This window comes from Stenotrophomonas sp. FW305-3-2-15-E-LB1 (assembly GCF_058787375.1).
The window spans coordinates 57237-171353 of the sequence record NZ_JBYSZR010000005.1; the positions used below are offsets into that span (position 1 = coordinate 57237).

The 114117-nt window shown below is 65.3% G+C and carries 97 protein-coding genes and 4 pseudogenes (2 of these 101 running past the window's edge); 41 read left to right on the forward strand and 60 right to left on the reverse strand.

Annotated features, from left to right (window positions below):
* Window positions 1-350: the end of an ABC transporter ATP-binding protein gene (locus tag AC3WL7_RS05520; protein WP_492749670.1), read on the forward strand. It extends 472 nt beyond the left edge of the window; 350 of the gene's 822 nt are visible here — the last part of the coding sequence; the start codon falls outside the window, past its left edge; it ends in the stop codon at window positions 348-350.
* A 160-nt stretch (window positions 351-510) separates the two neighbouring features.
* On the opposite strand, the gene AC3WL7_RS05525 is transcribed toward AC3WL7_RS05520, so the two are convergent.
* A complete protein-coding gene (locus tag AC3WL7_RS05525; protein ID WP_492749621.1) occupies window positions 511-1713 on the reverse strand; it encodes a DUF4785 domain-containing protein in 1203 nt (400 codons plus the stop codon).
* 11 nt (window positions 1714-1724) lie between these two features.
* Entirely contained in the window at window positions 1725-2603 is an 879-nt protein-coding gene (locus AC3WL7_RS05530; RefSeq protein WP_200733206.1) for a lipase family protein, read from the reverse strand.
* Between the two features lie 243 nt (window positions 2604-2846).
* Here AC3WL7_RS05530 and AC3WL7_RS05535 point away from each other — a divergent pair, with 243 nt between their 5' ends.
* Window positions 2847-3686 carry an acid phosphatase gene (locus AC3WL7_RS05535; RefSeq protein ID WP_492749622.1) on the forward strand — a complete coding sequence of 280 codons (840 nt, stop codon included), beginning with the start codon at window positions 2847-2849 and terminating at the stop codon, window positions 3684-3686.
* Window positions 3687-3832: 146 nt separating this feature from the next.
* Here AC3WL7_RS05535 and AC3WL7_RS05540 read toward each other — a convergent pair whose 3' ends face one another.
* On the reverse strand, window positions 3833-6100 hold the full coding sequence (locus AC3WL7_RS05540) for a TonB-dependent receptor (RefSeq protein WP_079224549.1): 2268 nt from the start codon (window positions 6098-6100) through the stop codon (window positions 3833-3835).
* A 160-nt stretch (window positions 6101-6260) separates the two neighbouring features.
* Here AC3WL7_RS05540 and AC3WL7_RS05545 point away from each other — a divergent pair, with 160 nt between their 5' ends.
* Together AC3WL7_RS05545 and AC3WL7_RS05550 are read left to right on the forward strand one after the other, a co-directional pair.
* A complete protein-coding gene (locus AC3WL7_RS05545; protein WP_492749623.1) occupies window positions 6261-7307 on the forward strand; it encodes a TIGR00266 family protein in 1047 nt (348 codons plus the stop codon).
* 145 nt (window positions 7308-7452) lie between these two features.
* Window positions 7453-8445 carry a patatin-like phospholipase family protein gene (locus AC3WL7_RS05550; protein ID WP_079224545.1) on the forward strand — a complete coding sequence of 331 codons (993 nt, stop codon included), beginning with the start codon at window positions 7453-7455 and terminating at the stop codon, window positions 8443-8445.
* 41 nt (window positions 8446-8486) lie between these two features.
* Here the strand turns inward: AC3WL7_RS05550 and AC3WL7_RS05555 are convergent, their stop codons facing one another.
* Together AC3WL7_RS05555 and AC3WL7_RS05560 are read right to left on the reverse strand one after the other, a co-directional pair.
* Window positions 8487-10484 (reverse strand): hypothetical protein, encoded by a 1998-nt coding sequence (locus AC3WL7_RS05555; RefSeq protein ID WP_492749624.1) that lies wholly within the window; start codon window positions 10482-10484, stop codon window positions 8487-8489.
* 87 nt (window positions 10485-10571) lie between these two features.
* Entirely contained in the window at window positions 10572-11054 is a 483-nt protein-coding gene (locus tag AC3WL7_RS05560; RefSeq protein WP_079224542.1) for an Lrp/AsnC family transcriptional regulator, read from the reverse strand.
* A gap of 125 nt (window positions 11055-11179) precedes the next feature.
* Between AC3WL7_RS05560 and phhA the strand changes: the two genes are divergently transcribed.
* Window positions 11180-12073 carry a phenylalanine 4-monooxygenase gene (gene phhA / locus AC3WL7_RS05565; RefSeq protein ID WP_079224541.1) on the forward strand — a complete coding sequence of 298 codons (894 nt, stop codon included), beginning with the start codon at window positions 11180-11182 and terminating at the stop codon, window positions 12071-12073.
* Window positions 12074-12082: 9 nt separating this feature from the next.
* Here phhA and AC3WL7_RS05570 read toward each other — a convergent pair whose 3' ends face one another.
* The gene (locus AC3WL7_RS05570; RefSeq protein WP_492749625.1) at window positions 12083-13285 is read right to left on the reverse strand and encodes a Fic family protein; all 1203 of its coding nucleotides are present in this window, start codon (window positions 13283-13285) and stop codon (window positions 12083-12085) included.
* A gap of 135 nt (window positions 13286-13420) precedes the next feature.
* Here AC3WL7_RS05570 and AC3WL7_RS05575 point away from each other — a divergent pair, with 135 nt between their 5' ends.
* Window positions 13421-14071, forward strand: a complete 651-nt coding sequence (locus AC3WL7_RS05575; RefSeq protein ID WP_492749626.1) for a DMP19 family protein — start codon at window positions 13421-13423, stop codon at window positions 14069-14071.
* Window positions 14072-14129: 58 nt separating this feature from the next.
* Here the strand turns inward: AC3WL7_RS05575 and AC3WL7_RS05580 are convergent, their stop codons facing one another.
* From AC3WL7_RS05580 to AC3WL7_RS05625, 10 genes are all read right to left on the reverse strand, one after another.
* The gene (locus AC3WL7_RS05580; RefSeq protein WP_492749627.1) at window positions 14130-15227 is read right to left on the reverse strand and encodes a GDSL-type esterase/lipase family protein; all 1098 of its coding nucleotides are present in this window, start codon (window positions 15225-15227) and stop codon (window positions 14130-14132) included.
* Between the two features lie 103 nt (window positions 15228-15330).
* Window positions 15331-16086, reverse strand: coding sequence for a 2-dehydro-3-deoxy-D-gluconate 5-dehydrogenase KduD (kduD, locus tag AC3WL7_RS05585; RefSeq protein ID WP_492749628.1), 756 nt, complete (start codon window positions 16084-16086; stop codon window positions 15331-15333).
* 81 nt (window positions 16087-16167) lie between these two features.
* Window positions 16168-17016, reverse strand: coding sequence for a 5-dehydro-4-deoxy-D-glucuronate isomerase (gene kduI / locus AC3WL7_RS05590; RefSeq protein WP_492749629.1), 849 nt, complete (start codon window positions 17014-17016; stop codon window positions 16168-16170).
* A gap of 226 nt (window positions 17017-17242) precedes the next feature.
* Window positions 17243-18301 (reverse strand): LacI family DNA-binding transcriptional regulator, encoded by a 1059-nt coding sequence (locus tag AC3WL7_RS05595; protein ID WP_079224534.1) that lies wholly within the window; start codon window positions 18299-18301, stop codon window positions 17243-17245.
* A 38-nt stretch (window positions 18302-18339) separates the two neighbouring features.
* The gene (locus tag AC3WL7_RS05600) at window positions 18340-19932 is read right to left on the reverse strand and encodes a family 43 glycosylhydrolase (protein ID WP_492749630.1); all 1593 of its coding nucleotides are present in this window, start codon (window positions 19930-19932) and stop codon (window positions 18340-18342) included.
* A gap of 34 nt (window positions 19933-19966) precedes the next feature.
* Window positions 19967-21115, reverse strand: coding sequence for a pectate lyase (gene pelA, locus AC3WL7_RS05605; protein ID WP_492749631.1), 1149 nt, complete (start codon window positions 21113-21115; stop codon window positions 19967-19969).
* Window positions 21112-22395, reverse strand: coding sequence for a TRAP transporter large permease (locus AC3WL7_RS05610; RefSeq protein WP_079224528.1), 1284 nt, complete (start codon window positions 22393-22395; stop codon window positions 21112-21114). The genes pelA and AC3WL7_RS05610 overlap by 4 nt, the downstream gene beginning before the upstream one ends.
* 3 nt (window positions 22396-22398) lie before the next feature.
* Window positions 22399-22929 (reverse strand): TRAP transporter small permease, encoded by a 531-nt coding sequence (locus AC3WL7_RS05615; protein WP_492749632.1) that lies wholly within the window; start codon window positions 22927-22929, stop codon window positions 22399-22401.
* Window positions 22930-22939: 10 nt separating this feature from the next.
* Complete coding sequence (locus tag AC3WL7_RS05620; protein WP_200733196.1) at window positions 22940-23941, reverse strand: TRAP transporter substrate-binding protein; 1002 nt, start codon at window positions 23939-23941, stop codon at window positions 22940-22942.
* Between the two features lie 40 nt (window positions 23942-23981).
* Complete coding sequence (locus tag AC3WL7_RS05625; RefSeq protein WP_492749633.1) at window positions 23982-24809, reverse strand: 2-keto-4-pentenoate hydratase; 828 nt, start codon at window positions 24807-24809, stop codon at window positions 23982-23984.
* 156 nt (window positions 24810-24965) lie between these two features.
* Between AC3WL7_RS05625 and AC3WL7_RS05630 the strand changes: the two genes are divergently transcribed.
* The 4 genes from AC3WL7_RS05630 (at window position 24966) to AC3WL7_RS05645 (ending at window position 29194) form a co-directional block, all read left to right on the forward strand.
* Window positions 24966-26006, forward strand: a complete 1041-nt coding sequence (locus tag AC3WL7_RS05630; protein ID WP_492749634.1) for an alpha/beta hydrolase — start codon at window positions 24966-24968, stop codon at window positions 26004-26006.
* A complete protein-coding gene (locus AC3WL7_RS05635; protein WP_492749635.1) occupies window positions 26003-27628 on the forward strand; it encodes a carboxylesterase/lipase family protein in 1626 nt (541 codons plus the stop codon). The genes AC3WL7_RS05630 and AC3WL7_RS05635 overlap by 4 nt, the downstream gene beginning before the upstream one ends.
* 1 nt (window position 27629) lies before the next feature.
* Window positions 27630-28487 carry a rhamnogalacturonan acetylesterase gene (locus tag AC3WL7_RS05640; RefSeq protein WP_492749636.1) on the forward strand — a complete coding sequence of 286 codons (858 nt, stop codon included), beginning with the start codon at window positions 27630-27632 and terminating at the stop codon, window positions 28485-28487.
* 119 nt (window positions 28488-28606) lie between these two features.
* Window positions 28607-29194 carry a cysteine dioxygenase family protein gene (locus tag AC3WL7_RS05645; RefSeq protein ID WP_200733192.1) on the forward strand — a complete coding sequence of 196 codons (588 nt, stop codon included), beginning with the start codon at window positions 28607-28609 and terminating at the stop codon, window positions 29192-29194.
* Window positions 29195-29246: 52 nt separating this feature from the next.
* Here the strand turns inward: AC3WL7_RS05645 and AC3WL7_RS05650 are convergent, their stop codons facing one another.
* From AC3WL7_RS05650 to AC3WL7_RS05660, 3 genes are all read right to left on the reverse strand, one after another.
* Window positions 29247-33065: a LamG-like jellyroll fold domain-containing protein gene (locus tag AC3WL7_RS05650; protein WP_492749637.1), complete on the reverse strand. Its 3819-nt coding sequence runs from the start codon at window positions 33063-33065 to the stop codon at window positions 29247-29249.
* A 75-nt stretch (window positions 33066-33140) separates the two neighbouring features.
* Window positions 33141-36317, reverse strand: a complete 3177-nt coding sequence (locus tag AC3WL7_RS05655) for a TonB-dependent receptor (RefSeq protein WP_492749638.1) — start codon at window positions 36315-36317, stop codon at window positions 33141-33143.
* 225 nt (window positions 36318-36542) lie between these two features.
* Window positions 36543-39323, reverse strand: coding sequence for a TonB-dependent receptor (locus tag AC3WL7_RS05660; protein WP_492749639.1), 2781 nt, complete (start codon window positions 39321-39323; stop codon window positions 36543-36545).
* Between the two features lie 285 nt (window positions 39324-39608).
* Here AC3WL7_RS05660 and AC3WL7_RS05665 point away from each other — a divergent pair, with 285 nt between their 5' ends.
* From AC3WL7_RS05665 to AC3WL7_RS05680, 4 genes are all read left to right on the forward strand, one after another.
* Window positions 39609-40628, forward strand: a complete 1020-nt coding sequence (locus AC3WL7_RS05665; RefSeq protein WP_079224509.1) for a sugar kinase — start codon at window positions 39609-39611, stop codon at window positions 40626-40628.
* The gene (eda, locus tag AC3WL7_RS05670; protein WP_079224507.1) at window positions 40615-41253 is read left to right on the forward strand and encodes a bifunctional 4-hydroxy-2-oxoglutarate aldolase/2-dehydro-3-deoxy-phosphogluconate aldolase; all 639 of its coding nucleotides are present in this window, start codon (window positions 40615-40617) and stop codon (window positions 41251-41253) included. The genes AC3WL7_RS05665 and eda overlap by 14 nt, the downstream gene beginning before the upstream one ends.
* Before the next feature lie 473 nt (window positions 41254-41726).
* Window positions 41727-42122, forward strand: coding sequence for a hypothetical protein (locus tag AC3WL7_RS05675; RefSeq protein ID WP_200732578.1), 396 nt, complete (start codon window positions 41727-41729; stop codon window positions 42120-42122).
* A gap of 118 nt (window positions 42123-42240) precedes the next feature.
* Window positions 42241-45042 (forward strand): TonB-dependent receptor, encoded by a 2802-nt coding sequence (locus AC3WL7_RS05680; protein ID WP_492749640.1) that lies wholly within the window; start codon window positions 42241-42243, stop codon window positions 45040-45042.
* A gap of 88 nt (window positions 45043-45130) precedes the next feature.
* Here the strand turns inward: AC3WL7_RS05680 and ligD are convergent, their stop codons facing one another.
* The 3 genes from ligD to AC3WL7_RS05695 form a co-directional block, all read right to left on the reverse strand.
* Entirely contained in the window at window positions 45131-47593 is a 2463-nt protein-coding gene (ligD, locus tag AC3WL7_RS05685; RefSeq protein WP_492749641.1) for a DNA ligase D, read from the reverse strand.
* A 3-nt stretch (window positions 47594-47596) separates the two neighbouring features.
* On the reverse strand, window positions 47597-48526 hold the full coding sequence (gene ku / locus AC3WL7_RS05690) for a non-homologous end joining protein Ku (protein ID WP_492749642.1): 930 nt from the start codon (window positions 48524-48526) through the stop codon (window positions 47597-47599).
* 99 nt (window positions 48527-48625) lie between these two features.
* Window positions 48626-49024: a hypothetical protein gene (locus AC3WL7_RS05695; RefSeq protein ID WP_492749643.1), complete on the reverse strand. Its 399-nt coding sequence runs from the start codon at window positions 49022-49024 to the stop codon at window positions 48626-48628.
* A gap of 147 nt (window positions 49025-49171) precedes the next feature.
* Between AC3WL7_RS05695 and AC3WL7_RS05700 the strand changes: the two genes are divergently transcribed.
* Window positions 49172-49495, forward strand: coding sequence for a hypothetical protein (locus AC3WL7_RS05700; RefSeq protein ID WP_108745596.1), 324 nt, complete (start codon window positions 49172-49174; stop codon window positions 49493-49495).
* 82 nt (window positions 49496-49577) lie between these two features.
* Here AC3WL7_RS05700 and AC3WL7_RS05705 read toward each other — a convergent pair whose 3' ends face one another.
* From AC3WL7_RS05705 to AC3WL7_RS05720, 4 genes are all read right to left on the reverse strand, one after another.
* Entirely contained in the window at window positions 49578-50969 is a 1392-nt protein-coding gene (locus AC3WL7_RS05705) for an ATP-binding protein (protein WP_492749644.1), read from the reverse strand.
* Window positions 50962-51699, reverse strand: coding sequence for a response regulator (locus AC3WL7_RS05710; protein WP_492749645.1), 738 nt, complete (start codon window positions 51697-51699; stop codon window positions 50962-50964). Before AC3WL7_RS05710 ends, AC3WL7_RS05705 begins: the two co-directional genes overlap by 8 nt.
* A gap of 62 nt (window positions 51700-51761) precedes the next feature.
* Window positions 51762-54077, reverse strand: coding sequence for a TonB-dependent siderophore receptor (locus tag AC3WL7_RS05715; protein ID WP_492749646.1), 2316 nt, complete (start codon window positions 54075-54077; stop codon window positions 51762-51764).
* A 122-nt stretch (window positions 54078-54199) separates the two neighbouring features.
* Window positions 54200-56314, reverse strand: a complete 2115-nt coding sequence (locus AC3WL7_RS05720) for a TonB-dependent receptor family protein (protein ID WP_492749647.1) — start codon at window positions 56312-56314, stop codon at window positions 54200-54202.
* A 168-nt stretch (window positions 56315-56482) separates the two neighbouring features.
* On the opposite strand from AC3WL7_RS05720, the gene AC3WL7_RS05725 reads away from it, so the two are divergent.
* The 3 genes from AC3WL7_RS05725 (at window position 56483) to AC3WL7_RS05735 (ending at window position 59850) form a co-directional block, all read left to right on the forward strand.
* Window positions 56483-57685 carry an amino acid aminotransferase gene (locus AC3WL7_RS05725; RefSeq protein WP_200732570.1) on the forward strand — a complete coding sequence of 401 codons (1203 nt, stop codon included), beginning with the start codon at window positions 56483-56485 and terminating at the stop codon, window positions 57683-57685.
* Between the two features lie 332 nt (window positions 57686-58017).
* Window positions 58018-59034 carry a class 1 fructose-bisphosphatase gene (locus tag AC3WL7_RS05730; protein ID WP_079224491.1) on the forward strand — a complete coding sequence of 339 codons (1017 nt, stop codon included), beginning with the start codon at window positions 58018-58020 and terminating at the stop codon, window positions 59032-59034.
* Between the two features lie 108 nt (window positions 59035-59142).
* Window positions 59143-59850 (forward strand): 2OG-Fe(II) oxygenase, encoded by a 708-nt coding sequence (locus AC3WL7_RS05735; RefSeq protein WP_313419962.1) that lies wholly within the window; start codon window positions 59143-59145, stop codon window positions 59848-59850.
* A gap of 189 nt (window positions 59851-60039) precedes the next feature.
* On the opposite strand, the gene AC3WL7_RS05740 is transcribed toward AC3WL7_RS05735, so the two are convergent.
* The 6 genes and pseudogenes from AC3WL7_RS05740 to AC3WL7_RS05765 form a co-directional block, all read right to left on the reverse strand.
* The gene (locus tag AC3WL7_RS05740) at window positions 60040-60633 is read right to left on the reverse strand and encodes a hypothetical protein (protein ID WP_492749648.1); all 594 of its coding nucleotides are present in this window, start codon (window positions 60631-60633) and stop codon (window positions 60040-60042) included.
* Complete coding sequence (locus AC3WL7_RS05745) at window positions 60630-60905, reverse strand: hypothetical protein (RefSeq protein WP_492749649.1); 276 nt, start codon at window positions 60903-60905, stop codon at window positions 60630-60632. Before AC3WL7_RS05745 ends, AC3WL7_RS05740 begins: the two co-directional genes overlap by 4 nt.
* Window positions 60906-61489: 584 nt before the next feature.
* The gene (locus AC3WL7_RS05750; RefSeq protein ID WP_492749650.1) at window positions 61490-62122 is read right to left on the reverse strand and encodes a hypothetical protein; all 633 of its coding nucleotides are present in this window, start codon (window positions 62120-62122) and stop codon (window positions 61490-61492) included.
* 137 nt (window positions 62123-62259) lie between these two features.
* A complete protein-coding gene (locus tag AC3WL7_RS05755) occupies window positions 62260-62622 on the reverse strand; it encodes a hypothetical protein (protein ID WP_492749651.1) in 363 nt (120 codons plus the stop codon).
* 133 nt (window positions 62623-62755) lie between these two features.
* A pseudogene (locus AC3WL7_RS05760) lies at window positions 62756-63610 on the reverse strand (PA0069 family radical SAM protein); the annotation flags it as partial.
* Window positions 63611-63730: 120 nt separating this feature from the next.
* Entirely contained in the window at window positions 63731-64276 is a 546-nt protein-coding gene (locus tag AC3WL7_RS05765; protein WP_313270294.1) for a cyclin-dependent kinase inhibitor 3 family protein, read from the reverse strand.
* Between the two features lie 462 nt (window positions 64277-64738).
* Between AC3WL7_RS05765 and AC3WL7_RS05770 the strand changes: the two are divergent.
* Window positions 64739-64982 (forward strand): annotated as a pseudogene (locus AC3WL7_RS05770) (transposase); the annotation flags it as partial.
* Between the two features lie 622 nt (window positions 64983-65604).
* On the opposite strand, the gene AC3WL7_RS05775 reads toward AC3WL7_RS05770, so the two are convergent.
* The 3 genes from AC3WL7_RS05775 to AC3WL7_RS05785 form a co-directional block, all read right to left on the reverse strand.
* Window positions 65605-66009, reverse strand: a complete 405-nt coding sequence (locus AC3WL7_RS05775) for a nuclear transport factor 2 family protein (RefSeq protein ID WP_313270296.1) — start codon at window positions 66007-66009, stop codon at window positions 65605-65607.
* 102 nt (window positions 66010-66111) lie between these two features.
* Window positions 66112-67176, reverse strand: a complete 1065-nt coding sequence (locus AC3WL7_RS05780) for an NAD(P)-dependent alcohol dehydrogenase (RefSeq protein WP_313270298.1) — start codon at window positions 67174-67176, stop codon at window positions 66112-66114.
* A 17-nt stretch (window positions 67177-67193) separates the two neighbouring features.
* The gene (locus tag AC3WL7_RS05785) at window positions 67194-67751 is read right to left on the reverse strand and encodes a flavodoxin family protein (protein WP_313270300.1); all 558 of its coding nucleotides are present in this window, start codon (window positions 67749-67751) and stop codon (window positions 67194-67196) included.
* Between the two features lie 150 nt (window positions 67752-67901).
* Here AC3WL7_RS05785 and AC3WL7_RS05790 point away from each other — a divergent pair, with 150 nt between their 5' ends.
* Together AC3WL7_RS05790 and AC3WL7_RS05795 are read left to right on the forward strand one after the other, a co-directional pair.
* Window positions 67902-68858, forward strand: a complete 957-nt coding sequence (locus tag AC3WL7_RS05790) for a LysR family transcriptional regulator (protein WP_313270302.1) — start codon at window positions 67902-67904, stop codon at window positions 68856-68858.
* Window positions 68859-68960: 102 nt separating this feature from the next.
* On the forward strand, window positions 68961-69239 hold the full coding sequence (locus AC3WL7_RS05795) for a GFA family protein (protein ID WP_492749652.1): 279 nt from the start codon (window positions 68961-68963) through the stop codon (window positions 69237-69239).
* Here the strand turns inward: AC3WL7_RS05795 and AC3WL7_RS05800 are convergent.
* Together AC3WL7_RS05800 and AC3WL7_RS05805 are read right to left on the reverse strand one after the other, a co-directional pair.
* A complete protein-coding gene (locus AC3WL7_RS05800) occupies window positions 69227-69739 on the reverse strand; it encodes a zinc-binding dehydrogenase (protein ID WP_313270305.1) in 513 nt (170 codons plus the stop codon). The two genes, AC3WL7_RS05795 and AC3WL7_RS05800, sit on opposite strands and share 13 nt — an antisense overlap.
* Entirely contained in the window at window positions 69706-70620 is a 915-nt protein-coding gene (locus AC3WL7_RS05805; protein ID WP_313270307.1) for a LysR family transcriptional regulator, read from the reverse strand. Before AC3WL7_RS05805 ends, AC3WL7_RS05800 begins: the two co-directional genes overlap by 34 nt.
* 187 nt (window positions 70621-70807) lie before the next feature.
* Between AC3WL7_RS05805 and AC3WL7_RS05810 the strand changes: the two genes are divergently transcribed.
* The 16 genes and pseudogenes from AC3WL7_RS05810 to AC3WL7_RS05885 all read left to right on the forward strand — a co-directional run bounded on the left by AC3WL7_RS05810 (window position 70808) and on the right by AC3WL7_RS05885 (window position 84899).
* A complete protein-coding gene (locus tag AC3WL7_RS05810; protein WP_313270309.1) occupies window positions 70808-71368 on the forward strand; it encodes a DUF6152 family protein in 561 nt (186 codons plus the stop codon).
* 39 nt (window positions 71369-71407) lie between these two features.
* Complete coding sequence (locus tag AC3WL7_RS05815) at window positions 71408-71902, forward strand: hypothetical protein (RefSeq protein ID WP_313270311.1); 495 nt, start codon at window positions 71408-71410, stop codon at window positions 71900-71902.
* Window positions 71903-72208: 306 nt separating this feature from the next.
* A complete protein-coding gene (locus tag AC3WL7_RS05820) occupies window positions 72209-72568 on the forward strand; it encodes a cyclophilin-like fold protein (protein ID WP_313270313.1) in 360 nt (119 codons plus the stop codon).
* A 59-nt stretch (window positions 72569-72627) separates the two neighbouring features.
* Window positions 72628-73821, forward strand: a complete 1194-nt coding sequence (locus AC3WL7_RS05825; protein ID WP_313270315.1) for an aldo/keto reductase — start codon at window positions 72628-72630, stop codon at window positions 73819-73821.
* A gap of 55 nt (window positions 73822-73876) precedes the next feature.
* Entirely contained in the window at window positions 73877-74398 is a 522-nt protein-coding gene (locus tag AC3WL7_RS05830; RefSeq protein WP_313252131.1) for a cyclophilin-like fold protein, read from the forward strand.
* A 70-nt stretch (window positions 74399-74468) separates the two neighbouring features.
* A complete protein-coding gene (locus tag AC3WL7_RS05835; protein WP_313270318.1) occupies window positions 74469-75692 on the forward strand; it encodes an MFS transporter in 1224 nt (407 codons plus the stop codon).
* Between the two features lie 26 nt (window positions 75693-75718).
* Window positions 75719-76267 (forward strand): cyclophilin-like fold protein, encoded by a 549-nt coding sequence (locus AC3WL7_RS05840; RefSeq protein WP_313270320.1) that lies wholly within the window; start codon window positions 75719-75721, stop codon window positions 76265-76267.
* A 15-nt stretch (window positions 76268-76282) separates the two neighbouring features.
* On the forward strand, window positions 76283-77011 hold the full coding sequence (locus tag AC3WL7_RS05845) for a dihydrofolate reductase family protein (protein ID WP_313270322.1): 729 nt from the start codon (window positions 76283-76285) through the stop codon (window positions 77009-77011).
* 34 nt (window positions 77012-77045) lie between these two features.
* A complete protein-coding gene (locus AC3WL7_RS05850) occupies window positions 77046-77816 on the forward strand; it encodes an SDR family oxidoreductase (protein WP_313270324.1) in 771 nt (256 codons plus the stop codon).
* A 66-nt stretch (window positions 77817-77882) separates the two neighbouring features.
* On the forward strand, window positions 77883-79001 hold the full coding sequence (locus tag AC3WL7_RS05855) for an alpha/beta hydrolase (RefSeq protein WP_313270327.1): 1119 nt from the start codon (window positions 77883-77885) through the stop codon (window positions 78999-79001).
* 23 nt (window positions 79002-79024) lie between these two features.
* Entirely contained in the window at window positions 79025-80074 is a 1050-nt protein-coding gene (locus AC3WL7_RS05860; RefSeq protein WP_313270329.1) for an NAD(P)-dependent alcohol dehydrogenase, read from the forward strand.
* 17 nt (window positions 80075-80091) lie between these two features.
* Window positions 80092-80859, forward strand: coding sequence for a glucose 1-dehydrogenase (locus AC3WL7_RS05865; protein WP_313270331.1), 768 nt, complete (start codon window positions 80092-80094; stop codon window positions 80857-80859).
* A gap of 50 nt (window positions 80860-80909) precedes the next feature.
* Window positions 80910-81653, forward strand: coding sequence for an SDR family oxidoreductase (locus tag AC3WL7_RS05870; protein ID WP_313270333.1), 744 nt, complete (start codon window positions 80910-80912; stop codon window positions 81651-81653).
* A gap of 10 nt (window positions 81654-81663) precedes the next feature.
* Window positions 81664-82749, forward strand: coding sequence for an SMP-30/gluconolactonase/LRE family protein (locus tag AC3WL7_RS05875; RefSeq protein ID WP_313270335.1), 1086 nt, complete (start codon window positions 81664-81666; stop codon window positions 82747-82749).
* Between the two features lie 71 nt (window positions 82750-82820).
* Complete coding sequence (locus AC3WL7_RS05880; protein WP_313270338.1) at window positions 82821-83735, forward strand: SDR family NAD(P)-dependent oxidoreductase; 915 nt, start codon at window positions 82821-82823, stop codon at window positions 83733-83735.
* Window positions 83736-83958: 223 nt separating this feature from the next.
* Window positions 83959-84899 (forward strand): annotated as a pseudogene (locus tag AC3WL7_RS05885) (MBL fold metallo-hydrolase).
* Between the two features lie 144 nt (window positions 84900-85043).
* Here AC3WL7_RS05885 and AC3WL7_RS05890 read toward each other — a convergent pair.
* From AC3WL7_RS05890 to AC3WL7_RS05905, 4 genes are all read right to left on the reverse strand, one after another.
* Entirely contained in the window at window positions 85044-87263 is a 2220-nt protein-coding gene (locus tag AC3WL7_RS05890; protein WP_313270343.1) for an AAA family ATPase, read from the reverse strand.
* Window positions 87264-87450: 187 nt separating this feature from the next.
* Window positions 87451-88074, reverse strand: a complete 624-nt coding sequence (locus AC3WL7_RS05895; protein WP_313270345.1) for a hypothetical protein — start codon at window positions 88072-88074, stop codon at window positions 87451-87453.
* A gap of 58 nt (window positions 88075-88132) precedes the next feature.
* A complete protein-coding gene (locus AC3WL7_RS05900; protein WP_313270347.1) occupies window positions 88133-88612 on the reverse strand; it encodes a hypothetical protein in 480 nt (159 codons plus the stop codon).
* Between the two features lie 326 nt (window positions 88613-88938).
* A complete protein-coding gene (locus AC3WL7_RS05905) occupies window positions 88939-89901 on the reverse strand; it encodes a restriction endonuclease (RefSeq protein ID WP_313270350.1) in 963 nt (320 codons plus the stop codon).
* A gap of 471 nt (window positions 89902-90372) precedes the next feature.
* Here AC3WL7_RS05905 and AC3WL7_RS05910 point away from each other — a divergent pair, with 471 nt between their 5' ends.
* The 3 genes from AC3WL7_RS05910 (at window position 90373) to AC3WL7_RS05920 (ending at window position 94202) form a co-directional block, all read left to right on the forward strand.
* Complete coding sequence (locus AC3WL7_RS05910) at window positions 90373-92100, forward strand: ATP-dependent nuclease (RefSeq protein ID WP_313270353.1); 1728 nt, start codon at window positions 90373-90375, stop codon at window positions 92098-92100.
* On the forward strand, window positions 92090-93520 hold the full coding sequence (locus tag AC3WL7_RS05915) for a UvrD-helicase domain-containing protein (protein WP_313270355.1): 1431 nt from the start codon (window positions 92090-92092) through the stop codon (window positions 93518-93520). The genes AC3WL7_RS05910 and AC3WL7_RS05915 overlap by 11 nt, the downstream gene beginning before the upstream one ends.
* A gap of 256 nt (window positions 93521-93776) precedes the next feature.
* Window positions 93777-94202 (forward strand): hypothetical protein, encoded by a 426-nt coding sequence (locus AC3WL7_RS05920; protein WP_136191726.1) that lies wholly within the window; start codon window positions 93777-93779, stop codon window positions 94200-94202.
* Here AC3WL7_RS05920 and AC3WL7_RS05925 read toward each other — a convergent pair.
* The 7 genes from AC3WL7_RS05925 to AC3WL7_RS05955 all read right to left on the reverse strand — a co-directional run bounded on the left by AC3WL7_RS05925 (window position 94165) and on the right by AC3WL7_RS05955 (window position 103389).
* The gene (locus AC3WL7_RS05925) at window positions 94165-96231 is read right to left on the reverse strand and encodes an integrase (RefSeq protein ID WP_492749653.1); all 2067 of its coding nucleotides are present in this window, start codon (window positions 96229-96231) and stop codon (window positions 94165-94167) included. The genes AC3WL7_RS05920 and AC3WL7_RS05925 overlap by 38 nt on opposite strands.
* 45 nt (window positions 96232-96276) lie before the next feature.
* Window positions 96277-98118 carry a hypothetical protein gene (locus AC3WL7_RS05930; protein WP_313270358.1) on the reverse strand — a complete coding sequence of 614 codons (1842 nt, stop codon included), beginning with the start codon at window positions 98116-98118 and terminating at the stop codon, window positions 96277-96279.
* A 92-nt stretch (window positions 98119-98210) separates the two neighbouring features.
* Window positions 98211-99512: a tyrosine-type recombinase/integrase gene (locus tag AC3WL7_RS05935; protein WP_313270360.1), complete on the reverse strand. Its 1302-nt coding sequence runs from the start codon at window positions 99510-99512 to the stop codon at window positions 98211-98213.
* Between the two features lie 619 nt (window positions 99513-100131).
* Window positions 100132-100605, reverse strand: coding sequence for an NIF family HAD-type phosphatase (locus AC3WL7_RS05940; RefSeq protein WP_313270362.1), 474 nt, complete (start codon window positions 100603-100605; stop codon window positions 100132-100134).
* Between the two features lie 118 nt (window positions 100606-100723).
* The gene (locus AC3WL7_RS05945; RefSeq protein WP_492749654.1) at window positions 100724-101512 is read right to left on the reverse strand and encodes a hypothetical protein; all 789 of its coding nucleotides are present in this window, start codon (window positions 101510-101512) and stop codon (window positions 100724-100726) included.
* A gap of 300 nt (window positions 101513-101812) precedes the next feature.
* A complete protein-coding gene (locus AC3WL7_RS05950; protein ID WP_313270367.1) occupies window positions 101813-102904 on the reverse strand; it encodes a PA0069 family radical SAM protein in 1092 nt (363 codons plus the stop codon).
* Window positions 102905-103053: 149 nt separating this feature from the next.
* On the reverse strand, window positions 103054-103389 hold the full coding sequence (locus AC3WL7_RS05955; protein WP_049452996.1) for a hypothetical protein: 336 nt from the start codon (window positions 103387-103389) through the stop codon (window positions 103054-103056).
* Between the two features lie 80 nt (window positions 103390-103469).
* On the opposite strand from AC3WL7_RS05955, the gene AC3WL7_RS05960 reads away from it, so the two are divergent.
* Window positions 103470-103694: a helix-turn-helix domain-containing protein gene (locus AC3WL7_RS05960; RefSeq protein WP_049452997.1), complete on the forward strand. Its 225-nt coding sequence runs from the start codon at window positions 103470-103472 to the stop codon at window positions 103692-103694.
* Window positions 103695-103851: 157 nt separating this feature from the next.
* Here AC3WL7_RS05960 and AC3WL7_RS05965 read toward each other — a convergent pair.
* From AC3WL7_RS05965 to gyrB, 12 genes and pseudogenes are all read right to left on the reverse strand, one after another.
* A pseudogene (locus AC3WL7_RS05965) lies at window positions 103852-104109 on the reverse strand (hypothetical protein); the annotation flags it as partial.
* Between the two features lie 246 nt (window positions 104110-104355).
* A complete protein-coding gene (locus AC3WL7_RS05970; RefSeq protein WP_492749655.1) occupies window positions 104356-105099 on the reverse strand; it encodes a pyridoxine 5'-phosphate synthase in 744 nt (247 codons plus the stop codon).
* A gap of 9 nt (window positions 105100-105108) precedes the next feature.
* Complete coding sequence (locus AC3WL7_RS05975) at window positions 105109-105369, reverse strand: hypothetical protein (RefSeq protein WP_079224468.1); 261 nt, start codon at window positions 105367-105369, stop codon at window positions 105109-105111.
* 41 nt (window positions 105370-105410) lie between these two features.
* Entirely contained in the window at window positions 105411-106871 is a 1461-nt protein-coding gene (gene cls, locus AC3WL7_RS05980) for a cardiolipin synthase (RefSeq protein WP_295518352.1), read from the reverse strand.
* A gap of 121 nt (window positions 106872-106992) precedes the next feature.
* Window positions 106993-107406, reverse strand: a complete 414-nt coding sequence (locus tag AC3WL7_RS05985; RefSeq protein WP_079224464.1) for an ExbD/TolR family protein — start codon at window positions 107404-107406, stop codon at window positions 106993-106995.
* A 3-nt stretch (window positions 107407-107409) separates the two neighbouring features.
* Window positions 107410-107835: an ExbD/TolR family protein gene (locus AC3WL7_RS05990; protein ID WP_079224462.1), complete on the reverse strand. Its 426-nt coding sequence runs from the start codon at window positions 107833-107835 to the stop codon at window positions 107410-107412.
* 59 nt (window positions 107836-107894) lie between these two features.
* The gene (gene exbB, locus AC3WL7_RS05995) at window positions 107895-108656 is read right to left on the reverse strand and encodes a TonB-system energizer ExbB (protein ID WP_079224460.1); all 762 of its coding nucleotides are present in this window, start codon (window positions 108654-108656) and stop codon (window positions 107895-107897) included.
* Between the two features lie 92 nt (window positions 108657-108748).
* Window positions 108749-109417 (reverse strand): energy transducer TonB, encoded by a 669-nt coding sequence (locus AC3WL7_RS06000; protein WP_079224458.1) that lies wholly within the window; start codon window positions 109415-109417, stop codon window positions 108749-108751.
* A gap of 143 nt (window positions 109418-109560) precedes the next feature.
* Window positions 109561-110748 (reverse strand): tetratricopeptide repeat protein, encoded by a 1188-nt coding sequence (locus AC3WL7_RS06005; RefSeq protein ID WP_492749656.1) that lies wholly within the window; start codon window positions 110746-110748, stop codon window positions 109561-109563.
* A gap of 131 nt (window positions 110749-110879) precedes the next feature.
* Window positions 110880-111686: a M48 family metallopeptidase gene (locus AC3WL7_RS06010; protein WP_492749657.1), complete on the reverse strand. Its 807-nt coding sequence runs from the start codon at window positions 111684-111686 to the stop codon at window positions 110880-110882.
* Between the two features lie 69 nt (window positions 111687-111755).
* Window positions 111756-112601, reverse strand: a complete 846-nt coding sequence (locus AC3WL7_RS06015) for a CPBP family intramembrane glutamic endopeptidase (RefSeq protein WP_492749658.1) — start codon at window positions 112599-112601, stop codon at window positions 111756-111758.
* Window positions 112602-112668: 67 nt separating this feature from the next.
* Window positions 112669-114117: the 3' portion of a DNA topoisomerase (ATP-hydrolyzing) subunit B gene (gyrB, locus tag AC3WL7_RS06020; protein WP_492749659.1), read on the reverse strand. The gene runs 1011 nt beyond the window's last position; the window shows 1449 of its 2460 coding nt (coding positions 1012-2460); its start codon lies off the right edge, out of view; the stop codon is at window positions 112669-112671.

Here is a 114117-nt window from a genome sequence, read left to right on the forward strand (position 1 = left end):
AGCTGTCGGCCGGCGAGACCCGCCGGGTGCTGATCGCCCGCGCCCTGGTCAACCGGCCGCAGGCGCTGCTGCTGGATGAACCCTCCACCGGGCTGGACCTGGTGGCGCGGCAGCAGCTGGTGGCGACCATGCGCGTGCTGGCCCAGCAGGGCATCACCCTGGTGCTGGTGACCCACCATATCGAGGAAGTGATTCCCGAGATCGAACGCGTGGTGCTGCTGCGCGACGGCCGCGTGCTGGCCGACGGCACCCGCGATGAACTGCTGCGCGACGAACCGCTGTCGGCGGTATTCGGCGGGGCGATCAGCGTGGTGGAACAGAATGGGATCTTGACCGCGTACGCGGGGTAATCCGGCGGGACGGCGGTAGAGTCGACCGTTGGTCGACTATCGCGCGCAGCGCGGGGTTCTCGCGGTCTGTTGGAAGGGCAGTCGACTAACAGTCGACTCTACCCCGCGGTCATGTCATGCCGGTGCAGCGGGCCGGGGAAACCGGCCCGCCACGCGCTGCTCAGAACCGCAGCGCCAGCGCGCGTGATTCGATCGGCGCCATCCGGCTCTGGTCCTGCAGCTGCAGGTCACGCAGTTCATACGGCGCGCCGAAGCCGGGCGGCAGTGCGGCCTGGTCGAACGGCAGCACCAGCGCGCCACGGCCAGCGCCCTCGAACCATGCGGCCGCGTGCGCCTGTGCCACCGGCTTCAACTGGCCATCGGCGCCGGTGGCGTACAGCGTGCCGCGCGCCTCGTAGCGACCGGCCGCCGCGACCTGCAGCGGCAGGCTGACCTGGCGGGTGGCCGCGTCGGGCGTGGCCTGGCCGCTGAAGCGTGCGGTCGGCTGCGCCACCGCGAAAGCCACCTTGCCATCGCGCAGCACGCCATCGGCCTGGGCGAACACCTGCAGCTCCCACAAGCCCTGCACCGTGCTGGCCTCTGCCGGAATGCGCACCTGTGCACGCAGGCTGCCATCGGTGGTACGCAGCAGGCGCTGCGGCCAGCTGCGGCCGTCGGGCGCCACCAGCAGGGCTTCGCCGCCGAGGCTGCTGCGGCGCGCGGCCAGCTTCGCGGCACTGGGGCCGTCTTCCAGCAGGCGTGCCTGCAGCTGCACGCTGCCACCGGCCAGCACCTGCGCCTGGCTGGCCTGCACCTCCAGCCGCACCGGGCTGTTGGGTTCCAGCACCTGCACCACGTAGCGGCCCTGCGCCTGCGCGCTCTGCAGCCGGTACGTGCCCACCGCGCTGCTGGCGCCAGTGCGCAGCATGCTGCTGCCATCGGTCACTGCCATGCCTGCAGCCTGCAGCTGCCGCGCATCGACGCTGCGCGCCACGCTGCTGCGGCCGGCCGCATCGCGCACCTGCAGTGCCTCGGCAGGCAGCGCGCGTGCACCGGTGCCCGGGCTGAGCTGGATCACGGCATCCGGTGCGGTCAGCGGCAGGTCCAGGCCGCGTTGCAGTTCGGCGGCGTCGACCTGCTGCCAGTAGCTGCGGCTGACCGCCGCGTAGGCGCCCGGTGCCTGCAGCGGCTGCGCCGGGTCCAGTGCCCAGGCGAAGGCCAGCGGCACGCGCTCGCTGTCATCGGCCGGCAGCGGCGCGGCCACCAGCGCCGCGGGCACCTGGTCACCGGCGGCGGCGGCACGCAGCGCCTGCGCGGCATGGGCCGGCACAGCGGCAAGTGCAGCCAGTACGGCCGCAGCCAGCAGGGTTGATTGGATCTTCATGGTCATCTCCCTCACTGGGTCAGGTCGTTGCGCAGGATCGTGCCCAGGCCGAAGCACTCGCGGCGGCTCTGGTTGTGGCTCAGCGGCTCGGCGCCCTGGGTACGCGCCTTGTCGGTGAACCACAGCGTGCCGGCCGCCTTCTGGCTGCTGCACTCCAGGAAACCGTCCGAGCAGGACGACAGCCAGTTCTGGGTGAATTCCAGGCCGACATTGGCCGGGTAGCCACCGCAGTAGCTGTTGCTGTCCCACACCGCCGATTCGACATCGCTGCCAACCACCGCGCGGAACGGCCTGGGCAGTGCCGGGCGCCCCGCCGTGCCGTACAGGTTCTGCGCGTTGTAGGTCGCCATGTGACCCACCTGCTGCATGCGTACCGCATCGTTCTTGTAGCCCAGCAGCCAGCCCAGCGAGGTTTCGAAGGTGTTGCCGTTGAGCACCGCGTCGGCCAGCGGCGTGCCGGCCGAGGACGGCGCCAGTGCGGTCACCTTGCGCAGGGTGCTGATGATCTTCGGGTAGCGGCTGTCGTAGGTGGGGTTGGACAGGATCCAGCGCACCACGTTGCCGCCGTTGGAATGGGTGATGACCACCAGCTGGGTGATGCCACGGCTGTCGATGAAGCCGGTCAGTTGTCCGGCCAGGCAGCCCGCGGCTTCCGGCTTCCACATGTACTGGGTGAAATCGCAGTTGATGACCACGTAGTTGCTGCTGTTCGGCAGGCCCTGCCGCACGGTGTCGATGATGGCCGGCTGCCAGTAGTCCTGGGTGGCGTTGGTCTGCGCGCCGGTGCCGTGCACGAAGGCCACGCCATACACGTCGGCGGACCAGGCCGGGGCGCTGGCCAGGCCCAGCAGCAGGGCCAGGGCGGTACTTCCTGTTGCGGTGCTGCGCATCGCATCTCTCCCTCGTCAGCGGATCCCCCCGGCCCGGCTGTGGGCCGATGCTGGCGGCGAACGCGCGTGAAAGTCCGTGCGCTGCGCCCGTATTCGGGAGATTGGCGACGATGGATGCCGTTGTTGCAGGATCGTGACTATCCAGCGGCACCATGCCGGGTCTGGCCGTATGACCGATGGACGCTGCGGGCGGCGGGAGGGGCTGCGATCATGGCCGCTGTGTTTCCTGTCTCGAGCCTGCCCATGTCTTTGCCTGCCCTCCCCGCCCGCCCCCTGCTCGGCCTGGCCATCGCCCTGTCGCTGGCCGGTTGCGCGTCCACCGCCCCCGCGCCCACTGCGGTGGAAGCCACCATCACCACCAAGGCGGTGGGCTACCTGGACAAGGCGGCCGTGCCGGCCAGCATCGCCCTGGTGCCGGCGCCGCCGGCGGCTGGTTCGGCCGGTTTCGCGCTGGACGAACAGGTCAGCCGCGAAGCCCGCGCCCTGCGTGGCACGCCGCGCTTTGCCCAGGCCACCCGCGATGCCGAACTCGGCTTCCCGGCCGGCGCCAACCAGTTCTCCTGCGCGGCCGACATCGACGTGGACGCGGTGAAGACCCCGGCCCTGTACCGCCTGCTGGAACGCAGCCGCATCGATGCCAGCGCCGCCACCAAGGCGGCCAAGAACCAGTACCAGCGCCCGCGCCCGTTCATGGTCAACGGCGAGCCGACCTGCACGCCGGACGATGAAGCCGGCCTGCGCAGGAACGGCTCCTATCCATCCGGCCACACCTCCATCGGCTGGGCCTGGGCGCTGATCCTTTCGGAGATCGCCCCCGACCGCGCCGATGCCATCCAGGCGCGCGGCCGCAACTACGGCGAGAGCCGCCTGGTGTGCAACGTGCACTGGCAGAGCGACATCCTCGAAGGCCGCTTCATGGGCGCTGCCGCCGTGGCCCGCCTGCATGACAACGCAGCGTTCAACAAGGATCTGCTGGCGGCGCGCAAGGAGATCGCCGATGCGCGCAAGGCCGGCCTGCATTCCAGCCGCGACTGCGCGGCCGAGGAAGCGGTGCTGAAGGTGCGGCCGCAAAGCGCGCTGTAAGCGCAGGGCGGATCAATCGCTGCCGGCCAGCGGCCGACACTACCGGGGACGAGCAGGGGTAGCGCCGGGCCATGCCCGGCGACCTGTAAAGCAGAAGGGCCGGCATTGCGCCGGCCCTTCTTCATTGCATCACGCCATCAGCCGCCTCAGAACTTCGCGGTGAACTCGACGCCGAACGTGCGCGGCTCGTTGAGGAAGCCGGTCAGGTTGTTGAAGTCGATCGCGCCGACCACGCGGGTCTGGTTGGTCAGGTTGCGGCCGAACACGGCCACGTCGTACTGGCCGTAATCCCAGTTGTAGCCCACGCGCAGGCCACCTTCCAGCGAGCTGCGGCTGCGGAACTCCGGCGACTCGTACAGGAAGAAGTTGACCGCACTCTTGTACGCCCAGTCGGTGTACACGTAGACCTCGCTGGCATCGTTCACCGGGAAGCCGGCACGCAGGGTCAGGTTGTGGATCCACTTCGGCGCCTGCGGCAGCGGGTTGCCGTTGACCAGCGCGTAGGTGCCGCCGTTGATGACGGTGGTCGGGTCGGTGATGGTGCAGCCACCGCCACAGATCGCCACGGCCAGGTCACGGTCCTTGATCTCGGTGTCGTTGTAGCTGCTGCCCAGGGTCATCAGCACGTGGTCGGTCAGGTACGCCTCGAAGTCCAGCTCGAAGCCCTGGCCGATGGTCTTGTCGGCGTTGAGCAGGGTGGCGGTGTTGTTGCTGCCACCCACGGCGATCAGCTGCTGGCCATCAACGTTGTAGCGGAACACGTTGAAGCCCAGGCGTGCGCGGCGGTCGAACAGGTCGGCCTTGATGCCGGCTTCGTACGAGATCACCTTCTCCGAATCGGCCTGGGTGACGCCGCCGAAGGCCAGGCGGCCCTGGATCGACGGTGCACGGAAGCCCTTGGCCACGCGCGCATAGGCGTTGATGTTGTCGGTGATCTGGTAGACGCCGCTCAGGTCCCAGCTGACGTCGTCGACATCGCTGTTGGCCAGGTACGGGCCGCTGACCGGCGTGCCGCCCGGCACGGCCTGCAGCACGCTGGCGGTGAAGTCCTTCTTGTCCTGGGTGTAACGCACGCCGGCACGCAGCTTGAAGCGGTCGGTCACGTCCAGGTCGCCCGAGGCGAACGCGGCCCAGGCCTTGTTGCGCTGGCTCTGCACGGCGTGGCCGGTCTGCGGGTTGCCCGGGGTCAGCGAGTCGTAGTTGAAGCTGTCGATGGTGACGTCTTCATCGAAGTAGAAGACGCCGGCCTGCCAGTCGAAGCGGCCCCACTCGTTGGATTCGACGCGGAATTCCTGCGTCCACTGGCGGTGGTGCGGCAGGCCGTCGGCCGATTCGGACGGGAACGGAATCAGGCCCGGGCCGGAGTTGCCGGCACCCAGGAACGCCGCGCCGTAGCCACCATCGACGTCGCCGTGGTTCAGCGATTCGGCGGTTTCATAGCCGGTGATCGAGTGCAGGGTGACGCGGCCCAGGTCCCACTTGAGGCGTGCGCTGCCGCCCCAGGTTTCCAGGTTGGAGAAGTTCAGGCCATCGGTGGAGACCTTGTCGCGGTCGAAGTTCTCGACCAGCGCGTTGCTGCCCTTCTGGATGATGTTGGCGCGGAACAGGCGGGCGGTGCCGTTGAGCTTGCGCTTGTGCAGGTTGAACAGTGCTTCGACGTCGTCACCTTCGTACAGGAACTGCACGCGGCCAGCGGCCTCGTCATAGCCCTCGAAGCCCGAGCTGGGCGCGGTGGTGATGGTGTTGTCGACGTAGTTCTCGCGGCGCTGGTACAGCGCCGACACGCGCGCCGACCAGCGGCTGGTCAGCGGGCCGCCGTAGGCACCCTGCACGTTCCAGGTGTCATACGTGCCGTAGGACATCTTCACGTAGCCATCGGCGTCCTGCGACGGACGGGCCGAATCGAACTTCACCACGCCCGCCGGGGTGTTGCGGCCGAACAGCGTGCCCTGCGGGCCACGCAGCACTTCCACGCCGGCCAGGTCGAACAGCGGGAAGCCCTTCAGCAGCGGGCTTTCCTGCACCACGTCGTCATACACCAGCGAGACCGGCTGCGAGGCATTGAGATCGAAGTCGGTGTTGCCCAGGCCGCGGATGTAGAAGCGCGGGAAGGCACGGCCGTAGGACGATTCGATGTTCAGGCTGGGCACGCGCGCGGACAGGAAGCGGATGTCATCGCCGGCGGAGCCGAGCACATCGAGCTTCTCGCCCTGGATCGCGGTGATCGCGACCGGCACGTCCTTGGCGTTCTCGACGCGGCGCTGTGCGGTGACCTGCAGGGCGTCGAGGGCAACCGGATCCTTGGCAGCGGGGGTTTCCTGGGCGGCTGCTACCAGCGGCAGCAGGGCGGAAAGAGCGGCAACGAGGGGACGCGCGACCGGAAATCGGCCACGGGAAGTGCGGGTCGGAGACATGGCGGTAGGCTGTGTTTGGAGGGGTGGTAAAACGGCGCTACCAGATAATTGTTGCAATACAGCACCTGCGCCGCAAATGCCGATCGTTCATGGCCCCTGCCCGCAACACCCCCGGCAGGCCGCTAGACTCGCGCTTTCCCCTTGCGACAGAGCTGCTGCGATGACCCAGTGGTACTTCCACGCCGCCGGCCAGGCCGAGCGTATCGGCCCGCTCGACGAGCACGCTGCACGCCAATTTGCGCAGGCCAACCCGCGGGCGCTGGCCTGGTGCCAGGGCATGAGCGGGTGGACAGCCGTGTCCGAACTGGCCGTATTGCACGCGGGCCCGGCAGCGCCTGCTACCGCCGCACCGCCGGTACTGCCCGCCGCCACGCCCGCTGCCGCGCAGGCGGCCAGCAGCAGCGGCGGCCACGGCGATCCCATCGATTTCCGCATCGTCGGCCATGAAATGCAGTTCGTGGAGATCGGCCTGGATCCGGGCGAAAGCGCGATCGCCGAAGCGGGCGCGCTGATGTTCAAGGAATCGACGGTGCAGATGGACACCGTGTTCGGCGACGGCTCGCAGGCCAGCAGCGGCTTCATGGACAAGGTGATGGCTGCGGGCCGCCGCGTGGTGACCGGCGAAAGCCTGTTCGCCACCGTCTACACCCAGACCGGCACGGGCCGCGGCAAGGTCGCCTTCGCCGCGCCCTACCCCGGCACGGTGCTGCCGATGAAGCTGGACCAGCACGGCGGGCGCCTGATCTGCCAGAAGGACAGCTTCCTGGCCGGCGCGCGCGGCGTGCGCATCGGCGTGCAGTTCCAGCGCAGGATCATGACCGGCCTGTTCGGTAGCGAGGGCTTCGTCATGCAGAAGCTGGAAGGCGACGGCTGGGTCTTCATCCATGCCGGTGGCTGCGTGATCGAGCGCGAGCTGGCCGCCGGTGAACGCCTGGACGTGGATACCGGCTGCGTGGTGGCCTACCACGCGTCGGTGGAGATGGACGTGCGCCGGGTCAGCGGCATCAAGAGCATGCTGTTCGGCGGCGAGGGCGTGTTCCTGGCCACGCTGACCGGGCCGGGCAAGGTCTGGCTGCAGTCGCTGCCGTTCTCGCGGCTGGCCGGGCGCATGTGGATGGCCGCGCCGCAGGGCGGCGGGCAGAGCCGCGGCGAAGGCTCGATCCTGGGCGGGCTGGGCCGCGCACTGGGCGGCGACAACCGCTTCTGATCCTGCACGGTAGCGCCGGGCCATGCCCGGCGAGCACAGCGGCAGCTGAACCATCCGCCGGGCACGGCCCGGCGCTACCCACGGATTTTGCACCTTCGGTATGCTGGCGCCCTTTCCTGAATCCGGCGCCCTGAGCGCATTGCCGATGAGCCTGTTCCGCCCCCGCGTGCTGCTGTCCGTCGCCCTGCTCGGCCTGTTGGCCGGTTGTGGTGGCGAGGAGGTCCGCCCCACTCCGCCGCCGCAGCCGATCCTGGTACCGCAGGCCAAGCCGGTGAAGATCGGCATCGCCCTCGGTGGCGGCGCAGCCAAGGGCTTTGCCCACATCGGCGTGATCAAGATGCTGGAAGCCAACGGCTTCGAACCGGTGGTGGTGTCGGGTACCAGCGCCGGCAGCGTGGTCGGCGCGCTGTATGCCAGCGGCATGGACGCGTTCCAGATGCAGAGCAAGGCCGTGGCGCTGGATGAAGCCAGCATCCGCGACGTGCGCCTGTTCTCCGGCGGCCTGGTGCAGGGCCAGAAGCTGCAGGACTACGTCAACGAGCAGGTGGCCAACCGGCCGGCCGAAAAGCTGAAGAAGCCGTTCGCCGCGGTCGCCACCCAGCTGGAAACCGGCGAGCGCGCGATCTTCGTGCGCGGCAACGTCGGCCAGGCCGTGCGCGCGTCCAGCAGCATCCCCGGCGTGTTCGAGCCGGTGAAGATCGGTGGCCGCAACTACATCGACGGCGGCGTGGTCAGCCCGGTGCCGGTGGATGCCGCGCGCCAGCTCGGTGCCGAGTTCGTCATCGCCGTGGATATCTCCAGCAAGGCCAGCGGCAAGGCACCGACCGGCATGCTGGGCATCGTCAACCAGTCGATCTCGATCATGGGCCAGCGCCTGGGCGAGCAGGAACTGGCACGCGCCGACATCGTCATCCGGCCGAAGGTGCTGGATATCGGTGCCGCCGATTTCAGCCAGCGCGGCACTGCCATCCTCGAAGGCGAGAAAGCCGCGATGGCGGCGATGCCGCAGATCCGCGCGAAGATCCAGCAGCTGCAGAAGGCGCGCGCGGCGGCATTGGCCCCGGCTGCACCGGTCGTGCCGAAGTGCGATGAGCCCTCGCGCCTGGGCAGGATGATGGGCCGCAAGGAAAAGTGCTGAGTGTTCTGCCGCGTCGCTGCTGAGCGACGCGGCATCCCGCGCTAGCGCACCGGCCGGTAACCGCTGGCCTGCTGACGTTCGCGCCGGCGTGCCTGGCGCGCCTGTTCCTGCAGCGCCGCGGTGTGCTGCAGCTGTTCCATGCCATCGGCGGGCACGTGCAACTGGCGGCGCGCACGGGTCAGCGCCAGGTAGACCGCGCGCACCGGGTTGTGCCAGATGCGCCCGCCCTGCCCTGCGCTGAAACAGCCGGGCGACAGCGAGACGACGTCGAACTGCAGGTTCTTCGCGTGCTCGGCCAGGCACAGCACCACGCGTGCATCGGCGGGCGTGTCCTGGTCATCCAGCGCCTGCAGCAGTGACTGCACGCGGTCGGCGGAGGCGAACAGGTCCGCCCATGCGCCCTGCCCGTCGCCGGCCTGCGTGGCCAGGAAACGCTCCTGCATCTGGTTCGACCCGCTATCGCGGCGGCGCCAGGCATCCAGCGGCCCCTGCAACGCGCTGCGCAGCGTGCGCAGCGAGGCCGGGTGCAGGTAGGGCCGCAGCCCCTGCGCCTGCAGCTGTGCGGCGTCCAGGGCCAGATCGGCGGCATTGCCATGGATGCGCAGGCCCGTGCGTGGCACCTGCGACCAGTCGCGGTAATGCAGCACACCCGTGGCGCGGTCAGCGGCACCCACAAACGGACCGCTGTCCGCGCCCAGGCCATCCAGCGCCAGCGCCTGGTTGACCAGGCCATCGACCTGGTTGCCCTGGCGCACCGACTGGTGCATTTCCAGCACCTTCGATGCAGCCCAGCGCGGCACCGTGCCGGACAGGCACTGGTGCGGGTCGCCCAGGCTGACCACACCCGGGGCGTGGCCAGCCAGCAACTGCTTCCACGACGGGCTCAGGTCATGCGCCTCGTCCACCAGCAGCATGCCCATGTCCTGCGGCGGGGTGACGCCGCGCAGCGCCAGCCACTTGCCGATGTGCGCCGGGCTCAGGCTCAACAGGGCGCCGCGCTGCAGTTCGGCATCGAACATGCTGCGCCAGACGTGCTCGGCCGCAGCCAGGTAGGGGGCCACGTCGAGCATGGCCGCCGGCACCGAGCGGTCGAAATGCTGGAACGCCATGCGCGGTGCGGACGACGCGCACCAGCGGTTGATGGCCTCGAAGGCGGTCAGCAGCACCTGTTCCGGGCTGCGCCCAGCGATGCCCTGCAGGCCGATGCGGCCGGCGATCTCGCGCGGGGTGCGGGTGCTGCGCCGGTAACTGGCGACGAAGCCGCCGGTCTGGCCATTGCGCGCGGCGTGCTGGGCCACGCGGTTGGCGAATTCGATCTGGGTCAGCAGGCGCACGGCCGTGCTGGCCGGCACGCGGGCGCGGAACGCTTCAACCTGCCCGCGCGACGGCGCGATGTAGGTATAGCGGCCCGGCCGCGCATCCATCAGCGCCAGCACCAGGTGGCCCTTGCCGGTACCGGCGTAGCCATCGAGGTCGATCAGCTCATCCGGGTTGGCCGCGATCGCGCGCAGCACGCGGGCCTGTTCGGACGTGTACAGGCCATGGTGTTCGACCGCGCGCGAATCGCTGGCAACGGCTTCGTCCTGGTCGTCGTCCTCATCGTCGCTGGCGAACGCGGCCGGGAAGCGGATCTCATGTTCAGCCAGGGTTTCCTGGCAGGCCTGCTGCAGGGCCAGGCCCGGGTACCCGCTGGGCGACTGCGCGATGAAGTCCTGCAGGATCTCCGCCGGTGCCAGCAGCACGCCATGGGCGGCCAGCGCGACCAGCCAGGCGTCCAGCTCCGGCTGGCCACCGCCGCCCGTACCGGTCAACTGCGTGGCAGCGGTTTCGTTGGTGGCAAACAGTGCACAGGCCTCGTGCAGCAGGCGCTCGATCTCGGCTGGCGCGTGCAGGCGCGCGCGGCACAGCTGCGCAGCCATCAGCCCGGCCTGTTCCAGCGCGGTCTGCGGCGGCGTGCCATGGGCGATGTAGCGCGCCAGCGACTTGCGCTGCAGCGGCAGGAAGGTGGTGGTAAGCACCGGGTGCTGGAGTTCGGACATGCCTGGAACCGGAAAGGAACGCTGCGCCGCGCGCAGGGCGGTGATGCTCGGCTACCCGCCCGGCGCCGTCAAATCGCCGCAGCCGGTTTACTCCAGCTGCGACAGCGGCAGCGCCTGGAAGCCCTTCACCGTGCGCAGCACGAAGCTGGAATTGGCGTCGGCCACGCCGCCGGCGTTGAGCAGCCGGTCCAGCAGGAAGCGCGAGAAGTGCTCCAGGTCGCGCACGTAGACGTGCAGCAGGTAATCCATGTCGCCGGTCAGGGCGTGGCAGGCCACCACTTCATCCCAGCCCTGCACGCTGTCCACGAAGTGGCCGATGGCCGCCTGGTCGTGCTTTTCCAGCTGCACGCGGACGAAGGCCTGCAGGCCCAGGCGCAGCTGGCGCGGTTCCAGGCGCGCGCCGTAGCCGACGATCACCCCTTCGCTTTCCAGCCGCTGCAGGCGCCGCAGGCAGGCCGACGGCGACAGGTTCACCCGCGTCGCCAACTCTGCGTTGGTGGCGCGACCATCACGCTGGATCTCGGCCAACAGGCGTATATCCGTGCGATCGAACTGGACTTCTCCGGCCATTGCTGCCCCGCAACACGGTGAGTACGCAAGGATATTGCGCCACGAGGCGCATTACGCGCAACTTTTGCAACCCTGTTGCGCGCGCCCTGCCCTAGCATCACTGGTATCCCTTCAAGGAGTGCCCCATGGACCTCGCCCAGCCCCGCCGCGTCGAACACCAGCAGACCGACAAGGGCTACGTGCCGGTGTACACCACCGCGCTCGTCGAGCAGCCGTGGGACACCTATACCGCCGACGACCACGCCACCTGGAGCACGCTGTACCAGCGCCAGCGCGAGCTGCTGGTGGGCCGCGCCTGCCAGGAATTCCTCGACGCGCAGGACGAGATGGGCATGAACGCGCACATGATCCCGCGCTTCGACCAGCTCAACGAAGTGCTCGGCGCGGCCACCGGCTGGACCCTGGTGGGCGTGGAAGGCCTGCTGCCGGAACTGGATTTCTTCGACCACCTGGCCAACCGCCGTTTCCCGGTGACCTGGTGGATCCGCCGCCCGGACCAGATCGACTACATCGCCGAACCGGACCTGTTCCACGACCTGTTCGGCCACGTGCCGCTGCTGATGAACCCGGTGTTCGCCGACTACATGGAGGCCTACGGCCGCGGCGGCGTCAAAGCCCACGCGATCGGCCCGGATGCGCTGCAGAACCTCACGCGCCTGTACTGGTACACGGTGGAATTCGGCCTGATCGACACGCCCGACGGCCTGCGCATCTACGGTGCCGGCATCGTGTCCTCGAAGGGCGAATCGCTGTACTCGCTGGAATCGGCCGCGCCCAACCGCATCGGCTTCGACCTGCAGCGGATCATGCGCACGAAGTACCGCATCGACACCTTCCAGAAGACCTACTTCGTCATCGACAGCTTCGAGCAGCTGATGCAGGCGACCTCGCCGGACTTCACCCCGATCTACGCCTCGCTGGCCGACCAGGCGCACCTGCCGGCCGGTGACGTGCAGGCCGATGACCGCGTGTTCCAGGCGGGTACGGGTGAGGGGTGGGCGGACGGCGGGGACGTGTGAGGCGAGGGCTCAGCGCAGGCGATCAGGAAGTGCCGTTGGCAATTGATTGAGTCGTTGCAGGACCGCGTGCGCGTGATAGGTGCGCCCCCAGCGACGATCACTGCCGGGGACGAGGATGCCTTCTGCCTCAAGCGCGTAGATCCCTGTCAGGGCTGAGCGATCAGACACCCCCAACAAGGCAGCCACCTGGCCTGCCGTCACCACCGGGTGGCCGATCAGCAACGGCGGAAGCCTGCGCGCCACCGAGTCGCGACGATAGCCTTGAAGTTCAGTCTCCCACGCTGCAGTGAGCCGTGACATGTCATCGGCGATGGAAATCGCATCGTGCGCAGACTCGACCACGGCCTGGCACAGCATATCCATCCATGGCCCCCACTCACCGCGAAGCTGCACCTGGTTGAGGGCGTCGTAGTAGGCGCTTTTGTTGCGCAACAAGGCGCCTGACAGATAGAGCGGCGGGTGGCCTTCGGCGGCGAGGATCAACGGCAGCAGCAGCCTTCCCGTACGTCCATTGCCGTCCTTGTAGGGATGGATGGTTTCAAACTGGGCGTGGGCAATCGCGAGCTGCGCGATGATGTTGAGTTCGAACTGCTCTTCCTCGGCGGGCTCGTACTTCAACATGGCGCGCTCGAGTTCACGCATCGCCGCGTCGATGCGATCGGGCGGCGAAGGGACGAAACGGGCATCTTCCGGTCGTCCACCCAAAGGACCAATGATGGCCTGCTCCTGGCGGTAGCACCCCTTGGGAAAGTCGTCGGCAGCATCCTGCATCAGGACCGCATGCAATTGGTTCACCAGCATGAGATCGAGTGCATGGCGTCCGCTCGCCCGCACGGCATCCAGGCCCAGCTGCAGTGCCTGGACGTAGCGCTCGGTCACCACGACATCGGCGGGCAGACCGTCCAGGCCGAGCGTGGCCTCAAACACCAGCAGTTCGTCCAGGTTGGTCTGGGTCCCCTCGATCTGGGAGCTCTGGACGGCTTCGCGTCGCGCGAGCGTCCGGGTCACCATGTCAGGGGCTGGCCATTGCCGCATCGCCTGATCCAGACGGTCCAGCGATGCATTTGCAGCGATGAGGCGCTGCCGCGAGCCCGCATGCCCTTCAGGCAACCGGCGAGGCGTCGGAGGAGGCGTCATGGCCAGCAGATTGGGCCGACCTTCCACGGGAACGAGGTAAGCCTGCAGGGGCCCTGCAATGTCTGCGCGACGCATCGGAAATCTCCGCTGGGATCACCCCTATCCTTCAAAAGCCTCCCATGCTTTTGAAGTTTATGCAAATAACCTTCAAAAGTGTCGGAGTGTTTTGAAGTTTCCGGGCAGGCGGGCCGCGCCGCTATCCTGCACGGCATGACTGATGCATTTGCTTCGCTGCGCGTAACCGACGTCGCCTTCAACGACGACTTCATCCTGCTGACCTTGGCCGATGGCCGCCGCACCCGCCAGCCACTGCGCTGGGCGCCCGCGCTGTTCGAAGCCACGGCCGAACAGCGCGCGCATTGGGTCGCCACCGCCGATGGCCTGGGCGTGAACTGGCCGGCGCTGCTGCCGCCGCGTGAGGCGGGCGTGGTCGATATCCCCAACCAGGTGTGGGATGACCGCTACGAGGCCGCGCTGGCGCGTCTGAAGGCAGCCGCGTGGACGCTGGATGCGCTGTCCGACGAAGACCAGCAGCTGGTGGCGCTCTGGCGCATGGAAGCGGACATCAACAACGGCGGCTTCATGCAGTTCCTGTGCAACTGGGGCGATCCGACCTGCCAGCTGGCACTGCGTGCGCTGCAGGCGATGGGCGCAGTGCAGACCCACGCGATCCTGGCCGGCATGCGCGGGCTGCTGGACCGGCTGGAGGACGACCCGGCGATCACGCAGCTGCACGACCTGTACGGCGCGATGACCGAGGAGGAGCAGGCCGCCCTGCACGCCTTCGACGAAGCCTATTTCGAGCGGCCGGAAGACCTGGCGCGGTTGGGGCTGAAGCATTTCGGGCCGGAGCCGTTGTAGAGCCAAGCGCGGATCGCGTTGATCTGTAGAGCCGAGCCCATGCTCGGCTGCGTTTCGATCACCGCGGGTACGCCAGCAGCACCACCAGATCCTCCTCACCCACCTGCTGCAGCGCGTGCGTGCTGCCCGTGCGCGTCAGCAGCGCGTGGCCCGCGCGCACGTCGTGCTGCTCTCCATCCAGCACGTAGCTGCCCTGCCCGCTCACGATGTAGTAGATCTCGTCCTTGTGCTGTGGGTGCAGGCCGATGCCCGCGCCCTTGTGCAGCACGCGCTTGCGCAGCACGAACGGCAGGTCCGCAGCGTCGGCGAAGAACGGATACGCGGTGGTCGGCCCCGCGCCACCGTGCGGGCCCGGCTGCGCGCGTGCAATCGCCTCTTCGTGCAGCATCTGCGAGGGACGTGCGGCATCGGCGCCCTGCCCTGCGCCCATCACATCGCAGTCGATGTCACGCACCAGCGCCGGTTGCAGCGCCGGCAGCAGCGGCACCGCCTCGCGCAGCACCAGGCAGGCTACCGCGTTGGCACCGGCCACGCTGAAATGCGTGCCATCGGCCTTGCCCTGCGCAGGCACGAACAGGAAGTACGGGCGCGCGCCCTGCTCGCCCAGCGCACGTATCCAGCGCGTGCTGCGGTCGTTGAGTTCGATCAGCGCGACCTGCTCGCGCGCCGCCAGCTGCTGCATGGCCACCGTGTAGCGCGCGTGCGTATCCAGCAGCGATCCGAAGTCGTACAGCAGCCGCGCCACCGGCGTGACCAGCACCGGCGTGGCGCCCTTGTCGCGCGCCACCTGCACATAACGCATCAGCAGGCGCGGGTAGTCAGTCTCCGGATCGGTATAACGCGTGCGGTCTTCGAACTTCGCATCGTTGTGGCCGAACTGGATCAGCAGCACGTCGCCGCGGCGCAGCTCGCTGGCGATTGCGTCCAGGCGCCCTTCGTCGATGAAACTGCGCGTGCTGCGCCCGCCCTTGGCGTGGTTGTGTACTTCGAAACGTGCCGGGTCCAAGTAGCTCTGCAGCGCCTGGCCCCAGCCCGCCTGTGGCGCACGCTCGGGCCCGTACTCGGCCGCGGTGGAATCGCCGGCGATGAACAGCCGCACCGGCGCCGCCTGCGCGGTGGTGCATGACAGCAGCAACAGCAGCAACAGGTTGCGCATGGCGGAGCCCCGGTAGTGCCGGCCGCTGGCCGGCAACCTCATGAACGGTGAAAGCATCGCCTCGATGCCGGCCAGCGGCCGGCACTACCCAGGCCAGTGCGCGTCAGCGCGCCAGCCAGCCGCCATCCACCGGCAGCACGGCACCGTTGATGTAATCGGACGCCGACGACGCCAGGAACACGGCCGCACCGGCCAGATCGTCCGGGTTGCCCCAGCGGCCGGCCGGAATGCGCTCGAGGATGGCCTTGTTGCGGTCCTGGTCGGCACGCAGCTGGGCGGTGTTGTCGGTGGCCATGTAGCCCGGCGCGATGGCGTTGATGTTCACGCCCTTGCCTGCCCATTCGTTGGCCAGCAGGCGGGTGATGCCGGCGATGCCGCTCTTGCTGGCGGTGTACGACGGCACGCGGATGCCGCCCTGGAACGACAGCATCGAGGCGATGTTGATGATCTTGCCGTGGCCCTGTTCGATGAAGTGGCGGCCGGCGGCCTGCGAGATGAAGAACGCAGACTTGATGTTGACGTTCATCACGTCGTCCCAGTCCTGCTCGCTGAAGTCCACCGCATCGGCGCGGCGGATCAGGCCGGCGTTGTTGACCAGGATATCCAGCCCGCCCAGGCCTTCGAGGGTTTCGCGCACCACGCGCGCCACCGGCTCGATGCTGATCAGGTTGGCTTCGATGGCCAGGCAGCGGCGGCCCAGCGCGGTGATCTTTTCGATGGTTTCGGTGGGCGGGGCGATGCCGGCCACGGCGACGTCGGCGCCAGCGGCGGCCAGTGCCACGGCGATGCCCTGGCCCAGGCCGGTATTGCCACCGGTTACCAGAGCGACCTTGCCTTCCAGGCTGAAGGGATTAGCCATTGCGTATGCGTTCCTTGGTAGAGGCGAGCGGGGGGTGCGGCGACGGCCGCCGGCGCGCGGTGCGCGGCGGCCGGGCAGGGCTTACTTGAGCTGGCAGATGTCCAGCACGTGCATGTCGGTGTAATCCAGGTTCTCGCCACCCATCGCCCAGATGAAGGCGTAGTTGCTGGTGCCCGCGCCCATGTGGATCGACCACGGCGGCGACACCACCGCTTCGTTGTTCTGCATGACGATGTGGCGCTGCGCGTCCGGTTCGCCCATGAAGTGGTAGACGCGGTCGTTGTCGCCCAGGTCGAAGTAGAAGTAGACCTCGCTGCGGCGGTCGTGCAGGTGCGGCGGCATGGTGTTCCAGACGCTGCCCGGCTTAAGCACGGTCAGGCCCAGCAGCAGCTGCGAGGACTGGCAGGTGGCCGGCACGATGTACTGGTAGATGGTGCGCTCGTTGCTGGTTTCCAGCGCGCCGCGATCCAGCGCCACTGCATCCTTGATCGACAGCTGCTTGGTTTCGAAGCGCGCATGGGCAGGGGTCGAGGCCAGGTAGAACTGGGCCGGGTTGGCGGCGTCCTGCGAGGCGAACACGACATCCTTGCTGCCCATGGCCACGTACAGGCCGTCCTTCGGCCCCAGCGTGTAGACGGTGCCGTCGACGGTGACGGTACCGGCGCCGCTGCCGACGTTGATCACGCCCAGCTCGCGGCGCTCCAGGAACGGGTGGCCGGCGGCCGAGGCCGGTTCGGTCTGCGCAGGCAGGGCCAGCGGGGCGTCGACCGGGGCGGCGCCGCCGAGCACGAAGCGCTCGTAGTGGGTGTACTTCAGGGTCACCTGGCCGGCATTGAACAGGCCGTCGAGCAGGTACAGCTCGCGCAGCTGGTCGTTGCTGGCGCCCTTGATGGCGTCGGGATGGGTGGCGTAGTGGGTCTTGCAGTACATGGCTTCTCCAGAGCAGGGGGCGGGCCGAAGGGTTCGGCCCCGGCGCGGTTCATGGTCGATTCTAGCGGCGGTTGGTAACCGGTGTCATTTTGCGCCGCACGATAGGGGGGTGGGCTGGAGAGTCACGACCAACGGTCGTGACCCACAAACGGTCGTGACCTACCGGATTGAGGCCTGAAGGTGTCACCACCAACGGTGGTGACCTACAGGACTGATTCCTCCGGAATCAGTCCTCTGGCGGCTGGCAGGAGTCGCGCACGATCAGGTGCGGGCGCACGCTGGCGATCTGCAGCGCGGCCTGGCTGTCGGGCTGGATCAGCATTGCTGCGGCGGTGCGGCCGGTGTCGCGGGTGTGGCGGCGCACCGAGGTCAGCGACGGCCACAGGCGCGAGGCCAGCGGGCTGTCGTCGTAGCCGACGATGGACAGCTGGCGCGGGATGTTGATGCCCGCACGCAGCGCCACCTTGTAGATGCCGGCGGCCATTTCATCGTTGCCGGTGAAGATGGCGGTCGGCCGCCGCTTGCCCAGCAGCAGCTTCTCGGCGGCGGCCACGCCCGATTCGAAGGTGTAGCCGGCCTCGATGATGCGGTCCTTGGGCAGCTCGATGCCGCGCTGGGACAGCGCGTCGATGAAGCCGGCCGTGCGCTCGTGCGCGGAGCGGTAGGCGCTGGGGCCGGTCACCAGGGCGATGTCGCGGTGGCCGAGCGAGAGCAGGTAATCGGCCGCTTCGGCCGCACCGTCGCGATCGTGGGTGACCACCATCTGCGAGCTGTCATCCAGCGGCAGCGCCGCCACGCGGGTGAAGCGGCAGCCGATCTCGTCCAGCATGTCGGCCAGCGCCTGGTCTTCGGAGGCACGCGGCACCAGGATCACCCCATGCAGCTTCTGCTGCTGCACGAAGCGGCGCACGCCGTCGATGTAGCCCGGGCTGCGGCTGTCGCAGGGGTGCACCACCAGTTCAAAGCTGGAGCCGCGCAGCGCGTCCAGCGCGCCGTACTGCATGTCCACGATGTACTGGGCGGTCGGGTTGTCGTAGACCATGCCGATCAGGAAGGAGCGGCGGAAGGCCAGGCCACGCGCCAGCGGATCAGGCGTGTAGCCAACCTCGCGCATCAGCGCCTCGACCTTGTCGCGCGTGTCCTTGCGCACCAGGGGCGAGTTGTTGATGATCCTTGAAACCGTTTTCTTCGATACTCCCGACAGTCGCGCGATGTCGTTGATCGTGGCGGCCTTGCCCTTCGCCAATGCCGGCGTGGCGGCATCGTTCTTGTTGCGCACTGACATGTAGTGAACCCGGTAAGTCTGGGGATTCCAGCGCGCGCTCAGTCCAGCGCGCGATAGCGGAAGCTGCGGAAGGTTACCGCACCATCGCCGGCCGCATACAGGGCCGGTTTCAGTGCCAGGAACTTGCCAGCCACATTGTGATGGTAACCGGACACTTCCATCTGAACCGGGTACTTCTCCCAGCGCTGGCCATCGGTGCTGGAGTGGATCGTCACGATGTGGCGGTTGTTGGTCACCCGCAGCCACAGCTTGCCGCCCTTCGTGCTGGCCGCCAAGCGGGTGGGGCGCTCCTCGCCGTAGCGGTGCATGATGAACTTCTCGCCGTTGCTGCCCACGCCCACGTACAGCCGGTCGCTGTAGAACAGCAGCGCGCCGCCCACCGCGCCCGGGGCGATGTCCATCTCCACCTCGAACTGGTAGGCCTTGTCGCCGGCGATGGCGGTCAGCGGCGAGCTGTCGCGCGGGGTCTGGCCCTTGCCCTGCAGCACCAGGCCCTGGCCGCTGAAGCCCAGCCGCCGGTATTCATCCTGGGCCGGGTTGAAGAACGACCACTGCGGGCCGAGCGCCTTGCCGCGGAAGTCATCGGACAGGGCCATGCCGTGCGCGCCCACCGATTCACCGGAGGGCTTGCGCAGCGGCTGGCCGAGGTCGCCGCCCTTGGCCACGAACCAGCCGTCGGCGGTCCATTCGATCGGCTCCAGCAGGGCCTGCCGGCCAAGGGTCCAGTACCCGTTCTCGTAGCCGTGGTACATCATCCACCAGCGCCCGTCGGTGCCCTCGATCACCGTGGCATGGCCGCGCGACCACCACGGCTCTGCGGCCGACTGCGTGCGCATGATCGGGTTGTTGGGCGCGTTCACCCACGGCCCATGGATCGAGCGCGAGCGCGCGGTGATCACCATGTGCCCGGTCGGCGGGCCGGCGGTGCCGCCCACTGCGGTGGTCATGTAGTACCAGCCATCGCGGAAGTGGATCTTCGGGCCTTCCTGCGCGTAGGCCTCCACGTCCCAGCTCTGCGGGTACTTCCAGCCGTCGTAGACGTGCTTCGGTGTACCGACGACGCTCAGGCCGTCGTCGGCCAGCTGCACATAGTCGCCGCCGCTGAGGAACAGGTAGCGCTTGCCGTCCTCGCCCACGGCATGGCCGGGGTCGATGTAGCCGCCCAGGCCGATGTCGATCGGCTCGCTCCACGGCCCCTTGATGCTGTCGGCCCAGACCACGAAGTTGCTGCGGTGTTCACCGGTGCGCGCCGGGAAGTAGATGTAGTAGCGGCCGTCGTGCTTGACGATGTCCGGCGCCCAGATCGCGCCCACGTTCTTCGTGATCGCATGGCCCAGCGGCTGCCAGTTCACCAGGTCGCGCGAATGCCAGATCGGCAGGCCGGGGTAGGCATCGAACGAGGACAGGGTGAGGTAGTAGTCCTGGCCGTCCTTCAGCACCGACGGATCGGGGCGGTCACCGGCGAACACCGGGTTGAGGAAGGTGCCGTCGCCCAGGTCGGCCTGGCGCTGGTTCTCGATGCCACGCTTCCACGACGTGGCGGGTGCCTGCGCCGTGACCTGGGCAAGGGCGGGTACGGCCAGCAGCAGGGTGGCGGCAAGCAGGGACTTCAGAGCGGTGCGCGACAGCATCGGGATCCTCCGTGGTGCGGGTGCAGTTTCAAAGTCAGGGGGCAGGGCGGCCAATGCGCGCGCGCCAGGCTGGCGCATCGCGATCGAGCAGGGCCTGCGGCCAGGTGCCATACCAGTGGTAGCCGGTGCGGCGCTCGCGGCCGACCTGCTCGTAGGTCTGCAGGCGTTCGCCCTGACGGTTGGCCAGCACGACGCTGTTGTCGGCCAGGTCATGGAAGCGGCCCCACAGCAGCGGCGCGGCCGGGTCGGCCAGCAGGCGGCGATCGACCGTGCTGCGGTGGTGGGCGAACTGTTCGGCGGGTGCGTCGAAGGTCTGCAGCCGCAGGCCATGCAGCGCGTTGGCCTGGAACCACGCCAGCGCGCCTTCGATGGCCTGCACCGTCTGCGGCGAGGGATCGGGAATGGACATCAGGTAACGCACCACGCCCACGCTTTCGTCGGTCACCAGCGCGGCCAGTTCAAACTTCCGCCCGGGTGCCGGCTGCAGCGTGCTGGCATCGTACTGGCCGGCCCAGAGCGTCGGCTGGCCGTGCTGGCGCACCTGCAGGCGCAGCAGGCAGGCATCGCCGCGCTGCACCGCCGTGGCCACCCGCGTGCGGCGCGCGTCGTCGACAAAGGCGAAGCGCGGTGCGTCCTGCACCTGGCGCAGGGTGGTCAGAACGCCACTGGTGACGTCGTCGGCGAAGGTGATGCGGTCGTGGTAGTCGGTGCGTGCCGGCACCGAATGTGGCCAGCCGCCACAGCGCTCGATCTGCTGGTCGAGGATGAAATCCAGCCCGCGCAGCGCAGCATCGCGGTAGCGGGTGTCGCCGCTGCGGGCGAAGGCTTCGGCCAGGTAGTCCACCTGGGTGTAGGTGGTGCGGTTGTCGAAGCTGCCGCCGGGCTCATCCTGCGCTACGAGGGCGGCCGCGCGCGCGGCGGCGTCCAGCACCCGCAGCGGGTCCTGGTTCACCGGCCAGCCGCCGGAGCGGCGCTGCAGCAACAGCAGGTTGTCGGCGATCTGCCGGTACTGCTGCGGCTGCAGCCGCGCGTAGCCATCGGCATGGCCGCTGCGCCAGTGGTTCACGCCGTCGTTGAAGCTGCCCACCGGAATGGCAGGTGCTGCCGCCGGCGGCGCGGCGTGGGCCGCATTGGCGGCCATGCCCACGCCCAGCAGCAGCGGCAGCGCGCGACGCCGCATCATGCGCGCAGCGCGGCCGGCAGCCACAGCGAGAGCTGCGGGAAGAAGGTGACGATCAGCAGCACCGCCAGCGCGGCGAACCAGAACGGCCAGATGGTGCGCATGCTCTGGCCCACGGTGATCTTGCCGATGGAGGTACCGATGAACAGCACCGAGCCCACCGGCGGCGTCACCAGGCCGAGGCCGCCGGTCAGCACCAGCACCAGGCCGAAGTGGATCGGGTCGATGCCGTAGGCCTTGGCCACCGGCAGGAAGATCGGCGTGCAGATCAGGATCATCGGCGCCAGGTCCATGAAGGTGCCCAGCAGCAGCAGCATCACCACGATCATCAGCAGCACCATGAACTGGCTGTGCGCGAACGACTGCAGGAAGTCCACCGCAGCGGTCGGTACCTGCAGGTAGGCCAGCAGCCAGCCGAACACCGCAGCGGTGGCGATGACGAACAGGATGACGCCGGTGCTGCGCGCGGCATGGATGACCGTGTCGAAGAACTCGCGCCAGCGCAGCTGCCGGTACAGCACGGTGGTCACCAGCAGGGCGTAGACCACGGCGATGGCCGCACTCTCGACCGCGGTGAAGATGCCCGCACGGATGCCGACGAAGATCAGCGCGACCAGGCCCAGGCCGGGCAGGGCGGAGACGATGCGCAGCAGCACCGCGCGCCACCCCGGGAACACTTCCACGCCATAGCCGCGGCGGCGTGCCACGGCATAGCCGGTCAGCATCAGGGCGACGGTCATCAGCAGCGCCGGCACGATGCCCGCCGCGAACAGATCGGCGATGGACAGGCCACCGCCCGCGGCGGCAGAGAACAGGATCAGGTTATGCGAGGGCGGCACCAGCAGCGCCACCAGCGCAGCGGTGATGCTGACGTTCACCGCGAAATCGCGGTCATAGCCGCGCTTGACCATCTGCGGGATCATCGTGCCACCGACCGCCGAGACGTCGGCGATGGCCGAGCCGGACACGCCGCCGAAGAACAGCGAGGACAGGATCGAGACCTGGCCCAGGCCGCCGCGCATGCGGCCGACCAGCGAGGACGCCAGTGCGATCAGGCGCTCGGAGATGCCGCCGCGCATCATGATCTCGCCGGCGAAGATGAACAGTGGAATGGCGATCAGCGAGGCCGAGCCGGTGCCGGCCGAGATCTGCTGCACCAGCACGATGCTGGGAATGTCCAGGTAGAGCAGGGTGGCCAGCGCGGCGGCGGCCAGCGCGTAGGCCACCGGCACGCCGAGCAGCAGCAGCACGGCGAATACGGCGAACAGGATGGTGATGCCCATGGGTCAACGATCTCCTTCAGCGTCGTCGCTGCCGGCGTCGCGGGCCTGCAGCGCATTCCACGCACGGTTGAGTGCGAACAGCACCATCAGCGCACCACCCACGGCCAGCGGCAGGTAGTTGATGCTCTGCGGCAGCTGGGCGCCGGCGGTCTTGATGTCCAGCCCGTCCAGCAGCAGATCGGCCGACCAGAAGGCGATGAAGCCCCCCAGCACGGCCACCACCAGCTGGATCAGCACATCGACGGCACGGCGCAGGCCGGCGCCCATGTAGGCGTGCAGCAGGAAGAAGCCGAAATGGCGGTTGGTGTGCACGCCGCAGGCCGCACCCAGGCTCATCGCCGTGGCCAGCAGCAGCAGCGTGACCGGCTCGGTCCAGCTGGGCGAATCGTTGATGACGTAGCGGGCGAACACCTGCCAGCCCTGCACCACCACCAGCCCGAGGAGGGCGGCGACGGCGCAGTAGATGGCGATGTCGGCGATGCGGTCCAGCAGGCGCTGTCCCGGCCCGGCAACGGGCGGCAAGGTCTCGGTCATGGCAGGGTCCTCAGGCAGCGCGGATGCGGTCGACCAGCGCGGCGATGTCCGGCTGTTGCAGGTACTGCTGCAGCAGCGGCTGGGCGGCGGCGCGGAAGGCGGGCATGTCCACTTCGTTGGCTTTCACCCCGAAGTCGAGCACCGCGCGGCGCGCAGCGCTTTCGGAGGCATCCCACTGCTCACGCATCACCCCCACCGAGGCGCGCGCGGTATGCAGCAGCAGCTGGCGGTCGTCGGGGCTGAGGCGCTCGAAGCTGGCGCGCGACATCAGCAGCACGTCCGGTGCGTAGGAGTGATCGCTCTGCGACCAGTAGTGCGCGGCCTCGAAGTGGCGGCTGGAATGGAAGCTGCGCATGTTGTTCTCGGCACCGTCGATCATGTGCGTTTCCATGCCCGAGAACGTATCGCCCAGCGACATCGGCGTCGGGTTGGCACCGAGCAGGCGCATCAGCTGGATGAAGATGTCCGAGGAGGCCACGCGCAGCTTCAGGCCATGCAGGTCCTTCGGCGAAACGATCGGATGCTTGGTGTTGTAGAAGCAGCGCGCGCCGGAATCGTAGATCGCCAGGCCCACCAGGTCGCGGCTCTCGAAGCCGCGCAGCACCGCGTCGGCCACGCCGTCATCCAGTGCGGCGCGCTGGTGCGCGACCGACTTGAACACGTAGGGCAGGCACAGCGCCTGGGTCAGCGGGAAGGCGTTGTTCAGCGCACCGGCGTAGACGCGGGTGATGTCGATGGCACCGAAACGGGCCATGTCGATCGCTTCCGATTCGCGGCCCAGCTGGCCCGAGTGGTACTGCCGCAGGCGCAGCCGGCCCTGGGTTTCGCGTTCCAGCGTTTCGCCGATCCACTTCACCGCAGTGACGGTGGGGTAGTCGGCCACGTGCACATCGGTGGCGGTCAGCAGGGTGCCGCCGTCCACGCTGGCGCCCGGCCCGCGGCCACAGGCTGCGAGCATCGGCGTGGCCAGGGCAGCAGCGCCACCGGCCAGGAAGTTACGTCGTGTGATCATCTGCGCCCTCCCGCGCGTGTTCACCAGGGCAGGCCAGCGGTTATCCCGCTGGCACGGCCCGGCAGGCAATGTCGCCGAAGCCGGCGAAACGCACCAGCGCGGTCTGCCCGGCGGTGATGTCATGGATGCCGGTCGCGTTGCCGGTGGCGATCAGGTCGCCCTTGCGCAGCGGCCGGCCACGCAGGGCCGAACGGGACAGCGCGAAGGCGTACGCAGCACGCAGGCCACCAGGCAGGCGCGTGGCGCCGCCGGTGCCGACCACTTCGCCTTCGATCAGCGTCTCGGCGCGCAGCGAGGTTTCATCACGTGCGGTCCAGTCGGCGATCTCCGGCCCCAGCACCAGGCCGTTGTTGTTGCCGAAGTCGGACACCACCACGCGCGGGCCGAGTTCGTTGATGGTGGCCAGCGGGCTGCTGGCCACTTCCACGCCGATGTACAGGCGTGCGGGCAGGGCTTCGGCCTGTTCCGGCGACCAGTGCAGTTGTCCGGCCGGAGCGTCCTCCAACAGCTCCAGCACGTACTCCGCTTCGACCGCGGCAAAGCCGCCGACGAACACCGGGATGTCCGTTGTTCCACCGGTAGCATTTTTCAGCTGACGGGAAAAAATGGGGCCCAGCAGGCGGTCATCCGCGGACACGTCACGGCGCTCGGCGGCGATGTAACCCACCTTCCAGCCGACCACGCGGTCATCCCAGGCGGCGATGGCCAGGTCCTGCACCTGGTAGGCGCCTACCAGGGTGTCCGGGATGGTGCCCGGGAATGCGGCCAGCGACTGCCCGGCGCGGCGGGCGGCGGTGAAGGCCTGGGCGATCGCGGCCGCATCGTCCGGCGGCGGCGTCTGCCCATGTGTGCCGTGTTCGTTGCTCAAGAACGGTCTCCCTGTGTTTGTTGCACTGCCCATCGACAGCGTCTGCAGGAGGTGTATATGGTAAACCGGTGTCATCGTGCAAGCCGCAGCGCATCACGTGCTGCCACCGGATGCACCAGGCACCCTGTCCCTGTCCTGCCGGAGCCGTTGCCTGCCATGCGTCTGCGTCCTGTCGTGCTGTTGTTCTGCGGGCTGTTGCTGGCCCTGCCGCTGACCACCTCCGCCGCGCCGCCGCGCGACAACGAACGCCCCGGCCAGGAGCTGGCCGGCGAACGGATCGCGCTGTGGCCGGCCGGGCAGGTGCCGGGTGAGCAGGGACCGGTGCGGCCGGCACGGGTGGTCGAGCGCAGCCGTGATCCGGCGGAGCCCGACCGCTATGTCGACCAGATCGATGCGCCCTACCTGCTGGTGCATGCGCCGGCGCGGCCGAACGGGCGCGCACTGCTGGTCATTCCCGGTGGCGGTTACCAGCGCGTGGTGATCGACAAGGAAGACAGCGCCCTGGTGCCGGAGTGGGTGGACCGCGCCGGCTACACCCTGTTCGTGCTGCGCTACCGCCTGCCGCAGGCCGGCCGTGACCGCCAGGCCGCGCTGGCCGATGCACAGCGCGCGCTGCGCGTGGTGCGCGGGCAAGCCGCACAGCGCGGGCTGGATGCCGGCAGCGTGTCGGTGATGGGCTTTTCCGCCGGCGGCCACGTCGCCGCGCGGCTGGCCACCGCCTTCGATGCCCCGGTCTACCCGGCGCGCGATGCGATCGATCGGTTGAGCGCACGGCCGGCGCGGGCGGTGCTGGTCTATCCGGTCATCGACATGGGCGCGCATGCGCACAGTGGCTCGCGCGGGCGCCTGCTGGGCGAACGCCCGGATGCGGCGCTGGCGGCGCAGTACTCGATGCAGCAGCAGGTGCGTGCGGACATGCCGCCGACCCTGCTGGTGCATGCCAACGACGATCGCGTGGTGAGCGTGCGCAACAGCGTGCTGATGGCCGCGGCACTGGCCGACGCCGGCGTTGAACACGAACTGCACCTGTTCGCCCACGGCGGGCATGGATTCGGCATGCGCGTGCCGCCGGGTTCCACCCTTGCGGCGTGGCCGATGCTGGCGGAAGCATGGTTGGCGGCTGCGGGCATGGGGTCGGATGGGGGGTCACAGCCCCTCCCCGGTGGCGAGGGGATCCGGCCCCGGGGTAGCCGATGAACACCGCGCCGAACGATCTGCAGCGCCGCCGCTTCCTGCGCGACAGCGCGCGCTGGGCCTTGGCCACGGCCACCGTGGCATCACTGCCGTCGGCGCTGGCCGCACCCGGCCCGCGCGATGACACCCAGGTGCTGGCGCGGGTGCGCGGCGGGCGGGTACGTGGCCAGCGCGAACAGGGCGTGCTGGTGTTCCGCGGCCTGCGCTACGGCGCGGACACGGCCGCCTACCGCTTCCAGCCGCCGCGCCGCGAGGCCGCCTGGCGCGGCATCGCCGACGCGCTGGACTTCGGCGCTGCGGCACCGCAGGGCGGCAGTGAAGGCCCCGGCAGCGAGGACTGCCTGTTCCTCAACGTGTGGACGCCCGCGCTGGATGCGCGCGCGCGCCGCCCGGTGCTCGTGTACATCCACGGCGGCGGCTTCAACAACGGCTCCGGCAGCGACCCGCTGTACGACGGCAGTGCGCTGTGCCGCCGTGGCGACGTGGTGGTGGTCACCCTCAACCACCGCCTCAATACCTTCGGCTACCTGTACCTGGGCGCGCTGGGCGACCCGCGCTACGCGGCATCCGGCAATGTCGGCCAGCTGGATCTGGTGCAGGCGCTGCAGTGGGTGCGCGAGCACGCTGCGGCGTTCGGTGGCGACCCGGGCAACATCACCGTGTTCGGCCAGTCCGGCGGCGGCGCCAAGATCGCCACGCTGATGGCGATGCCGGCCGCGCGCGGCCTGTTCCAGCGGGCGTGGACGATGAGCGGGCAGCAGGTCACCGCCGCTGGCCCGCGCGCAGCCGCACAGCGTGCAGCAGTGGCGATGGACGCAGTGCGTGCGCCGGACCTGGCCGCGCTGCTGCGCCTGCCTGCGGCCGATCTGCTCGCTGCCACCCGTGCCCGTGATCCCTCGCGGGTGGAGGACAGCGCGCTGTACTTCGGGCCGGTGCTGGATGAGGTGGTGCTGCCGGTGCATCCGTTCTGGCCGCAGGCACCGTCGCAGTCGGCGGCCATCCCGATGGTGATCGGCAACACCCACGATGAAACCCGTGCCTTCCTCGGCAACGACCCGGCCAACTTCGCGCTGGACTGGACCACCCTGCCGGCGCAGCTGGAGAAGCAGCAGTTCGTCGATCTGCTGCCATCGGTGGTGATCGAGCACTACCGCCGCCTGTACCCGCACTACACGCCGTCGGAGGTGTTCTTCGCGGCCACCACCGCCGGGCGCTCCTGGCGTGGCGCAGTGGAGGAACTGGAAGCGCGTGCCCGCCAGCCGGCCACGGCGGCGCCCACCTGGGCCTACCAGCTCGACTGGCCCTCGCCGGTGCAGGAAGGGCGCCTGCGTGCCTTCCACACCCTCGACATTCCGCTGGTGTTCGACAACGCCGGCCTGCCCACGGCGCGCACCGGCGGCGGCGCGGATGCACGCGCGCTGGCCGCGACCATGAGCGATGCACTGGTCGCCTTCGCCCGCCACGGCAATCCCAACCACGCCGGGCTGGCGGACTGGGCGCCGTACACCCTGCCGCAGCGGCGCACGATGCTGTTCAACGTGCGCAGCCGCGGCGCCGATGACCCGCGCGGCGGCGAGCGCGAGCTCTACCAGCGCGTCCCCTTCCTGCAACGAGGAACCGCCTGACATGCGCCTGCTGCCTGTTCTGCTGGCCCTGGCCGTGGCCGGCGCGGCCCACGCCGCCGTCGACCCGTCGATCAGCGACCGTCCCGCGCCCACGCCGATCCGCGCCAGCAAGATCGTGCTGGTGGGCGATTCCACCACCGCGGTGCAGGGCGGCTGGGGCCCGCGCTTCTGCGCCGACCACGTGACCTCGTTCGCCGCCTGCCTGAACCTCGCACGCGGTGGCCGCAGCACGTACAACTACCGCGCCGAGGGTTCGTGGGCCCTGGTCGAGGCGGAGACGCGCACGCCGGGCTACGCCGCCACCTGGGTGCTGATCCAGTTCGGCCATAACGACCAGCCGGGCAAGCCGGGCCGCTCGACCGACCTGCAGCAGGAGTTCCCCGACAACCTGCGCCGCTACGTGCAGCAGGTCCGCGCGGCCGGCGCGACGCCGGTGCTGCTGACCCCGCTCACGCGCCGCCAGTTCGTCGATGGCGTGCTGGTGGACGATCTTGCACCGTGGGCCGACAGCGTGCGTGCGGTGGCGCGCGAACTGCAGGTGCCGCTGGTGGATCTGCATGCGCGCAGCCGCGCCCTGGTGCAGGCACTCGGGCCGGTGCCGGCGATGCGGCTTGCGCAGGCACCGGCGAGCCAGGCGCAGGTGGCCAGCGCCCTGGGCGGCACCACGGTCGGCGCCAGCCCGGGCTTGGCCGGCGCGCCGGCGGCGGTGCAGAACGCGGCACTGGAATCAATGGGCCAGGCCAAGCAGGCCTTCGACTACACCCATCTGGGCGACGAGGGCGCGCAGGTATTCGCCACCCTGGTGGCCACGGAACTGGCTCGCGAGGTGCCGGCGATGCGCGCACTGCTGTTGCCTTGATGCAGCCAACGTCGGGATACGTCGGCCAATTACGTCTAACGCTGTCGTAATTGGCCTTTCGGGCGCTGGCCGCACGGCTGAAAACATTCTGTTAACCCGGCTCGCCTAGACTGGCTGGCATGGGAGCAGCATTCACACCATTGCCGTTCACGGGCCGGGATCGCCTGCTGGCGGCCATCGACGGCGCGGTCTGCCTGGCCGACCCGCCGTTGATCACCCACGCCCTGCAGAGGGTGCTGCGCGAGGCCATCATTGATCCGCTCATCGAACTGCCCGCCTGTGTACGCCGTCCGGTGGACGGCCATTACGCGCGCCGCGAACTGCACCGCAGCCCGACGTTGGGCTACAGCGTCATCGCCATGTGCTGGGGGCCGGGGCAGGGCACGCCGCTGCACGACCACGATGCGATGTGGTGCGTGGAAGGCGTCTGGCAGGGCGAACTGATCGTCACCCCGTATGCGCTGCTGGAACGGCAGGGCGATCGCCACCGCTTCGCCGCGCAGGAGGCGCTGTACGGCTACCGCGGCAGCGCCGGCAGCCTGATTCCGCCGCACGAATACCACACGCTGCGCAACGCCAGCGAGACCGACGTGGCGGTGTCGGTGCATGTGTACCAGGGCGTAATGGAACGCAGCGCGGTGTTCGACCCGCTCGACGATGGCTGGTACCAGCGCCGGGTGAAGATGATGGAGACCGACGCGGCCTGACCGCGTTCCGCGCGAGGTAGCGCCGGGCCATGCCCGGCGGCTCCGACTCCCATCAACGCGGCACGTCGGCCACGTTGTTCAACCGGGTCACTTCCTCGCCACCATCGGCCAACGCCACGCGCACGCGCAGGCCGCTGCGGTCACCGGCGGGCAACGGCAGCGACACCACCACCGTCTTCGGCTGCAGGTCGGCCGGTGCGGCCAGCGCCGGCACCTCGGTGCGCGCGATCTCGCGGCCACGTGCGTCCTCCAGCACCGCCACGCCCACGCCGCTGCCGGCATGGCCCAGGCTGTGCACGGTCACGTGCACCTGGCGCCCGTCCACCCGCACATCGCCACGGCCGATGCCCAGGTCCGCACGCATTTCCACCGGCGTACCGGCGGTGATCCGCTCGAACTCGAACACTTCGGTGCGGCCCGGTCGGAACTGCATCGGCACCGAAGCGCTGGTTTCCAGCTGCACGCTGCGTTCGGTGGCGGTGCCGTCGATGCGCCCGTCGCCATCGGCGTCCACGCCGCTGCGCACGCGCCAGGTGCCGCTGGCCACGTTCCAGCCGGTCATGTCGGCGGCGATGGTGCGCGTGCCCAGGTTGTGGCTGGTCACGGTGAAGCGTTCGCGTGACGGCGCGTGCACCAGCAGGGCCACCTGTTCGGCGGCGCCGTCGCGGTCGAAGCGCCAGCTGACGGTGTGGCCGGGCCAGCTCTGGTTGCGCTTCAGCGCGATGCCACCCAGGCGCGCGCGCTGCAGGAACTCGCTGGGCGCTTCCACGCGGTCGGACCACCAGTGGCCCTCGGTGTTCATGTAGGCGCGCTGCACCTTGGCCTGCAGGCCGTCGGCGTGCAGCGCGTCGATGTACTTCGTATCACCGCTGGCCTGCCACGCCATCAGGCTGGCGAAACCGGTCTTTCCAGCATCGGCGTCGGCGGTCAGCGTCGGGTACCAGTCCTGCTGCCTGCCCAGCACGTCCACGTAGTTCTCGCCCAGGTTGGCCAGCGCGCCCGGCCCGCCACGCGCCACGCGGTAGTCCAGCGCCTGCAGGTACTTCGCATCGCCGGTCCAGCGCCACGCCGCCCAGAAGGTGTGCATCGTGTCGCCGCCGCCGGAGCCGTTGTTCAACTCGCCACCGCGGGTGGCACCGGTGGCCCAGTTGATCTCGTTGGGCAGGGTGAAGCGGCCCTTCCCGTCGGTGCCCGCGTGGGCCAGGTAGCCATCGGCCAGGCCGATCACCAGCTTGCGGCCGGTCGCATCGGCGTTGTACTGGCCCAGCAGGAACGCCGGGTGCAGCACCGGGAACGAATAGGGCTTCTGCCACTGCCAGTTCGGTTCGCGGTAGACCTTGTTGCCCCCAAACCAGTTGCTGGAGAACAGCAGGTTGCCCTGCGGGTTGCGCAGGATGATGCGCTCGTCGAACGCTTTCACCGTTTCCATCAGGCGCTCCAGCGTCAACGGGTCGCCCCAGTTGAGGTAGAGCATGGCGCTGTTGGTGTTGATGCCTTCCTCGTAGGAATGCAGCTCGTCGGTCTCGATCGTGCTCAGGCCGTTGCTGAACATGCCATTGCGGTACACCGCATCGGACAGCGCGGTCAGCGAAGCATTCAGCCGGTCCGGCTGCACGCCCATCAGGGCCAGCCCCGGCCACTGCTGGGTCAGGTCGGAATCATCGGAAATGCCGCCACCGAAATCGCCATAGGCCACCTGGCGCTGGTCGATCCACCAGTCGACGAACTGCCGCACCTGGGCCAGGTCCTGCACCTGGTTGAACGCCCACGCCGGTACGCCCTTGGGCACGGCCGGTGTGGTGTAGGGCGGGCGGCCCTGGCTGTTGTAGCTGATGTAGTTCCAGTACAGGCGGCCGAGTTCGTGGTCCGGGTCCACCCGCAGCAGGTCGCTCAGGTCCGCGTAGACGCGTGCATACAGGCGCTGGCGCTTGGAGGTGGTGTGCTCCTCCACCAGGAAGCCCCAGTTGTCGCGCACCTGGTTGAAGCGGTCGGCGACGTGCTCCTTCAGCGCTTCCGCGCGCGGCTTGAACACCAGGCGGATCTGCGCGCCGTCCAGCGCAGCGGCATCGAAGCCCGGCGCGGCCGAGGCGATGCTCAGCCACAGGCTGTCCGGGGTGAGGATGCGGTCGCGCAGGTCCAGCCACAGCGTGCGTGCCTGCCCCGGCTGCACCGACACCGAGACATCGATCATGTCGCGCGCCGGCCAGATCGGGTCCTTGATGCGGATGTTCAGCGGGATCAGGCCGCCGTGGGTGGCCGGCAGGTCCAGCGCGGGAATATCGATGGCCACGCCATCCAGGCCGTCGTGCATGTTTTCCCAGCTGTAGGCCCAGCTGCGGATCAATGGCTGGTTGGCCGGCGCATCGCCCACGCCGGAGGGAATCAGCACGTGCACGATCGGCCGGGGCTGCGCCGGCAGGGTATCGGGGCTGCGGCGGCGCGAGCCGGCGCCCTTGGGCAGGGCCATCACCGTGCTGCGCTCGGCAGCCGGGTAGCGGCCATCGATGTAGTGCCGCAGCGCATCGAGGTTGGTGTAGTCGGGCAGCGCCTGGCTGTCGATCACGTAGGCCTGCTTCACCGTGCCTTCCGGTTCGGCGCCTTCGCTCACGTTGTAGGCCCAGATTTCCTGGATCGGCGTTTCCTGTTCGACGTTGCTGAAACGCAGCACGCCGCCCTGCTGCGCGGGAATGTCCTGCACGCTGCGCACCACGCCGCGCGGGCGCGTGGCCAGCACCTGCGTGGCATGGGCAGCGTCGGGGCCGTGGGCCAGGGTGCCGAAGGCCGCACCGCGGATCTCCATGCGGTTCACCGTCTCCCCGGCCGGCAGGGTCAGATCCAGGTGCTGGCCGCTTTCCACGTAGGTGTTCCAGTCCGGCAGCTGGAAATAGTCGTTGCGGCCGGGCAGGCGCGAGCGGTTGTACACGCCCGGCCAGGTGGTTTCGGCGATGCCATCGGTGGCCTTCCACATCCATGCCTTCAGGTCACGGGTATCGGCAAACTCGATCTTGCGGATGCGCGTGCCGGCCGATGCCAGTGCCGGCGGTGCCGCACCTTCCCAGCCGAAGCGATGGCGCCAGGCACGCTCGTCGGTGGCCGCTGCCACTGCGCTGGCCGGCGCCTTGCCGCCCGCCAGCGCCTGCACGGCAGGGCCATCGAGCATGCGGTCGTAGACGCGGATGTGCTGGAAATCGCTGCCGCGCAGGAAGTTGTAACGGCTCTGCACCTGGTAGGGCGCCATCACCCGCCCGGCCAGGCCGAGCTGGTCCAGCGCCGCGTCGTAGTCACCGGTGGCCTGTGCACGCGCCACTTCGCGGCCATCGACGAACAGGCGCACGCCCTGGTCCTCGTCCCAGGCAAAGGCCAGGTGCAGCCACTGCTCCGGCCGCGGCGGCGTATCCATGCGGAACGACACGCGGCTGCGCGCGAGGTTGGCATCGGTGACGAACGCATCGAAGCCGTGGCCGTTCCAGTCGATGCGCAGCCATGCCATGTCCCAGCTGCTGTGGTCGGCATAGCCGACGCGGAAGATCACGAACGGTGCTTCGCCCACCGCGTAGCGCGGGCGCCAGTCGAAGGCGAGGGTGCCACGCTGGGCCTGGATGTTGCCGGGCGCATCCCAGGCCAGCACGCCATCGTCTTCCCACTGGATGGCCTTGCCGCGTGCACCGTCATCGACCACCGCCGCCTTGTCGCGGAAGTTCGGCACCGCTTCGCCCTGCGCCGTCACGGCAGTCAGCCCCTGGTTGGCGTCGACGTGGAACAGCAGCGTCGGCGACGGTGCGGCCAGCGCGGGCAGCGCAGTGGCCAGCGACAGCGCGGCCACCAGCAGGCGGCGGCGCGGGCGGATCAGGTCAGGGGCGGTACGGTGCATGGAACCTTCCTTTCAGCAGCATTCGACGGTGCAGCGGCATGGCGGCGGTGCGGTACGGCGGGACAGGGGGCGTGCTCAGAACTTGTAGCGCAGCCCCAGGTAGTACTGGCGCCCGGTGTGGGTGTAGCGGTCGGGCAGTGACAGGGCCGAATCGACGAAGCGCTCGTCGGCGCTGTCCAGCAGGTTGATCGCCTCGAAGCTGACGGTCAGCTGCTTGTTGAACTTCCAGGACATGTTGAAATCCACGTTCTCCACGCTGTACTTGCCGGTCACGTCGGCGGTGGCGTACTGGTTGCCGTCCAGGTCCCAGACGTTTTCCTGGGTCAGGATCTGGTTGATGTAGGCATCGCGGTAGCTGGTGGATACGCGTGCGCTGAAGCGGCCGTCGTCGTAGTACAGGGTGGCGTTGTACGAGTTCGGCGACAGGTTCAGCAGGTCGTTCTCGGTGTAGGTGGTGACGATGGTGTCGCCGCTGCCGGAACTGAAGAGGTATTTGATCTTCGAGTCGACGTGGGTGTAGTTCAGCTGGATGCCGAAGTTCTTCCAGAAGCCGGGCAGGAAGCTGAAGGGCTGCTGGTAGGTCAGCTCGTAGCCCTTCAGCGGGCCACCGGGGGTGTTGAAGTAGCTCTGCACGTTGAACAGCGTGTTCGGGCTGAAGCCGGCCGGCAGCAGGTCCAGCGAATAGCCCATGTCGCCCCAGGTGGTCAGCAGGCGGGTGCGCTGCACGTAGGTTTCGATGTCCTTGTAGAACACTGCCGCCGACAGCAGGGCACCTTCCTGGAAGTACCACTCCGCGCTCAGGTCGTAGTTGGTGGAGCGGAACGGATCCAGCTTCGGGTTGCCCAGGTTGATCGAGTAGTAGCGGTCCTCGTCGAGGAAGCTGGTCGGGCCGCCGCTGACGCTGGGCGACAGGTTGGACAGGGTCGGCCGGGCCATGGTCTTGGCCGCGCCGAAGCGCAGCACCACGCTGTCGGTCAGGTCCCAGGCCAGGTTCAGCGAGGGCAGCCAGTCGTCATAGCGGTGGCCGACGGTGGTGGCCACCAGCAGGCGCTCGCCGGCATCGGCGGTGGCGCTGGCCACGCCCAGGAAGGGTTCGCATGCCGCTGACAGGTCGCTGCTGCTTGCCGCCTGGCACGGTGCATAGCCGCTGGCATCGATCTCGGTGCGCACGTAGCGCAGGCCGAGGTTGCCACGGAACGGGCGGTCCCAGAGTTCGGTGTTGAAGTCCAGCTGCAGGTAGCTGGCGTAGCTCTTCTCGGTCACGTCGAAGTTGTTGTTCGATGCACCGAAGTGGCCGACGCCGGCCAGGCGGTAGTCGCCGCCGAGGGTGCCGGTGTTGCAGTTGCAGTAGATGTCCAGCAGCTCGGCGATGCGGTTGAAGTCGGGGATCAGCCAGCTGCCCGGGGTGCTGCCGTCCAGGCCCTTGCCGAAACCATCGAGGCTGGTGGACAGGTCGCCCACGCCGACGCCATCGGGCAGCGCCTGCGACATGCGGCCATAGCTGATGTTGCGGTACTCCTGCGTGCGCATGCCGTAGTCCTTGTAGGCCAGGCCGCCGCGCAGGGTGAAGGTGGGCGACACGTTGAACGTCAGGTCGACCTTGGCGGTGTCGAAGCTGTTGTCGACGTACTGCGGGTTCAGGCGCACTTCGCTGATGTTGCCGCCGCGCGCGGTGCCGTTGGCGTTCACCGGCGCGGTACCGTAGCCCAGCCATTGCCACGATGCCGCATCACCCAGGGCGAAGGGGAAGGTCATCGACGGCATGCTGGCGCCGTTGCGCATGTCCAGCACGAAGCCATCCAGGTTGCTGTTGTCGAAGCTGACCATGGAAAACACCGGCCGCTCGAAGCTGGACGAAGAGTGGCCGACCAGTGCGTCCAGGCGCACCGCATCGTTGAAGCGGTGCTCGAAGTTCAGGCTGGCCTGCTTGAACTCGGTGCTTTCCTCGATGGCGGTTGATTCGGTGCGGAAGTCGACGTTGTCGAACACGCCGTAGACCAGCCGGTTCTGCGCATCCACCTGCGCCTCGCGCACCACGATCTGGGTCTTGCCGCCGTACTGCGCGGTGCGGTGCAGGTTGGCGCCGATCGAGTCCTCGCGCTGGTCCTTGTCCAGCTTCGAGTACATCAGGTCAAGGTTGAGCAGGCTGTCGGGGCTGAAGCGGAACTGCAGCGCACCGGTGACGCCCAGCCGTTCGATCTCATGCTCGGTGCGGATGTAGCGCGGGTAGCGCGGGATCCACGCGTTGGTGGCGGTCTCGTAGGCGGCGATGTTCTCTGCCGTTGCATCGGGGCGGTCGATGCCGGTGCCGCAGTGGTTGGCGTCGATGCCATAGCTGCCCCAGCCGTTGCTGCGCGCCTGGTTGGCGGCGCTGCCGACGCCCTGCGCGGTTTCATTGGCGGCCGGGTTGCGCGGCGTCTGCGGGTCATAGCCGGCCGGGCTGCAGAAGCCGTAGGTGCCGTTGTTGGCGGCCGTGGCCTGGTTGGAGTTGCGGTAGTTGCCGTGCTCCCAGCGCACCGGGTTGTAGCCTTCCTCGAAGATCGTGCGCTTGCTCCACGCCGCCGACACCAGCGCACCGAAGCGGCCGTCGGCCCAGGTATTGCTCAGCAGCGCCGACACGCGCGGGTCCTTCGAGCGCGACAGTTCGTTGTAGCCGTACTGGCCGTTGAGCGAGGCCTGGAAGCCTTCGAAATCGAACGGCCGCGACGCGCGCAGGTCGACGGTGGCGCCGAGCGAACCTTCGTCCATCTGCGCCGACTGGGTCTTGTTGACCTTGACCCGGCTGAACAGTTCGGAGGCGAAAGTGTTGAAGTCGAAGCCGCGGCTGCGGTTGACGCCGGTGCTGCCGTTGCCGGCGGTGGACAGCGCTTCCAGGCCGTTGATGCGCACGCGGGTGAAATCCGAACCGAGGCCGCGCACGGAAATCTGCTGGCCTTCGCCGCCTTCGCGGTCGATGGAAACACCGGCGATGCGCTGCATCGATTCGGCCAGGTTCAGGTCGGGAAACTTGCCGATGTCCTCGGCGTAGATCGCATCGACCTGCTCGACGCTGTAGCGCTTTTCGTCCAGCGATTGCTGCAGGCTTTCGCGGTAGGTCGCCTTGACCTCCACCTTGTCCAGGTCGACCGCATCGGCGGCGGCCGCTTCCGGCGTCTGTTGCGCATGCGCGGCGTGGCTCAGCGCCAGTCCGATCGACAGGGCAAGCACGGTGAGCGGCGCGCGGCCGCAGTGAAGCGCGAGCGACGAATCCATCTGTAAACCCCTCCCAGGGTGTCCTCAAGCGTTGCGAAGGCGTTCTAGCGTGCGTACCGGCCTCCTCCGGTACGACGCAGGTGCAACGACTTGCTGACACCGCGGGTCACGCGTGAACGTAACAAAGCGCATGGCGCGCGGCATCTTGCGCCGCAGCAGCCGCAGCGGCGTTTCTTCGTTGCACTCGAAGTGCGGCGGCGTGCTGCCACGCCGCCGCGTCGGCGGTCAGAACTTGTAGCGCACGCCCAGCAGGAACTGGCGGCCGGTTTCGGTGTACTGCAGCGGCAGCTGGCCGGTGGTGGGCGAGTACACCCACTCATCCGATGCTTCGTTGGTCAGGTTGATGCCTTCCAGGCTCAGTTCCAGCTGGTCGCTGACGCGGTAGCGGATGGATGCATCGAGGACGGTGGTGCCGGTCATGCCGTGGTAACCGTCCAGGTTGAAGCCGGTTTCCTGGCCGGGTGCCTGGGTGAGGTAGTCGCTGCGGTTGGTGGCCGAAACGCGGCCCGACCAGGCATCGCCTTCGTAGAACAGCGTCGCGTTCCACGCGTTCTTCGAGGTGCCGGTCAGCTGGTTCTTCATCACCGCTGCACCCGCGCCATTGACGTACTGGATGCTGGTGTCGACCCAGGTGTAGTTCAGCTGCACGCCCAGGTTGGACCACTTGCCGGGCAGGAAAGTGAAGGGCTGGGTGTAGTTGGCTTCCACGCCATACAGTTCGCCGCCGGGGGTATTGAGCGGGATGCTGAAGGTGAAGTCATCGTTGACCGAAGCGCCGGTGCCGTCGAGCAGGCTGGCCGGCAGGCCGCTGCTGGAATACGGGCGCACTTCGCGGGTGGTCTGCACGAACGAGTCGATGTCCTTGTAGAACAGGCCGATGCCGGCCATTGCACCTTCGGCGAAGTACCACTCGAAGCTCATGTCCACGTTGGTGGCGCGGAACGGATCGAGGTTGGGGTTGCCGCCGGCCACGGTGCGCGCGCCGCCGGCCACGGCCACGGTCACGCCCGGGGTCAGGTTGCCCAGGCCCGGGCGGCTCATCACCTTGGCCGCACCCAGGCGGATCAGGAAGTCCGGGGTGATCTCGGCCACCAGGTTGAACGAGGGCAGGGTGTCGTTGTACTTGCGGTTGGTGGTGGCATCCACCAGCACGCCGCCGACCGTGGCCGCGCCGCTGGAGGTCTGCTCGGTCTGCACGTAGCGCACGCCGAAGTTGCCCGACAGCGGGATGGCACCGAGGTCGGTGGAGAACTCACCCATCAGCCAGACGCCACGGTCCTTCTCTTCCACGCTGCGGCTGTTGTTCGCGCGCGGCGCGACGGCGAAGGTGCCGCTGTTGCTGTAGATGTCCAGCAGGTCGGCGATGGCACCCAGGTTGGGCACCACCCAGTTCGACGGCGAGCCGTTGATGCCCTTCAGGCCCGCCTGGCTGGTGAGGTCGGCCGGCACGATGCGGCTGCCGTTGGCGATCACCGGCACTGCGCCTTCGCTGGTGCGGCGCAGCTCCAGCGTGCTGAAGGTGTAGTCCTTGGCCAGCACGCCGCCCTTCAGGCGGAAGCCGGGGCTGAGGTTCCAGTTGAAGTTGACTTCGGCGGTGTCGAAGTCGTTGTCAACGTACTGCGGGCGCAGGCGGATCTCGGCCAGTTCCCAGCCATTGGGATTGGTGGGGTCGATGCCGTAGTTGATGATCGGCGCCCGGCTGTTGCCACGATAGTCGTAGCTGTAGCCGTCCACATCGTACTTGTCCATGATGATGGTGGTCTGCACCGGGTTCTCGTGGGCCGAGCGCGAGATGCCGACCTTGCCGGTCATCTGGAAATCATCGGTGAAGCGATGATCGAAGTTCAGGCTGACCTGCTTGAACTCGGTGTTCCATTCGTCGTGGCGGTTCTCGGTGCGCAGGTCGACGTTGTCGAACTCGCCGTACAGCAGCGCGTTGTTGCGGATCTCGCCGTTGCGCACGATGGTTTCCGGCTTGCCGTCGCGGTCGGGGCGGCGGTTGGCGCCGGTGGCCGAGTCGCGGTTGCGGCTGAAGGAGATCGCTTCGATATAGTGCTCGTCGCGCGTGGCGTCGATCTTCGAGTACAGCGTGTCGAGCGAGATCTCGGTGCGGTCGGAGGGCTTCCACTGCAGCGAGCCGGTCACGCCCAGGCGCTTCTGCTGGTGTTCCATCTGCACGTAGCGCGGGAAGCGCGGGTGGTAGACATCGGCACTGCGTGCGGCGGTGAAGGGCGAGGCCGCGCTGAAGCCGCCGTTGCTGGGGCCGTTGGCCCAGCGGCCGGTGTTGGAACCTTCCTCCAGCGCCTGGCGCTCGGAGTAGGCCACCGACAGCAGCGCGCCGAAGGTGCCATCGGCGAAGGTGTTGGAGATCAACGCGGCCAGGCGCGGGTCGGCCTTCTCGGCCATCTGGTTGTAGCTGGCCTGGCCACTGGCCACGAAGGTGAAGCCGTCGTAGTCGAACGGGCGCGCGGTACGCAGGTCGACCGTCGCGCCCAGCGAGCCTTCCTCGACGTCGGCCGAGGCGGTCTTGCGCACCACCATCTGCGAGAACAGGTCCGAAGCGAACACGTTGAAGTCGAAGCCGCGGCCGCGGTTGGTGCCGCCGCTCTGGTCGCCGGCGCCGACGGTGGTCAGCGCTTCCATGCCGTTGATGCGCACGCGGGTGAAGTCCGGGCCCAGGCCACGCACCGAGATGTTGCGGCCTTCACCGGCCTCGCGGGTGATGACCACGCCCGGGATGCGCTGCAGCGACTCGGCCAGGTTCAGGTCCGGGAACTTGCCGACATCCTCGGCCACGATGGCATCGACCACGCCGGCCTCGCCACGCTTGATGTCCAGCGCCTTCTCGACGCTGGCGCGGTAGCCGGTGACGTTGACCGTATCCAGGTTGGTGGCGCTGGGCGCCTCGCTCTGCTGCTGGGCGGCGGCACCCGCCGAAAGGGCCAGGCTGACCGCCATGGCCAGCAAGGTAACCGGTGTCTTTTTTGCGTGGTTCCGAGAATGCATGCCTTTCCCCTCTCCCAAAGGTCTGGTCTCGCGAGTGTTTCAGCGGAATGACACCGCTGGTCAGAGCCGACGGTAGCAGCACGTTCCCTCTGCGGCATCTTGCACCGCAACAGACCTGTAATGTCTCCAAGACGCTTGCGGGACAATGCTTCCGACAGTTTGATAGGCTGTGTGCACGGCCGGTCGGTTTCGCGATGACACCGATGGTCAACCGCCACGCGGGTGCGTGGCGCGATTCCACGCCGCCCAGCAGTACCCGCTGGCGGCCAGCGTAAGGGAGCGGAAATGGGTCGTGTCGTATGTTTCGGGGAATTGCTGCTGCGCCTGGGGGCGCCCGGTCACGAACTGCTGATGCAGTCGCCGCAGCTGCAGGTACACGTGGGTGGGGCCGAAGCGAACGTGGGTGTCTCGCTGTCCCGCTTTGGACATGAGGTGGCCATGGTCAGCACCGTGGCCGGCAACGCGCTGGGCGCCCACGTGCTGGGTGAACTGCGCCGGCACGGGGTCGACACGCGCAGCGTGCGGCAGGACCCGGACGGGCGCATGGGCCTGTACTTCCTCACGACCGGCGCCGTGCAGCGTGCCAGCGAAGTGGTCTATGACCGCGCCGACTCGGCCTTCGCGCGCAGCACCGCCGCCGACTACGACTGGCCGGTGCTGCTGCAGGGCGCGCAGTGGCTGCACCTGTCCGGGGTCAGCCCGGCGCTCGGCCCGGACGTGGCCCAGGCCACCCTGGCGGCAGCGCGTGCGGCGCGCGAGCTGGGCGTGCGCGTGTCCTTCGATGGCAACTTCCGGCCCAAGCTGTGGCAGCGCTGGGGCGGCGATGCGCAGGCGATCCTGCACGCGCTGTTCGCCCAGGCCGACATCGTCTTCGCCGACTACCGCGATATCGAAGTGATCCTCGGCCAGCGCTTCGAGCAGGCCGATGTGGTGGCCAAGGTCGAAGCCGCCGCCGCCGCCGCGTTCGCGGCATTCCCGCAGCTGCAGTGGATGGCCTGCACCCAGCGCCAGGCCCTCAGCGTGGACCACCACGCCCTGGGCGCGCTGCTGCTGGGCCGCGACGGTACCCGCGCGCAGGCACCGGTGCGCCAGCTGCAGGGCATCGTCGACCGCATCGGCGGTGGTGATGCATTCGCCGCAGGCATCCTGCATGGCATCCTGTCCGGCTTCGATGCCGACGCCACCGTGCGTTTCGGCCTGGCCGCCGGTGGTCTGAAGCACTCCATCCCCGGCGATTTCAACCCCGTCAGCGAAGCTGACGTACTGGCCCTGGTGGGCGAGGAGCGATTCGATGTCCGGCGCTGATCCGCGCGTACGTGCGGTACTGAAACTTGCACCGGTGATCCCGGTGTTCACCCCTGATGACATCGACGATGCGGTGCAGGTGGCCCAGGCGCTGTTCCGTGGCGGCCTGCCGGTGATCGAGGTGACGCTGCGCACGCCGCGTGCGCTGGATGCGATCAAGGCGATGGTCGAGGCCGTGCCCGACGCCGTGGTGGGCGCAGGCACGGTGCTGACGCCGGCGCAGATGGAGGCCGCCAAGGCAGCCGGTGCGCGCTTCGCGGTGTCGCCCGGTGCGACGCCCACGCTGTACGCCGCCGCGCGCGACGCCGATCTGCCGTACCTGCCCGGCGTGGCTACCGGTTCGGAACTGATCCTCGGCCTGGAGCACGGCCTGGACACGTTCAAGTTCTTCCCGGCGGTGCAGTCCGGCGGTGCGCCGCTGCTGTCGGCGTGGCACGGCCCGTTCGCCGATGTGCGCTTCTGCCCGACCGGTGGCATCAGCGCGCAGACCGCGCCGCAGTTCCTGCACCTGCCCAACGTGCTGTGCGTGGGCGGTTCATGGCTGACCACGGCGGCCCTGATGCAGTCGCGCGACTGGGACAGCATCGAGCGCCTGGCGCGCGAAGCAGCGGTGCTGGCCGGCTGACCGGCCCTTCCCGTTGCCCCTGCTCTGGTAGATGTCGAGCTTGCTCGACTGGCTTCTGGCAAAAAGCAGTCGAGCAAGCTCGACTCTACGCTGCCTTGATCCATTGATCAGGATCAAGGCAGCGCCAACGCCGCCCCTGCATGCTCTCCCTCAAGCGGAGGGCATCGCCTTCCGCGAGTTCGGCACGCCACGGGCATCGACGCCCAGTGCCATGTCCGGGGGCGGGCATGACGCTGGAATCTTCGATACCCGAGGCCTCTGCCACACAGCCATTGCCATGCGGCATGGCTGGCGGACCGGACCCGCCGCAGTTCCCCGGCCATGACGGGCGTGGGGCACTTCGTGGCCGTGGGAGGCGGGTCGGGCACGCCAACACTGCGAATCCGCCTGCGCGTGGCCGCCGCTCCGTTTCCCTCTCCCACGGATGCGGCGGCCATGCCGCTCCTGTGCATGCTGCGCCGTACAATGCGCACATGCCCGAGATGCTCAAGACCGTTTTCCTGTCCATCGTTGCCTTGGTTGGCGCGCTGCTTGCGCTGGCCCTGGTCAGCAGTGCCGGCGGCTGGCTGCCGTCGTTGTTCGGCCTGCACCCCGGCAGCGAAGCGCAACTGGGCTGGGACCTGGCCTTCACCGTGCTCGGCGGCATCGCCGGCATCGCCTTCGCCACCTACTACGCACCGTGCTGGCCACGCGCGCATGGCACGTCCATCTGGACGCTGCTGGTGGTCGGCAGCGGCTACGGGCTGTGGGTGATGGGCGGTGATTTCCCGCGCTGGTTCGCCATCTCCCTGCTGGTGTCGCTGCCGCTGCAGCTGCTCGGTGGCTGGTGGTTCGGTCGTCGTCCGTCCCGCAGCGCAACACAGGCTTAACAATTCCCCCCTAGGCTCGGTGCCCGCCGAAGGTCGGCAACGCGGCGCAGGGGCCTGCACCCACGGATAAAGGGGCAGGCGCGGCGTAAGACATCACAGGGAACCGGGAAATCATCCGATGCGTTACCAGAACCGGGAGGCCGCCGCTGCGGCCCCCCATGCGAAGCTTTTGTCCCGCGCCGTGCATGCGGTGCTGATCGGCGGCCTCGCCGTGCTGCCCATCGATGCAATGGCTGAAGAAGCCGCCGATGGCGATACCCGGCAACAGCTGCAGCAGCTGGACACCGTCACGGTCTCTGGCAGCTATGCCAAAAGCCTGGAACGCGCCGTCGACCTCAAGCGCGCCAACATCGGCTTCTCCGATTCGATCGTCGCCACCGACGTGGCCGACTTCCCCGAGCAGAACCTGGCCGAAGCGCTGCAGCGCATGCCGGGCGTGACCATCGAGCGCAACAAGGGCCTGGGCAGCAAGGTCAGCGTGCGCGGCCTGCCCAGCGAGTTCACCCTGGTGTCCATCAACAACCTCGCCACCGCCTCGGGCAGCGGTGGGCGCGACGTGCAGTTCGACATCTTCGCCGCCGACGTCGTGCAGACGGTGACCGTGCAGAAGTCGCCGACCGCAGCCGACGAGGAAGGTGGCATCGCCGGCTCGGTCTACATCGAAACGGCCAAGCCGTTCGACTTCCCCGAGCCGAAGTTCAGCGCCTCGGCCGAAGCCTCGCACAACTCGATCAACGGCAGGATCGATCCGAAGATCTCCTTCCTCGCCAGCGACACCTGGGGCGACTGGGGCGGCCTGGTGTCGTTCTCCAAGGCCAAGCGCACCAACCGCACCGATTCCAATTCGGGCATCAACTTCCGCCCGATGGGCCGCTTCCTGGAAGCGTCGGGCACGCCTGGTTCGCAGGCCGCCGCCGTGCTGGCACGTGATGCCGGCATCGTCGTGCAGGATCGCATGGACAAGGACGAGACCAGCCGCATCATCTTCCAGGACAAGGTCGGCGACCGCGTCTACCTCAACGAGCAGGACCAGTGGGGCGCCACCGCTTCGCTGCAGTTCAAGCCCAGCGATACCTTTTCGCTCAGCTTCGATGCGATGTTCGGCGGCTATGACACGCACGAGGACGAGTACGATGCCGCGGCCTACTCGGCATCCAGCCGCAGCACCCTGGACCGCATCTACGACTACGACAACACCACGCTGGGCGACTACGGCATCACCGTGCTGAAGGACGTGGCCTACACCGCCACCCAGCACGAGATCCTCAGCAAGGAACGCAACGCCAACACCGACTACCGCCAGTTCAGCAGCAAGCTGGACTGGAAGGTCGGCGGCTGGGACATCGATGCGCTGGTCGGCTATTCCGGTGCGCGCAAGGATTCGGACTACGCCAACCTCAAGCACGTGGCCTACGCGCCGTCACGCACGCGCTGGACCAGCAACGGCGGCGAGACCGTGCCCGGCACCACCGGTGGCTTCGACATGTACAACGCTGCGGACAAGTACCTGTTCGAAGCGTACGAAACCGAGCTGGAGAAGGTGAAGGATGACAAGTACGCTGCGCAGCTCGACCTGCGCCGGCAGATGAACCTGGCCTTCTTCCCGGCGTTGAGCGGCGTGCAGTTCGGCGCGCGCTACACCGACAAGACCAAGGAACGCGAGTTCGGCAGCGGCAAGATCCAGGGCCCGACCGCCGGCAGCGCCGCGTGGGTCAACACGCGCACGCTGGCCGACAGCAACCCGGTGTGGATCAGCCAGCTCGCCCCGGGCGGCGGCTATCGCCCGAGCGACCTGGACTGGCAGCAGATCTCCAATGCCTACGCGCGTGCCACGTTCCGCTACCCGGGCTATGAAACCCCGATCGATCCGGGCCAGTACTACGAAGTGAAGGAAAAGACCCTGGCGCTGTATGCCATGGCCGACTTCTACTTCGATATCGGCAGCGTGCCGGTGTACGCCAACCTGGGCGTGCGCTCGATCGACACCGACGTCGATTCGGCCGGCTTCCACCCGGTGCAGAACGCCGACGGCAGCAACGGCTACACGCCGTCGCCGATTTCCAGCAGCGGCGACTACAGCAGGATCCTGCCCAGCTTCAACATGACCGCCGAGATCGCCGACGGCCTGGTGCTGCGCGGTGCCGCCTCGGAAACGCTGATGCGTCCGTCGCTGACCGACATCGCCTACCGCCGCACCGTCAGCTGGAGCAGCTTCCGCTTCATGGACGGCAACCCGGCGCTGAAGCCGACCACCGCCAAGCAGTGGGAAGTGGGCCTGGAAAAGTACCTGCAGAACGGTGGCCTGCTGGCTGCGTCGTACTTCTCCAAGAAGATCGACGGCGTGGTGCGGCAGTCGCTGACCGGCATCGTGCCGAACGTCGAGAAGCTCAACGCCAACGGTTCGCTGGACGGCTACTACGACTTCGAGGTCTACCAGCCGGTCAACGCCGACGGTTCCTACAAGGTGACCGGCGTGGAGCTGGTCGCGCAACTGCCGCTGTCGATGCTGCACCCGGCGCTGGAAGGCTGGGGCATCAATGCCAACTACACCCAGCTGGACAACTCGCTGACCGGTGCCTCGGACCTGGATATCCCGACCCCGCCGGAAGGCCTGGCCGAGAAGGCGTACAACTTCACCCTGTACTACGAGAACGACCGCTTCAGCGCGCGCGCCTCGTACAACTACAAGGACAAGTACGTCGAGTACATCCACCTGAACATGTATCCGGTCTACCGCGATGCCTATGGCCAGCTGGATGCCTCGATCGGCTTCCGCCTCAATGACACCTGGAAGCTGAACCTGGAAGCGATCAACCTGCTGGACGAGAAGACCAGCGGTTACACGATCGACAAGGCCTTCCCGACCCAGTACGAGTTCTCCGGACGCCGCGTCACCTTCGGCATCCGCGCGGACTTCTGATCCACGCTGCATTGATCTGGTAGCGCCGGGCCGTGCCCGGCGACACGCAACGTATCCGCGCTGCGCGCTCGCCGGGCGTGGCCCGGCGCTACCGATTACCGGTCGGCAACACCTGCTTCACGCGTTCGATGCCCTGCCACGGATTCCCCTTCAGGCGCTTCGCCCGGGCCAGCGCCTTCTGCATCGGGAACGCATCGGCGGCGCTCACCTTTGCCAGTTCTTCCCAGCGCAACGGCACCGCCACGCCTGCTGCCTCGCGCGCGCGTAGCGACCACGAACACACGCTGGTGGCACCGCGCGTGTTGCGCAGCCAGTCGATGAAGATCACGCCCTCGCGCTTGGCCTTGCTCATGGTTGCCACGTAGCGATCGGGCTGCTCCAGCGCCATCGCCTGCGCAAATGCTTCGCAGAAGGCCTTGGCCTGTTCCCAGCCGGCCTTGGGCTGCAGCGGTACCACCACGTGCACGCCCTTGCCGCCGGACAGCCGCACGAAGCTCTGCAGGCCGACCTGCTGCAAGCGGTCGCGCACCTCGCGCGCACCCGATTTCACCTGCGCCCAGCTCACGCCGTCACCGGGGTCGAGGTCGAACACCAGCCGGTCCGGATGCTCGGGATCCTCGACCGTCGCGCCCCACGGGTGCAGCTCCAGCGTGTTCATCTGCACCAGCTGCAGCAGCCCGCGCGCATCATCGATGTACACGTAATCCTCGCGACCGCTCTTCTGCTGCAGCGGCACCGCATGCACGCCATCGCCCAGGCCGGGGCCATGGTGTTTCTGGAAAAAGCAGGCCTTGCCGACGCCGTCGGGACAGCGCAGCAGCGACAGCGGGCGGCCGGCGATCTCCGGCAGGATCCAGCGCGCCATCTGCTGGTAGTAAGCGGCCACATCGCCCTTGCTGAGCTTCTGCTTCGGGTACACCACCCGCTCGGGATGGCTGATGGCCACCGCCGCATCATCGCGCTCCACCGCCTTTGCCACGCCCAGGTCCTCCCTGCGTTTGTCGCTGCGCAGGCGCTTGAAGCTGGCCTGGCGCAGCAGCCCTTCCTTGCCCCAGCCACGGAACGCGATTTCGGCCACCACCACCGGCTTGACCCAGCGCACGCTGGCCGCGCGGAAGGGAACATGCGCGGGCAGCTCCAGCACCGCTTTCTTCACCGCCAGCGGCGCCAGCGCGCTGCTCAGCGCCTTCAGCCCCGCATCGTCGAAGCCGGTGCCGACCCGGCCGACGTAGCGCAGCCCACCCGCATCGGGCGTGGCCAGCAGCAGCGAACCGAAGCCGACCCGGCTGCCCTTGGGCGCCGTGTGGCCGATGATGATGAACTCGTCGCTGTCCTCGTGCTTCACCTTCACCCAGCTGCGCGCACGGCTGTTCACGTAGGGCGCATCGACCTGCTTGCTGACGATGCCTTCGAAGCCGGCATCACCACTGGCGGCAAACACTGCCGGGCCGTGGTCGACCACATGGTCGCTGAAGGCCAGCGTGCCCGGCTCCGGGCCGATCAGGGCCTTCAGCAGCGCCTTGCGTTCCCGCAGCGGTGCGCGGCTGATGTCCACGCCGGCCACACCGGGCAGGTCGAACACGATGTAGCGCAGCGGCTGTTTCGAGCTGCCATCGATGACACGCTGCAGGGCGGCGAAATCGCTGCGTCCCTGTGCGTCGAGGACCACCAGTTCGCCATCCAGCCGTGCATCGTGCACGGGCAGCGCGCGCACGGCCTGGGCGACTTCGGGAAAATCACCGGTCCAGTCCAGGCCATTGCGCGAGCGCAGCTTCACCTCGCCGTCGTGCAGGTCGGCCAGCAGGCGGTAGCCATCCCACTTGATCTCGTGCAGCCAAAGTTCGCCGTCCGGCGCGGTGTCGCGGTGATCGGTCAGCTGCGGCTTGAAGCCACGCGGGTAGGGCTGGTCGCGTGCACCGGCCAGCTTCAGCGCGCGCGCACGCCAGCGCGCCTCTGCCTTGCGTGGGGTCGCGCGCGCGGCCTTCTTCGCCCGCTTTGCTGCAGCCCGGGGTGCAGGCATGGCGTCCTCCAGAAGATCATCGGCCTCGGCATCGCGCGCATCGGCATCATCGCGCTTGATCAGCAGCCACTGCACCTGGCGCCCTTTCATGGCCGTGCGCACCAGCTTCCAACCGCCACTCAAGCGCTGCCCGTGCAGCACGAAGTCGATCTTGCCGGCGGCCAGTGCCTGCAGCGGGTCGCCTTCGCAGGCCCAGCTGCCGTGGTCGAACACCTGCACATGGCCGGCGCCATAGTGGCCTTCGGGAATATCCCCTTCGAAGCCGGCGTAGGACAGCGGGTGGTCCTCGACCTCCACCGCCAGGCGCTTCTCGCCCACCCGCAGCGATGGGCCTTTGGGCACCGCCCAGCTCTTCAGCACGCCGTCCATCTCCAGGCGGAAATCGTAGTGCCGCGCGCTGGCGTGGTGCAGCTGGATGACGAACTGCGGCCGCCGCTTTGGATTGCCCGCGGCCGGGCCATCATCCGGCTCCGGCGTCTGCCCGCTGCCACCGCCCAGGCGGCGCTTGCGACGGTACTGGTGCAGCGACATGGCTCAGCCTGCCTTGCGGCGCGGCGCGGCCTTCTTCGTCGCCTTGGCTGTCTTGGCCGCGGTCTTCTTGGCGGCTTTCTTCGCAGCCTTCTTCGCCGGTGCCTTGCGCGTCGCGGTCTTCTTCGCCGGCGTGCGTTTGTTCGCGTCCAGGCTCTTCTGCAGCAGCGCCATGAAGTCCACCACGTTGGTGCTGGCGTCCTCGTGCTGCACCGGCTCCTCTTCCACCTGGGTGGTGCCGCCCTTGGTCTTGATGCGCTTGTTCAGCACCTGCTGCAGGCGTTCGCGGAATTCATCGTGGTACTGCGAGGGGTCCCAGTCGGCGGCCATCGATTCGATCAGCTGCCCGGCCATCGCCGTTTCCTTGGCAGTGATGCGGTAGTCGGACAGGCTGCCGGTCGGCAGCTTGTAGTCTTCCGGATCAACCAGTTCCTGTGGGTAGCGCAGGATCATCAGCACCAGCGCGTGGCCCTGCGGCATCACCGCGCACAGGTATTCGCGGGTACGCACCACCACCCGCGCGATGCCGGCCTTGCCGGTACCGCGCAGGGTTTCGCGCAGCAGCACGTAGCCCTTCTCGGCCTTCTTGCCGGGCAGCAGCAGGTAGGGCTTCTCGAAGTAGCGCGGATCGATCTGGGTGGCATCGACGAACGTTTCCACCTCCACCGTTTCATGGCTTTCCGGCGCGGCCGAGCGGATATCGCCTTCTTCCAGCACGACGTAGCTGCCCTTGTCGTACTCGTAGGCTTTGACGATGTCCTTCCACGGCACTTCCTCGCCGGTATCGGCGTTGACCCGCTCGAAGCGGATCGGCTTGCGGTCGCGCGAATCGAGCATGCGGAACTGCAGGTCGACCTTGCGTTCGCCGGACATCAGCGACACCGGTACGTTCAGCAGGCCGAAGGAGAGGGTACCGGTCCAGATCGGGCGGGCCATGGCGCGCACCTGCATTGCGGCGGGGCGGCCAGCTTCGGACGCCCACCGTGAAACGGCCGTGTCGGCCCCGTGCAGGCCGGGTGGCGCGGGGCGGCCGGGTTACTGCAGCAGGGGCCGCACCGCCGCCGCCGGAATGTGGTCCAGCGCGCGCCAGGCGTCCTCCACCACCGGGCGTGCCTGCAACCAGCCCAACCGCGACTGCCCACGCATCTGCTCCCAGTGCGCGGCCAGTTCCTCGCCGGTATCGGCGTCGCCGCCGCGCGGCCAGTCAGCGGCGTGGGTGGTCAGGGCAAAGGCGTACACCGGGCACAGGTCGCGCCAGTTGCGGTGGCCGTTGGCGCGGCGCCGCTCGTAGTCGTTGAGCATGTACTGCAGGTAATCCTGCGCCACCGCCTGCGGGTCCTCATGGCGGCGCGCGCGGCGCAGGGGCGTGCGGGCGCCGAGCGGGTCCAGCAGGGCGTTGAACACGGACGGGGCGGGGCGTTCAAGACGGGCCATGGCCGGCTCCTGCAGCAGGGCGGGTGGGCAGGAATACCGGCGGTGCCGTTATCCAGCCGTGACAGAGATGTTCATGACGCGGGGTTCGCGGCGGCTTTACCTCTGCCGCGCTGTAGTGGAGCCCCCCGCCAACGCCAGGTATTCGCCATGTCCAACCGTGACCCGCTGCGCCAGACCCACGCCCCCGTGCCGGGCGAATCCCGTGCCAAGCACGATCTGGCCGATGCCGAGGACCGGGGCGCCGGCATGCAGGTGCCGCACGAAGATGCGCTGCCGGCCGTCCATCACCCCGAACAGGCCGCGCAGGACCGCAAGGACTGCGGCGACCGCCACCGCGGCGGCCAGGAAAGCCCGCTCAAGCGCCGAGAGCGCAAGCAGCACGCCAGCGACAACCAGGACCAGGCACTGGAAGAAACTTTCCCGGCCAGCGATCCGACCTCGCCGTTCGTGCCGGCCAAGGCACCGGATTGAGCTTCCATTGACGGTAGTGCCGGCCGCTGGCCGGCAGACACGCAATGCGGATGGATGGCGTGTTGCCGGCCAGCGGCCGGCACTACCCGCTGCGGGGCAGGGTGATCCGCACGCACAGCCCGCGTCCGCCCGGCCCGTCCTCCAGCGCAAGCTGGCCGCCATGCGCCTGCACGACGGCCACCGCGATGCTCAGGCCCAGCCCGGTGCCACCATGGCGCGCGCTGCGGGAAGCCTCCAGGCGCTGGAAGGGCTGCAGCATCCGCTCCCGCTGTGCGGCCGGTATGCCCGGGCCCTGGTCGGCGATGCTGATGTGGATGGCCTCGGCATCGCCCCAGGCCTCGACCTGCGCGCCGCCGCCATAGCGCCCGGCGTTGTCCAGCAGGTTGGCCAGCGCACGCTTCAGGCTGCGCGGGAAGCCGGGGTAGGCCACGCCCACCCGGCCCTGCAGCTGCACGGCATGGCCGGCCTCGCATGCGTCCTCCACCACGGTGCGTAGCAGGGCATCGATGTCGATCGGCTCGCGGTCGCCGCGCAGCTGGGTGGCACTGCTGTAATCAAGGATGGAATCCACCAGCTCCTGCATGTCGTCCAGGTCGGCACGCCAGCGGGCGCGTGCGGCCTCGTCGGCCAGCAGTTCGGTCCGCAGGCGCAAGCGGGTCAGTGGCGAGCGCAGGTCGTGCGAGACCGCTGCCAGCAGCTCCTCGCGGCCCTGCGCGGCCTGCTGCAGCTGCTGCTGCATCTGGTTGAAGGCCTGTGCGGCCTGGCGCACCTCGCGCGGGCCCTCCAGCGGCAACGGGGGTGCATGCAGGTTGCGGCCCAAGGCCTGTGCGGCAGCGCCCAGCCGGGTCAGCGGCCGGGTCAGCCAGCGCACCACCAGCAGGGCCAGCAGCACGATCAGCAGGGTGCGCAGGCCGTAGATGCGCAGCAGGTAGTCGCCCAGCGCATGGGCCGGCTCCAGCTGCAGGCCGGCCTGGCCTTCGCGCACGTCGAACTGCAGCCAGTTGCCCTGGGCACTGCGCACGCGCAGCTGGAACTGGCCCGCGACGTGGCGCGCCGACAGCACCTTGTCATCCTCCCGGCCCTGCGCGTCGTACAGCCGCAGGCGCTGCAGGTGCAGCTCGCGCGGCATGCCCAGCTCGCCCTGCAGCGAAGCGCGCAGCAGCTGTTCCACCGCGCGGTCGCGCGGGCGCAGCGAAACATGGCCGCTGTCTTCCACCGCGCGCACCGTCAGGTCGGCCGTGGACAGCACGGCGGGGTCGGCACCGGCCAGCGGCGAGGCCGGCGCCTCCAGCAGGCGCAGTGTCTGCGCGACATGCGCGGCAGCCAGCCGCGCGGGGATCTCGGCCACCCGCTCGTAGCGGGCGTCATGCCAGACGGTGCCGGTCAGCAGCTGTGCCAGCAGCATGCCGGCCACCAGCACCAGCACCAGCCGCCCGTACAGCGTGCGCGGCCAGCCCAGGCGTGCCTCAGCCATCGGCCTGCACCGGGCCGGCCAGGCAGTAGCCCCGGTTGCGCACGGTGCGGATCAGCAGCGGCGCGCGGCTGTCATGTTCCAGCATCTGCCGCAGCCGGCTGATGCACATGTCGATGCTGCGGTCGCTGGGCATGCGGTCGCGGCCGTACACCTGCTCCACCAGGAAATCGCGCTCGAGCACCTCGTCGGGATGCCGCAGGAACAGCTGCAGTGCGCTGAAGTCGGTCTCGCCCAGCAGGTGGCGGCGGCCATCGTCGGCCTGCAGCAGATGGGTGCGCGGGTCCAGGGTCCAGCCGGAGAAGCGCACGCGTGCCACGTCCGCCGTGGGGGCCGTGGCCGCCTGCACGGGCGCCTGCCGCCGCAGTACCGCGCGCAGCCGCAGCAGCAGCTCGCGCGGGTCGAACGGCTTGGCCATGTAGTCATCGGCGCCTTGTTCGAGGCCGAGGATGCGGTCGGCCGGGCGGCCACGCGCGGTCAGCATGATCACCGGCAGCGCGGTCTGCTCGCGCAGCTGCTGGCACAGGTCCAGCCCATCCTCGCCGGGCAGCATCAGGTCCAGCACCACTGCGTCGAAGGTCCCGGCCGCCAACGCCGCGCGCATGCCATCACCATCGCCGGCGACGACGGTCTGCAGTCCCTGTTGGCCGAGGTACTGGGCGAGCAGGGCGCCGATCTCCGGATCATCATCGACGACCAGGATGCGGGCGGACGGGGGTGGGGACTCGGGCATGGACGCATCTTCCCAGATGCAGCACCGGCCTGCAGGGCTGCAGGCCGGTGCCACGGCGGCGCTTAGAAGCGCGCGCGGATGCTGAAGGTAGTGGTGCGCGGCTCGCCGAAGATCAGCCCGTCGTAGAAGCCGTACTGGGTGTAGTACAGCTTGTCGGTCAGGTTGTTCACGTTCACCGCCAGCTGCACGGTGTCGGTCAGGGCGTAGCGCGCCATCAGGTTGACCAGGGTGTAGCCGCCCATCGGCAGGTTGCTGGCGTCGTACTTGCCACCGCCCAGCGGGCGCCCCGGGTTGGTCGACATCACCGTGCCGCTCTGCATCGACAGGCCACCGCCCACGGTCAGCTTCGACAGCGCACCGGGCAGGGTCCAGGAGGTGTTCAGGCGCAGCAGGTGGCGCGGGTCCTGCTGGTAGGACAGGCCATCGACCTGCAGCCAGGTGTAGCCGGCATACACGTTCCAGCCCTGCGCCAGGCGCCCGGAGACTTCCAGGTCGGCACCCTTGGACACCACGCCGTCCACCGCGCGGTAGATGTTGAAGCCGGTCACCGGATGCACTTCGCCAGTGCTCTCGGCCACGTTGTTCTGCTCGTTGCGGAACACGGCCAGGGCAGCATTCAACGCACCGTCGGCCCATTCGCCCTTGATGCCGGCTTCGTAGCTCTTGCCGGTCACCGGGTCGAGCAGGGTGTCGTTGGCATCGCGCACGTTGCCCTGCGGGCTGAACACATCGGTGTAGCTCACGTAGGCCGAGTAGTTCGCCGCGAAGTCCCACACCAGGCCCGCGTACGGGGTGACCACCTGCTGGTCGCCCGTGGCAGCACCGCGGGTGCGCACGTCGGCCTTGGTGTAGACCTGGTTGTAGGTCTTGTAGTTGCTCACGCGGGTGCCCAGCACCAGCGACAGCGGCTCGGCCAGGCTGAAGCGGCCGGCCAGGTAGCCGCCCACGTTCTGGGTGATGGTCTTGGTGCGGGCCGGGGTGCGGAAGGTTTCGTACGGCGCGTAGCTGCCGTCCCAGGTGCGCCAGTCATCGATCGGCAGGCCGACCGCACGGTACTGGCAGCCACTCCACGGGGCCACGCCGCCGATGGTGCAGTTGCCCAGTGCGGCGCTGAAGGCGTAATCGGTGATCTCGCTGCGGTAGCCGTTGAAGCCGGCCATCAGCTGGTGCTCGCGGCCGAACAGCTGCAGCGGGCCGCTCACGCTGATGTCCAGGTTGTCGCGGCGGGTTTCCGATTCGTTGTGGATGGCGTTGAGGAAGGCGCCGCTGCCATCGGGGTTCCAGAAGCCGGCAAAGCCCTTGCCCGGGGCCGCGTTGTTGACCTTGGCCACGCCGTAGTTGGTGTAGCTCTCGCCGCTGTCATGGGCGAAGGCCACGCGCAGCTTCCAGTCCGCGCCCAGGCCCTGTTCCACGCTGCCGAACACCGAGGTGTTGTCACGCTTGGCCACGCTCCAGTCGGCGGCCGGGTTGGTGCTGCGCGGCAGGTGGGTGCGGGTGCCGTCGGCCCACCAGATCGGCACGTTGCTGCCCCACGAGCCACCGCCGTTGCGGGTGCGCTCGTACTGCACGCCCAGGTTCACCACGGTGGCGTCGCCCAGGTCGGCCTCGAAGCTGGCCAGGCCGCCCAGGCGCTGCAGGTCCTCGCGCTGGCGGAAGCTGTCCGAATCCTCGGCACTGACCACGAAGCGGCTGCGCACGCGGCCATCGGCGGTCAGCGGCACGTTGACGTCGCCCATCAGGCGGCGCTTGTCATGGCTGCCCAGGATCAGCGAGGCGGCCCCGCCGAACTCGCGGGTCGGGCGCTTGCGCTCCAGGTAGATGGTGGCCGACGGGTCGCCGGTGCCACCGAGCAGGCCGTTTGCGCCGCGCACCACCTGCACGTGGTCGTACAGGTCCATGTTCAGGCCCGCGCCGCCGCCGCTGAAGCTGCTGGCGCCGTTGATCAGCATGCCGTCGACCTTGAAGTTGCCGATATCGAAGCCGCGCGCACGGAAGGTAGTGCGGCCGGCGTTGTCCAGCGAATAGGTGGTGATGCCGGTGGTGCTGGTCAGCACGTCGTTGATGGACTCGATCTGCAGGTCATCCATCTGCTGCCGGGTGACCGTGGTCACCGACTGCGGGGTCTGGCGCAGGCTCAGGTCCAGGCCGATGGCGGCCTTGCTGATCGGCAGGGTGTAGCTGTCCGCCTGCGACTGGCGGCGCGCGGTCACTTCCAGGCCATCCAGGGTGGTCGGGTTGGCATCGGCCGGTGCTTCGGCATGGGCCGCCAGCGGCAGCGCCAGGACGACAGCCAGGGCAAGAGCGCGTCGGCCGAGGGCTGACGGGCACGGCAGGGCAGCGCGCGGCAGGCCCGCGCGGGTGAGGGCATCGGCAGTCACAGGGGGAGTCCTTGTCGGAGATTCAAATGGGATCGATTCCCATTTGCGTCATGATAGCGACGCGCTCCGCGTTACCGGTTCGTGAAGATGTAAGCGTATGTAACGCAGCGCGTCCGAATCGGTCAGCGCCACGACCATTGCAGGCCCACGCTGGCGCGCCGGTCCGGGCCCGGTTCGTAGAAGCGGCCGTTGCCATCGTTGACGATCACCGAGCCGATGTAGGCCTGGTCCAGCAGGTTGTCCAGCCGCGCGAACGCGCGCAGGTCGCCACCGGACAGGGTCCACTGGCGGCCGGCTTCCAGGTTCAGCACCGTGTAGCCGGGCGCGCGCTCGGTGGCCAGGTCATTCACCACCGTGTCGCTGCTGGCATTGGCTTCCAGCGCCCACTGCCAGTCGCCGGGCGACCACTGCAGGCGGGCAAAGGCCTGCTGCCGCGGCACACCGGGCAGCCGGCTGCCGGCCGCCACCACCGTGTTGGGCACGCGGCAGCCGCTGCCGCCGCAGGTCAGGTACGGCGAGCGCACCTGCGCCTGCAGCCAGGTCCAAGCCAGCTGCAGTTCCCACTGCTCGGCCAGGGGCTGGTGGTACTGCAGCTCCACACCCTGGCGGCGGGTGCGGCCGATGTTGCGGTAGGTGCTGCGGCCATTGGTATTGCTGGCAACGGCCAGCTCATCGTCGGTAACGGCACGAAACACGCTGACATCGAGCTGGGTTCCGCTCTGCGCATGCCACTTGCTGCCGACCTCGATGTTGCGGCTGCGCGCGGCCGACAGATCCAGCGCCAGGCCGGCCTGGCCGTCGCTGCGGTAGCCCAGTTCGTTGAAGGTGGGGGTCTCGAAACCGCGCCCGACGGCCGCGTGCAGGCGCCACTGCGGGGTCGCCTCGAAGCTGACCCCGGCCACCGGCGTGGTCGCCTGGTAGCGCCGGCGGCCACTGTCGTCCGGGTTGCTGGCGGTGATGTAGCGGTCATCCGATTCGAAGCGCACGGTGCTGTGCCGCAGCCCGGCCAGCAGCGACCAGCGCGGGCTCCACTGCCACCACGCCTGGGCGAACTGGTCGAGGTTCTGCACGATGTCGATCTGGTCGCGGCGCTGCCGTCCGCGCACGCCCAGGGTGCTGCCGACGAAGTTCTCGTAGCCGGTACGGTGCTGGCGCTGGCGGTCGGCGCTGATGCCCGCCACCACGTCCAGCGGGCGTCCGGCAAGATCGCCGTTCCAGCCCCAGCGCGCGTCCATGCCGCCATAGCCGCCGTCCAGGTCGATCACCCCGCCGGCGTGCAGCGGGTTGGCCTGCGCGGTGGGCGGGATCGGCAGGAACTGGGTCACCGCGCGCTGCCCGGCGTAGCCCATCAGCTGCCAGCGCTGGGCGCCGCTTTCGCGCGTCCAGCGCAGCCCCGCCTGCTGCTGGCGCACCGATTTGCGCGTGTTGTACTGCTCGGCCACGGCCGTGGCCTGGCGCGGGTTGGCCGCCACCTGCGCGCGGGTCAGGCCCAGCGGGTCCTGCGCGTCGGGCGCATCAAGTGCGTTGAGCAGCAGTTCCAGGCGGCCGCCGCCCACTTCAGCGCCGAGCCGTGCGTTGAGCGATTCGCGCCGCGCCCGGCTGTGGTCGCGCCAGCCGTCGGTGCGGAAGTGGTTGGCCGCGATGTTGTAGTCCACCACCGGGCCGGCACCGCGCAGCTGCGCCCCGACGCTGAGGGTGTTGTCGGCCCCGGCGTTCACCCGCAGCCGCCACGGGTCGCCGGCCTTGCCCTGCGCGCTCCATACCTGCAGCACGCCGCCGGAGGAGTTGCCGTACAGGGCCGAGAACGGCCCGCGCAGCACCTCGATGCGCTCGGCGCCCAGCAGGCTCGCATGCGAAAGCTGGCCCTGGCCGTCGGGCATGGTGGCCGGCACGCCATCGATCAGCACCCGCACGCCGCGCACGCCGAAGGTGGAGCGCGCGCCGAAGCCGCGGATCGACAGCTGGGTGTCCTGCGCATAGTTCTGCCGGTCACGGGCCAGCACCCCCGGCACCCCGGCCAGCGCCTCGGACACCTGCACGCCCGGCCCGCTGCGGTCGTCGCCCACCCACACCGTGTCCTGGCTGGCCGGCAGTGCGAACGGATCGATGCCCTGCACACGCGCGGCCTGCACTTCCACGGTCGGCAGCTGCTGCGGGGCGTCGGTCTGCGCCAGTGCCGGCAGCGGCAGCAGGGCGATCAGCAGGGGCAGGCGGTGGGGCGCCAGGGGCTCGTTCATCGTTCAGCTATACGCACGGCGGGGAAACAACACGGCATGGTACGGGCTGCAGCGTGACGATGGCCGCCGCGCCGGTGGCACGCTTTGTTACGATGGCAGGGCTGCGGCCGACGGCCGCCGCTTCACGACCCGCGCTTCTTCTCCCCCTCAAATAGAACGAGTACCGCCGTGTCCTTCTTTGCAAACGTGGAACTGGTCCCGGGCGACCCGATCCTGGGCCTGACCGAGGCGTACAACGCCGACAGCCGCCCGACCAAGGTCAACCTGGGTGTGGGCATCTACTACGACGAGAGCGGCCGCATTCCGCTGCTTCGCGCCGTCAAGCAGATCGAGCAGCAGCTCGCCACCGAAGCCAAACCGCGTGGCTACCTGCCGATCGACGGCCTGCCTGCCTATACGCAGGCGACCCGTGAGCTGGTGTTCGGCAAGGACTCGCCGCTGCTGGCCGCCGGCCGCGTCACCACCGCACAGACCGTCGGTGGCAGCGGTGCGCTGCGCGTCGGCGCCGACGTGCTGAAGAAGCTGCTGCCGCACGCCACCATCGCCATCAGCAACCCGAGCTGGGAGAACCACCGCGCCGTGTTCGGTGCCGCTGGTTTCGACGTGGTCGAGTACACCTACTTCGACGCCGCCACCCATGGCGTGGATTTCGACGGCATGCTGGCCGACCTGCAGAAGCTGCAGGCCGGCACCGTGGTGCTGCTGCACGCCTGCTGCCACAACCCCACCGGCGCCGACCTCACCGTCAGCCAGTGGAAGCAGGTGGCCGAGGTCCTGAAGGACAAGCAGCTGTTCCCCTTCATCGACATGGCCTACCAGGGCTTCGACAAGGGCATCGAGCAGGATGGCGCCGCCGTGCGCATCATCGCCGAAGCCGGCATCGACAGCTTCATCGTCGCCAACTCGTACTCCAAGTCGTTCTCGCTGTATGGCGAACGCGTGGGTGCACTGTCGATGGTTGCCCCGACCGCCGCCGATGCGAAGGCCGTGCAGTCGCAGGTCAAGCGCGTGATCCGCACGATCTACTCCAGCCCGTCCACCCACGGTGCCGCGCTGGTGGCCGGCGTGCTGACCAATCCGGACCTGCGCGCGATGTGGGAGCAGGAACTGACCGAGATGCGCGAGCGCATCCACGCCCTGCGCCAGGGCCTGGTCGAAAAGCTCGCCGCCGCCGGTGCCCCGCAGTTCGCCTTCATCAACGAACAGGCCGGCATGTTCTCCTACTCCGGCCTGAGCCGTGAGCAGGTCGACCGCCTGCGCGACGAGTTCGGCATCTACGCCGTCGGCACCGGCCGCATCTGCGTGGCCGCGCTGAACCAGAACAACCTGGAATACGTCGCCAAGGCCGTGGCCACCGTCGCCAAGGGCTGAAGCAACGCCGCAAGGTACTGAAACAAAGGCGCCGAAAGGCGCCTTTGTTTTTGCTCTGCCTTTGATATCCGCCCCGCGCTCGCGGCGAACCCTGAAGCGCGCGGGAGGGGGAGGCGATGCAGGACCGTTGGCGCCATGGATGGCGCCATCGAGCTTACAGGGACGTACTTGCAGCGTGTCCTGCATCGTCTCCCCCTCCCGCGCGCCTCGAACAAGAGAACGCGCCGCACAGCGCAACGCCCCTGTAAACGATTTCGCCTCAAACCAATCACGCACGCGCCGCGCACAGCAGCGACAATAGGCGTTTTCCCGCTGCCGAGACCTGTCCGCTCATGTCCCGTACTTCGTTGACCCGCTTCCTGATCCAGGAACAGCACGCCGGCCGCATCAACGCCGACCTGCGCCAGCTGATCGCCGTGGTCGCCCGCGCCTGCACCAGCATCTCCATCGCCGTCAGCAAGGGCGCCCTCGGCGGCGTACTCGGCGAAGCCGGCACCGGCAACGTGCAGGGCGAAGCACAGAAGAAGCTGGACGTCATCAGCAACGAGATCCTGCTGGAAGCCAACGCCTGGGGCGGCCACCTCGCCGCCTGCGCATCGGAAGAGATGGACCACAGCCAGCCGGTGCCGGACATCTACCCGCGCGGTGATTTCCTGCTGCTGTTCGATCCCCTCGATGGCAGCTCCAACATCGACGTCAACGTCTCCGTCGGCACCATCTTCTCGGTGCTGCGCTGCCCGACCAACGTCGAACTGCCGGGCGATGAAGCGTTCCTGCAGCCGGGCAGCAGGCAGATTGCCGCCGGTTACTGCATCTACGGACCCAGCACCCAGCTGGTGCTCAGCGTCGGCCACGGCACCCACGCCTTCACCCTGGACCGCGAGACCGGCGAGTTCGTGCTGACCACCGAGAACATGCAGATTCCGGCGGCCACCCAGGAGTTCGCCATCAACATGTCCAACCAGCGCCACTGGGAAGCCCCGATGCAGGGCTACGTGCAGGACCTGCTGGCCGGCAAGGAAGGCGCGCGCGGCAAGAACTTCAACATGCGCTGGATCGCCAGCATGGTCGCCGACGTGCATCGCATCCTCACCCGCGGTGGCATCTTCATCTACCCGTGGGACAAGAAGGAACCGGACAAGGCCGGCAAGCTGCGCCTGATGTACGAAGCCAACCCGATGGGCCTGCTGGTCGAGCAGGCCGGCGGTGCCGCCTCGACCGGTCGCGAGCGCATCCTCGACATGCAGCCCAACCACCTGCACCAGCGCGTGCCGGTGTTCCTCGGCTCGCGCGAGGAAGTGGCCGAAGCGGTGCGTTATCACCAGGAGCATGACGCGAAGACCGTTTGAAGGCGGCCATCCCTACAGCGGTCATGGCAGTACGATGACATGACCGCGGGGTGACAGCAGCGGCGGCAAACGGCACCATCAAGCCCTTGCCGCCGAAGGATTGCACGCATGCACGAGCCGGGCCCGGTCGATTTCATCGAAGTCATCCACAACGCCGTCCCCAGTGACGTCTGCGCCGCCATCGTCGCCCGCATGCGCAACAGCCAGGGCCTGAAACCCGGTGCAGTAGGCAGTGGCGTATTCCCCGAACTCAAGCACAGCAAGGATCTGCGCATCAGCGGGCTGGATGCCTGGCGCGATGTGGACAACGCGCTGCAACAGGCGGTTTTCGCCGGGCTGCAGACTTATCTACGTCGTTATCCACAGGCACTGATTGCACCGTTGATGTTGCAGATCCAGGACAGCAACGGCCAGCCGCGCCGACTGTCAGCTGAGGATTTCCCCGACATGGCACCGGAGCAGCTGGCCGAGCTCGCCCGCACCTGCCTGCGCCCCGGCGCCATCAACCTGCAGTGGTACGCGGCGGGCGAGGGCGGTTACCCCTACTGGCACTGCGAGCTGTACCCGAAGGATGCGCAGGCGGAGACGCTGCACCGGCACGTGCTGTGGACGCTGTACCTCAACGACGACTTTGAAGAGGGCGAGACCGAGTTCCTGTTCCAGGGCCGCAAGATCGCACCGCGCACCGGCAGCCTGCTGATTGCACCGACCGCGTTCACCCACACCCATCGCGGCAACCGGCCGCAGGGCGGCGACAAGTTCATCGCCACCAGCTGGATCCTGTTCCAGAGCGCGCAGAAGTTGTTTGGCGGGTGAGGCCGGACCTGCTCGACGCTACCGTGGGCGGCGGCGATGGAGAATCATGCCCGCCACTGCACCGAACAACGCGATGCCAAGCCAGTAGATGTTCTTCATGTCATGTGCGCATGGGTTCGGATACATCGACTTGAACCAGTAGGCGTATCTGTTCCGCATCCATGATAGGTACAGATTGATACCGCTCAGCTATCTGGCGGGTCCAAAGGACCCCCAGAGATTGTCGTTGCCTCCTTGCCAAGCATTGAGCTTCTCGACAGGGATTTCCTTGAGTTGACAGGTGAACTGGAGATGGAAGGAACGGTCTTCTTTTCGATAGCTGTTCCACCCAACAGCCGTCACTTTGACTTCAATCCGACTATCGCCCTTGTGCGGCTGATGTAGTTCGACGTCCGCTGAATCGGACAGCCAGTAGTCTCCCTTGTGCGCGAAGCCCGCGCTGCCACTTGTGAGACGTGCATCCACTACCTCTGGCGTCCCTTCCGGCGAAGGCTTGTACCCCTTCAGGCTGCCGGTGATCTTGGTGTATTGCTGGGAATCGATCACGCCCGGCGAGTCCGAGAAGAGGCGCAATAAAAGGAGGGTGTCCGTGCCCTTGCGCACCCTCTGGCCTGTATTTGCTACCCACAGACGCTGTTCGAACTCGTCCAGGCCGGCCGGCATGTCAGTGACGACCGTGGCCTGCGGAACGACGATGCATTCGTGCAATTGACGTGCGTGGACCTGCTGCGCTCCGAGCGCGAGAAGGAAACAGGAACAGGTCACATGGATAAATGTCTTCATTGTGCGCACTCACAAAGCGTGGCGTTTCGCGAGTGGAGATACATCCCCGGCATCCAGGTCAGAACGCCCTGCGCGATCAGCGCCGCAATGCCCCAGAACCATTGCGCTGTCAGGATGCTGGCAACGAAGATCAGTCCCAGAGGCGCCATAGCCACTTCCGATCCACAGCTGCTGCAGCGGGTGCAGGTCTTCCTTTCGATTGCCTGGTAGATCGGAAACCTCTGCCCGGCTGCCCTGCAGGCCGGGCAGGAGAAGGTGAACGGCAATCTCATTTCTACGTCCCGGTTCCAAACACCAGTGAAAGGCCGGCATCAGACCAGCGGCAACAAGCACCAGCGCCGGCAGACGTCTCGGGTGCCTCGCGGACTGTGGCGTGGAAGCGAAGCATTCGACTCTATTCTCCTGGTGCCACTTGTTGCGCTCCTTCTCTGTATACAAGCTGCAGCAGAAGCACGAGGACTTCAAACACCAGGTAGGTCGCGCCAAGCGCTGCCAGGTAACTCCATCCGCTTGCTACACCAGGACCACAGTACGCTCCAGCAAGGCACCCGAAGAGCGGCCGAAGGATCTGAGCTTCGACCAGCAATGCAGCGGCCGCGATAGCGAGCTTCGCGGCTACGGATGATGCCTTCCTGAGCATGCTCCCTCGAACGCTGCGGAGATCGCGCAGGATTCTCATGACACGTACCGGAAGGATACCAACGGCACCTGCGCCGATGAGTCCAAGAAGATAGATCAAAGCGGTGGGTATCACCTGGCCCATATGCTTCCCTTGAGCGCGATTCCAGTGGTCCAGTCAAGCGGATGTCCAGATGTCCTTGATGCAAGGTCGAAGCGACGAATACAGCAGAAGGTATCAGCCTGGCTCCAACTGCCTTTTTGAGGGATGCGCCTCTACAAAGGGAGAGTCATCGGCATGCGGCCTCCCCTCCCACGCACCGAGTTCGGCGATGTTCGCGCTGCCGGCCTTGATTGCACGATGGATGCTGACAGGAACATTGCAGTCTCCGGGCCAGTCCAAAGGGCTTGCGAGCGTGAACGTCGCCCGCAACGAAACCTCAACACGGTGACGCTCGACTGCGTCGACGGTGACCTCACCCGTAGCGGCCGTGCTGTAGCAGCCACTCTTGCCTGCAAAAGCGCTTGCTCCGTTGCTGAAGAACGCGCGTACTCCCTGCTCTCCGATAGTGAAGACCTGCCCGACACGCGGGGATTCGGGAAGTACTACCGTCAGCTTTGAGAAACTCGAACGGTCGGCATTCCAGGTACGCTCGAAGTCCCTCACAGCGACGACGGTTTGTTCACCATCGGAGATTCTGTGGCACGAGAAGGGCAAGCTTCTCGTATCAAAGTCAAGGCACGTGTCTTCAATCGATGACGCATGGCTGACGAAGAACGCAGATCGATCCGCTGCGGCGGCTGCCGTCGGAAGCCAAGCCAGCATCGCCAACGTAATGGATCGCGCGTGCAATCGACTGAGTACGATCACACCCGCCTCCTTGTAGATCTGCGCATGGGGCCCTCATTGCATCGCCCTCCGCGTGAGTTGTTCGGGGGGTGACGTGTTCGTAGTGTCGAGCTTGCTCGACGGCTCTTTGTCGCGCGCTCAGTCGAGCAAGCTCGACTCTACAGGGCCAGCGCTGCGCCCACGGCGATCAGCACGATCACCAGAACGGGTACTACGTAGCGCAGCAGCACGCGGTTGAGGCGCTCGGCCGATCGATCGTCGTCCTGCACGCGCTGCAGCAGCGTCTGCCGGTCCAGGTAGCAGCGGTCGGTCGCCACGACCTCGACCAGGCCGTCGTCGATCATGTCGTACAGCACCTCTTCCAGCTCCACATCGAATGCGGCCAACGGAATCGAGGTCGCCTGCGAAAACGCCTGCCGCTGCTCGAAGTACTCCAGCACCTGGCGATGCTGCGCCTGCATCCAAGGATGGGTGTTGGCAGCGGAGGCGGCGATCGCCGCGGCAAGTACACCATCGTTCACGGACATCTCCTGTCCGGCCCTTCATGGGCCTCGCCCCGATTCTTGGCCGAAGCGGGGCGCCACGTCCACCCCGTAGAGTCGAGCTTGCTCGACTGCCTTCAACATCCGTCGAGCAAGTTCGACTTTATGGGAATCAGAACAACGACCCCTGTGGCGATTCCTTCCGCGGCGGCAACGGCTTCTGGAACCGGCTGCAATCCAGCTTCGGCCAATGGCTGTTCTGCGCGTTGAACCCAAGACGCTTTCGCGCCAGCTTGAACCGGTTGTTCAGCAGATCCGCATACACGCCCTGGCCGCGCATGCGCGTGCCGAACTGGCTGTCGTAGTCCTTGCCGCCACGCAGCTGCTGGATGGTGCTCATCACGTGTGCAGCGCGATCGGGATGATGCGTGTTCAGCCAGTCGCGGAACAGCGGCGCTACCTCCAGCGGCAGGCGCAGCAGCACGTAACCGGCGGTGCCGGCGCCGGCATCATGCGCGGCTTCCAGCACGGCCTCCAGCTCGCTGTCGTTGATCCACGGAATGACCGGCGCCACCATCACGCCCACCGGAATGCCTGCCTCGTGCAGGCGCTTCATCGCGCGCAGCCGCGCGTGCGGTGCCGACGCGCGCGGTTCCAGCTTCGCCGACAGGTGCGGGTCCAGCGAGGTCACCGAGAAGTGCACGCTGACCAGGTTCTCTGCGGCCAGCGGTGCCAGCAGATCGATATCGCGCTCCACCAGCGCATTCTTGGTGATGAGCGAGAACGGATGCCTGGTCTCCAGCATCACTTCGATCAGCTGGCGGGTCAGCTTGAGCTTGCGCTCGATCGGCTGGTAGGCATCGGTGTTGATGCCCAGTGCAATCGGCTGTGGCACATAGCCGGGCTTCGACAGTTCCTTGCGCAGCAGTTGCGGTGCGTTGGTCTTGGCGAACAGCTTGGTCTCGAAGTCCAGGCCCGGCGACAGGTTCAGATAGGCGTGCGAAGGCCGGGCGAAGCAGTATGAGCAGCAGCACTATATGTGTTCGAGGAAAAGTGTTCAGCACTGCGTCCCCTACGGCGGCTTCCCTACAGACTACCTGCGGAGTTCCGTCCTCTTGCATTCCAGCCTAGGGCGGTAAAGGGTAGGTTAGCGGGGCATTGCGGCTACCCCCAGACTTGAGGCTCCGCGAGCAGGCCAGTTCAGGATGAATTCTTCCTGCTCCGCTGTCTCCACTGCACCAGGCCGCACCGAGCGCACCTTAGCGATCGCATCGATGCCGTCTAAAGCGCAGCCCGTGTCAATGAGAAGCATCGACGCGACGGTCCCCGCCCGCCCTAGGCCTCCTTTGCAGTGCACCACGATCCTGCTTCCGGACAAGAGCTCGGCGGCGAGCTGGGGTCCTGTGGATTGCCATGGCAGAAGCAGCCGTGCATCAGGAGCCGCACCATCCTTAATCGGCAGGCCGTGCCACATCAAGCCATGCGCTTTGGCACGTTCTGCCAAGGAGGTAATTCGTAGCTCTTCGAACTCCCACGGTTCAATCAACGTGATCAGATGCTGTGCTCCCCACGCAACTATCGACGCTAGATCGATATCCAAGTCTCGGGCCCAAGACCCCGTCATTGCGACGTCCTGATGCTTTCCCGGTGCAAAGGTGACGCCGATCGCACCGCCATTGATCCCGATGGGCATGGTCGCAATCTGCAGTGGATGGGAGCTACTTGTTCTGCTCACCGGCGCTCTCCGAAATCAATGAACCCATTGGGCGGGAAGCGAACGCTGCGCCCTTTTAATCTGAAAGTCCAACGGTGAGCCTAGTGGTGCGGATTGGGTCTGGCTGAATCCCAGAAGCAGCGCAGAATTGCCCAACGCCTGGGAGAGGAGCCAAGCCCCATTCGACGTTGGAACGAGCATGCGGGACGGCGTTCCAGAGAGCAGTGAGGCCTAGGCCCAGCCTCGCCGCGTCTTGAGATGCACGCTTATCGATCGTCCGCTTGCCGCCGCTACTGAATCGTCCAGGGAGAGATGGCGACGTCCCCCCAAGATTGAGTAGCTCGGCGGTTTGGAGTCAAATCCTCAGCGACGAGATTGGACGTGAAGAAGCGCCTTTCCGAAGAACAGATCATCGGCTTCCTGCGTGAGGCCGAGGCGGGCATGCAGATCAAGGACCTATGTCGCCAGCATGGCTTCAGTGAGGCCTCGTACTACCTGTGGCGCAGCAAGTTCGGAGGCATGAGCGTGCCCGGCGCCAAGCGGCTCAAGGACTTGGAGGCCGAGAACACACGCCTGAAGAAGCTGCTGGCCGAGCAGGTGTTCGAGAAAGACGTCATCAAGGATGCGTTGCGAAGAAAGTGGGACCGCACCGGCGCGCAGGTTGCTGGTGCGGAGCGTGGTCGATAAGCCACGCCAACGGCTAAGGTTGTCCAACCGATGTCCATGGCCGGATCCTAGCACCGCCACAAGCCGGACGGAGGCGAGCTCAAGCCTATTCCGCTTCGCAGTCTAATTTCCTTCTCTCGGCGATGTCCGCTGCCGGCCAAAAGCGGACACTCAGATGATCGGTAGTTGTCCAAAGCAACCTGGGCGTTTCAGTGTCGTGGCGGCTGTGAGCCGGTGCTTGCTGACTCTGGCGTGGCTGGGCTACGCCCGCAAGAGGCGAAACGAGGGCGGCGGCCAGGCATAGTGGATGGAGCGTCCTTCCATGCCCAAAATGGTCCGCCTCACACGAGGCTGGTTGAGATGCAGAACTGTCTACATCGGCTCTCTGGGGAGGCGGAATTGCCGGCATCTGCCCGCGAACTGAAAGGAATCTCTGCAATTGCCCCCCCTAGGTCCAGGAGTATCTGCGTGCGATGACGGAGATTTTGGCGTTGCGGTAGCGCTATGTCTAAATTAATCTGTCATGGCTTGCCTCGAAACCTCTGCGAAGAACAGTCTCTTCGGCCCCGAATCCAGTTGGCTGTTGGAAGCCCTCGGCCAGCGTCCAGTGATCGGCCACGGTCAACACGAAAAGTGTCTTCCTAGTGATGATGCGACGTCCCGAGGGCCTGCTGGACGACGTGGCTGTCGGCTGCTTGCTTGAGCGCGGCAAGCCTGCCGTCGCGCACGGTCCACAGGTGGATGAAGCGCACGTCGGCCTTCTTCCCGTCCTTGGTCACCCCGTGGTACTGACCCACCACGAAGACGTGGTTCTCTTCGTCACCGTAGTACTCCATCGCTTCGGTGCCCCATGTAGCAAAGAGCGGAACGAGCTTGGCGAAGAAGTCTTTGAACGTGCTTTCGAGGCCCTGGTACACACCGCCGAAGGGAAAGCCGGGGGTGATGTCCCAGACCAGATCGGGAGCCAGGACCTCGCGGGCCACTTCCGGCGCAGCACCGGAGTCGTAGAGCTTGCGTGCGAGGGCGATGTTGTCTGCCTTAGACATGGCGTTTTCCTTATTCAAAATGATGTCGGATGCATGCAGCACCGCGCGCCTGGGCAGTGAATGCAGCGGGCACGGGTGCTTGAGGGCGTCATCCCAATGCCCTCAAGCAGGTTCAGGCTCTGCCTGCAGCGATGCCAGGTCGATGACAAAGCGGTACTTGACGTCGCTCTTGAGCATGCGCTCGTAGGCTTCGTTGATCTGCTGGATCGAGATCACCTCCACGTCCGACGTGACCCCGTGCTTGCCGCAGAAATCCAGCATCTCCTGCGTTGCCGCAACGCCGCCGATGAAGGACCCGGCGATGGCCTTGCGGCCGAACACCAGTGCGCCCGCCGCCACAGGCTCATTCAACGGCCCCATGTAGCCGACCAGGACGAGCGTGCCGTTGAAGGTCAGCGTCGGCAGATAGGGATTGACGTCGTGTTCGTAGGGGACGGTGTCCACGATGAGGTCGAACTGGCCGGCGACGGTCGCCATCTGTTGCGCATCGCTCGACAGCACGACGTGATCGGCGCCGAGGCGGCGGGCATCGTCTTCCTTGCCCGGCGAGCGTGTGAACAGCGTGACCTCGGCACCGAGCGCCTTGGCCAGCTTCAGGGCCATGTGGCCCAGGCCACCGAGCCCGACGACGGCAACCTTCTTGCCGGGACCCGCGCCCCACTGGTGCAGCGGCTCCCAAGTCGTGATGCCGGCACACAACAGCGGCGCAGCGCCGGCCAGGTCCAATCCGTCCGGAATGCGCAGGACAAACTTCTCGGACACCACCATCTGCTTGGAGTAGCCGCCGAAGGTCGGCAGGTGGTCGTGGCGGTCGGTGCCGTTGTAGGTGAAGGTGGCGCCTTCCGTGCAATGCTGCTCGAAGCCGTGCTGGCAAGGGTTGCAGTGCTGGCAGGAATCGACCATGCAGCCGACACCGATGGTGTCGCCGGCCTTGAAGCGGGTGACGGCGCTGCCTACCTGCTTGACCCGGCCAATGATCTCGTGCCCGGGCACGACCGGATAGCGCGTGTAGCCGCCGTGGTTGCGCGCGATGTGCAGGTCCGTGTGGCAGACGCCGCAGTAGAGCACGTCCAGCAAAACATCATCGGGCCGCGGTTCGCGCCGCTCGAACTGGAACGGCGCCAGCGTGTCGGTCGCGGAATGTGCTGCATATCCCAAGGTACTCATGATGCGGTCCTCCTGTATCAGCGCCGGCCGGCGACGAACTGTTGGGTCAGTTCGGCGACGCGCTTGCCGAGGTGCTGGGCGGTGTCCAGGTCGCTCTTGATGGGGGACAGCTCCGGCGACTCGTCCTTGGAGAACGCCATCGCGCCCAGCCAGCCGCCGACACGGTTCATTTCGTCATTGCCCTTGCCCGGGAACAGGTCCAGACCAACCCAGACCATGCCGTGCTGGGCGGCGAACAGCGCCAGAGTGACCAGCGAGTTGAGCTTGTCGCCGTGCATGGACCCGGAGTTGGTGAAGCCGGCGGCGATCTTGTTGCGCCAGGTCTGGGGCACCCAGGCGGTTCGGGTCGATTCCTCCATGAACTGCTTGAAGCGTGCGCTGATCGTGCCGTTGTAGGTCGGCGAGCCGAAGATGATGGCGTCGCTGGCGGCCAGCGCCTCCCAGTCGATCGGGCCGTCAGCCACCGCAATCAATCGGGCTTCGGCCCCGGGGATGCTGTGAACGCCTTCGGCGATGGCCTGAGCCTGCTTCTTGGTGTGGCCCGTGCCACTGTCGTAGACGATAGAAATAGACATGGATTCTTCCGCTTAGTCCTTTGATGTCCCACATCTTGCGCGCGCTTGTGAATTACCGGAAGTATCTAATTGGTTGAATAGTTCATAACTCAAGGTTGATAATTAAGGGAGCATCCCCGCTTGGGCGGGGGCGGGTAAGGAACTGAAGTCGTGGATACATCGCATCGGGTACGGGCCATCCTCTCGTTCGTCCAGGCCTCGGACACGGGCAGCTTCGCAGCCGCCGCCCGCCTGCTGGGCGTGACCTCGGCCGCCGTCAGCAAGAACATTGCAGGCTTGGAGAAGGCGCTGGGCGTTCGTCTTTTCAACCGGACAACCCGCACGCTGAACCTGACAGAGGAAGGCGCGGCGTTTCTGAGGCAGGCACGGGTCGCGCTGAATGCACTGGACGCCGCCGTCGAGACCGTCGCCGCGCAGCGCGGCGAAACGTATGGACGCGTTCGCATCTCGACCAGTGTGGCGATCGGTCAAGAGCAACTGATGCCCCTGCTGCCCAGCCTTCTGGCCCGGTACCCCGAACTGTCCATCGCCGTGGATTTCGATGACAGGGTGGTCGATCTCGTGCGGGACGGCTACGACCTCGCCCTGCGAGGCGGGCTGATCCGGGATTCGGCCCTCATCTCACGGCCGGTCTGTCGACTCAATACCGTCCTGGTCGCATCGCCCGCTTACCTCGAACTGCGGGGCGTTCCGCGCACACCTGGGGATCTTGGCCGGCACCGTCTGGTGGCACGGCGCTTCCTGGCAGGCACCGTCGATCCGTGGAGCTTCAAGGCGCAGGACGGGAGCATCACGACCGTGGACCCCACGGAAACAGCGGTTCTTACCTTGTCCGCGCCGGAGGCCTTGGTGGCGGCCGCGCTCGACAGCATCGGCGTCGCGCAGGTTGCCGTCCATCTCGCCTGGGAGCACCTGAAAGCGGGAAGGCTGAAGGTCGTCATGCACACCCTGCACCATCCTGGTTCGTATGAAATGGTGATCCAGTACCCGCACCGTGCGCTGATCGCCCCGCGCGTCCGGGTGGTGGTCGATCACCTCCTGGAAGCCTTTTCCGCCGACAAATCCTTGCATGTTCCACTGGATTCGCTGACCGCCTTTGTCGCCTGACAGCACCGCGCGTTAAGGGCTAAATTGGTCATCGCAGTCCGGGGATTCGGCGGCAGCGATCAATCCGCGCGAGCCTCGCGCACCACATGGAGAGAGTGGACGATGAAAGTCGATGGACAATGCCATTGCAGCGCTATTACCTATGAAGCCGAGGTCGATCCCGGCACGGTCATGATTTGCCACTGCCGCGACTGTCAACGGCAGTCCGGCACGGTCTTCCGGATGAACATTCCCGCGCCGGGAATCAGGGGCACGAACTGGGTGTTCCGGCGCGGCAGATCTGGGCGAGCCGCCGCTTCAAATGGCTTACCTTGCCAACCGAGATACCCAGCGCGCAACAGCAAGGCTGGCGAACCCCGCTTCGGTCATCAGGCCGCCTGAGCCTCACCTAGCAACGCCATGTCGATCACGAAGCGATAGCGTACATCGGAGCGTTCCATGCGGTCGAAAGCGTCGTTGATGTCCCGAATCTCGATCAGTTCGCATTCGGGCGAAAGGCCTTTGTCTGCGCAAGAATCCAGCATCTCCTGCGTCTGTTCGATGCCACCAACCGGCGTGCCAGTGATGTGACGGCGGCCGAATACCAGCGAAGCGCTATCGCAACCGTCCATCGTTCCGATCTGGCCCACCATCACCAGAGTCGCGTTGAGGTCCAGCAGGGGCAAGTAGGGCTTCAGGTCGTGCTGGACCGGAATGGTGTCGATGATGACGTCAAAGCCATTCGTCGCTGCGGCCAAGGCCTGTGCGTCGGTGGACAACAGCACATGATCGGCGCCGAGCGAGCGTGCGTCGGCGGCCTTGTCGGCGCTGCGGCTGATCATCGTGACGGTTGCGCCGCGAAATCGGGTTATCGCTTCTTGGAACTGGCAGGCGCGGTCCACCGCAGCGCATCAAGAACCAGCGAGAACGCATGGGAGGGTTGCTTGCGGCTCGGGTAGTACAGGTAATAGCCAGGGAACGGCGGGCACCAATCCTCTAGCACGCGTACCAGTCGCCCGTCGTCTAGGTACGGCGCGAACTCTTCCTCGGGCAGAGACGCGATTCCCAACCCTGCCACCGCCGAGTCCACCATGCTGGGCGAGGTGTTGAAGATCAGTTGACCGTCGACCCGCACGTTCAATGCCTCGCCTCGACGCTCGAAATCCCAGACGTAAATGCCGCCCGCGGTCTGCATGCGCATGTTGATGCAGTTGTGCTTGAGCAGGTCGCGTGGCGTCTTGGGGATGGGGTGCTTCTCGAAATAGGCAGGCGAAGCCGCGATCGCCATGCGCAACTGCGGCCCGATGGGCACCGCGATCATGTCCTTGTCGATGGTGTCGCCCAGCCGCACGCCTGCATCGAAGCGGTCGGCCACGATATCGCGGAATCCGTAGTTGATGTCGAACTCGACCTTGATGTCGGGGTATTCGATCAGCAAGGGCGTCACCTTGGGCAGCAGCGTGGTCCGAAGGATGTGCTCGCCACAGGTGATGCGCACCGTGCCAGCGGGCTTGTCCCGCATTTCCGTCAACTCATCGAGTTCCGCGTCGATCTCGTCGAAGCGGTGGCCGATGGCCTTGAGCAGGCGCTCGCCGGCAGCCGTGGGCGACACGCTGCGCGTGGTGCGCGTGAGCAGCCGAATCTCCAGCCGCGTCTCCAGACCGCTGATGGCCTGGCTGAGCGCCGACTGCGTGACGCCCAGCAGCGAGGCGGCGCGCGTGAAGCTGCCTTCCCGCGCCACCGTCACGAAGTACAGGAGATCGTTGAGATTGCGTTTGACCATGACAGAAGTCTTCCATGGATCACTGATTAGTACACCTAATATACCTTTTAAGTTTTCATTAGATAGTCAAGCTGCCTGCTACGCGCCAATACTCAGGGCATGAAAAAGTCGATGCCGATGCCTTGGGTTGGTCAAAAATCAAAACCTGCCGGTTTCGTGGCACGACCGATGAACGCGGAGAAAACGAATGGCAAATACCGATCGCAAACGCATCCATGGGGATACAACCGTATCGCGCAGCCGCCGGCGCATGATCCTCGGCGCTGCCGCGCTGGCGACGGCCACGCTGGTGCCGGCCGCGCCGGCGTTCGCCCATCACGGGTGGGCGGGCTTCGACACGGACCATCTCGTCTACGTCGCAGGAACTGTCTCGTCGGAGGGTGTCTGGGGTAATCCGCACTCCCTGTTCGATGTCGCCCTGGACAGCAACCTGCCCGCTCGCACGCCCAAGCTGGCGATTCCCAAGGAGTTGCAAGATCCCGAGGACAGTACCCGGGTCAATGCCGCTCCCTCGTACAAGGGTCCCCACAAGGCGCTGAAGATCATCATCGCGCCGCCGGCCTGGTCCGGCAGGTGGGGACTGGGCCGCGCGCTGAAGGTCGGGGAGCGTTTCCAGGCGGTCGGCTACATCAATCGCACGGACGACGGCATGTTTCGGCCTGTCGTGTTCTGGTACGGGCCTGACGCCGTGCCCGTGAACCAGGTGCTCGGCAACACGCTGCCGGTGAGAGCACCGCTGCCGCGATAAGGCGCGCGCTGTCGCACCAAGCGGAGGAATTGAACGGACATGCCTGATTGGCTCAACGCGTTGCTGAAGCTGTTGCAGGGCTCCGCGCTCGGAGAGACGGTGCGCAACGCCGAATACCTCTACCCCGTGCTTGAAGCCAGCCATATCCTTGGCATCACGCTTCTTGTCGGCCCGGCTTTCACCTTCGACCTCCGATTGCTGGGGCTGGGACACCGTGTCGTGTCCGTCACCACGGCCGCGCGCCATCTGCTGCCCGTCTCCCACATCGGCTTTGCCATCACAGTCATCACGGGCATCGCGCTGCTCAGCGCGCAGGCGACTGTGGTCGTCGGTACCGGAGCTGCGCCATGGAAGTTGGGCCTGTTGATCCTCGCCTGCCTCAACGTGCTGGTGTTCCACCACGGCGTCTATCGCCGCGTCAATGAGTGGACGGACGCCGCGGTGACCCCGGGGGCCGCCCGCGTTGGGGCCAGCGTGTCGCTGACCGCATGGACAGGCGTGCTCTTCGCCGGCCGGCTCCTCGCCTACACCTGATCTTCGCGGCGCTCCGGATCGACGCCGAACCTCGATCCGTTGTTTGCCCCCTGATGACGGTCGCATACGACCATTAATTAGCGAAGCTAATATGGCCTAGAAGATTTCATTAGCTAGTCAGGTTGACCTCCGTGGCTCAACATTCAGGGGATGAAAAAGTAAATACCGATGCCCCGGAGATGGCTGAGACGCCAAACCCCAACCGTGCTCCTTGGCTCGGTCCTGGGAATGGTGGCATGCGGTAGTGGTGCTTCGGGCGATGCGTCCGTCATCGGTGACTCGCCCGCAACCGCACAGGAGGCCCTTATGAAGATTCGCTTGACGGTCGACGGTCAGGTGGCAACTGCGGCGTTGCACGACAACGCCACTGCGCGGGAGTTCGCCGCGCTGCTGCCTCTGTCGTTGACGCTGACCGACTACGCGCGCATCGAGCGCATTGCCGATCTCCCGCAAAAGCTCAGCCGGAGCAGCGCCGAGAGCACGGTCCCGGTGAAGGCCGGCGACCTCGCCTACTACGCCCCATGGGGCAATCTGGCGATCTTCGTCGAGGACGGGACCGGCAACTACACGGGCGATCTGATGCGGCTCGGCGGGGTGGAAACGGGCCTGCCTGCGCTGCAGCGGCCCGGTCCGCTGGCGGTCAGGATCGAGCGCGTCCCCGACTGACGCCTCCGCGCCCCGGGCCCACTGTCCCTGTATCCATCCGAACCTGAAAGGCATCGAACATGAGCACGCAGAACATCAATGATCGCGAGACCGCAGACGAGTCTGTTGTGGCCGCCGACCGACGCGGCTTCCTGAAGGCGGCCGGCATCGCTGCGGCTGGCGCAGCATTGCCGATCGGCGCCGCATCGCTGGCGACGCCTGCCGTGGCGCAGACCGCTCAACGCCGTGACGGCGGTGGCGCCACCAGCCAGGCCTACACCATCGGAAAGCGCAAGCTGGGCAACTTGGAAGTATCCGAGCTGGGTTTCGGCTGCATGAGCAACAGCCCGGGCCACTATGGACCCGGCGTGGACCGCGCCACCAGCATCCGTGTGATCCGCGACGCCTATGAGCGCGGCATCACCTTCTTCGACACCGCCGAGGTCTATGGCCCCTACGTGAACGAGGAACTGGTCGCCGAGGCGCTGGGTCCGGTGCGCAACCACATCGCCATCGCCACCAAGTTCGGCTTCAAGATCGACGGCACGAACGGCCTGGACAGCCGCCCCGAGCGCATCCGCCGCGTGGTCGAGGAATCGCTCAAGCGCCTGAAGACAGATCGCATCGATCTGTACTACCAGCACCGCGTCGATCTGACCGTGCCGATCGAGGACGTGGCCGGCACCATCAAGGACCTGATCCAGCAGGGCAAGGTGCTGCACTTCGGCCTGTCCGAGCCGAGCGCACGGACCATCCGCCGCGCCCATGCCGTGCAGCCCGTCTCCGCGATCCAGACCGAGTACTCGATCATGGAACGCAGCGTCGAGCGCAACGGCGTGCTGCAGGCCTGCGAGGAACTGGGCATCGGCTTCGTGCCGTGGGGGCCGCTGGGTCAGGGCTTCCTGCCCGGCAAGCTGCCGCTGGATGCCCAGGCCAAATTCGATGCGAAGACCGACCTACGCAAGACCTTCCCACGCTTCAGCGCCGAGGTGATGAAGGCGAACCAGCCGATCCTCGACTTCCTCAAGGCCTTCGGCGAGAAGAAGGGCGCCACGCGCGCGCAGATCGCTCTGGCCTGGCTGGCGGCGCAAAAGCCCTGGATCGTCTCCATCCCCGGCACCACCAACCTGGACCATGCGCGCGAGAACCTCAGTTCGATCAACGTGAACCTCACGCCGGAAGACCTGCGCGAGATCGAGGCCGGCATGGCCAGGATCACCGTCCACGGTGGCCGCATGGACGCCAAGCAGATGGACCAGATCGGCAAGGACTGAATTATCGGACATCGCGGGAAGTCGCCATGACCTTCCACGCACAGGAGTTGCCATCGTGAATACGAAATTTTGCCGATCCGCCGCGCTGGCCGCCGTACTGGCTGCCACGCTGCCGCTCATGAGCCAGGGCGCGGCGGCCCAGGAACGTCAATCCACAGGGAGCACCGCCCAGGCGGCTCCAGCGCAAGGAGGGCAAGCCATGTCGAGCCGAACGACCGAAGTGACCCGGATCAGGTTGAGCTTCGAGGGTGGTGAGGCGGTGGTGGAACTCAACGACAACCCCACCAGCCGCGATCTCGTCTCCATGCTGCCGCTGACGCTGAAGTTCAGCGACTACAACAACGTGGAGAAGGTCGCCTACCCGCCGCGCAAGCTTTCGACGGCGAACGCCCCCTTCGGGTTGACGCCCTCGGCAGGCGACTTCGCCTTGTACGCGCCCTGGGGAAACCTGGTGGCGTACTACCGAGGGTTCCGGCACTCGAACGACCTGGTTCATCTCGGTCGCTTCACGTCCGGCATCGAGCAGTTGTCGAAGCAGGACGGCGAATTCAACGTCCGGATCGAGGCGGTGAAGTAGTTGGCCGTCGTTTCCCGCTCGATGGCGAGCGTAGCGTTTTCATAAGTACACCAGAGAAAAGAAGACATCCATGGCAGAGCAGATAGGAGCAGTTCCCGGCGGGACTGTCCACTCCCCACAAGAAGCCGGCGCGCAGCCCGCTCATTGGAGCGGCGTGTTCGCCATGTCGCTGTGCGTGTTCGCGCTGATCGCGTCCGAGTTCATGCCGGTCAGCCTTCTCACGCCCATAGCGGCCGACCTCCATGTCACCGAGGGCATGGCCGGCCAAGGCATTGCCATCTCCGGCGCCTTCGCGGTGCTGACCAGCCTGTCGATCTCGTGGCTTGCCGGTGGCATGAACCGCAAGACGCTGCTGCTGGTGCTCACGGCCCTGATGGCTGTCTCCGGCGCCGTGGTGGCGCTGGCGCCGGGCTACCTGATCTACATGGTCGGTCGCGCGCTGATCGGCGTGGTGATCGGCGGGTTCTGGTCCATGTCGGCGGCCACGGCCATGCGCCTGGTACCCGGCAGCCAGGTGCCCCGCGCCTTGGCGATCTTCAACGGCGGCAATGCGCTGGCGACGGTGATCGCCGCACCGCTGGGCAGCTATCTCGGTTCGGTGATGGGCTGGCGCGGCGCCTTCTTCTGCCTGGTGCCCGTGGCCGCGATCGCATTGGTCTGGCAGTGGATCAGCCTGCCAGGCATGCAGGCCAAGGAACGCGCGCCGGGTTCGGGCAACGTCTTCAAGGTGCTGGCAAGCCGGCCCGTGGCATTGGGCATGGCCGCCTGCGGCGCGTTCTTCATGGGGCAGTTCGCGCTGTTCACCTATGTGCGTCCGTTCCTGGAGACGGTGACGCACGTGGAAGTATCCACGCTGTCGCTGATCTTGCTCGTGATCGGTGTGACCGGCTTCATCGGTACGGCGCTGATCGGCTCCATCCTCAAACGCAGCCTGTACGGGACGCTGATCGTCATCCCCGTCCTCATGGCGGCGATCGCGCTGACGCTGATTCCCTTCGGTGCCTGGGTCGCTGCCGTTGCCGCGCTGCTGGGCCTATGGGGCCTGGTGGCGACCGCGGCCCCGGTAGGCTGGTGGAGCTGGATCGCCGAGGCCATGCCGCACAACGCAGAAGCCGGCGGCGGTCTGATGGTGGCAGTGATCCAGTTGGCCATCGCCCTGGGCTCGACCGTGGGCGGCCTGCTGTTCGATTCGACGGGCTACCGCAGCACCTTCATGGCGAGTGCCGCCGTCCTGCTGTTCGCGGCCTTCCTCGCGTTCCTCACCTCGCGTTCGCGAGTACCGCAGGCGGCCTGAGCCGCTCGCCACGCCCGGAGAACCCCATGACCCTGCGCCTCAGTGCCTCACGCTGCAGCAGCCGACAGATGGCCCTTGATTACCGCCCCGCGCGCGGCCTGCGGGCCATGCGCGCGCTGGGCCTGCTGTGCACGCTGCTCGCGCTCGGGGCCTGCGACGCCGCGCAGCCTGGAGCGTCGGGTTCATCCGCGACCACCAACGCGGCGGCCCGTGTCCAACCGGAGGAATCTCGCATGTGGATGACCGTCGGCGAACGTCGCTTCGCCATCACCCTGGCCGACACCGAAGCGGCCCACGCATTTGCCGCCATGCTGCCGCTCACGATCGACATGGCCGACCTCAACAGCAACGAGAAGCACGCGGAGCTTCCAAAGGCGCTGCCCACCAATGCCAGCCGTCCCGGAACGATCCGCAACGGCGACCTCATGCTCTACGGGCCAAGGACGCTGGTGGTCTTCTACCTGACCTTCAGTTCGTCCTACTCGTACACGCGCCTCGGCCGCGTGGACGACCCCGCTGGCTTGGCGCAGGCGCTTGGCAGCGGCACCGCGCGGATCGCGTTCTCGAAGAACTAGCCGCAGGAGACTCCTTTGAAGAAGCCCTACGTCATCATTCACACCCTGACGTCGCTGGACGGAAGAATCCACAACATCGAACTGCCCGAGTTCGATTCGGCGGCGCTTCAGTACGAGCAACTGGCGCTGCACGCCGATCAGCAGGTCCTGAACATCCAGGGCTATCTGAATGGCCGCGTCTCGACCGATGACAACTTCACGCACGACCGCCAGCCGGACCTGAACCCGTCGGCGGACACAGTTCCTGAAGGCGACTTCGTGGCCGAAGCACACGCACCGATGTACTACGTGGCGCTCGACCCCACCGGACGCTTGGGCTGGCAAGAGAACCACGTCGATTACGGCGGTGTGCGCTCGCACGTGGTGTCGGTACTCACCGAGAAGGCCAGCAACGCCTACAAGGACCTGCTGCGGCGCCTGGGCATCTCCTACGTCATCGCCGGAAGGGACGCGCCGGACAACGCCCTGGCGCTGCACAAGCTGGCAACGCTGTTCGGCATGGAGCGCGTGATGATCGGCGGCGGTGGCGTACTGAACTGGTCGTATGTGCGGGACGGTCTGGTCGATGAGGTGAGCCTGCTGCTGGCGCCCGTCTCGGACGCCTCGCCCAGTGCGCCGGGCCTGTTCACGGCCAAGGAACCGCTGACCCGGATTGCGCCGCAGTCGTTCACGCTGATCGACGCGAAGCCCCTGAAAGACAGCACGGTGTGGCTGCGCTACCGGGTGAACAACCCTCAACCCTGACCCCGAAAACTCCCCGTTCGCGAGGCCTGTCTCCATGAAAAAGATCGTCCTGCTGTCTGGCTTCCTTGCCGCTGCTGTCCTGGCCACCGCGGCCAGCGCATTCAGCGACGCCGGACGCGCTCGGGAGATCGAGCCAGCGAATGCAACCAGGGCCAACTCAACCATGAAGAACGTGATTCTGATCGGCGCCAACGGCAGTACGTCGAAAGAGATCATCCCCCGTCTGCTGGAACAGGACGACGTGAAGCTGACCCTGTTCCTGCGCCGCGCCAGCCGCATGAAGGACATGCAGAGCGACCGCGTGAACGTCGTGGACGGCGACGCCGCCAATCTGCCGGACCTCACTCGCGCGATCCGCGGGCAGGACATCGTCGTCAGCACCATGGGCGGCATGGACCTGGACGCCAAGACGGCGAACATCGTTCAGGCCATGAAGGAGGTCGGCTCACGCCACCTGGTCGTCATCAGCGCCGGCGGCATCTATGACGAACTGCCTGCGGCTTTCAACGCCTGGGACAAGGGTATGGTCGGCCAATACCGCCCCATCAACCTGAAGGCGGCGGAACTGGCCGAGCAGTCGGGGCTCGCCTACACCGTCCTGCGGCCGGTGTGGCTGACCAACAAGCCCACCGAGGAATTCCAGTTGACCCCCAAGGGCGAGACCTTCAAGGGCACGGAAACCTCCCGCGCGAGCATTGGCCGCTTCATGGCAGACCTCGTGAAGGACCCGCAACGCTACGCCAACCAAAACCTGGGCATCAGCCAGCCCGGCACCGACGGTGACAGGCCCGCGGCGTACCGCTGACCTCACCGGCGAGAGCAACAAGACCGACCTGCCGGCTCCACCACCAACCACGCAAAGGACAACGTCATGAACGAAGCTAACTTGGAAATCACGAACATCAAGCGGCGGACGGCCCTCAAGGGCTTCGTTCAAGGCTCGCTTCTCGCGGGCGTGGCCGCAACGCTCGGCGGCCAGACGGCGTTCGCGCAGACCGCCTCGGCCCCGGCGGAATCGGGTGGCCTGCGGCTGACGCAGGAATGGGACAAGGTGTTTCCCAAGAGCAACAAGGTCGATCACCAGAAGGTCACCTTCAAGAACCGCTACGGCATCACCCTCGCGGCCGACCTGTACCTGCCGAAGAACCGGGCGAACCAGCGGCTGGCGGCGCTCGTCGTGGGTGGTCCGTTCGGCGCGGTGAAGGAACAGTCCTCGGGTCTGTATGCGCAGATCATGGCCGAGCGCGGCTTTGCCGCACTGGCCTTCGACGGCTCCTACACCGGGGAGAGCGGCGGCGAGCCGCGCAACGTCGCCTCGCCGGACATCAACACCGAGGACTTCATGGCGGCGGTGGACTTCATCGGCCTGCAGCCCTACGTCGATCGCGAGCGAATCGGCGTCATCGGTATCTGCGGCTGGGGCGGCTTCGCATTGAACGCCGTGGCCGCCGACAAGCGCGTCAAGGCCGTCGTCGCCAGCACCATGTACGACATGACCCGCGTCATGTCCAAGGGCTACAACGACGTCGTGACCCCGGAGCAGCGCACGCAGACGCTGGAACAACTGAGCCGCCAGCGCTGGGAAGACGCCGCGAATGGCAAGCCTGCCTATCAGCCGGCCTACAACACCCCGCCGAAGGGCGGCGAACCGCAGTTCATGGTCGATTACCACGACTACTACGGGACGCCGCGCGGCTACCACCGGCGGGCGGTCAATTCCGGCAACGCCTGGACGATCACCACGCCGCTGTCGTTCATGAACATGCCGATCCTGACCTACATCAAGGAGATCTCGCCGCGTCCGATCCTGTTCGTGCACGGCGAGAAGGCCCATTCGCTCTACTTCGCCCAGACCGCCTACGCGGCCGCAGCCGAGCCCAAGGAACTCGTGATCGTCCCGGGCGCCAGCCACGTCGATCTGTACGACCGCGTGGACAAGATTCCCTTCGACAGGATCACCGACTTCTTCGGCAAGCATCTTAAGGGCTGAAGAACTCGATCAAGGAATTTCACATGACCATCAAAGCCTACGGCGCCCATGCCGGCGACAAGCCCCTCGAACCCCTGGAAATCACCCGCCGCGCGGTGGGCGCGCACGATGTGCAGATCGACATCGCCTACTGCGGCGTGTGCCATTCGGACCTGCACCAGGTGCGCGCCGAATGGGCCGGCACGCAATTCCCGTGCGTTCCCGGCCACGAGATCGTCGGCCGCGTGGCCGCGGTCGGCGAGCACGCGAGCGGCTTCAAGCCGGGTGATCTTGTCGGCATCGGCTGCATCGTCGATAGCTGCAAGCACTGCGCCGAGTGCGACGAAGGGCTGGAGAACTACTGCGACGGCATGGTCGGCACGTACAACTTCCCGACGCCGGATGCACCGGGCTGGACCTTGGGCGGCTACTCGCAGCAGATCGTCGTGCACGAACGCTACGTGCTGCGCATCCGCCATTCCGAGGAACAGCTCGCCGCCGTGGCGCCGCTGCTGTGCGCCGGCATCACGACCTACTCGCCGCTGCGCCACTGGAACGCGGGACCGGGCAAGAAGGTCGGCATCGTCGGCATCGGTGGCCTGGGCCACATGGGCATCAAGCTCGCCCATGCCATGGGCGCGCACGTGGTGGCGTTCACCACGTCCGAGTCCAAGCGCGAGGCAGCCAAGGCCCTGGGCGCCGACGAGGTGGTCGTGTCGCGCAATGCCGAGGAGATGGCGGCACACGCCAAGAGCTTCGATCTGATCGTCAACACCGTGGCCGCGCCGCACGACCTGGACCCGTTCCTGGCCCTGCTCAAGCGCGACGGCACCCTGACGCTGATCGGCGCACCGGCCTCGCCGCATCCCTCGCCCGAAGTGTTCAACCTGATCTTCAAGCGCCGCGCGATTGCCGGCTCGATGATCGGCGGCATCCCCGAGACCCAGGAGATGCTCGATTTCTGCGCCGAGCACGGCATCGTCTCGGACATCGAGATGATCCGCGCCGACCAGATCAATGACGCCTACGAGCGCCTGCTCAAGGGCGACGTGAAGTACCGCTTCGTGATCGACAACGCTTCGCTGGCGGCCTGACCTGAAAGGAGACTTCCATGAACATCGCCTACGACTTCACAGGGCAGGTTGCCCTGGTCACCGGCGCCGGCTCCGGCATGGGGCTGGATACCGCACGCGCATTCGCCAAGGCCGGCGCCGCGGTCACCTTGGCGGGCCGCGAAGAGGAGCCGCTGCTCAAAGCGGTGGACGAGATCACCGCCGCGGGCGGCAAGGCGATCGCGGTGGTGTGCGACGTCGTTGACGAGGACCAGGTGGCGGCCATGGTGGAGCGCACGGTCGCGACCTTCGGCCGCCTGGATGCCGCGTACAACAACGCGGGCATCCAGGTGCCCGCCTCCGAGATCGCGGACCAGTTCGCCAAGGACTACGACCTGATCAGCGCCATCAACCAGCGCGGTGTCTGGGCCTGCATGAAGCACGAGCTGAAGCAGATGCGCCAGCAAGGCAGCGGCGCGATCGTCAACTGCTCGTCCATCGGCGGCCTCACCGGGCGCGCGCTGATGGCGGCCTATCACGGCACCAAGCATGGCGTGATCGGCCTCACCAAGAGCGCCGCGCTCGAATACGCCACGCGCGGCGTGCGCATCAACGCCGTGTGCCCCGGCACGATCGAAACGCCGATGGTCTCCTCCATGCTGGACAGCGGGATGCTGGCGATGGACGACCTGCTGCGCGACCTGCCGATGAAGCGCCTGGGGCGCGGCGATGAAATCGCCGACGCGGTGCTCTGGCTGTGCAGTTCGGGATCGAGCTTCGTGACCGGGCAGGCCCTGGCCGTGGACGGCGGATTCACCGTGTATTGAACCTCCCGCCGGCACACGCTGCCGGCATCGACACAAAGGCAGAAAACATCATGATCAATGACAAAGTCATCATCATCACCGGCGCATCGTCGGGCATCGGCGAGGCCACGGCCAAGCTGCTCGCCAGCAAGGGCGCCAAGGTCGTGCTCGGCGCGCGCCGGGCCGACAACCTCAAGCGCATCGCCGACGAGATCAAGCAGCACGGCGGCCAGGCCGTGTACCAGGAGCTGGACGTCACCCAGCAGTCCGAGAACGACGCCATCGTCAAGCTGGCCAAGGACAGGTTCGGCCGCGTGGACGCCATTTTCCTCAACGCCGGCCTGATGCCGAACTCGCCGCTGTCCGCGCTCAAGACCGCCGAGTGGCACCAGATGGTCGATGTCAACGTCAAGGGCGTGCTCAACGGCGTGGCCGCCGTGCTGCCCGAGTTCACGGCGCAGAAGTCCGGCCACGTGATCGCCACTTCGTCGGTGGCCGGCCTGAAGGCCTACCCCGGCGGCGCGGTCTATGGCGGCACGAAGTGGTTCGTGCGCGACTTCATGGAAGTTCTGCGCATGGAGTCGGCCATGGAAGGCACCAACATCCGCACGGCGACGATCTACCCCGCGGCCATCAATACCGAGTTGCTCCAGACGTTCACCGACAAGGCGTCGCTCGACCAGATGCAGGGCATCTACGACACCTACGGCATTTCCCCGGACCGGATTGCCAGCGTCGTGGCCTTCGCGATCGACCAGCCCGAGGACACAACGATCAACGAGTTCACCGTCGGCCCCTCCAATCAACCCTGGTAAGGGCCGTTCCATGACGCCAGCATCTTTCCGCGAGGCGGGCCGCCAGCACGGCGGCCGCCACGGCGCCAGAGTACGAGCAGCCCTGCTCGCCACCTGCCTGGTCATGGGCGCGGGCCTCATGCCGGCTGCGTCGGCCCAGCAAAGCAGCGTCGCCGGGCTGGCCTACGACGCGCAGACGCGCAGCGCGGTGCCGATCCCGGCATCCGAGCGCGCCTTGCAGACGGCCGTGGCCGAACCCTGGTTCAAGGTGTCCAACGAGGGTTTGATCCTCGAAGGGGCGATCTTCGACCGCAGCGGCAATCTGATCTTCTGCGACGTGAGCGGCCGCCGCGTGCTGCGCCTGACGCCGGACCGGAAGTTGTCCACCTTCGTCGCGCTGGACGCGCTGTCGCCGGGCGGCCTGGCCTTCCACCCGGATGGGCGCCTGTTCGTCGCGGCACTGGACATTCCCAACGGCCGCGGCGCGATCTACGCGGTGAGCCCGGACGGCTCAGGCCTACAGGCGATCGTGCCGCCCGTGGCCGGGTACATGCCCAATGACCTCGTGTTCGATGCCCGCGGCGGCTTCTACTTCACCGACTTCAAGGGCAATGCGACCGAGCCCAGGGGCGGTGTGTACTACGCCGAGCCGGACCTGATCACGATCAAGCCGGTGCTGCCGCACCTGGCGATGGCCAACGGCCTGGCGCTCAGCGCCGATGGCAAGACGCTGTGGGCCACCGAGTTCGGCCGCAACCTGCTGCACCGCATCGAGCTGGCCGATGCGACCACCATCGCGCCGATCGGCTCGGCCATCGCCTACCACTTCACCGGGCCGGCGCCGGACTCGATGCGGGCGGACGCCGACGGCAACGTGTACGTGGCGATCTACGGGCAGGGCCGCGTGCTGGCCTTCAACCGCAACGGCATCCCCATCGGCCAGGTGCTGCTGCCCGGACGCGATGGCGGCCACAACCTGTCCTCCACCAGCCTGGCCATCGATCCCCGCCGCAACGACCTCTACGCGGTCGCCAGCGACATGGACAAGGGCCAAGGCGCGACGGTGTTCCACACCAAGGCGTTCAGCAAGGGGCTGCCGCCGGCTTCATCCCAATGATCTACAACGCAGCGCCGCGGCGGGCCACGTGGCCACTGCGGCGTTTGGCGGCCTGAACGGAGGACACACCCATGGACCGTCGCACCTTTCTCACCGCCAGCGCCGGGCTGGCTTCGGCGCTGGCCGCGGGCTCGGTGCTGACCGCCTCGACGTCCTGGGCGCAGACACCACCGAGTTCCCGAAAGGAGTCCCCCATGCCCAACGCACAACGAGGCCAAAACCCAGGCGATCGCACAGACGGTCGCACAGGCGGCAAGGCCCGCGTCTTTATCACCGGCTCGGCCGACGGGCTCGGCCATGCCACGGCCAAGACGCTGCTGGCCCAAGGCCATGACGTCGTGGTGCACGTGCGCTCCCAGGCCCGGCTGTCGGCGGTGAAGGAACTGGTGGACCAGGGGGCCGTCGCCACCATCGGCGACCTGTCGGACCTCGCGCAAATCCGCGATCTCGCCCGCCAGGTCAACGCCATCGGCCCGATGGACGCCGTCGTCCACAACGCCGGCATCCTGTCCGGTTCGCAGGTCCTGGTCGTCAACGTCGTCGCACCGTACCTGCTCACGGCCCTGATCCAGCGCCCCAAGCGCCTGATCTACCTGAGCAGCAGCATGCACCGGGGCGGACGCGCGAGCCTCGCCGGCATGGACTGGACCGGCCGCACGGCCACCGGCAGCTACTCCGACAGCAAGCTGTTCGTCACCACGCTGGCCGCGGCCGTGGCGCGGCGCTGGCCCGAGTCCTTCAGCAACGCCGTCGATCCGGGCTGGGTGCCGACCAAGATGGGCGGCCCGGGCGCGCCCGACGACCTGCGGCTGGGGCATCTGACCCAGGAATGGCTTGCCACCAGCAACGATGCCGAGGCGCTGACCAGCGGCGGCTACTGGCATCACCAGCGGCACGAGCAGCCCCATGCCGCCGTCAACGACACCCGGTTCCAGGATCTGCTGCTGGCCGAACTCGCGCGTGCCACCGGCACGGCGCTGGCGTGATGGCATGAGGACGTTCCGGAGGTTCCTCATGGTATTGGTCGGCATCGCCATTCTCGGCGTGGCGGGCGTCTTCGCCTACTTGCAGCAGCCGGTGTTCGGCGAACTGCCCAGCGGCGAGCGACTGGAGCGCATGACCCTCTCGCCCAATTACGTCGGCGGCGCATTTCTCAACCAGATCGACACGCCCATGAAGACCACGGACCAGTCAGAGTGGTCGATGTGGATGGGAACGCTCTTCGGGAAGAAGGGCCAGACCCGGCCGCCAGGCGCCGTGCCCACCGTCAAGACCGACCTCAAGGCGCTCGACCCCGCGCAGGACCTGGTGGTCTGGCTGGGCCATTCCTCCTATTTCGTGCAACTGGGCGGGCAGCGCATCCTGATCGATCCGGTCTTCAGCGCCAATGCGGCGCCGATTCCCGGGGCGAACGAGGCGTTCGAGGGCACCAACCTCTATACCGCCGCCGACGTGCCCGGGATCGACGCGCTGCTGATCAGCCACGATCACTACGACCATCTGGACTACCCGACAGTGCGGGCGCTGCAGCCCAAGGTCCGGCAGGTGATCGTGGGACTGGGCGTCGGGGCGCATTTCGAGCGCTGGGGCTACGACGTGAGCCGCGTGCGCGAGGCCGACTGGAACGAGGTCGTGGCGCTCACGCCGCAGCTGCAGGTCCACGTCACCCCGCCCCGCCCTACTCCGGGCGCACCTTCACCCGCGACCAGTCGCTGTGGGTGGGGTTTGCGCTGGTGTCGCCCGAGCGACGCCTGTTCGTCAGCGGCGATTCGGGCTACGGGCCGCATTTCGCCCAGATCGGCCAGCGCCTCGGCCCGTTCGACTGGGTGGCGCTGGACGCCGGCCAGTACGACCCGCGCTGGGCGAACGTGCACATGAACCCGGAGCAGGCCGCGCAGGCGGCCGACGATCTGCGTACCCACGTGCTGATGCAGGCGCACGTGGGCCGCTTCACCATCGCGCCCCACGACTGGGATGACCCCTTCAAACGCATCGTCGCTGCCACCCGTGGGCATCGCTATGCGCTGTGGACGCCGGAAATTGGTCAACCCGCATACTTGGACGGCCGTGCGCAGTGGTTCACGGCGTGGTGGGAAGGCGGCGCCATGACCAAGCAGTCCCAGCTTGCGGCTGAGGCGAAGGAGCAATGACCTAGTGCAACTGTCCCCCGTCCCCTCCCTGTGGCAGCGCCTGGCCGGCGTGCGCCCCGAAGAAGCGCCCGCCGTGCTGTGGTCCATGCTGTACGTCTCTTGAGAAGGGCATGGCTGCTATCGGCCAGGAGCGGACTTAGACGCCTAGGTGGTTTCCGCCATCAATACTGAATAGTGATCAGGATCCACGCGCTCCAATGCCCGCATTACGCGCTCTACCATCTCCCGAGACATTGCGGGGAAGTCGGAAAACTCCAGCAGGCGGAGCGTTGATGCGCTGTGCGACCCTTCGTCTACGTATCTTGCGACGGCACCTCGCTCAACTTCGTCGTCGAACAATACGTCAAGCTTAGTCAGGTAGCCCTTCGGTGTGGGGCGCCGGAAGCCGAGATACATCTCTAGGAACCGCCTTAGCAAGTTCGGACAGCTCAGATAGGCATCAACCTCCTGGCTGGCGCTCGCCTGAAACTGGCGCAAGCAGTAGAAGACGTGGTGGTAGTCGGAACGGAACTTTGCCAGGTGTCCAGGAAGCTCAATCAGTTGGCTGGCGCCGTCACGCTCTCGGTGGACGAGGTACGCAGCGTGCTCTTTCTTGAACTTTCCACGATCACTCCAGTCCTGCTTAATCGTGTTAAAGAACTCCGAGTTGTGTGTCGAAATGAAGAGCTGCCGACACGCCTTTAGGCTCGTGATAAGGAGGTAGGCCACGTCATAGATGTGGTTGGCGTCCAGGCTACAGATCGGGTCATCTATGAAAACGACTAGATCCTCAAGCCGCTGACCATTCTGACCCAAGCTGACTAGGAAGTACGCTAGCGAGATCGCCGTCCGCTCACCGTCGCTCATATTGGTGGCTGGCAGACCTTCGCGGATGAACTGGATCCCATTGTCCTGAGCCTGCTCAACGGAGATGCGTGGCCCCAGCAATCGCTTCAATAGCCCATTGATTTGGCTTGCGGCCACCGAACTACGCTGTAGCTCGGCATTCGCCACGATCGCTTGCTCTGCGATCTTCTGCCCGACAGTCTTTATTCGCCCCAGCTCCGCTTCAACTTGGCTCAAGAACGCGATCGCCTCTGTCGCTCCGGGGTCGAGTACAAACCGGGCTGCGAAGTGCTCCTTCACTTTCTCGGCTGCGCCCCGGCGTCTGGCCGCAAGTTCGTCACACGCGCGGTTGTGATCGTCCTTTGCCTGACAAAGCTCCGCAAGAATAACCATCAATTCGGGAGCTCGATCTTCAACTGCCTCTACGGTGAATGCCGTCTCCATGTTGGCAAGCTTCTCTCTCAGCAGGCCGACCCAAGCCGCACGGATCTCGCTTTCCCGAGCTTCCCAAGCCGCGAGTCGACTCAATGCACCCTGGACCTTGACCCGAACATCTGGAACCCACTCCTTCTCATGCGGAAAGGTATGCGCCCACCTAGGTTGTTCCAGTCGTTCGATTGCCGACGTGACGGCGACGTGCTGCCGGCGATACTCGTCGGAGAAGTGGTTCGCGTAGGCCTCCAGCGCTTGCGCTGCAGCGTTCCCGCAGAAAGCGCAGGTCGTACTGTGCTCATGAAATCGCAGACCAGTGCGTACCCAATCGCTCAGCGCAGGATTTTCGGCCAAGCGTTTGATCGTGTTCTGCCTAGGCGTCTCCGTCAACAACCCAGCGATGTCATCTATCCCAGGCGAGAGCGGAGGCATCACCACTGGCAAGTTGCTAATGTGGGTGAACTCACTCTGGTCTCTCGCCTGATTGACCATTGCTTGCAGAGTGGCATCGTCGAGAAGATGGCCAGCCGACTCGGTCAGCCGTTGCTGGATACCTTTCAGATTGGGCGCCCTAAAATCGCGGACACCCAACATCGTTCCGCAATCTCTGGCCAGGTCGGTGGCCGCTTTCTCCCTGGCGGTGCTGATCTCGCTCTGCCTTGTCTGGACCGAGCGATACATTGCCGCCACACGCCCCTTCCGTCGGGCCAACGACGCGATGCGGTTACTCAGCCGGATGTTGTCTTCACCCACGATGAACAAAGCAGGCGCTTGCGCGTAATCGGCCTGCTGCAGGTTTGAATCGATGAAGTCCCGATTAAAGATGCACACGGGAATCCGCCCCCGATCCTGTTCTTTCCGGCTATCCAGCACCTCCTGACCCACGCTAACACGTACATGTGCGCCGGCCGGCAACCGGCTTACGATCGGACCGTTTAATAGCGCAAAGACACGAGAAAGGGTTGTCTTGCCGGAAGCGTTCCAGCCATAAACAAGGTTGTATCGAGCAAAATCAGGCGCTGGGCTCGTTCGTCCATCATAACCGTCCCAAACCGCAGCCTGAGAAATGGATTCTATCCGCCGAAACATGCTTCCCCCAAAAAACATGACTCGTCATGAGCGCCTGCCCTTCCGGACAGCCTACCGCAGTTCGCCCTACCTCTGCTGCCATCTCACTGATCCAAGGCACTGACCGCTGTGAGTCGAGAGGCATCCTGCGGCCAGAAGCAAACATCAGAATCCTGGATTAAGCCGACCCGCGAAGCAGGCTCGGCTTGACTGAATTATCAGCTATCTAGTTGACCACTTTTTGAACGTGCTTCATCACCCGCGCGGAAAGGGCGAAGAGATCCTTTGCACTTATCTGGTGCCTCTCGGAGAGCTCAAAGACGTCAACGGCATTGTTTAAGCGCCTTGATCCAGGGTCGGGGTAGCGACCAGCCCAGACAACAAAGTGCGAGAGACCCTTCAGAATTGCTTTGTCCTTCTCGCCAAGATCAGGAATGAAGTTGGCAAGCTCTTCCAGCTTGTGGTGGAAATGCTCCTTCTCTTGTTTTGTAAATTCCTCAGCCCCGATTCTGAGCAAGATCATTGCTTTGAGGCAAACTTCAAGGCTGTAGCCAATGATCATCAGTGCCACCGCGTGGTACTGGCTGTGACAGATTGTTCTGAGTTCTTGCGGAAAACTGTCAAAGCTTGGCGGATTCCTAACCAATTGAACCGCTGCCTCAGATAGTGCATTTGCATGGCTAAGCCAAAGGACAGGATTCTTTAGATCAGCAATGGTTGGCGGCTTGGAAATGTCCACAGGAAATCCATTTGCTGTCGCGAGCAAGCCCCATTTATGCCAAGCAAGTACGCTGTATCCGAAGGGGTCGGCTGCGAATCCATCTGGGTTTGGCTGTAGAGAGTCGCTCATGGATGGCTAACACCGGAAGCAAGCCGGGCCGCGAGACGGCGTCGGCATGAATGAATTGTTAGAAGGCCGTCGGTTGCTCATAAGCAGCCGCCAGTTGCTGATCTTGCTTGAGACAAGCATGGAGCAAGCATAGGGCCGAGCGAACAAGCTTCTCATCTCGTCCGGGCGGCGAGTGTGGGGTGTGCTTGCCACCATGGAATAGGTTGTTGCGAACTCTACCAGTCGCATCCAATGCAGTACCGATGATTCCAGGCCCTCCGCGCAGCGGAACATTTGGGTTCCATTGGGCCGGCGCCACTTGAACCTGAGGAGGCTCATCTATGAGGTACTGAACTGCCTCAAAAAGATCGGGATCAGCATCGGTACGAACCGTATCGTTGGCATGCAAAAAGTAGCGATCCCAATCAGCAGCGGCACGACCACGGTGGTTTACGTAGTAGTACCCAGAATCTTTGAGCGCGAACTCGAAGCGTGAGAACACCGCGAAGAACTCGCATGCCAGCTGCGCTGGCATTTGCAATCCATCAAGTGGCGACATATCGGTTCCGCCCTCTAACTGTCTAACTAATAACCGGATCCTTGGATCCGGCTATGCGACTTATCCATAGCGCACTATAGGTGGGCTATCCCCTTGATACAGCTCAATCTTAAGGCGGCCGGGTCCAGCTAACAAGCCGACGTATAACTGGACCCAATAGCACGCAGGGTGTGCACTCCGGCAGACGTCCGCTTTGGGTCGAAAGCGGAGAATAGCACCGGACCAAGCGCCGACGCAGTGCTGATGTCTGCTTCCGGCCAGAAGTGGTCATTCGACTATATTTTTACACACGTGCGCGGTCTTCCCGGGCGCCCTTGAACATACCGTTAGAACGTATCTTCGTACAGAATTTCTGAAAGCGAACTATCCGGAGACCAGATTCCTGACATCGCCTTGACGTAGGACCTGCACAACGAAACTACTTTGTTTTCTTTCCCAAACCGGACGGTTGTCCGCTCAAATTCGGTTAAGGACTCTATAGCATTGGAGCAGTAGCCATACGTGGATAGGTAGAGGCCACCGTCAACTTCCTCATTGACGATGACATTCAGAAAGTCCGATATAGCACCTGATCCAACGCGCTGCCCCGAGCGCCAATGCTTCACTTCGACATAGTAGGTGTGGGTCTTTGATGCGACGCGACACTTGAGAATGATGTCTTTTCCGCCGTCTTTGCTACCTGGCGTGAGTGTTGCTTCAAATCCCAACCCTTCAAATACCTCTGATAACAGCCTTTCCATTTCTCGCCATTCAATCTCATCCAAGGAACGTGGATGCTTCGCGATTAGCTTAATCAGCTTTCGGCTCAGCTCGCGTCTAATAACATTGACTTGACCAAAATCAACTGAGGGCATTTCCTCAAGACGCCCCACCCAGGATCGCAGCCCATCAAGGTCTAGAAGTTCGATGCCAATGGGGGTGTTTCGACGAAGAGATTCGCGCGCGGCATAGGTGAACCTGGAATTCGTAATGAGCATTGCACGCGATAAACCCATACTCAGGGTCGCGCCAAGCACCCGATGAACGGCTTCCGTACCAATGGCGCTCTGTCTGAAATGCTTGTATTCGATGGCAATCTCGTCTGCGTTGTGACCGTCGGAGTTTGCCTTCCGGGCAATAAAGTCGACACCCAGATCTCGTTGGTTCCCCACCGGGAGGATGGCGTACCCATCCTCCGCCAATAGCGGCTCTAGGATCTCGCCCATTAGGCGCTCAGCATCTCGGGGCGAAGCCGATTTCTCAAGACCTCGAATCCTTTCGCGGAGCTGCTCTCGATTGTCGCTATCCACAGATACCTCGGCTGTCTAATAGGCGGGCCAGAAGGGCTAATTGCAGGTCAAGGGCTACATTCGACCAATGTCGCCCCCCTGATTCACTTGGTGCGAGATCGTGTCACGACCAACAAGCTGCCGACAACCGAATCGAAGGGTTCGGCTTGAACCAGTGTCGGACATCCGCTTCGGGTCGCATGACGCCCTGCGGCCATGAGTGGACCTCCCCCCTGTACAAGGATGCTTAGCCTCCTTGTACAGGGGGGAGGTGACTACGGAAGAAGTGAATCTGGAACTGTTCTTTCGGTGTTACCGAGCTACAAGCGGGGGCAGTTCGCGAAGTAGCTTTGTCATGGCGCCAAGTTCCACCAATGAGCGGATGACTGGCAGAAGTCTTTAGGGCTAGGATTGCCTCAGGGGCGTGGTCGAAGTTGGTGTCAGTCTGCGTCCTACACGGATCGTTGACCATGCCTCTTACAGAACGCCCCCATGCCTCGAATTCGCCATTTGGCCATCCGGAATTTTCGGTCCATCAAGGCACTCGACTGGGCGCCAGCTCCGGGCATCAACTGTTTGATCGGTCCTGGCGACAGTGGCAAGTCCACCATCCTCGATGCCATCGACCTGTGCTTGGGTGCTCGACGAAGCATCTCCTTCGGCGACATGGACTTTTTTGGCCTCGATGTCTCAGAGCCAATTCGTATTGCCGTGACATTCGGGGAACTGCCAGCATCGCTGATGGACATTGATGTCTATGGGGACTTCTTGCGAGGATTCGATGCGGTATTTGACACCCTCGAAGACGAACCTGCCGCGGGCCTGGAGACGGTGCTTACCCTGCAGCTTCAAGTCGGGGCGGACCTTGAGCCCAGCTGGACGCTGGTTTCCGATAGGTCGCTTCAACAAGGCTTGGAACGAAGCCTGCCTTGGAAAGAACGAATCGCATTGGCCCCTGCACGTATAGGCAGCTTTGCAAGCTCCAACTTGTCTTGGAGCCGCGGATCGGTCCTCAACCGGCTAACCGACGAACGCGCAGAATTGGGAGCCCAGCTCGCTCTCGCAGCGCGTCAGGCACGCGCCAACTTTGGCGCTCAAGCGTCGCCCCACCTGAGTCAGACACTCGGAATCGTCCAGACAACGGCCCAGAGCCTTGGGGTTAACGTCGGGTCGATGCCGCAAGCCTTACTCGATTCGCACTCCGTCTCCATCGGCGAAGGCGCCATCGCGCTCCACAGCGGGGCAGGCATCCCCCTTCGGTCCCTTGGTACGGGTTCTTCTCGACTCTTGGTGACTGGACTTCAACGGGCCGCATCGGAGTCAGCGCCGATTGCCTTGGTGGATGAGGTGGAATATGGGTTGGAACCCCATCGGCTCATGCGCCTGCTGGATTCCTTGGGAGCCAAGGAGACACCCCCGCCTCTCCAAGCGTTTCTCACAACACACTCCCCTGTGGCGCTTCGCGAGCTTTCAGGTGAGCAGCTACTTGTGGTTCGACCACGACCGGCTGGCCATGTTGTCATTTCCGCTGGCTCAACCGACGAGATTCAAAGCACGCTGCGCACTGACCCGGAAGCTTTCCTGGCGAAGTCTGTGATTGTGTGCGAGGGAGCAAGCGAGGTGGGATTTGTGCGTGGCCTCGATCTATGGGGAGTGGCCAGCAAAGAACCATCTTTTTTGGCTTTAGGCGGTGCATACGTCAACGCAGGCGGAGGCACTCCGGATAACGCTTTTGCCCGTGCAACTGCGCTTATGAAGTTGGGTTACCGAGTCCTCGTCTTCATCGACGCTGACAAGCCCGCCGCGCCAGGTGTTGCAGAGGCATATCTCCAATCAGGTGGCAGCCTCGTGACTTGGCGGGCAGGAATGACGTTGGAGGACGAGCTGTTCCTCTGCCTTCCTGACACATCAATTGATGCCCTGCTCCTGAAGGCTAAAGAGCGTGTCGGTGAAGACCTTGTGAACCAGCAGCTGGTTGCCAAATCGAACGGTCTAACAAGCTTGGCGTCCATCGAAGCATTGAGGCCGAAGTCGCCCTATCCGCTGGATATTCGCGTACTGCTTGGCGAGGTCTCGCGCACCAAAAAGAAGAGCTGGTTCAAGTCTCTTACGACTTACCAGTCAATCGTCCTGGATATTGTCTCTCGCGGCTACGCCAATGCGGACGCCAGCTTTAAGGCAGTAGTAGACCAACTCTGGGCTTTTACCCGTGCCGCCTGACATCGATCTGCTAGCCATCCAACGCGGATCTATTACCGCCCCAGCAGGATGCGGCAAAACTCAGCTGATTGCCGACGCGCTGAAATCCCACTCTGGGGACAGGCCGGTCCTTGTTCTAACTCACACAAATGCTGGCGTCACCGCGTTGAGGACACGCTTGAAACGCGCGGGGGTTCCCAGCTCAGCCTATCGACTCTCGACGATTGATGGATTCGCCATGCGTCTCATCGCCAAGTTCCCGACGCGCAGTGGCCATCATCCCGAACTCTTGGAGCTCAACAACGCGAGTAGCGACTATCCCGCGATCCGTGAATCAGTCCGAAGACTCTTGGAGTCGGGGCATATCGCTCAACCCATCGCAGCCACCTACGCCCGGCTGTTGGTTGACGAGTATCAGGATTGCAGCACCGTCCAACACTCCATCGTGTCCGCCCTCGCTGCCCTTTTGCCCACCTGCGTCCTCGGAGACCCTCTACAGGCCATCTTCGGATTTGGCGGAAATCGGCTGGTTCACTGGGAACGGGACGTTCAATCATCCTTCCCAGCCGCGGGTAGCCTTCGAACCCCTTGGCGCTGGCAGATTGCAGGTAACGAAGAGCTGGGCCAGTGGCTGCTCGCCCAAAGGCATGCTCTTACGGCGAGCTTACCCATTGATCTGACCACGGCTCCGCCATCCGTTCGGTGGATCCAGCTGGTTGCCGGTCATGAGGTGCAACAAAGGCTGACTGCGGCACGAACCAATTCGCCTGGCGGCCAAGGAACGGTTCTGGTCATTGGCGAGTCCATGAATGTCCAAGGGCGCCATCAGCTCACCAGCCAAACGCCTGGGGCAATGGCGGTAGAAGCCGTGGACATGCGAGACCTCGTCAACTTCGCGAGGCACTTCAATCTTCAGGCTCCTACTGCGCTGCAGGACTTGGCCACCTTTTCCGCTCTCATGATGACGGGCGTCGGCGCGCCAAATCTTGTGAAGCGTGTCGGCACCATTCGTAGAGGGAGGGCCAAGACCTCTCCAACTCCTGTAGAAGCTGAGGCAGTGGCCTTTGAGTCCGAGCGGACCATGGCTAGCGCCTTACGGCTGGTGGACGCCTTGGCCGAACAGACAGGCACTCGGGTCTATCGACCCGAGATTCTGCACTGCTGTCGATCAGCCATGCGAAGCGTTATCAACCGAGAGCAAGATCTATTGGGTGCCGCGCTTCAAGCCCGCGAGCGAAATCGTCACCTCAGCCGCCCCATTGCGCGCAGAGCAGTCGGCAGCACTCTCCTGCTGAAAGGTCTCGAGGCAGACATTGCCGTGGTCCTTTATCCAGAGAGCATGAGCGCGCAGAACCTCTATGTAGCACTCACACGTGGCGCGAAAGGGTTGGTGATCTGTTCCCGCACCTCAACGCTGAGCCCCGGCCCCATAGCCCGCTAACCCAGCCATGCTGCGCCCTATCAGGCACGATGGTTTGCGGCGCTTCGTCATTGCGATGGTCACGGTAGACCCTGTACCAAAGTCGTTGCTGAACATCTGGGTCTGAAGCATGTAGATCCCGCCGGGCAGCGAGTGCACCAGGATTGATTCCAGGGTCCTCCTTGTTCCACATATCCTCCTTGTTCCACATAGATGATTGGGCGGCGAAGGTGGCGTACGCTATCTGCCTACTAATGAGACATCAGCGGACAGCAGAATGAGCAGACCCAACTCAGTAGAGGACAGGGCTTTGGCGGCTCTTGACCGCCTGGTGAAGCGACGCCCGACCAATGAACTGCTGAAAGCAAAGATGGCCGCAGGTCATCGGATCATCACGCCTACCTCGGTCGCTGCCGAGGCAGGGGTAAATAGAGGGAGCTTTGGATCAAGGCACGCTCGACTTGGGCACGTCTGGCTTAAAATTCAGGAGCTGGCTGAAGAGGAGAAGCGAGGATCGGTGGCTGAAGAGCTCACTAAGATTAAGGCTGAGAATGCAAGGTTAAAGGCTCTGCTTTACAAGACCAACATCCACAACGCATCTCTCCAACTCGCAGTGTCCCGGCTTCAGAAAAGAAGTACCAACAGAGACGATGGAGCCAATGTCGTCAACTTTCGCAGGAACGATCGGAAGCGTCCCCGGTAGCGTTGGATATCATCCTCAGGACTGTTCGACTCTGAACAACACGGCTCTTAGCAATCTTGGAAGGCTGATTCCTAGGGTTGGTCCGCTCTGCCTGGACAATGGCCTGATTTTTCAGGAGGCGATCCTCCCAGAAGTCCTTATGCTCTGGCAGGATGATGCAACACTTGCACCCCGCGCACAGCCCGGGCGACCGTAGGCCGAAGTTCGGCGAGGCGCGAACAGTGAGGAGGCTTGCTTGTGGGTTGCAGCTGGAACGGTCAGGCAACATATCAATCAGGCAACTCGCGTAAGTGCCTGTCCATATCCGCAGGTCGGTGAGCTTCACGTATGCCACGGCCTTATCGATCAGCGTCTCTCCGTCCATCTCGGACAGTGCCTCGGTCATTGATTCGGCATGCTGCATGAGGAGCCGCTGCGCCGGTCCACCTCCGATTGGCTTGCCAAGGGTGATTTGAACGAGGAACCGAGAGGTCTCCATGACTCTCTCTCCTTCCAAGTTCTCGAGCAGGGCCGCATCGTTTCCAATGTACCCTTGATCAGTGATCTGCTCGCTCATGTGACGGAAGTGCGTCCGTAGCGCTGGCATTAGTTCCGGCTTGGATCGGAAGACATAGTGCGCAAAGGTGATCCTCCATCGCTGCGGGCGAAGGGATCTCACCTCGTAGATAGCTTGCGTCGTTTCGATGCCACGCTTCTTCGTGAGAGCTTCGACGGCGAACTCACGCTGCAGCAGAGAATTTCTGGAGGCTGTCATTCGGCCGATTCCATCGGGACCCGACGGAAGGGACTTGGCGTGGGAGAAGCTGAGCATCAGTGACTTACTACCCGATAGAGCTCGCCAAGGCTCCATTAGCTGCACCAGTACTTCGATGGATTTTAGTACGATCGGCAGGTGATTCGTGCCCAACGGGCGCAGCCCGGCAGTCCACTCATGGCGCGTCTCTTCCCTTTTGGCGGAAATGCCACAAATGGAGAACACTTCCATCAGTCCGTCTAGCGACGTCACTGACTTGACCACGCCGTGCTGTAGCGTCGGATCGTGGTCCAGGGAGAGGCCAATCAGCTCATGAGCTCGAATTCCAGTGCATCCCTGGAGCAAGATGCTGCATGCGCTCTGAGTCATCAGTATTAGGCGTCTCAGGCTTTGAGTTCCGCTAATCCCGCGCTCGTCTCCAGCGTCATCAATCCGCTCTATGGCGGTCAATGGCTCATGCCAGGATATTAGTGTTCCTGGGATCGGACTCATCTGGAATTCCTCGATGTGCCGTTTGATCTGACGAAGACAGGCGATTCGTCTCGCGCCCGTGGCACTCCTTGCGTCGATGAGCATAGGGATGACCTCAGCCTGAAGTCTGATCACATCCTCAGAGCCGTGGTCAATCCATTCACATGCGTAGGAAAGGATCGGTACGGAGATCTCGTCTGGGACAGGCATCAATCCACCCGTTCGAGCAAGCCCAAGCGGCTCTGTCACGACGTCGTAGGTCCTTCGTCCGTCAAACGGCGCTTCGCACGGCGCTTGTCCGCCTCTGGCGCGCAATCTGTCCGCGATCTCGTAGATCTGTGTAAGTGGGTGGATGAGTTTGTAGGCGGTCGCGTGCGTCCACGCCCTGTCTCGACCGGTGTCATCTCCAGCAGTCATGTACTGCTCTTCGAGACCTTCGATATATTCCCAGCTTACCGCTGTGGAAATGTCAAGGAGGGAGTGGATTTTCCGCTGCCCCATGAACTTCACCAGCTCCCTCAAGCCCATGTAGGTGGCAGGGATAGACCCGACCGTCATGCGCACCGTGTCCTCGATGATGGCGGTCTTGAGGTAGCACTTCAGCTCAGCGAGGAGTGCTCTGTGTTTCTGGTCTGTGAGCAATTCTCCACGCGCCAGCGGGATTGCCCAGTCAACTGTGACAAACTCCTTCTGTTGGCCAACCGTGGTCTGGGCGAAGGTCCAGACATCACTGTCATAGTCCACTTGGAATGAAGGATGCAGAGTCTCTGCCTGTGCATTTTCGAACTTTCTAACTGCGGGCATGGCCTTCTCTCTAGAATGGACGCGCTAGTGGCGTTAGCGCCCTAGCTATTCAAGTCCGGGCAGGGTCGTCAGCATGATCATCGCCGCTGATTGTTGATTCGCGGCTGAGCTCACTGCTGGAATCCATGAATCGCGGAGAGCAAGGTAGGCGTTCTCGAACTTTCGCCTCCAGATCTCGCTGCCAAGGTCTTCCCTGGCTTCTTCGTACAGCTCCTGCAGTTGAAGAAAGCGGGCGAGGGCGTAGGCCTCGTTTGGGTCAGCTGCGGCGAGTGGGCACGCAGGGCAAGCACCATAGGCGGTGCAGAGCTTCCCATGGCGCTGCCCCGGTTGAGGACTTTGGAATGGATCTGCACAGCAGAAGCCCTGCGTTGCTGCCGTTTGATCGCGGTCACTCCGCGCGGATCGCGTGTCAATCTTTCCGTTTGAAGTCACCCAACGCTCCTGTGCCATCAGGGCTCCTGCCAGCTGCTCCTTCTGCCGACGTTGCATGGTGGTTGTCTGGTAACTGTCTTGACCAGTTGACAGTAGCCGATGGCCTAGCATTGCTCGGAGCTCGAAGGCGTCGCCGTCGGTCAGCCCATCAACCGCTTCGGAGAACGCAAGCCTGTTTGCTTGGGAGCCAGAGTACTTAAGCCCCCTTCGTTTGCAGAACAATGTGATGTAACCGGTCACCCGCGTGGTCACGTCGTCGGTTCTGGCTGAGTAGGAATCGATGTGCATTCCTCGGCGCTTGTGCCGCCCGCCTTCGGAAACGGCGTGCAGGAAGAAGTCATTGGCAAGCTCACCAGCAGCGTAGTCTCTGATTCGTTTGGTCCAAGCAATGACGAAACTGATCAATCTTTCGGGCGCTAGCGGGTGATCGCTAGCGGGGAAGGCTGCTCGCTGTGTCGCACCCTGAGCGGAACTTCCAGCCCTGCGCTTGGAGGACTTGATCACCGTTCGCTTTTGTCCAAGCGGGTAGTGCTCCGATATGCCATCCAGGGTGAGTGTTCTTAGCGGCTGCTCGTTGAAGCCCGAGTGCATGGCTAGTACGAGAAAGAATGGGATCAGATCGCCGCCGATGGGGTGCGCTAGTCTCCTCAGACGGAAGTACTCGCTTTCGCTGATCTTTCCTACGCCTGGGAGCTTGTGAACCGCGGCTTGGCGAGGAAGATGACCGTCAAAGTTTGCCAAGATTTGAGCAATTGCCTCTGCCGGGTCGCTTAGCGATACAGCGTCGCCCTTTTTCTTCTGAGCGAGGGCACTGTGAACCCTATCTAGAAGCGGCCACACTTCGTCCATTGTCGATATGCATTCTTTGACAGCCGCCTTCATGACGTTGGCCCAAGCCGCACGGTCCAGCTCTTTCGGCTTGCTCTTCCGTGGCAGTCCTGCGAACGGCTTTGGCGGAATACGGATCACCTTCCACCGTGGATCCATCTCGTGCAGCGCAAGAACGACCTTTTTGAAGGTCCCGTAATAGTGGCGCTGGGTCTGCACCGAGAGAACTGTCGGGTGCGAGGTATCCCTACCTTTCAGATACGTTAGAAATGATTCGCCGAGATCCATCGGAGTGTCGTCTGGGCCGCTTATCTTTACCCCTTTTACGGTTAGGTACTGCACCAGGCCACTCACGATGTTGTTAGCTGAAGAGGATCTAGTCGTCTCCCTGCTGTTCTTGTTAGCTCGACAGAACGCCTCGGCGAAGAGCGGTGCCGCTGCACCTATGCCCTTCCACCGGCTGAGATTGACGATGTTGTCGCGCAGGTCTCCGGCGCGCCTGAACGCGACTTCTAGGCGACCCGCGCTCTCGCGGACATCCCATTTCTTTGTGTTGCCTACCTTTTCCTCAACTACTACGGCGTGCCGCAGTTGGGCGGACCTTCTTCCTGCCACGTAACGCTCCAATGCGTGTTCAATCTGATTTGATAAGGTGAGTCGGTCACATACGAGGAGTATTGCGTATGCCTTGGCCGCGGAGCCGTGCGCGCTCCAGCTCGTCAGGCCTCGATGCCGATTCGCATAAAGGGTTGACCTTCAAGGTGCAGCCTGATCGATTCCCTGGTTTCGCTCTCGAATGCGTTCGCGCTTCGCAGGTAGATGGACTCGGTCGTATCCCTGAGACTGTGTCCCAGTACTGACTGAACATACTTGATCGCATCCATGTCACCGTTTGCGCGCTTCTCCATGTACGTGTACAAGGCGAAGGTGTGTCGAAGGGCATGAATGGTTATCCGCTCGCGCTGCGTGGATTCGTAGCGAGCCAGGTCAGGCTCTTTGGACAGCCGTTTGAGCAGCCTGTCCTTGGCCTGGGCGAAATGCCGGTCGAAGATCTGCGGGGTTATCGGATTGCCCACATGCTTGCGATTGTTTGCGTTGAGGACGAAGAGGACGCCGTGATCCTCGAGCTTGTGGTACCCCAGTCGGAGGTCAATGAGGCGCTGCCGAACATCTTTTGCATAACGCTTCAGCGCCTCGAGTAGCCAAACTGGAACGGGAACGTTGCGCTTCTTGTTACCTTTCCCGACGACGGGGATAGCCACTGCAGTGAAGGGATCGCGCCCTATCGTATGAGTCTCAAGGACGGTCTGCGCTTTCAGATCGCACACTTCCGCCCGCCTCAGTCCTGCTTGATAGCACAGCTCAGCCATCAATCGCTGTGCGGTGGTCGCGAATGCCAGTTCAACCAGACCGTTTCGTTCGAGCAGAGGGTTGGGACCTAGTTCGTCAAGAATGCCGACGACGGTCTCGGGATGGAGCGCAGTGATGAGTTCATCAGCGTCGTTCAGCCCGGGAAGATCGACGCCAACGTCGAGAACTTGAACAGTTCCTCGCTTCGTCTGCTTGCTCAGCAGCGCTGGTGCCTTCCTCAGGTATCCCCGCTTTACGCAGAACGCGATTAGCTTGGTCACGGTCGACCATCTTCTATGAATAGTCGCGGCGGCGAACTTGTCCAAGGTCACCGCAGAGTCCAGGTCAGTCAAGGTGTCCGCATAGGATCTGAGGAGATCCTCATCTACGTCGGAAACAAGCTTTCTTCTTGCGTCAAGAAAGTGATGGAAGTCGGTGAGGTCAGCCGCGATAGCTGCTGTCGTGTTCTTGCTGCAGGCAAGCTTCGGCTTTGGACCGATCGTTAGATGGGCATCTGCAAAGAATTCAAAAGCGGGCTGAACGATTGTTCCATCAGACCTGCTGACCAAAAAGCAGAAGCCCTCAGGTAAGGGTACGCCTCGCACACCCGCGATTTCTGTCGCTTCCGAAGCGATCGCACGTGCGGTGCATATTTCGACGTCATAGGCCATGGCGCCGAAAGCTATCAGGTATACGAAAAGTTTTTTTTGCTGTGAGCCTTACGGTACGTTAACAACTGGAATGAGAATCATGCCTGCTTTTTACTTCCATTGATTCATTGATTTACGCGTGATCGTGACCCTACTGGTACGCTCGTTGTGAAGGAAGGCCTGCTCGCTGGTACGGATGAAGTGCGCAATAGAGGAGTGGGTTCGTTCGTCGCTCAGGCTAGATTTGCTCCTTCAGTACCAATGTGCTTGTCCGCCTGGCGCGACAATCGATAGCGCGCGGTCAATGGCCACCCAGGGCTGGCGTGAGTTGACATCACCAAATTGGGAGACGCCGCGGTTGCTACTGTGCGTCCTTTAGGGAAGCGTGTTGGCCGGGCAGTGGGTGCACCTGGAGCTACCGATTCAATTGCTGCCGGCAAAAGTAAGGTTGCCGCAACGCCACTGCACCACTTTTGATTGCTGGCAATCTTTGGGTGGCCGTCTCCGGCTTCTCCGGAGCGACGCTATCAAAGAACTTCTCGAGTGCTGCGCGCGTGCTGATCCCTAACTGTGCCAAATGTGCGAGAAGACGGCCGCTGCATGCGCGCTCTTTCAACGAGCCATCGAGACAACGCGCTGCTCAGCCATGACCGGCGATCATGCGGCCCTGGTTGGATGCACTCTGCAGATCCATGATGCGATCGGTCAGGCGTTCAGCTGCTATCTGCAACCCGTCATCGTCTGGCGAGTACGGAGAGGCGAACAGCGGGATCTCGACCCACAGTCTCTCCTGCCCATCATGCACATAGGGGCCATGGTCATCCAAGAGAAGGGCTTCACCCACGCGGGGGGAGACATAGGAAAGATCCTTTGTCCTTCCAGACCAATGGATGTATCGAAGTTCGACAAACCATGCCGGAACACTGCCTTCCCTAGCCAAGAGTCCGGCAATTCTTCTTGCAAGCGCCTCGGGAACCGTAGTGAACAGTACAAGTTCCTCGAACTGCGATCGGACATCCTCTAGGAACCGGTGAAGCCCAGGGCGAGGAATCTGACTGACTGCGTTGGAGATGAGGGTACCTTCGAGGTCCAGTGCCAGGATGGTCGGCTTCATTGGGAGTTCCTATCTAAGCTTCTAAGCCTGAGTAAACGCATCGGTAGGTACCTATCCATGGCGAGGGTCACATGGTACCGGTTCGGGCTACGCCCCTCTGAAACTCTGCCCAACCACTTCACTTCCGTTGGATTGCTTCTGAGACCTCTACGGCCCAACGCGAGGTGTGGATGATCCTGGTCTCCTGCAGCTGCTCTTGAAGGATCTGGCGTTTGGTGAGCTGAGACACCCCCTCCCAGTCGTTCCTGAAGATGTAAGTGGCATTGCCTGACTCGGGACTCTCGAACACGTACCGATTCCTTCGCGTGAACCCAAAGACGATGTACTCACTGAATCCGCCTAGTCCGACTGCCATGAAGTCGGGCTCGTGACGAGTGATGGTCCGGATGCGCTGCTTAGCGACTGCGCGGTCGCTGTCGGCCAACTGCTTCAGATAGCTATCCAATACCTGCATTGCTCTGTCGAACGGGAACTTCCCCGGAGGAAGAATGCGCCAGTTGATCTTCTCGATCCTGACCGGCACCGCGAGGTCCGGATCAACGATTTCGAAATGTTGGAAGCATTCCAGGTAGATGTTTAGGAGGTTTGCAATGCTCTCTTCTGGCTCCGTCCGGTCAATGATCCTAGTAGCCATTGCGATACCACTGTCTGTATCTACAGCAGTGAGGAATTCACCAGGTGGTGCAACGTATTCCCTGGGATAGCTCTCATAGGATCTTGTCTGAGTACCGTGGTGAGTGTGTCCGTGCCAGTCCTTCCACGAGGTGTTGATTGATCGAGACTTGGTGACCATCGGGAGGTCCTTTCGGATGATCTCTTTGCCTCGGGCATTGAATAACGTCGCGGGTCCTTCGGCGCTTGGCACAATGGAATCGCCGGCGAGCGGAAGGCCGTCGAATCCCAGCATCGCCGCTTGGTGTTCTGTGAGTGGACCGCTCAGAAGACGAAACTGTGGCAGCCGCTCAATCGTGCTTCGGTAGACTGATAAACCTCTCACTTGCTTGGGCATACGCTGGTCCTTTTCATGAGGAAGCGGGATAACCAAATATGTTTGGAGAGCCGTCTAAGCTCGCTGCGGAGGAGATGCTATTTCCTTTTCAGGGAGATGGTATCAGTACTATGAAACCCAGCACGCCCCGTCCCTGTAGGCGGCGCTCGGACCTGCATCCATAGCTTAGTATTGATGCTAGCCACGTTTCCCGTTCGGCTAGAAAAGTTGCCCCTGTGGCGACTTTTCTTGGGGAGGTTGAAAAAGATGAGTGGCCAGCGCTGGCAGCCTAGTGAAACCGAGCTCACGATGCTTCTTTTCAAAGCGTTTCCGGATCAAGTCCGCTACAGGGCCAGTTCCCGACATCCTGGTGCCAAAGCTGGCGTCATACTCCTTTCCACCATGCATCTGTCGCATCAAGCTAAGCACATGCGCGGCGCGGTCCGGGTAGTGCAGCTCGAGCCATTCTCTCCAAATGTCCTTAATCTCGTTGGGTAGCCTGAGTAGCACGTAGCCTGCTGCCCGAGCGCCGTGTTCGTGAGCAGCCTCAAGGATGGCTTCTAGGTCATGGTCGGTGATCATGGGAATGACCGGCGCGATCAAAACCCCTACCGGTATTCCTGCCTCGTACAGCTGATTCATTGCTCGCAGCCTTGCGTGGGGAGCAGCAGCTCGTGGTTCCAGTTTTGCAGATAGCTTCCTGTCGAGCGTGGTGACCGAGAAGTAGACCGTAACCAACCGATCCTTGGCCATCGACGCCAGCAGTTCGATGTCCCTGGTGATCAAGGCACTCTTGGTGACGAAGCTCACCGGATGCTTGGCATCAGCAAGCACCTCAAGGCATTGGCGTGTAATTTGGTAATTCCTTTCAATCGGCTGATAGCCGTCTGTGTTTATCCCCAAGGCAATCGGGGTGCACTTGTAGTTCGACTTGCTAATTTCTGCTCTGAGGCGCTCCGGGGCATTTGTCTTTGCAAACAGGCGCGTCTCGAAGTCCAAGCCTGGTGAGAGGCTCAAGTAGGAGTGAGAAGGGCGAGCAAAACAGTAAACACACCCATGCTCGCAGCCGCGGTACGGGTTGACCGACGCGCTAAAGCCAACGTCAGGGGATGAGTTGTGGCTGATCACTGTGCGCGCTCGCTCTTCCTGCACCTGAGTTCTCAGCCGTGGCGCGTCTTCCATCTCCTGGTAGACCGATTCCCAGCCATCGTCGACTCCCACTGTTGCAGTGGTATCGAAACGGCTTGGGACACGCGATGCGGCCCCTCTACCTTTGAGGGGAACTTGGGCCTTTCGAGCATCCTGTTCCATGACAACAACTTGGGGAGGTTGGCTGTTAGTATTATTGCTAACCACAGGCGCCGCAACACCGTGAAATTCAGGTAGCTGTAGGCCATACGGTCATCTGGCGAAGAGGTTTTGCCCAAGCTTATCCACAGCTTCGGCTGGCAACGCCTTTGTCAGCTGCGTTGGCCATGGAGCGCTTTGGCTTCCGCCAAAAAGATCTGCATCAATGCCCGCGATCGACGTGTTGCTGCAGGCAGTGGAATGCCCAACTGTGCGCAAAGCGAAGTCGCGTATGCCATCTGCGCACCCGTGGGCGGCTTGATGTCCCAATCCGTTAGTTGGGGAATGAGCTTTGAGAGCTCTTCTGCCAGGCGGCACTCAAAGCCTCTTGCTTGCCCTTCCTCTTCTTGCATTCGACGCACCTGCATTGCGACTTGCTCCCTGCCCATGGGAGAAAAGGGAAGCTCAAGAGTGAACTCCAGTTCCGGACATACGAGGTAAAAGTTCATGAGAGAGGCGATTAGTACTTATAAGTAGACTACCTTTAGAGGCGTAGTCTTTAAAGTACTGGAACCACAAGCTGCTTCGTATGGTCGAGCATACGAACCAAGCGAAACTTGCAGATGTGATCCGAGCGCATCGTATTGATCTGGGTGTCAGCCAAGAAGCCTTTGCTGACCACATCGAGATGCACCGCGCCTACTACAGCAAGATCGAACGTGGCGAAAAGAACCTCACTCTCGCTACCTTGGAGCGAGTGGCTAAAGGCATGGGTACGTCGATGTCGGCCCTGCTACGCGCCGCAGGGCTCTAACTCTCTTTGCAGACCACGAAGGTTGGCCAATACCTCCAGGATGGGCGTGTTGGCCGGCACTGCGCGGGGCTTGTGTCCAGAGCAATGTGTTTACCGATTATTCCCTAAGCTGTTGATCTCTAGGTATTTATCTAGTGAACAATCAGGGGGTATTGATACCATGCTCGCAGCCGCGGTAGGGATTCACCGACTGGCTGAAACCCACGTCCGGGGAGGTGTTACGGCTGATGATGCTGCGCGCGGTCTCGGCGCGCACTTCGGTGCGCAGGCGCGGGGCGAGGAATTCGTCGCTTTCGTCGATGGCCCAGCCATCGTCGACCGCTTCACTCACCGTGCTTTCGAAGCGCCCCGCGAGGTGGGAGGTGGAACCCCGGCCCTTGATGGCGGCCTGGGCGTTGCGAGGGTGGGATTGCATGGCGCCCTCCGGCCGTTGCAGAGACGTTAGTATTATTGCTAACCACAGGCGGCGCAAGCGGCCAGGATTCACGTAGCTGTAGGCGTGGCGGTGGATGTGACCGCTGGTTGACCCCAGGCTTATCCACAGGTTGTACGGGATCACGCAGGCGCCATCGCCGCAGCAGGCCGCCAGGATGGGCCACGGGGGTCTCAGCAGCTGCGATGGGAACGGCCGGTAGCGCCGGGACATGCCCGGCGCCGGCGACTACAGCAGGGCGAGGTAGCCGCGCACGGTGGTATCGAGCCCGTCGTACAGGGCCTCGCCGATCAGCGCGTGGCCGATCGACACCTCCAGCACCTCCGGCACCGCGGCCAGGAAGTCGCGCAGGTTGTCCTGCGAAAGATCGTGGCCGGCATTCACGCCCAGCCCGACCGCCTGTGCGCGCCGTGCGGCGGTGGCGAACAGCTCCAGCATCGCAGTGGCATCGCCGGCCGCATGCGCTTCGGCATAGGGGCCGGTGTACAGCTCGATGCGGTCGGCACCCACGGCAGCGGCCTGTTCCAGCAGCGGGTTGCCGGCATCCACGAACAAGCTGACGCGGCAGCCCATCGCCTTCAGCTCGGCCACCAGCGGACGCAGGCGCTCGCCATCGCGCTCGAAGTCGAAGCCATGGTCGGAGGTGATCTGGCCGTCGCCATCAGGCACCAGGGTGGCCTGCGCGGGGCGGGTCTGCGCGCACAGCGGCAGCAGGCCCGGATAGCCTTCGCGCGGCGGGGCGAACGGATTGCCTTCGATGTTGAACTCGACACCACGGGCGCCGGTCAGCGTCGAAAGCGACAGCACGTCCTCGGCAGTGATGTGGCGACGGTCCGGCCGCGGGTGCACGGTGATGCCGTGGGCGCCCGCGTCCAGGCACGCCTGGGCGGCACGCACGACATCGGGTTCGGCACCGCCACGCGAGTTGCGCAGGACGGCGATCTTGTTGACGTTGACGCTGAGCTGGGTCATGGAACGGGACTACGGGGCGGAAGGGGGTGGGGGAGTGCCGTCATGGGCCTGCGCCCGGGCCTGCTCGCGCAGGCGCCGCAGTTCCTCGGCATCGATCAGGGTGGACGGGTCGCGCTGCAGGTCGCCGAAGCGGGCCACATAGCGGCCGCGCACCCACGCCAGCAGGAAGCCGAGGGCGGCCAGCAGGGCCAGCGACATCAGGCCCATGTTCGGGGTTTTCAGCGCGAAGGCGAAGCAGCCCAGCGCCAGCAGCAGGTACAACCAGTACATGTTCCATCCTCCCCAGGCATCGGCCGCAGTGTAGCGCTGCCTTACAGCAGCGGCGAGGCCAGGCGGGCGAAGGCCTCCGGCAGGCGGTGCAGCCACAGCGAGCGCCCGGCCTCATCATGCACCCGCGTGGCGCTGTCGAACTCGGCCTGCAGCAGGGTGGCCAGCTCCGCCACGCGGTCCTGGTCGCTGATCATCATCGACAGCTCGAAGTTCAGCCGGAAGCTGCGGTGGTCGAAGTTGGCGCTGCCGACAATGCAGACATCGTCGTCGGCGATGAACGCCTTGGTGTGCAGCATGCGCGGGCCGTACTCGTAGATCTTCACCCCGGCGTGCAGCAGTTCGTCGAAGTAGGAACGCGCGGCCTGGGTCACGAACCACGAGTCGCTCATCTTCGGCACCAGCAGGCGCACGTCCAGGCCGCCCAGCGCCGCCGAGGTCAACGCCATGCGCGCCGCCTCGCCGGGCACGAAGTAGGGCGTCACCAGCCAGACCCGTTCGTTGGCTTCCTGGATGGCCGCCACGTGCAGGCGGTGGATGGTTTCCCAGCCCGAATCCGGGCCGGACACCAGCACCTGCGCATCAATGGTGCCGTCGCCGCGCAGCGGCATGTCGGCCGGCCACAGGCGCGCGATATCGAAGCGCGAAGGCTCCTGGCCGCTGGCGTAGAGCCAGTCTTCGGCGAACACCAGCTGCAGGCTGCGCACCACGTGGCCACGGATGCGCATGTGCAGGTCGCGGTAGGCGTTGGGGTTGCGGCTCTCGTCTTCCTCGTCGGTGATGTTGATGCCGCCGGTGAAGGCCAGCTGGCCATCGATGATCACCAGCTTGCGGTGCGTGCGCAGGTTCAACCATGGGCGCTTGAAGGGTTTCAGCAGCTGCCGCGGGTGGAACCAGACGGCTTCGCCACCGGCCTCCAGCAGCGGCTGCAGGAAGCGCGCCGGCAACGCGGAGGAGCCCACCGCATCGAGCAGCAGGCGCACCTGCACACCGGCGCGGGCGCGCTCGACCAGGGCATCGCGCAGGGCGGTGCCGGCGTGGTCCGGGTTGAAGATGTAGTACTCCAGGTGCACGTGATCGCGCGCCCCGGCGATGGCCTCGATGAGGGCCGCATAGGTCGCCGCGCCATCCACCAGCCAGGTCACTTCGGTGGCACTGCTCGGCGCCAGGCCGGTGGTGGCCTGGGCGACCTTGGCCAGCTCGGTGCAGCCGGCATCGGGCGGGCAGACATCGCTGTAGTGCTCCATGCCCGAACGCGCGCGGCCACGGCGCAGGCGCTGCCGCTTCACTTTCTGCGGGCCCAGCAGGTAGTAGATGAAGAGGCCGAGGTAGGGCAGCAGCGCCAGCGACAGGATCCAGCTGAGCGTGGCCACCGGCTCGCGCTTCTGCAGCATGATCCAGCCGGTCAGCGCGAGCAGGTAAAGCAGATAGGCCACCGCCAGGATCGTTCCCAGGTGGGCAATGCCATCGAGCCAGAGGCGCAGCGAATCGAAGAGGGCGAGCATGCGCCGATCATAGCGGGCGCGGGCGTGGTGATGGGGTCACGTCGCCGGGCACAAAAAAGACGCCCCTGTTTCCAGGGGCGTCTGCAGTCGCGTCATGACTGTTGTGCTGCGGTATTGCGTATTACTGCTGCACGAAGCCGATCTTCTTCATCTGAGCATTCTTCGCGGCGGCCAGAACCTTGGCCATCACGTCGTACTCGGAATCCGGGCTCGCGTCGATGCGCAGTTCGGGCTGGTTGGTCGGGTCACGCTGGACCTCCTGTTCCATCCGCTGCTGCAGATCGTGCGTACCGATCGGGCTGTTGTTCCACGAGACCTGGTTGCTGGCGTCGATCTTGAGTTCGATCGGCGGCGGCGGTTCGACCAGCTGCGGCGGTGGGTTGAGCACGCGCTGCGGCAGGTCCACGGCGATCGGGTACGTCATGATCGGCGCGGTCACGATGAAGATGATCAGCAGAACCAGCATCACGTCCACGAGGGGCGTGACGTTGATGTCGGCCATGGGGCCCTTGCCACCACCACTACTGAATGCCATGGCTTATTGCCCCTTCTCTTTGGTCGCGACGAAGCCGACGTCCAGCATGCCCTGCTCCTGCGCGACCTTGGTCAGGTCGTTGATGACGCGCATCTTGGTGGTGCGGTCACCACGCAGGTTCAGCGGCGGCTGCGGGGTCTGCTGGGCGGCGGTCGCCAAGCGCGACTCGAGAGTCTGCTTGTTGATTTCTTCGTCGTTCCAGTAGATCGAGCCATCTTCCTTGACTGCCAGGGTGATGGGACCCTTGCGATCGTTGGTGTCGTCCGGCTTCTGGACCAGGTTGGCCTCCGGCAGATCCACCTTGACCTTGTGGGACATCAGGGGCGCCGTGATGATGAAGATGATCAGCAGCACCAGCATCACGTCCACGAGGGGCGTCACGTTGATGTCGGCCATGGGGCCGCCGCTGTTACCACTACTGAAAGCCATAACGGGCTCCGTCTAGATCTTGGTGACTACGTCGTTCGTCGCAGGGTGGCGCGCCGCAATCAGCGGACGCGCGAACCGGTGGCGAAGAAGTCGTGCAGGTCGTGCGCGAAGGTATCGAACTTGCTGATGGTCGCGCTGTTGACCTTGCTGAAGAAGTTGAAGGCGAACACGGCCGGGATTGCGACGAACAGACCGATGGCGGTCATGATCAGCGCTTCACCCACCGGGCCTGCAACGGCGTCGATCGAAGCGGAGCCGGTGGCACCGATCTTGATCAGCGCGCCGTAGATGCCCCACACGGTACCCAGCAGACCGACGAACGGAGCGGTTGCACCGACGGTGGCCAGCAGGGTCATGCCCGACTGCAGCTTGTTGCTTTCGCGGGTCACGGCCTGACGCAGGGCGCGGTCGACGAACTCCGAACGGCTCAGGTTCTCACCCAGACCGCCGGTGGCGCCGCCTTCAGCGCGCTGGTGGTGGGCAGCAGCCTGGGCAGCGTCCAGGGCGATCTTGGAGAACGGCTCGGAAGCCGGCTGTTCTTCCATTGCACGGATGGCGTCCTGCGCGTTCGGGGTGTCCCAGAACAGGCTGACGACGCGATCTGCAGCGCTCTTCAGGCGGACCGAACGGAAGATGTTGATGACGGTCCAGTACCAGGACATGGCCGACATGACGATCAGGGTCAGCAGCACCACCCAGGAGACAGCGAAGTCACCCGGCTGGGTGGTCATCTCGTGGATCAGGTGCTCGAAGCCCATCTGCGACAGGGCGTTGGACGGATTGCCCCCGGCAGCAGCGGCGATGAAAAGTTCCTGCAGCATGACGCTTACCTTTGTTGTGTGTGGTGATAAAGGGTGTAGCTAAGCTAAACAATCGAACCGGAGGAGGGGTGGCCGGCGGCCACCCGCTCGCATCAGTTCAGTGCAAAGTTGACCGGGACGCGGACGCGGCCAGCAGCCTTCTTACCGCCAGATTCAGCGGCGTTGAAACGCCACTTGCGGGCAGCTTCCATCGCAGCACGGTCCAGGTCGCGGTTACGGCTGGACTTTTCCACCGTGACATTGGTGACGTTGCCCTGGGCATCGACATCAATGATCAGGATCACTTCACCCTGGATACCAGCGCGGAAAGCGGCCGGCGGGTAGCGCGGCGGATTCATGGCCTTCGACGAGATGTCCACGCTGGCCTCGATCGAGGTGGCGGGGGCAGGCGGCGCAGGCGGCGACGGCGGGGTGACGATGTCGTTCGGGCGCGGCTCCGGCACGTCGACGACCGGCGCCTGCGGCGGCGGCGGGACGGGCGACGGCTTCGGCGGCGACAGGTTCTTCACCGGCGGCGGCGGCGTTTCAGTCGGCGGCGGCGGCGGCGGCGGCGGCGGCGGCGGCGGCGGCGCGTCGACGATGGTCACCATGACGTTGCGCTCCTTCTCAGCCACGGCCTTGGGGGCCACAGCGGGGATCAGGAGCATCATGAAGGCGGCCAGATGCAGGGCGATTACAAACGCGATGCCGACGATGCGAGGCCAGCTCAGCCCCTTGTCATCGGGTTGTTCGTACCGGTGAACGACTAGTTGTTCCGTCATGCGCCAAGAGCTCAATAGTGGGGCCGGAATCCCGGGGGCGGGATCCCTGATCAGCGGTGCATGACACCGCAGGAACCTCCAAGCTTATACCAATCCTGAGCGCCTGCGCATCAACTGTGCAGGCGTTCAGGCGTTATTCCTACTTACTTCAGGTTGATGATTTTTTTGGCATCAGCCTGGTTCTTCACGCCCTTCGCCAGCGCTTGCTGGGCGGCCTGCTTGGCCTCCGGGACGCGACCTTCGGCATGCAGGACGCGTGCCAGGTTCAGGTAGGTCTCACCGTCCTTGGACAGTGGGGCAGCCTTCTGCCACGCATCGATCGCCTGCGGCACCTGGTCGGAATAGTAGTAGGACTGGGCCAGCGCCAGGTAAACCTGGTAGTCCGGCTTCAGGATGCCCTTCTGCATTCCTTCGTTGATGACCGCGATGACGTCCTTTTCCTTGTTCTCGGTGTTGGCATAGATCGAGTACAGCTGCTTGTACTCGCGCTCTTCGGTGAGCTGGCCGCTGCTGCGCAGCTTGTCCATCACCGCGGCTGCCTTGGGCATCTGGTCGGCCTGCATGTACATGTTGGCCAGGTTCAGCTGCGCCTTCTTGTCGTTCGGGTTCTTGGCCGCCAGTGCTTCAGCGGTCTTCAGCGCCTCGCCGGTCTGGCCCGCTTCGGACAGCGCGGCCATCAGCAGCTGGTTCCAGTTGTCCTTCGGCTCGGTCGAGCCGGCGATGGCCTGCTGGATCACCGGGATGGCTTCCTGGTAGCGCTCCAGCTGGTACAGGGCCTGGCCCTTGGCGATCAGTTCTTCCGGCTTGGTCGACTTGCTCTCGGCGAAGTACTTGTCCAGCGTGACCAGGCCTTCGGCGGTCTGGTCTTCCTGCAGCTGCAGCTGGCCCAGCATCAGCATCGCCTGGAAGTGGCCGTTGTTGTCCAGGCCGTTGAGCTCCAGCGCCTGCTTCAGGTAGCGGATGGCGCCGGCGGTGTCGTCGGTCTGGTAGGCAGCCTGCGAAGCGAGCTGCGCAGCCAGCGACTTGTCGTAGTTGTTCGACGCGCCGTTGCCCAGGATCTCGCCTGCGACCTGCAGGGTCTCCGGGAACTTCTGGTCGTTGTAGTTGTCAATGAGCTTCTGCAGCTTGCTGCTCATCTTCGAGGACGCCTTTTCCTTCGGCTCCTCACGGGTGGCGTTCGGGAACAGGACTTCGGCCTTGGCCTGCTTGCCACCGCGGTTGCCACGCTCGGACGACCGCGAGGACTGCGCGAAGGCATCGGTGACCACGGCGCCGGTCAGGGCGGTCGCGATGAGGACGGAAAGCACAGCTTTATGGTTGCGGAAAATCATCGTTCACCTCGATCGAACCGCCGTCAGCGGCAAAGTCGGACTGTCAGAAAAATCTGAGCCGCCAAACGTATCAGAAACAGATGGCGTGAGAAATCGTTTTATGTGCTGCAGTACAGCATTGATCTGCGCACTTACCCACACTTTGGCCGGCGTCCGGCGACCTGGGCCTGCTGGTAGGCGGGCAGAAGGGAGGGGGCGTCACGTTGCAGTTCGCGGATCCGGTTGGCCGGGTCGGGGTGCGTGGACAGCCATTGCGGGCTGCGTCCGCCACTGGCCGCCATCATGTTCTGCCACAGATCGACCGCCTGCTCGGGGTTGAACCCGGCGTCGGCCATGAGCCGCTGACCGATCACATCGGCCTCTGATTCCTGGGTGCGCGAGCCCGGCAGCAGGAAGGCGGTCTGCGCGCCCATGCCCCCCAGCTGGTTCACGGTGCTGGCCGCGCCTTCGCCGTAGGCCGCGCCAGCCAGCGCGCCCAGCACGGACAAACCGGTCTGCGCGCCCATCTGCCGGGTGATGCGCTCTTCGTGGTGGCGGGCGATGACATGGCCGATTTCATGGCCGATCACGGCAGCCAGCTGGTCCTGGTTCTTCGCCACGGTGAAGATGCCGGTGTTCACCCCGACCTTGCCGCCGGGCAGGGCGAAGGCGTTGGGCTCCTTGTCGACGAACACCGCCGTCTCCCACCGTACGCCACGGTACTGTGCGGGCAGCTGCGCAACCAGCGCATTGACCACGCACTGCACGTAACCGTTCTGGCGGCCGTCGGTGCTGATCTTTTCCTTCTGCTTGGTTTCGGCGAACGCCTGGGCGCCCAGCTGGTCGAGCTGGGCCTGCGACACGCCGCCGACCATCTGCCGTCGGCCGGTCGGTGAGGTGGTGGTCGCGCACGCACTCACCAGGGTGGTAATGAGCAGGGCGAGCAGCAGTGATTTCATGGAATCCCCCGTGTTCATGCAGGCAGTGTGGACTGGGCCCGCTTAATTTTTCGTCAAGCGGCCACGGCCTTACATTGACCCGAAGAACACCAGCGCGGCCAGCGCCACGGCGTTGTTCAGCCCGTGCGCGATGATCGCCGCCCACAGCGTGCCGGTGCGCCGGTACAACCAGCAGAATGCGGCGCCCATGCCACCGTAGACCAGCCACAGCTGGGCGATCTCGGCCGGGCCGTTGGCGCTGGTGCCGGGAATCTCGTGGATGAGGGCGAAGGCCAGGCTGCTCAGCAGCATGCCCAGCCAGGGCCGGCCGGCCTGCCACAGGCGTCCGAACAGCACGCGGCGGAACAGCAGTTCCTCGTAGGCGGGCGCAAGCACCACCGCGAACAGCACCAGGAACAACGGGAAACGCTCGATGGCGTGCTGCATCAGCGCCAGGTTGGTCGGCACCGGTTCCACGCCGAGCTGCTTGGCCAGGAAGGCGATGCCGTTGCTGCCGATCACGATCAGCGTGGCCACCAGCAAGGTCCAGCCCCAGGTGGAAGGGCGCCGCAGCGCCTGCGCCGACGCCTGCCGTTCGGCTGCGTTGGCCGGCCGGCGCCAGAAGTACAGCAGCAGCGCGGCACCGCCGGTGGAGACCAGGGCCATCAGCACCTGTGCGAGCGCACCGGGCGTGCCCAGGGCTTCGGTCACGCTGGCCGGATCGATTCCAGTGCCGTTGTTCTTCGCGCTGGCGTAGCCGACCTGGATGCCGCGATACAGGCCCCACGCCAGGCCGCTGACCAGGCTGAGGATGAACAGCGTGGCCGCGCCGATGCCCAGGTCGATGAAGAACCCTGCCACGGGCGAACCGCGACGCGGCGCAGCGGTCGCTGGCGGAACAGGCGGCGGAGCGGAAACCGGGACGGAAGCGGACATCGATTACCTGCAGTCAGGGGGCGAAAGCCGGCGCGCATCCCCGCGCGCCGGCCACGGTCGAAGCGTGTCAGATATCCAGGTTGGCGACCTTCAACGCGTTGTCTTCGATGAAGTCACGACGCGGTTCGACGACATCGCCCATCAGGGTGCTGAAGATCTGGTCGGCTGCGACAGCGTCCTCGATCCGCACCTGCAGCAGGCGACGGGTATCGGGATTGACCGTGGTATCCCACAGCTGTTCCGGGTTCATTTCACCCAGGCCCTTGAAGCGCTGGATCTGGCGGCCGCGCTTTGCTTCGTCCAGCAGCCAGCTCTGCGCCTTGGCGAAGCTGTCCACTTCGACCGACTTGGCGCCGCGGCCGATGGTGGCGCCTTCGCGCACCAGGCCGTGCAGCAGGCTGGCGGCCTGGTAGATGGCGCGCAGTTCGCCGCCCTCGAAGGCAGCCAGCGGCAGCACCTGCACGTGCTCCTCGCCCATGTGGCGGCGGGTCACCAGCACGGCGGCCGGACGCTCGTCGTTCGGTTCCTGCAGTTCCAGGCTGAAGCGCGCACTGCCCAAGCTGCCCTGGTTGAGGCGCTTGGCCAGTGCATCCAGGCCCTGGCCTTCGCCGGCATTGCGCAGGCTGGCCAGGTCCATCGGCACGAAATCGACCAGCGCTTCGAGCAGGTTGCGGTCGTAGCGGTGCGCGTTGCGTTCGATCGCATCGCGTGCGCCGGCAAAGGTCAGCAGCAGCTTTTCCAGTGCGGCACCTTCGATGCCGGGTTCGCCTGCGGCCGGCACCAGCACCGCGTTCTCGACGGCGTTGCTGGCCAGGTAACTATCCAGCGCCGGGTCGTCCTTCAGGTACAGCTCCTGCTTGCCCTGCTTGATCTTGTACAGCGGCGGCAGGCCGATGTAGACGTAGCCGCGCTCGATCAGCTCCGGCATCTGACGGTAGAAGAACGTCAGCAGCAGGGTGCGGATGTGGGCGCCGTCGACGTCGGCGTCGGTCATGATGATGATCTTGTGGTAACGCAGCTTGTCCGGGTTGTACTCGTCGCGGCCGATGCCGGTACCCAGCGCAGTGATCAGCGTACCGACCTGGTCCGAGGCCAGCATGCGGTCGAAGCGGGCACGTTCCACGTTGAGGATCTTGCCGCGCAGCGGCAGCACCGCCTGGTTCTTGCGGTTACGGCCCTGCTTGGCCGAACCACCTGCCGAGTCACCCTCGACGATGAACAGTTCGGACAGCGCCGGATCCTTTTCCTGGCAGTCGGCCAGCTTGCCCGGCAGGCCGGCGATATCCAGCGCGCCCTTGCGGCGGGTCAGGTCGCGGGCCTTGCGCGCCGCTTCACGTGCACGCGCCGCGTCGACGATCTTGCCGGCGATGGCCTTGGCTTCGTTCGGGTTTTCCTGCAGGAACTCTTCCAGGCGCGCACCGAAGGCGTTTTCCACCGCCGGGCGCACGTCGGAGCTGACCAGCTTTTCCTTGGTCTGGCTGGAGAAGCTCGGATCCGGCACCTTCACCGACAGCAC

What these genes read in the sequence shown, in the direction of transcription:
- AC3WL7_RS05525 (WP_492749621.1), bottom strand. Translation starts at nt 1,713, where the DNA reads ATGAAGATCCAATCAACCCTGCTGGCTGCGGCCGTACTGGCTGCACTT.
- AC3WL7_RS05530 (WP_200733206.1), bottom strand. Translation starts at nt 2,603, where the DNA reads ATGCGCAGCACCGCAACAGGAAGTACCGCCCTGGCCCTGCTGCTGGGC.
- AC3WL7_RS05535 (WP_492749622.1), top strand. Translation starts at nt 2,847, where the DNA reads ATGTCTTTGCCTGCCCTCCCCGCCCGCCCCCTGCTCGGCCTGGCCATC.
- AC3WL7_RS05540 (WP_079224549.1), bottom strand. Translation starts at nt 6,100, where the DNA reads ATGTCTCCGACCCGCACTTCCCGTGGCCGATTTCCGGTCGCGCGTCCC.
- AC3WL7_RS05545 (WP_492749623.1), top strand. Translation starts at nt 6,261, where the DNA reads ATGACCCAGTGGTACTTCCACGCCGCCGGCCAGGCCGAGCGTATCGGC.
- AC3WL7_RS05550 (WP_079224545.1), top strand. Translation starts at nt 7,453, where the DNA reads ATGAGCCTGTTCCGCCCCCGCGTGCTGCTGTCCGTCGCCCTGCTCGGC.
- AC3WL7_RS05555 (WP_492749624.1), bottom strand. Translation starts at nt 10,484, where the DNA reads ATGTCCGAACTCCAGCACCCGGTGCTTACCACCACCTTCCTGCCGCTG.
- AC3WL7_RS05560 (WP_079224542.1), bottom strand. Translation starts at nt 11,054, where the DNA reads ATGGCCGGAGAAGTCCAGTTCGATCGCACGGATATACGCCTGTTGGCC.
- phhA (WP_079224541.1), top strand. Translation starts at nt 11,180, where the DNA reads ATGGACCTCGCCCAGCCCCGCCGCGTCGAACACCAGCAGACCGACAAG.
- AC3WL7_RS05570 (WP_492749625.1), bottom strand. Translation starts at nt 13,285, where the DNA reads ATGCGTCGCGCAGACATTGCAGGGCCCCTGCAGGCTTACCTCGTTCCC.
- AC3WL7_RS05575 (WP_492749626.1), top strand. Translation starts at nt 13,421, where the DNA reads ATGACTGATGCATTTGCTTCGCTGCGCGTAACCGACGTCGCCTTCAAC.
- AC3WL7_RS05580 (WP_492749627.1), bottom strand. Translation starts at nt 15,227, where the DNA reads ATGCGCAACCTGTTGCTGCTGTTGCTGCTGTCATGCACCACCGCGCAG.
- kduD (WP_492749628.1), bottom strand. Translation starts at nt 16,086, where the DNA reads ATGGCTAATCCCTTCAGCCTGGAAGGCAAGGTCGCTCTGGTAACCGGT.
- kduI (WP_492749629.1), bottom strand. Translation starts at nt 17,016, where the DNA reads ATGTACTGCAAGACCCACTACGCCACCCATCCCGACGCCATCAAGGGC.
- AC3WL7_RS05595 (WP_079224534.1), bottom strand. Translation starts at nt 18,301, where the DNA reads ATGTCAGTGCGCAACAAGAACGATGCCGCCACGCCGGCATTGGCGAAG.
- AC3WL7_RS05600 (WP_492749630.1), bottom strand. Translation starts at nt 19,932, where the DNA reads ATGCTGTCGCGCACCGCTCTGAAGTCCCTGCTTGCCGCCACCCTGCTG.
- pelA (WP_492749631.1), bottom strand. Translation starts at nt 21,115, where the DNA reads ATGATGCGGCGTCGCGCGCTGCCGCTGCTGCTGGGCGTGGGCATGGCC.
- AC3WL7_RS05610 (WP_079224528.1), bottom strand. Translation starts at nt 22,395, where the DNA reads ATGGGCATCACCATCCTGTTCGCCGTATTCGCCGTGCTGCTGCTGCTC.
- AC3WL7_RS05615 (WP_492749632.1), bottom strand. Translation starts at nt 22,929, where the DNA reads ATGACCGAGACCTTGCCGCCCGTTGCCGGGCCGGGACAGCGCCTGCTG.
- AC3WL7_RS05620 (WP_200733196.1), bottom strand. Translation starts at nt 23,941, where the DNA reads ATGATCACACGACGTAACTTCCTGGCCGGTGGCGCTGCTGCCCTGGCC.
- AC3WL7_RS05630 (WP_492749634.1), top strand. Translation starts at nt 24,966, where the DNA reads ATGCGTCTGCGTCCTGTCGTGCTGTTGTTCTGCGGGCTGTTGCTGGCC.
- AC3WL7_RS05635 (WP_492749635.1), top strand. Translation starts at nt 26,003, where the DNA reads ATGAACACCGCGCCGAACGATCTGCAGCGCCGCCGCTTCCTGCGCGAC.
- AC3WL7_RS05640 (WP_492749636.1), top strand. Translation starts at nt 27,630, where the DNA reads ATGCGCCTGCTGCCTGTTCTGCTGGCCCTGGCCGTGGCCGGCGCGGCC.
- AC3WL7_RS05645 (WP_200733192.1), top strand. Translation starts at nt 28,607, where the DNA reads ATGGGAGCAGCATTCACACCATTGCCGTTCACGGGCCGGGATCGCCTG.
- AC3WL7_RS05650 (WP_492749637.1), bottom strand. Translation starts at nt 33,065, where the DNA reads ATGCACCGTACCGCCCCTGACCTGATCCGCCCGCGCCGCCGCCTGCTG.
- AC3WL7_RS05655 (WP_492749638.1), bottom strand. Translation starts at nt 36,317, where the DNA reads ATGGATTCGTCGCTCGCGCTTCACTGCGGCCGCGCGCCGCTCACCGTG.
- AC3WL7_RS05660 (WP_492749639.1), bottom strand. Translation starts at nt 39,323, where the DNA reads ATGCATTCTCGGAACCACGCAAAAAAGACACCGGTTACCTTGCTGGCC.
- AC3WL7_RS05665 (WP_079224509.1), top strand. Translation starts at nt 39,609, where the DNA reads ATGGGTCGTGTCGTATGTTTCGGGGAATTGCTGCTGCGCCTGGGGGCG.
- eda (WP_079224507.1), top strand. Translation starts at nt 40,615, where the DNA reads ATGTCCGGCGCTGATCCGCGCGTACGTGCGGTACTGAAACTTGCACCG.
- AC3WL7_RS05675 (WP_200732578.1), top strand. Translation starts at nt 41,727, where the DNA reads ATGCCCGAGATGCTCAAGACCGTTTTCCTGTCCATCGTTGCCTTGGTT.
- AC3WL7_RS05680 (WP_492749640.1), top strand. Translation starts at nt 42,241, where the DNA reads ATGCGTTACCAGAACCGGGAGGCCGCCGCTGCGGCCCCCCATGCGAAG.
- ligD (WP_492749641.1), bottom strand. Translation starts at nt 47,593, where the DNA reads ATGTCGCTGCACCAGTACCGTCGCAAGCGCCGCCTGGGCGGTGGCAGC.
- ku (WP_492749642.1), bottom strand. Translation starts at nt 48,526, where the DNA reads ATGGCCCGCCCGATCTGGACCGGTACCCTCTCCTTCGGCCTGCTGAAC.
- AC3WL7_RS05695 (WP_492749643.1), bottom strand. Translation starts at nt 49,024, where the DNA reads ATGGCCCGTCTTGAACGCCCCGCCCCGTCCGTGTTCAACGCCCTGCTG.
- AC3WL7_RS05700 (WP_108745596.1), top strand. Translation starts at nt 49,172, where the DNA reads ATGTCCAACCGTGACCCGCTGCGCCAGACCCACGCCCCCGTGCCGGGC.
- AC3WL7_RS05705 (WP_492749644.1), bottom strand. Translation starts at nt 50,969, where the DNA reads ATGGCTGAGGCACGCCTGGGCTGGCCGCGCACGCTGTACGGGCGGCTG.
- AC3WL7_RS05710 (WP_492749645.1), bottom strand. Translation starts at nt 51,699, where the DNA reads ATGCCCGAGTCCCCACCCCCGTCCGCCCGCATCCTGGTCGTCGATGAT.
- AC3WL7_RS05720 (WP_492749647.1), bottom strand. Translation starts at nt 56,314, where the DNA reads ATGAACGAGCCCCTGGCGCCCCACCGCCTGCCCCTGCTGATCGCCCTG.
- AC3WL7_RS05730 (WP_079224491.1), top strand. Translation starts at nt 58,018, where the DNA reads ATGTCCCGTACTTCGTTGACCCGCTTCCTGATCCAGGAACAGCACGCC.
- AC3WL7_RS05735 (WP_313419962.1), top strand. Translation starts at nt 59,143, where the DNA reads ATGCACGAGCCGGGCCCGGTCGATTTCATCGAAGTCATCCACAACGCC.
- AC3WL7_RS05740 (WP_492749648.1), bottom strand. Translation starts at nt 60,633, where the DNA reads ATGAAGACATTTATCCATGTGACCTGTTCCTGTTTCCTTCTCGCGCTC.
- AC3WL7_RS05745 (WP_492749649.1), bottom strand. Translation starts at nt 60,905, where the DNA reads ATGAGATTGCCGTTCACCTTCTCCTGCCCGGCCTGCAGGGCAGCCGGG.
- AC3WL7_RS05765 (WP_313270294.1), bottom strand. Translation starts at nt 64,276, where the DNA reads ATGCCCATCGGGATCAATGGCGGTGCGATCGGCGTCACCTTTGCACCG.
- AC3WL7_RS05775 (WP_313270296.1), bottom strand. Translation starts at nt 66,009, where the DNA reads ATGTCTAAGGCAGACAACATCGCCCTCGCACGCAAGCTCTACGACTCC.
- AC3WL7_RS05780 (WP_313270298.1), bottom strand. Translation starts at nt 67,176, where the DNA reads ATGAGTACCTTGGGATATGCAGCACATTCCGCGACCGACACGCTGGCG.
- AC3WL7_RS05785 (WP_313270300.1), bottom strand. Translation starts at nt 67,751, where the DNA reads ATGTCTATTTCTATCGTCTACGACAGTGGCACGGGCCACACCAAGAAG.
- AC3WL7_RS05795 (WP_492749652.1), top strand. Translation starts at nt 68,961, where the DNA reads ATGAAAGTCGATGGACAATGCCATTGCAGCGCTATTACCTATGAAGCC.
- AC3WL7_RS05805 (WP_313270307.1), bottom strand. Translation starts at nt 70,620, where the DNA reads ATGGTCAAACGCAATCTCAACGATCTCCTGTACTTCGTGACGGTGGCG.
- AC3WL7_RS05810 (WP_313270309.1), top strand. Translation starts at nt 70,808, where the DNA reads ATGGCAAATACCGATCGCAAACGCATCCATGGGGATACAACCGTATCG.
- AC3WL7_RS05815 (WP_313270311.1), top strand. Translation starts at nt 71,408, where the DNA reads ATGCCTGATTGGCTCAACGCGTTGCTGAAGCTGTTGCAGGGCTCCGCG.
- AC3WL7_RS05820 (WP_313270313.1), top strand. Translation starts at nt 72,209, where the DNA reads ATGAAGATTCGCTTGACGGTCGACGGTCAGGTGGCAACTGCGGCGTTG.
- AC3WL7_RS05825 (WP_313270315.1), top strand. Translation starts at nt 72,628, where the DNA reads ATGAGCACGCAGAACATCAATGATCGCGAGACCGCAGACGAGTCTGTT.
- AC3WL7_RS05835 (WP_313270318.1), top strand. Translation starts at nt 74,469, where the DNA reads ATGGCAGAGCAGATAGGAGCAGTTCCCGGCGGGACTGTCCACTCCCCA.
- AC3WL7_RS05840 (WP_313270320.1), top strand. Translation starts at nt 75,719, where the DNA reads ATGACCCTGCGCCTCAGTGCCTCACGCTGCAGCAGCCGACAGATGGCC.
- AC3WL7_RS05850 (WP_313270324.1), top strand. Translation starts at nt 77,046, where the DNA reads ATGAAAAAGATCGTCCTGCTGTCTGGCTTCCTTGCCGCTGCTGTCCTG.
- AC3WL7_RS05855 (WP_313270327.1), top strand. Translation starts at nt 77,883, where the DNA reads ATGAACGAAGCTAACTTGGAAATCACGAACATCAAGCGGCGGACGGCC.
- AC3WL7_RS05860 (WP_313270329.1), top strand. Translation starts at nt 79,025, where the DNA reads ATGACCATCAAAGCCTACGGCGCCCATGCCGGCGACAAGCCCCTCGAA.
- AC3WL7_RS05865 (WP_313270331.1), top strand. Translation starts at nt 80,092, where the DNA reads ATGAACATCGCCTACGACTTCACAGGGCAGGTTGCCCTGGTCACCGGC.
- AC3WL7_RS05870 (WP_313270333.1), top strand. Translation starts at nt 80,910, where the DNA reads ATGATCAATGACAAAGTCATCATCATCACCGGCGCATCGTCGGGCATC.
- AC3WL7_RS05875 (WP_313270335.1), top strand. Translation starts at nt 81,664, where the DNA reads ATGACGCCAGCATCTTTCCGCGAGGCGGGCCGCCAGCACGGCGGCCGC.
- AC3WL7_RS05880 (WP_313270338.1), top strand. Translation starts at nt 82,821, where the DNA reads ATGGACCGTCGCACCTTTCTCACCGCCAGCGCCGGGCTGGCTTCGGCG.
- AC3WL7_RS05890 (WP_313270343.1), bottom strand. Translation starts at nt 87,263, where the DNA reads ATGTTTTTTGGGGGAAGCATGTTTCGGCGGATAGAATCCATTTCTCAG.
- AC3WL7_RS05895 (WP_313270345.1), bottom strand. Translation starts at nt 88,074, where the DNA reads ATGAGCGACTCTCTACAGCCAAACCCAGATGGATTCGCAGCCGACCCC.
- AC3WL7_RS05900 (WP_313270347.1), bottom strand. Translation starts at nt 88,612, where the DNA reads ATGTCGCCACTTGATGGATTGCAAATGCCAGCGCAGCTGGCATGCGAG.
- AC3WL7_RS05910 (WP_313270353.1), top strand. Translation starts at nt 90,373, where the DNA reads ATGCCTCGAATTCGCCATTTGGCCATCCGGAATTTTCGGTCCATCAAG.
- AC3WL7_RS05920 (WP_136191726.1), top strand. Translation starts at nt 93,777, where the DNA reads ATGAGCAGACCCAACTCAGTAGAGGACAGGGCTTTGGCGGCTCTTGAC.
- AC3WL7_RS05925 (WP_492749653.1), bottom strand. Translation starts at nt 96,231, where the DNA reads ATGCCCGCAGTTAGAAAGTTCGAAAATGCACAGGCAGAGACTCTGCAT.
- AC3WL7_RS05935 (WP_313270360.1), bottom strand. Translation starts at nt 99,512, where the DNA reads ATGGCCTATGACGTCGAAATATGCACCGCACGTGCGATCGCTTCGGAA.
- AC3WL7_RS05940 (WP_313270362.1), bottom strand. Translation starts at nt 100,605, where the DNA reads ATGAAGCCGACCATCCTGGCACTGGACCTCGAAGGTACCCTCATCTCC.
- AC3WL7_RS05945 (WP_492749654.1), bottom strand. Translation starts at nt 101,512, where the DNA reads ATGCTGGGATTCGACGGCCTTCCGCTCGCCGGCGATTCCATTGTGCCA.
- AC3WL7_RS05950 (WP_313270367.1), bottom strand. Translation starts at nt 102,904, where the DNA reads ATGGAACAGGATGCTCGAAAGGCCCAAGTTCCCCTCAAAGGTAGAGGG.
- AC3WL7_RS05955 (WP_049452996.1), bottom strand. Translation starts at nt 103,389, where the DNA reads ATGAACTTTTACCTCGTATGTCCGGAACTGGAGTTCACTCTTGAGCTT.
- AC3WL7_RS05960 (WP_049452997.1), top strand. Translation starts at nt 103,470, where the DNA reads ATGGTCGAGCATACGAACCAAGCGAAACTTGCAGATGTGATCCGAGCG.
- AC3WL7_RS05970 (WP_492749655.1), bottom strand. Translation starts at nt 105,099, where the DNA reads ATGACCCAGCTCAGCGTCAACGTCAACAAGATCGCCGTCCTGCGCAAC.
- AC3WL7_RS05975 (WP_079224468.1), bottom strand. Translation starts at nt 105,369, where the DNA reads ATGTACTGGTTGTACCTGCTGCTGGCGCTGGGCTGCTTCGCCTTCGCG.
- cls (WP_295518352.1), bottom strand. Translation starts at nt 106,871, where the DNA reads ATGCTCGCCCTCTTCGATTCGCTGCGCCTCTGGCTCGATGGCATTGCC.
- AC3WL7_RS05985 (WP_079224464.1), bottom strand. Translation starts at nt 107,406, where the DNA reads ATGGCATTCAGTAGTGGTGGTGGCAAGGGCCCCATGGCCGACATCAAC.
- AC3WL7_RS05990 (WP_079224462.1), bottom strand. Translation starts at nt 107,835, where the DNA reads ATGGCTTTCAGTAGTGGTAACAGCGGCGGCCCCATGGCCGACATCAAC.
- exbB (WP_079224460.1), bottom strand. Translation starts at nt 108,656, where the DNA reads ATGCTGCAGGAACTTTTCATCGCCGCTGCTGCCGGGGGCAATCCGTCC.
- AC3WL7_RS06000 (WP_079224458.1), bottom strand. Translation starts at nt 109,417, where the DNA reads ATGACGGAACAACTAGTCGTTCACCGGTACGAACAACCCGATGACAAG.
- AC3WL7_RS06005 (WP_492749656.1), bottom strand. Translation starts at nt 110,748, where the DNA reads ATGATTTTCCGCAACCATAAAGCTGTGCTTTCCGTCCTCATCGCGACC.
- AC3WL7_RS06010 (WP_492749657.1), bottom strand. Translation starts at nt 111,686, where the DNA reads ATGAAATCACTGCTGCTCGCCCTGCTCATTACCACCCTGGTGAGTGCG.
- AC3WL7_RS06015 (WP_492749658.1), bottom strand. Translation starts at nt 112,601, where the DNA reads ATGTCCGCTTCCGTCCCGGTTTCCGCTCCGCCGCCTGTTCCGCCAGCG.